Source organism: Amycolatopsis orientalis DSM 43388, assembly GCF_000411975.1.
Lineage (GTDB): Bacteria > Actinomycetota > Actinomycetes > Mycobacteriales > Pseudonocardiaceae > Amycolatopsis > Amycolatopsis orientalis_D.
Genome location: NZ_ASXG01000045.1, coordinates 1 through 113,423 on the forward strand (window position 1 = coordinate 1; position 113,423 = coordinate 113,423).

The following is a 113,423-nucleotide window of genomic DNA, read 5'->3' on the forward strand; positions in this document are numbered from 1 at the left end:
GAGGGAGGGGGAGGCGGGGGGTGAAAAGGGGGCCAGCGGGGCGGGGGTCGGGTTTTCGTGCGCGGCAATGCCGGTTCTAACCGGCGTAAACACTCACGACCCCTCTTCGGCCCGCTCCACGCGCGGCAGCAAATGCAGTTGCACCATCGCGGCGAACCGGTCCCCCGGATCGTCGAGATCGATGCCGCCCACCTCGGCGAGCCTGCGCAACCGGTACCGGAACGTGCTCGGATGCACGTATGCCGCGGCCGAGGCGGCGCTGATGTCGCCGAACGAATCGAGCCAGCACCGCAACGTGTGCACGAGCTGGGACTGATGCTTGGTGTCGTACTCCAGCAAGCGCGCGATCGGCCCGGTCGCGACGTCGCCGCGGGCCGCGGAGAGGTCGGCCAGTTCCAGCATCAACGCCTCGATGTGCGCGTCCTCGGAGGTGATCACCCGCTTCGAGCCGCCGTTGGTGAGCAAGACGCGCAACGCTCGGTCGGCGCCGTCTCGGGACGCGCGCAATCCGGAGCCGTCGAGAGCCAGCGGGCCGATGCCGATCGCCGCCGCGACCCGGCGGCCGGTGCGTTCCAGGAAGGTCGACGCGACGCGTACCGAGCGTTCCCGGCAATCGCCGTGGTTCCCAGGCATCGGGACGATTCCGTACGCGACATCGCCGACCAGCGCTACCGCCGATCGGGGCTGAACCGCGCTGAGGTGCATGGCGAACGCGTCGGCGACCCGCTGGCGTTCAGTGACGAGCCGCAGGTCATCGTCGGGTGCCTCCAGCAAGCCCATGGCGAGCACGATCGTCGGCTGGCCCAGCAGCCCGAGCCGCGCGATGGCTTCCTGCGCGCCGGAGCCGCCTTCGAGCGCGGTGCTGACCAGGTCGGCCCGCAGCCGGCGTTCGACGTCCGCGCCCGCCCGGAGCCGAAGCATGTGCAGCGCAACGATTTTCGACGCGTCGATCAGCGCCGCGGTCCGTTCTTCGCTGAGCTCTTTGTCGACAGCGGCCCAAATCGACCCGAGGATCTCGTCTCCGGCCCGGACCGCGAGGGCGGCGCGGGGCATCACGATCTTCTTGTCGTAGCCTTCGCCCGGATAGACGTAAACCGGGCCTTGGTCGCGGTAGAGCCGCTCGAAGACGCCGTCTTTTTCCAGCTCGCGCGTGAACCGTTCGGGCACCTGGCGGCCGAGGATCGTTTCGACGCGCGAGGGGTCGGCCTCGTCCTGCCGGCCGGAGAACGCGAGCACGCGCGAGTTGCGGTCCTCGATGGTGACCGGTGCGTCCAGCAGCGCGGCGATGGCGTTGGCGAGCGCGAAAAGATCGCCGGACGGCATCCCGCCGAGTGTCTGCGGGGAAACATCGCCGACGTCGCCCTCCGCGAGCAACGTGCGGAGCATGGCCGCCAGCTGCGCCCACGACGCACCGCTGGCGAGCCCGAGCAGCGCGACCCCGGAGGAATTGGCCGCGCGCACGAGTTCCGTCGAGGCGGCGACTGGCGACCGCACGACCAGTGCGGTCGCCCCGCGCGCGGCGACCGCGTGCAGCAGCTGCCCGATCTCGTCGGATTCCCGCACGCCGACGCCGAGGACCACCGCCTGCGCCGGGAACTCCGCGTCGTCGTGCGGATCGTGGATCACCACCCCGCCGAGCTGCCGCCGGGTGTCGCGGCCGACCGCGATCGGTTCGAGGAGCACGTCCCCGAGCGCTTCGAGGACGCGACCCAGGCTCGTGTGCGGCTTGCTCGGCACCGGTGTCAGCACCCCCCGAAGGTAGAGCCGGCCCCGCGCGGACCGGCTGGTCCGATTCGACCAAATCTACCTCCGGAATTCGTAGCGGGCTACGAACCGATCCAGACCTTTGCCGTGGTCACCTCGTCCAGCAGCTCCGGAATCGGTGCCACGCCGAGGCCGGGGCCGGTCGGCACCGGTAGATGGCCGCCGGACAGCACGAAGGGCTCGGTGATGTCGGTCCGGTAGAACCGGTTCGACCCGGAGGTGTCGCCGGGCAGGGTGAAGTTCGGCAGCGAGGCGAGCGCGACGTTCGCCGCCCGGCCGAGGCCGGTCTCGATCATCCCGCCGCACCACACCGGGATCCCGTGCGCCGCGCAGACGTCGTGCACCCGGCGCGCTTCCAGATAGCCGCCGACCCGGCCCGGCTTGATGTTCACGATCTGGACCGCGCCCAGTTTGATCGCGTCGGCCGCCGCGCGCGCCGACACGATCGACTCGTCGAGGCAGATCGGCGTCCGGATCCGGCGGGCCAGCTCGGCGTGGCCGAGCACGTCCTCCTCTTCCAGCGGCTGCTCGATCAGCAGCAGGCCGAACGGGTCGAGCTTGGCCAGCTGCGGTGCGTCGCCGAGGGTATAGGCGGTGTTCGCGTCGACCTGCAGCAGCACGTCGTCGCCGAAGCGTTCGCGGACCGCGCGCACCGGCTCGACGTCCCAGCCGGGCTCGATCTTCAGCTTGATCCGCACGTAGCCCTCGTCGAGATATCCGCCGACGACGTCGACCAGCTGCGGGATGGTGTCCATGATGCCGACGGAAACGCCGCACGGCACGGAATCGCGGACCGAGCCGAGTTCGGCGGCGAACGAGCGCTCGTGCGCGCGGAGTTCGGCGTCCAGCACCGCCATCTCCAGGGCGCCCTTGGCCATCCGGTGGCCCTTGAACTTCGCCAGCAGCGGCGTCACCTTCGCCGCGGTGACGTCTTCCGCGGCCAGCAGCGCCGGGATGAGGTAGTGCCGCAGCACGTGTTCCGCGCCGTCGTTGTACTCCGACGAGTACAGCGGCCCGGCCATGGTCACGCATTCGCCCCAGCCCTCGCCGGCCGGCGTGACCGCGCGCAGCAGCACCAGCTCGCGGACGGACTGGGTGCCGAACGAAGTCCGGAACGGGGCGACGAGCGGCATCCGCACCCGGCGCAGTTCCACACCGCTGAGTTTCACTGCTCCTCCTTGGAGATCACGTAGAAGCCGGCTCGGTCGAAGCCGGTCACCCGGCCGCCCGCGGCCAGCAGCCCGCCGAGCGATTCGCGCAGCGCGGTCCGCCACGCGTCCGCCCGGCCGGGATCGGTGCTGCGCAAACCCTCGATGTCCGGCGGGACGGCGACCAGCACCACCGGGGCATCCGCCTTGCCGACGGCCGGTCCGCCGTCCGCGGCGACCTCGAGGGCCACGGCCGCTCCTTGGTCGAGCAGGGCCTTCGCGTCGGTGCGGATCGGTTCGCCGAACGCGGCGGCCCGCACGGTCGGACTGGCCAGCTCCCAGGACACCATCAGCCGATCGGTGTCGCCGGAACCGTTGATGCCGTCGGTCATCGGCCCGTAGAAATCCCGCAGATAACGCACCGGGAGCGCGCCGAGCTTGCCGAGGTTGAAATAGGCGTTGCGGCGCACCAGCGGATCGAAGGTCCATTTGATCGACGAAACGTCCTGCGCCAGCGCCCATCCGCGCTGGTGCAATTTCAGTGCGTATCCGATCCCACGCCCCGCACCGGCCTTCGCCACCCCGGCGATGTGACTGTGCAGGCTGCCTTTTCCGGGATTTCCGAAAAAGCCGACGCACGCACCGAGCAGTTCTCCGCCGGCGAACGCGCCCGCCACGTAATTGCCCGCCGACGACAGCGCGCGCAGCAGTTCCGTGGTCACCGGCCGGGTTCCCGGCGCGGACCGCCAGATCGTCTCGAACAGCACTCCGACCGCGGTCATCTCCGCGATCTCGGTGATTTCCCGGATCTCGACCCCGGAGGCGGCCGCGGCCGCGCGCGCGGTCGCGGCGGCCTCGTCGCACGTTTCCGTCGCGACGGGTCTTTCCGTGTTCATCGCAAGATTCGTCACGCGACGATCCTTTCCCGGCTTCCCCACCGACGTCACCGTCGCGCTCGACCAGAATCGCCAGCCGGATTCGTCGGAACCGACGGACTCCCCTTCGTCAGCACGTTCTCCACCAACGCGGCCAGCAACGCCGTCCGCCGCGGCAATTCCTCGACCACGACGTGTTCGTGATCGGCGTGCGCCCCGCCGCCGACGGCACCGAGACCGTCGAGCGTCGGCACGCCCAAGCCCGCGGTGTAATTGCCGTCCGAAGCCCCGCCGACGGCCGCCTCCGACAATTCCGGCAACCCCAATTCCGCGGCCAATTCCTGGGCCAGCCCGTACAACGCGGCCGAGGAAACGGCGTCCAGCGGCGGCCGGTTGATCCCGCCGCTGACCCGCACCCGCGCGTCTTCCAGCACCGGTCGCAGCGCACGGACCGCACGGTCGACGCGAAGCTGTTCCTCTTCGTCCCACACGCGCACATCGACCTCGACCGCGGCTGCGGCGGGCACGGTATTCACCGTGGTTCCAGCCGAAAGCACCGTCGGCACCACGCTGGTCCCGCGCTCCGAATCGGCGAGCGCGGCGACCGCGAGGACCTGATGCGCGATCTCGATCCCGGCGTTGATCCCCTTCTCCGGTTCGAGCCCGGCATGCGAGGCGCGTCCAGTCACCTCGATCCGGTAATGGGAAACGCCTTTGCGCCGGGTCTTGAGCGCTCCGCCGTCCGCCGAAGCCTCCAGCACGAACGCGGCCGCACAGCTCTGCGCTTCTTCCTCGATCAGCCCTCGGGAAGACGGCGAGCCGAGCTCCTCGTCGCCGGTGACCAAAATGGACAGTCCACTGGGGTCGGCAAGAGAAGCCGCGACATGCAACGCCATGACGACGCCGGTCTTCATGTCGAAGCAGCCCGGGCCGCGCAAGACGCCGTCCCGCACGGAAAACGGGTGGGTCTCCAGCGAACCGATCGGCCAGACCGTGTCGTGGTGCCCGAGCAATAGCACCCGCGGCGGACCGTCCCCGAACCGCCAGCGCAGATGCGTCCGTCCATCCAGGACGATGCGTTCCGGCGCCACGCCGAGCAAGGCCTCGCCGACCCCAGCCAGCACCTCAGCGCTGCGCGCGACCGCGTCCAGGTCGGCAGACGGGGATTCGCAGCACACCAGCGTTTCGATGTCGGCGAGCAACGCGTCCACGGCGAATTCGGTCATCGCGGCTCACCCCGCAGCGGCTGGCCGGGGAGCGCGTCGGCGAGCAGCTGCCCGTCGCGCACCACCGGAGTGCCCCCGACGAACAGGTGCCGGACGCCGACCGCGGGCCGGGTCGAGTCGAAATACGTTGCGGTGTCGGTGATCGTGGCCGGATCGAGGACGACGATGTCCGCGTCCGCGCCGACGTTCAACCGGCCTTTGGCCCGCGCCCCGGGCGCGACCTCGTCGAGCACCCGCGCCGGGAGGTAGGAACAGCGCCGGAAAGCCTCCAGCCAGGTCCAGACCCCGGCCTCGCGCACCATCAGCCGCAGCGACTTGGAGAAGGTCCCCGCCGTACGAGGATGTGTCACGCCGCCGGGCGGCAGCGGCCACTCGGTGGACTCGTTGGCCCCGTCCGGCCAGTACACCGGCATGGCGTCGCTCGCGACGATCGAGTCCGGGAAAGCGAGCGCCTGGTGCAGCAGAGTGCGGTCGACCGGGTCTTGTTCGTCGAGGAACTCCAGGATGCACGGGGCCCCCGGCGTCTCGGCGCGGACCTGCAGCAACCGGCCCTCGTCCGCGATCCGCTCGCCGGTCTCCAGCAGGACCACCCGCGACGGGTTGAGGCCCTTCATCTTCAGCCGCTCCGGCGAAATGAACGCCGCGCCGACCGCGGTGCTGCCCGCGCCGTACGGATAGGCCTCGACCGTCACCCGCGACCCTGCCGAACGACCCGACTCCAGCGCGGCGAGCACCCGGTCGATGTGCCGTCCGGAGGTGCTGTTGACGTGGCAGTGGTGCATCGCCGCGCCGGTCTCGGCCGCGACGATCGCGATCTCCTCGGACCCGTCGGCCGGGGTGCCCGGATCGACCTCGACCAGCTCGCGGACGTGCGTGTACGTCGGCGCCTCGGCTTGTTTGGCCAGCCTCGCCAGCGCCAGGAACTCGGCCGGATCGCTGGTCGGCGCGTATCCGAGCAGCACGCCGACGCCGAGCGCGCCCGCCGCCAGTTCCCCCTCGACCAGCGACAGCCAGGCGGCCAGCTCCTTCTTCGACGAGGACCGTTGCCAGTCCGGAATGCCGAGCACGGAAAGCCCGGTATTGATGCTCGCGTCCGGCTCGATGCCAGCGAGCACCTTCGCCCGCGCGGAGCCCCACGAGGCCGAGAAACCGTAGTGCAACGGACGGCCCGCCGCGGCGGCCTCGGCGTAGGCCCGTTCGACCGGCATCAGGCCGGCCTCGAGGTCGAGCGCCGTCGTGACGCCGTCCATCGCCTGCAGCCGCTGTCCGGCGATCGAGTGCACGTGGCTGTGCAGGTCGATGAACCCCGGCCCGACGAGGTACCCGGCGACGTCGATCTCGACCTGGTCGTCCGCGCTGGGCAGTCCCGCTCCGACCGCGATCACTTCCCCGCCGGATATCAGCACGTCAGCTGTGCCGTCGAAGCCCGTAGCCGGGTCGATGACGCGACCGCCACGCAGCAGTGTCCGCATGCTTGCCTCCTCGCCTCGCTGCTGGCGACCCTAGGAGGTTTGCCGAGCAGTACGTTCGTGCGCGCGGACGAATCCGGGGCGGCAGATCTCTCCGCGCGCACAAACCGGAATTCGCTGGGCGCGGGTGCGCCGCGGCCCTAAGCTCGCGCCCATGGCCTGCCGGATCACCGAACTCGTCCTCGACTGCGCCGACCCGCGACGGATGGGCGAGTTCTGGTGCGAGGTCCTCGGCTACGTCGAACTCGGCTGGGACGGCGACGACCTCGAGATCGGCCCGCCCGGAGCCGGTTTCGGCGGCCCGCAGCCGACGTTGATCCTGAGCCGCAGCACCGACCCGAAGCCGGTGAAACTGCCGCTGCACCTGGACGTGAACCCGACCGACCGGGACCAGGACGCGGAGCTGGAACGCCTGCTCGCGGCCGGGGCGCGGCCCGCCGACGTCGGGCAGACCGGCGAGGAGTCGTGGCACGTCCTCGCCGACCCGGAGGGGAATGTCTTCTGCCTGCTCCGCCGCCGGGTCGACCCGGTGCGCCCCTAGGCCAGCCACTCCCGATAACGGAACTGCCCGGCCCGGATCAGGTCGGCGGCGAACTCGAAGACATAACCGTCCGAGCCGCGCCGCGCCCGGCCGGCCGAGGGCGCGGGGAAATGCGTCGGCAGCAGGACGGAGTCGCCCGCCTCCTCGAGAATGCGGGATCGCACCTCTGCCGCTTTCCCCGGGTCAACGCAGTACCGGGTGCTCAGCTCCGGATGCCGCACCTGCACCCCGTGGTGCATCGTGTCCCCGGCGAGCAGGACGGTTCCGGCGCTGCCGCGAACCCGCACGCACACGTTTCCTGGCGTGTGCCCAGCCGCGGGAACGAGTTCCGCGTGCTTGCCCACCACCGCGTCCGGAGCGACGAAGCTGAGCTGTCCGGCCCGCTCGATCGGCCGGACGCTGTCGGCCAGGTAGTCCCCGGTCCGGCGCATCGCCGCCGCACCGGCTTCGCTCGACCAGTAGCGGAACTCCTCCTCGACCACGAGGTGCGGGGCATGCGGGAAGACCGGATCCGCCCCGACGGTGACGGCACCGACGTGATCGGCGTGCAGGTGGGTGAACACGACAGCGTCGACGTCCCGCACCCCGGTCGCGCGGAACTGCCGCAGCCACCGGTCCGGCAGCTGGTCGAACTCCGCCCGGCGCCGGTCTTTCCCCGCCCCGACGCACGCGTCGACCACCAGCACCTCGTCCGCTGAGCAGACCAGGAAAGACTGGATGACGAACACCAGCTTCCCCGTCTCCCGGTCGAACCACGGCTCGCGCGCGTACCAGTCGGCCAGGTCCGGTTCGAGTCCCGGGAAGAACTCGCCGGGCTCGATCAAGAGCCGGTCGTCCTCGATCAGCGGAACGACCGCGACGTCACCGAGATCGAACCAGTGCGCCATCGTGCTCCCTCTTCGCCTTCGCCCGCACACGGCTCAAGCCCACCGCGCAAGCGATTGCCACCAGCACCGGAACAGCGGTCGCCAGCACGATCGTCTGGGCCGACAACGCCAGCGCGAGCAGCAACCCCGCGACACCCGGCCCGACGATCGACCCGATGCGCCCCAGCGCCGCGGCCCAGCCCACGCCGGTGGTGCGGGTGCTCTCCGGGTAGATCGAGACCGCGAGGGTCAGCTGGCCGATCTGCCCGGCCGTGACCCCGAACCCGGCACCGGAGAGCAGGACGAACAGCAGGGTCTCGCCGACCGGCGCCGTCGCGACGAGGACCATGCACACGGCCCCGATGGCGGGCATCAGGATCAGCGCCCGCGCGATCCCGATCCGCGCGGCGAGCGGGATGAGCACCAAGCCGCCCGCGATCCCGCCGAGGGTGAGGAACGCGAGTCCCAGCGGGGCCTTCCCGGCGGCGAAGCCGTACCCGGTCAGCAGCGTCGGCACCCAGGAAATCAGCACGTACGCGGTGATGAAGATGAGGAACGAGAACGCCCAGATGAGCGAGGTCGGCAGGCGCAGTCCCGGGCCGAACAGCCGGCTCACCTTGGCCTCCTGCTTCGCGCTGCTCTCGACCGCCGGCTCTCGCGTTGGCAGCACGACGGCCATCACCGCGGCCAGCACCAGCGGAGCCAGCCCGGCGACGTAGAAGACCCCGGCGGACCCGACGCTGTGCAGCAGCTTCCCGCCGAAGAACCCGCCGAGGCTGCTCCCGGAAGCGAGGCCGAGGGTCACCGCCACCGAAACCAGCTCCCGGCGGCCCTCCGCGCTGTGTTTCGTCGCGAGCGACACCCCGGCGGGCAGCACCAGCCCGAGGCCGAGCCCGGTCACCAGACGGGCGGCGGCGAAAACCGGCATGGACTTCAGCTGCAGGATCGCGGCGGTCAGCACCGTCGCGCCCGCGAAGATCAGCACACCGGTGAGCACTACGGAGCGCGCCTTCATCCGGGCGCCGACGTAACCCGCGGCCAGATATCCCGCGACGACCCCGATGTTGGTCAGCACCAACGGCACCGTGAAGGCCGCCGGGGCGGAACCCCATTCGTGCGACAGCGTCGGGATCGTGAACGACAGGGCGGCGGTGTCGAAGCCGTCCAGGAGGACCGCGAAGAAACAGAGCAGGACTACGGGCCAATGAATGCTTCTGCTCATCGCATGTTCTCCAGTGCCGGAAGGGAATTCCCGATCCGGATGCTCGCGCCGCCCCAGCCCGGCGAGCCCGAGCGCGCGAATTCGGTCCACCACAAGCGCATCTGGGCACCGATCCGTTCTACCTCAGCCCAGCTCGTGTCGCCCAGCATCGGGCTCCCGCGCCAGGATTCCGGGGTGCCCAGCAGGAACGGCAGTTCGAGACAGTGGATCGCGCCGTAGCCGCCGCGTTCCGGAGCCCAGTCGAATTCGTAGGAGTACGCACCGTACTGCTGTGCCAAGTCCCGCGCCGGACGACCGAAAAGCGGGTCAGTCTGGTCCGCGATCGCTTGCCGGATCCCGGCGTCCGGAACTCCGATCGCGAACGCTTCGCACTCCTGCGTCGTGTATCCGATCATCAAGTCCGGCAGCGGATCGGACAGCCGCACCTCGAGATCAACGAGCCCGAACGGCGGCCGGGTCGACGTCGGGTCTTTCGCGGCATTCCACCGGAGAGTCCGCTGCTGCGCGGCGAGCAACTGGTCGACGGACGCGGTCATCGGGTCGCCGCCCACCGCGTCGACGAAATACCGGCCGATCTCCAGCGCCGTAGCGCGTTCCTGGATGATCGCGGGGTCCGGGGAACTCTGCACGATCGCCCGCCGGATCAGCGAACGACTGTCCGGATTGGACAGCAAGGCAAGCGTCGAAAGCGCACCCGCGGACTGCCCGAAGACAGTGACATTGGCCGGGTCGCCGCCGAACGCCGCGATATTGTCGCGGACCCATTGCAGCGCGAGCATCTGGTCCGCCAGACCGAGATTGCCCTCGCTGACGCCCTCGTGGACCAGGTAGCCGAAGGCACCCAGCCGGTAGTTGACCGAAACCACGACCACGTCGCCGTCCGCGGCGAGCCGTCCGCCGTCGTACCAGGGAAGTGTTCCGCCGCCGCTTAGAAAACCGCCGCCGTGCAGCCACACGAGCACCGGGCGCGCCCCGGTCAGCGCGGACGTCGCGACGGCGAGGTGGAGGCAGTCCTCGGACTGGGGCGCTTCGTCCCGCGGCGGCCCCATCGCAGCCTCCAGGCGCGAGCTGAGCTGCGGGCAGATCGGACCGGGCAAAGCAGCGTCGGAACGGGGTTCGGCCGGTCGCGGCGGCTGGAACCGCTCGGCAGTCCCGTACCGCACGCCGCGGAAAAGCAGCAGGCCGTCGTCGCCCCGCACGCCGCGGACCGGACCGGACGGGAGCTGGGCAGTGACAGGCTGGCATTCGGTCATCGCGGCTCTCCTTCGAGCGGGGTCCGGCACCTTCGACACCTTCGACCCGCAGCCAGGCTAAGAAAGTCCGGAATGCCTGACCAATGCTCTTTGCCGCCCGAGACATGTTCGGCCGGCTATACCTCGCCGCGCGCCTCCGCCGGTTCAGCGCGCACCTTTCGGGGCGCACGCGCCGGTTCGGGCCGGCTGCCGCCGGAAAACAGCTGCGAAACCGTCCCGATCAGCATCCCCAGCAGCGGAAGCCAGATCGGGCAGAGCATCAGCACCAGCAGGGGTCCCATGATCTTGAAAATTTCGAGGAATCCGTGCACTTCAGCGTCCCGCCTTCGCGGTCTCGGCCAGCAGCGTCGCGAGCGTGCGCACCGCACGGTGCTGGAGCGCTCGGACGCTGTTGGGGTTCTTGTTCATGGTTTCGGCCACTTCGGCGACGGAGAGCCCGGCGAAAAACCGAAGCCGCACGCACTCGCGCTGTGGTTCGCTGAGGTCGGCCAGGCAGCGGCGCAGCGCGGCGGCTTCGATGCGGGCCAGCGCGAGCCGGTCGGCTCCGCCGCGCACGTCCGGTCCGTCGTGGTCTTTCCCGTCGAGGAGCTCGCGCCGGTAGCGAGCCGATTTGCGGTGGTCGCGCACCAGGTTGTCGGCGATCGTGTACAGCCAGCCGGTGAACGACCCGACGTCCGGGCGGAAGTCCGGCAGTTTCCGCCACGCGCGCAGGAACGCCTCGCTCGTCAGGTCCTCGGCGACCGTCGCGGTCGGCACCCGCATCCGCAGGTAGCGAAAGACCGGCGGCGCGTGCTCCTGATAGAGGACGGCGAACGCGGCCTGGTCGCCCGACCGCGCCCGCCCCAGCAGCTCCGTCTCCACGCCGGCCTCAATCCCGCAGCCGCAACGCCGCGACCGGGCACGCGCGCACCGCCGCGTCGACGAACTGCCGGTCCTCCTCGGGCGGCTCCTCGTCGAGCACCCGCACCACTCCGTCGTCGCCGACCTCGAAGAACTGGTCGGCCATCGCCTCGCACATGCCGAGGCCCTCGCATTTGCCGTGGTCCGCGACGATCTTCATCAGGCCGCCTCCCGCGCCACGGGCACGAAGTCGACCTTGTCGCGCACGCCGCAATCCGGGCACGTCCAGTCGTCCGGGATCTCCGACCACGGTGTCCCGGCGGCGAAGCCCTCCAGCTCGTTGCCCTCCGCGACGCGGTAGAGGTAGCCGCAGCCCGGGCACCGCGCGGCGTCCACGTCGTCAGCCAGTTTCGGCCGGGTGTCGGCGACCGGTTCGTCCGCGGCGGCAGCGACGACCGGGTACTTCTTCAGCAGCGACGGCAGTTTCCCCGGCTGCACGTTCGCCTGCCGGAGGTCGCCGTCGAAATGCCGGTAGACCCGCGGGTCCATCACCTTGCGGAACCACGCCGGGACCAGCGCGACGACCATCATCCCGGTGTAGCCGGTCGGCAGCACCGGGCTTTCCTTGAAGTCCCGCAAAGTCTGGAACCGGCGCGTCGGGTTGGCGTGGTGGTCGCTGTGCCGCTGCAGGTGGTACAGCAGCACGTTCGTCGCGACGTTGTTGGAATTCCAGGAATGCGCGGGGGTAACCCGTTCGTACCGGGTCTTGCCGCCGTTCGTGACCTGCTTGCGCAGCATCCCGTAGTGCTCCATGTAGTTCACGATTTCCAGCAGCGAAAACCCGAACACCGCCTGGATCACCAGATACGGCAGGATTCCGACGCCCAGCCACGCAAGCAGCGCTCCCCACAGGACCACGCTCATCAGCCACGCGTTGAGCACGTCGTTGCCGAGGCGGAACGGGTGAGTTCCCTTGCGGGCGAAGCGTTTCCGCTCGACGCCCCAGGCACTGCGCAGCGAACCGAAGACCGTCCGCGGCCAGAACCGGTAGAAGCTCTCGCCCACCCGGCTCGACGCGGGGTCCTCCGGAGTGGCGACGCGGACGTGGTGCCCGCGGTTGTGCTCGATGTAGAAATGCCCGTAGAAACACTGGGCCAACGCGATTTTCGCCGCCCAGCGCTCGGTGCTTTCCCGTTTGTGGCCGAGTTCGTGCGCGGTGTTGATCGCGATGCCGGCGACCGTGCCCAGCGTGATCGCGAGGCCGATTTTGCCGCCGACGGAAAGGTCGCCGCGCGCGAGCAGCCACGCACCGGCCACGAAACCGGCGTATTGCAACGGCAGGAAGAGATAGGTGATCCAGCGGTAGTAGCGGTCCTCCTCCAGCGCCTCCATCACCTCGTCGGGCGGATTGGTGTGGTCGTATCCGGCGACGAGGTCGATCAGCGGCACGAGGACCAGCACGACGAGCGGGCCGAGCCACAGCGCGGCGGCGGATCCGGTCGCGGCGTGCAACCCGATCGCGCCGAACGGCAGCAGCGGCACCACGAGCCCGAGCAGCCACAGGTGCCGCTTCCGGTCGTGCCAGGCGGTTTCGCCGTTCGCTCCGGCGAGGCGATAGGTCTTCATGTCGGCCTCCACGCGGTCTGTCGTTTTCCCGAAGGTAGGAATCCGCGGGCGGCGAGACACTGTGCGCGAAACCGAAACGTCCGGCTGAGTTGGGTCCCGGGCACGAACCGGGCGTACGGTGCTGCCTGTGACGTCGACGGCTGCCGCCACGCTGGCCAAGATCGCGGACTCGGTCCTGGCCGAGCTCGCGCTGCTCCGCGCGCGGATCGTGGAGGAGGTCACCACCGAGTTGCCCGCGCTCGCGCCCGACGCGCAGGCCGCCGAACTGCTGGACAGCACAGTCCGGGAGAACCTGGTCGCCGCGCTCGGCGTGCTGGGCGGTTCCATGGAGCCGATGGACGTCGGTGCGCCGCCGGTCGCGCTGGAATTCGCGCGGCGGCTGGCCCAGCGCCGGGTGCCGATCACCGCGATGCTGCGCGCGTACCGCCTCGGCCAGGCGGCTTTCCAGCAGGAGATGATCGCCCGGATCGCCGCCGAGCCGGTGGAGGCCGCGGACGTCGCGGTCGCCGCCACCGAGCTGTCGCAGGTCGCCTTCACCTACATCGACAAGATCTCCGAAGAGGTCGTCGAGGCCTACCAGCTGGAACGCGACACCTGGCTGCGACACCGCAACGCGGCACGGCTCGCGAAGGTGCAAGCCGTGCTGTCCGGCAAACCCGTCGACACCGCCGACGTCGAGAAAACTCTCGGCTACGCGTTGTCGGAGCGGCACGTCGGCGCGGTCCTCTGGTGCGGCCCTGAGCTGGACGAAAGCGGCAGGCTGACCATTCTCGAACGACACGCGGCGCTGCTCGCGAACGCCCTCGGCACCGCCCCGCTGGTCGTCGCCCCGGACGCCTCGACCGTGTGGGCCTGGTTCCCGATCCCGACGCTCGACCTCGACGCGGTGTCCGCCGCGCTCGCCGGCTCGCCCGAGCCAGTGCGCGTCGCGCTCGGTGACCCGGCGAGCGGGCCGGCCGGGTTCCGCACCACGCACCAGCAGGCCCGGCAAGCCGAGGCCGTGGCGCAGATGGCCGAGCGAACTCAGCCGCGACCGGTGACCGCGGCGGCGCAACTCGGGCCGTTGGCGCTGGTCGCGGCGGATCCGTCGGCGGTCGCGGGCTGGGTCCAGTCGGTGCTCGGCGCGCTGGCCGACGACGACGAAGGCCACCGCCGGATGCGCGAGACAGTGTGGGCGTATCTGTCCAGCGGAAGCAGCCTGATGGTTGCTGCGCAGGAGCTGCACCTGCACAAGAACACCATCCAGTACCGGCTCCGCAAGGCCGAGCAGGAACGCGGCCGTCCGCTGTCGGAGGGGCGGATCGACGTCGAGGTGGCGTTGCTGGCGTGCCGGCTGCTGGGTCCGGCGGTGCTCCGGCCGGTCGACTGATTTCGTGCCGGGGGTTTTGTGCCGGGGGTTTTGTGCCGCGGGTTTTGTGCCGCGGGACCAGTCGCGCCCCGCCGTCCCGGTCCGAAGACCGATGCCCGCGCCCGGCCCGGCGGGAAGACTTCAGCTTCGCCCCCCCGCGCGCTGACGCCTGTGAGGACCACGATGAGCGACCCCTGCGAAGAGACCGACGTCCTCGTGATCGGTTCCGGTTTCGGCGGTTCCGTGAGCGCACTCCGCCTGTCCGAAAAGGGCTACCGCGTCACCGTGCTGGAAGCCGGTCCCCGCCGGACGGAAGAGACGCTCCCCAAAACCTCCTGGGACGTACGGAATTTCCTGTGGGCACCCCGGCTCGGCTGCTACGGAATCCAGCGCATCCACCTGCTCCGAGACGTCGTGATCCTCGGCGGCGCGGGCGTCGGCGGCGGCTCCCTCAACTACGCCAACACTCTCTACGAACCGCCCGCCCCGTTTTTCGAAGATCCGCAATGGGCGCACGTCACCGACTGGCAAGCCGAACTCAAACCGCACTACGCCCAGGCGCGCCGGATGCTCGGCGTCACCCAGAACCCGACCGTCACCGCCGCCGACCAGGTGCTCCGGGAAGTCGCCGACGACCTGGGCGTCGGCTCGTCGTTCCGGCTCACGCCCGTCGGCGTTTTCTTCGGCGACAAGGACACTCCCGCCGGAACCGCGGTGCCAGACCCGTACTTCGGCGGTGCCGGACCAGCCCGCCGCACGTGCACCGAATGCGGGTCCTGTATGACTGGCTGCCGCGTCGGCGCCAAGAACACCCTGGACCGCAATTACCTCTACCTGGCCGAAAAACTCGGCGCGAAGATCCTTCCGATGACCACGGTGCTCGAGGTGCGCCCATCCGACGGCGGCTACACCGTCACCGCCGTCCGTACCGGAAAGTCGCCCCGCCGCGGTAAAAACGTGCGCACGTTCTTCGCCCGCGACGTCATCTTCAGCGCCGGCACCTACAACACGCAGAAATTACTCCACCACGCCCGCGAAACCGGTGCGCTGCCCCATCTTTCCGCCAGCCTCGGCCGCCTGACCCGGACGAACTCGGAATCCATCCTAGGCGCGAAATCGAAACGCAAGGACGTCGATTTCACCCGCGGCGTCGCGATCACGTCGTCCATCCACCCGGACGAGCACACACATATCGAACCGTGCCGCTACGGCAAAGGCAGCAATGCGATGTCGCTGCTGCAAACCGCCCTCACCGACGGCGGCAAGCCCGTCCCGCGCTGGCTCACCTGGCTGGGCGCGTTCGCCCGAAACCCGCGCAACCTCACCTGGTTCTCGCCGCGCCGCTGGTCCGAGCGCACCATCATCCTGCTGGTCATGCAAACCCTCGACAATTCCATCACCGTCTCGAGCAAACGCACCCGCACCGGGCGGCGCAAACTGACCTCGACCCCCGGACACGGCGAACCGAACCCCACCTGGATCCCCGCCGGAAACGACGCCGCCCGCCGCGTAGCGGAGAAAATCGACGGCATCGCCGGCGGCACCACCGGCGAGATCCTGAACATCCCGATGACGGCCCATTTCATCGGCGGCTGCGCCATTTCCGACGATCCGGAACGCGGTGTCCTAGACCCATACCACCGCGTACACGGCCACCCCGGCCTGCACGTCGTCGACGGCTCGGCGATTTCGGCGAACCTGGGCGTCAACCCGTCGCTGACGATCACCGCACAAGCCGAACGCGCGATGTCCCTGTGGCCCAACCACGGCGACACCGACCCTCGACCGCCACTCGGAGCACCGTACGAACGCCTCGCCCCGGTAGTCCCCCGACATCCAGCGGTCCCGGCTGATGCTCCCGGTGCGCTCGCCGGTACCGGCATTCCCGGGTCGCGCCGCTGAGGCTGCGGTCAGGCCCTTTCCGGAATTAAGTACCCGCACAGGAATTGTTCCTCCTGTTACGGTTGTGCGTGATCGCTGGCAACCAGCCGGGCTTGGACGAGATCGAAGCGCATTTCGTCGCACTCCTCGACGGGCGGACAAGCCGCGATGCCGTCGACCAATGGGCCGCTCGCTGGCTGACCGACGACCAGCTCTCCTGGGACGAGCTGAGCCTGTGGGCCTTGGGTCTTCTCTGCGGAATCGACCTGCGCCAGGGCCCCGACGGCGCTTACCTGCATGACGACGGCCAGGTGCGGGATTGGCTGGATGAACTGAGAAGCCGCCGCGCGCGGTAACCACCGCCCCGTCTCAACCGGTCGAGCTTCGAATACCCACCGCCAGCCGGACGATTGAAACCCTCTTATGCCCCTGCACCGACCGCAGGCCGTCGCCCGCCTTTCGGCGCTGCCTCTCGCGCTAGCCCTGGCCGCGCCTGCAGCCAGATACCCCCGACCGCCCCGAGGCCTACGCCCAGTTGATGAAGCTCCCCGACCTCGACCAGGCCAAGGCCACCTACCCCACCATCGCCACCGCCATCCGTGACCGGCTCACCGCCGAATTCGGCCACACCTGGAAACAAGGCGGCGAAATCCTGGACCTCGCCCAGCTATCTGCCTGACACCGACTGGGCCCGCGCCCAAGCCCCTGGTCGGGCAGATCGCCGCGGGCTACCGCTTCAAGCCCGCCCCAGAGGTCTCGACCACCCAACCCGGGAACCACGGCGTGCGTAACACCAGCCCTGACAGCGCCTTCCTGGCCTTCGGCACCAGCAAATACACCGTCATCGGGGTCAAGACAGGCTGTCACTTAACGGCCGAAGCACACCGCCGCGGCACTCCCAAGCCCGATTAGACCTCAGCGAACCCCGGCCCGCGCCAAGATCGCAGCTGCCTCTGCCGACCAGGCAAGAACATGAGGCGCACACCTGCGAAAACGGTGCCCCCGACGGGGTTCGAACCCGCACTGGGTCGATTTTAAGTCGACTGCCTCTGCCAATTGGGCTACGGGGGCCCACCCACCCTAGCGAACCCGGACACGGCGAAGCCGAGCCACCCGAAAGCGGCCCGGCTTCGTCGGAAGAACCACTCAGCCCTTGCTGGCCCGGTTGAACTCTTCCTTCGGGTTGTTGATCTGCCCCAGCGAGATGACCTCCCGGCGGAACAGCCCGCCCAGCATCCAGTCGAACAGGATGCGGATCTTGCGGTTCCAGGTCGGCATCGCCTTGAGGTGGTAGGCGCGGTGGAAGAGCCACGCCGGGAAGCCCTTGATCTTCAGGTTCAGCGCGTCCGCCACGCCCTTGTGCAAGCCGAGGCTCGCGACCGCGCCCAGGTTCTTGTGGTAGTAGTCCTTCGGCTGTCCGCCGCGGATCACCTTGATGATGTTCTTCGCCAGCAGGCGGGCCTGGCGGACCGCGTGCTGGGCGTTCGGCGGGCAGGTCGCCGTCGGGTCCTGCTCGGTGCGCGAGAGGTCCGGGATGGCCGCGTTGTCGCCCGCGGTCCAGACGTCCGGGTGGCCGACCACCTGCATCGCCGCGGTGGCCTCGACGCGGCCGCGCTTGTCGAGCGGCAGGTCCGAGCTGGCGAGGACCGGGTTGGCCTTCACGCCGGCGGTCCAGATGATCGTGTCGGTGTCGAACTCGGTGCCGTCCGAGAGCACGACGTGGCCGTTTTCGAACGACTTCGCCGCGGTCGACAGGTAGACCTCGATGCCGCGCTTCTCCAGCTGCTGCACCGTGTACACGCCCAGCGTCTCGCGGACCTCGGGCAGGATCCGCCCGGCCGCCTCGACCATCACCCAGCGGATGTCCGCCGGCTTGATGTTCGGGTAGTAGTTCTCGACCGCGAAGCGGGTCATGTCCTCGAGCTCGGCCAGCGCCTCGATGCCCGCGAACCCGCCGCCGACCACGGTGAACGTGAGCAGGCGCTTGCGCAGCTCGGGGTCGAGCGTGCTGGCCGCCTCGTCCAGCTTGGTCATGATGTGGTTGCGCAGGTAGATCGCTTCGCCGATGGTCTTGAAGGCGATGCCCTCCTCGGCCAGGCCGGGGATCGGCAGGATCCGCGCGACGGCGCCGAGCGCGACCACGAGCACGTCGTAGTTCAGCGTCTCGACGTGGCCGTCGGCCGCCTCGACCGTGACGGCCTTGCGCTCGTTTTCGATCTTCGTGACCCGCGCGGTCAGCACGTGGCAGCGCTTCAGCACGCGGCGCAGCGGCACGACCACGTGCCGCGGTTCGATCGCACCGGCCGCCGCCTCGGGCAGGAACGGGGCATAGGTCATGTGCGGCTGCGGGTCAACGACGGTCACGGAGGCCTCGTTGGCGCGCAGCATCTTCTGAAGCCCGTACGCGGTGTACAGGCCGACGTATCCACCACCGAGGACGAGGATCCGAGTCGGTTCCGACTTCGCAGCAGCCATGTACCTATAGTCGCACTTCCGAAGCGGCTTCGCTCGGGTACCCCACCCCGCTGTGACCAGCATCGCCACGCTGGTTGTCACGATTCAGATGAGCCCGGCCGCTGAGGCCGCGGCGGTGAACGCGCTCACCACCATGGGCTGTGTCACACGGCCGGTCTGGACATTGCGCGGTGACACGTGGTAGCAGCCGAACACCGCGAGGTCGCCGACCTGCATCCGGGCGCCGTGCGCGAAGGCCGGACGCGGTTTCGGCACCGGCCAGCCGGCGGCGGAAAGCACGGGCAGCAGCGCCTGCCAGCCGAACGCGCCGAGCACGACGATCGAGCGCAGGGTCGGGCGCAGCAGGTCCAGCTCGTCGGCCAGCCAGTGCCGGCAGGTGTCCCGTTCAGCGGGGGTCGGCCGGTTCTCCGGCGGCGCGCAGCGGACCGGCGACACGAGCCGGGTGCCGCGCAGCGTGAGGCCGTCGCCGATGGCGGCGGACACCGGCCGGGACGCCAGACCGACCTCGTACAGCACGCGGAAGAGGAAGTCGCCGGACGGATCGCCGGTGAACATCCGGCCGGTGCGGTTGGCCCCGTGTGCGGACGGCGCGAGCCCGACCACGGCCAGTGCGGCGTCCTCCGCGCCGAAACCGGGCACCGGCCGCGCCCAGTACTCCTGTCCGGCGAACGCGGCCTTCGTCCCCGCCACGCCCTCGCGCCATTCGACGAGCCGCGGGCACGCGCGGCACCGCACCAGCTCCGCGTCGAGGTCGGCGAACGTGCGCATCGATCTCCTCCGCTTGGTGTGCTGCCACGGTAACGCGGGATAGGTTGGGGCCATGGCCGACACCACCGCGGACGAGACCGCCGAGAAGACCAAGGGCGAGGAGACGAAGGCGGCGGAGCCCGTCGACGACCTCGTCACGACGCAGCACACGCTCACCGTCAAGCGGCGCAAGCTCGCCTACACCGCCCAGACCGGCCGGATCGTGCTCCGCCAAGAGGTCAAGAAGGACGGCAAGTCCGAAGGCCACCAGGCCAAGGCCGAGGTTTTCCTCACCGCCTACACCCTCGACGACGCCGACCCCGGCACGCGACCGGTCACCTTCGCCTTCAACGGCGGCCCCGGTTCCTCCAGCATCTGGCTCCACATGGGCCTGCTCGGACCGCGCCGGGTGCTGTCCGGCGACGTCAACGACCCGGTGCCGCCGCCGTACGGGCTCGAGGACAACCCGGAAAGCCTGCTCGCGCACAGCGACCTGGTGTTCATCGACCCGGTCCAGACCGGCTATTCGCGGGTGACCGAGGGCGGCGAATCCCAGCCGTACACCGGTTTCCAGGGCGACGTCGAATCGGTCGCGGAGATCATCCGGCTGTGGGTTTCGCGCAACCAGCGCTGGTTGTCGCCGAAGTTCCTGGCCGGCGAGTCGTACGGCACGCTGCGCGCGGCCGCGCTGGCCGGGCACCTGCAGGAGCGCTACGGCCTGTACCTCAACGGCCTGATGCTCATCTCGTCCGTTCTGGACCTCGGCACGCTGCGGTTCCACGAGGGCAACGACCTGCCGTACTCGCTGTTCCTGCCCACGTACGCGGCGATCGCGCACTACCACGGCAGGCACGGCGAACGACCGCTCGACGACGTGCTCGCCGACGCCGAGGACTTCGCCTCGAAGGAACTGCCGTGGGCGCTTTCCCGCGGCGCGCGGCTGTCCACTCAGGACCGTACCGAGGCGGTGCAGACGCTGGCGTCGCTCACCGGGCTCAGCGAGTCCTATGTGGACCGCGTCAACCTGCGGATCGAGCACGTCCGGTTCTTCACCGAACTGCTGCGCGACCAGGGCAAGACCGTCGGCCGGATGGACGGCCGGTTCACCACCTGGGAGCCGGACGGCGGCGTCGAGCACATGAGCGACGACCCCTCGGTGTCGCGGATCATCGGCGCCTACTCGGCCGGGTTCAACCACTACGTGCGCGCCGAGCTCGGTTACGAGAACGACCTGCCGTACGAGATCCTGTCGACCGAGGTGTTCAAGGCCTGGTCCTACAAGGAGTTCGAGGGCCGTTCGGTGTCCGTTGTGGACACGTTGAGCGCGGCGATGCGGGCGAACCCGCACCTGCAGGTCCACGTCGCGTTCGGACACTACGACGGCGCGACGGCGTACTACGCGTCCGAGTACGTGCTCTCGCAGCTGAAGATTCCGGAGGAGCTGCGGGACAACATCGAAACGGCCTACTACCCGGCCGGGCACATGATGTACGTGCACGAACCGTCGCGGGTGCAGCAGTCGAAGGACCTGGGCAAGTTCGTGAAGAAGGCGTCCAACCGCTGATCTGGCGAGTGCCTGTCGCGGTTCTTGCCGCGACAGGCACTCACCACCATTCGTGCTCCCGCTCGTTCAGCGCAGGAACGCCGAACCCCGCGTCACCGCGGAATAGGCGTCCACCGCCCCATGTCCGTAGAACCCGTTGAACGACGTGTCTCCCACACAGGTAGCCGTGAACGAAGCGTCCCGGCCCTCCTTCAAGTAGTCGACCGTCCGCGGCACCGGGCACGCGATCGGCGCGGCCGTGCCTTCCAGCACCCGCTGCACCGCGTCCGGATCCATCGAGATCGAATTCCCGGTCTTCTTGCCGTACTGGGAAATGATCAGCGCCGCGACCCCGGTCGCATGCGGAGTGGCCATCGAAGTCCCTTGCAGCCACTGGTAGTAGCCGACCCGGCCGTCCGCCGCCGTAGCCTTCTGGATGCCGAGCGCGACACCCGCCGGGGTGACATTCCCTGCCGCGTCGATGTTTCCGGCCGCCACGCCGACGTTTCGCGGGTACGTGGAGAGGATCTCATTCTCGACCGTCCGGTACCACGGCGTGCCGTAGCCGTCCCGGAAATACCCGCCAGGCGCGGAAACAGAGATCTGCTCGGTGCCGTAGTTCGAGTAGTCCGCCTTCGCCTGCGACGGGCCGAACGAGCCGACCCCGATGGTGTGCGGGCCTTCGACTGGCAGCGAGAAGCACGAGGAATTGTCGATCTTGCGCGGGTGCGTTCCGTTCGCCGGATAGTCCGGGCTCGTGACGTCGTCGTGCGGTGCGGCCAGTTCGTCGTGCTGATTGCCGAGCGCGACCACCATCGTCACGCCCTTGCGGTGCGCGTAGTTCAACGCGCGCGTGGTCGCTTCGATGATCGTGCGCTGCTCTGCTTGCTCCGCAGCGGAGTCCGCCGGATTGGACCGGCAGTTGTACAGCCACGGGTCCACATAGAAGCTCATGTTGACGACGTCGAGACCCGCGTCGCCGGAATAGGTCAGGGCGTCGACCGTCGGCTGCAGGAAGAAGTACCCGGAATCCTGTCCGGCCCGGACGTTCACCAGCGTCACGTTCGGCGCCACCCCGGAGACGCCGAATCCGTTGGCCGCCGCGGCGATCGTGCCGGCGACGTGCGTGCCGTGCCCGTTGTCGTCGTGGTCCACCGGGTCGACGCAGCCGCGGAACTCGCAGGGGCCGTCGACCACGGTGCCGTTGACGTCCGCGACGATGTCCTTGGTGAAGTTGCGCGAATCGGCCTTGTCGAAGTTCGGTGCGATGTCCGGGTGACTGCCGTCGACGCCGGTGTCGATGATGCCGACCTTGACCCGCTTGTCGCCCGCCTGCTTGGTGCGCGCGAGGTCGGAGCGGGTCGATTTGAGGCCCCAGAGCTGGTCGTCCAGCGGGTCGGTGCCGACCGGTTTGTTCGCCGCGGCCTTGTGCGACACACTGCCGCGGCCTTCCTTCTCGACCGCGTCCGGCTTTTCCCTCTTGCCCTCCTTCGGCGCGCTGCCGATCGCTTTCGCCTTGGCCGCGCCGAATACCGCGCGGTTGGCGGAAACCCGCTCAGCGAAGCCGGAAGCGGGAGCGGTGGCGGTGATCAGCCCGACGGCGGTGTTGGTCTCGACGACCGTGCCGCCGGCGTCACGCACCGCCTTCTGCGCGGCAGCCACGCTCTCGCCGTCGCGCGCCAGGACGTTGAATTCCGTTACCGGCCCGGCCGGTTGGGCCGACGCCGCCGGAACGGCGACGCCGGACACCGCGCCGAACAATGGCAGCGCGAGGGCCACTGCGAGCAATCTTGGTCTTTTCACGAGTCCTCCTCAGGAAAACCGACAATGCAACGTACATAGCGGACACTGCGTGCGGCAATCGGCAAACCGGAGGAATCGCTCGTTACGGAACCACGGACTTCACCTCGGCGAAGTGACAAGCCGACAGATGCCCGTCCGTGCGCGGTTCCAGTTTCGGCGCCTCCGTCGCGCAGATGTCCGCGGCCTTCCAGCACCGCGTCCGGAACCGGCAGCCCGACGGCGGATCGATCGGGCTCGGCACGTCGCCTTCCAGCCGGATCACCTGCCGCTGCCCGCGCACCGCCGGGTCCGCCACCGGAACGGCCGACAGCAACGCCTGCGTGTAGGGATGCGACGGTCGCTCGTAAATCTCGTCCTCGGTGCCCACTTCGACGATCTTGCCCAAATACATCACCGCGACCCGGGTGGACAGATGCCGCACCACCGAAAGGTCGTGCGCGATGAACACATAGGACAGTCCGAACTCGCCTTGGAGTTCCCCGAGCAGGTTCATCACCTGCGCCTGGATCGAAACGTCCAAAGCGGACACCGGTTCGTCGCAGATGATCACCTTGGGCCGCAACGCGAGCGCCCGCGCGATGCCGATGCGCTGGCGCTGGCCGCCGGAGAACTGGTGCGGATACCGGTTCACGTGCTCGGGATTGAGCCCGACCACCTCCAGCAGTTCCTGCACCTTCTTCGCCCGCGAACCCTTCGGCGCGACGTCGGTGTGTATCTCGAACGGCTCGCCGACGATGTCGCCGACCGTCATCCGCGGATTCAGCGACGTGTACGGGTCCTGCAGCACGATCTGGATTTCCCGGCGCATCCGCCGCAGTTCCGCACCGCGCAGCTGGAACAGGTCGCGGCCCTCGAAGGTCGCGCTGCCGCTGGTCGGCTCCTCCAGGCGCATCAGCACCTGGGCGAGCGTCGACTTGCCGCAGCCGGATTCCCCGACCACGCCGAGCGTTTCGCCCTGCCGCAGGTCGAAGGACACGCCGTCGACGGCCTTCACCTGCCCGATCGTGCGCTTGAACAGCACCCCGGTGCGCACCGGGAAGTGCTTGACCAGGTCGCGCACGCGGAGAATCGGCTCACCCACGGCTCACCACCACCTCCTCGGCGAAATGACACGCACTGACCCGGCCGAACCCGAGCGCGTGCGAGGACGGCCGCTCGTCGCGGCATCGTTGCTCCGCCCGTTTGCAGCGCGGGTGGAACGGGCAGCCGGGCGGAATGTCGAGCAGGCTCGGCGGCAGCCCCTTGATCGTTTCCAGGGTCTGTCCCTTGAGGTCCAGTCGCGGCAGCGAATCCATCAGCGCCGCGGTGTAGGGATGCCCGGGAGAGCTGAACAATTCCCGCACGTCGGCCTGCTCCACGATCCGCCCGGCGTACATCACCGCGATCCGGTCCGCGACCTCCGCCACCACGCCGAGGTCGTGCGTGATCAGCACGAGCCCCATCCGCCGTTCCCGCTGGATGTCCGCGAGCAGGTCCATGATCTGCGCCTGCACGGTCACGTCCAGCGCGGTCGTCGGCTCGTCCGCGATGAGCAGGTCCGGGTCGAGCGCGAGCGACATCGCGATCATCGCGCGCTGCCGCATCCCGCCGGAGAACTGGTGCGGGTAATCCTTCACCCGCCGCGCCGCCGCCGGGATCCGCACGAGGTCGAGCAGCTCGATCGCCCGCTTGCGTGCGTCCTTTCTGGACATTCCCAACCGGACGCGCAGTTGTTCCTCGATCTGGAACCCGACGGTGAACACGGGGTTCAGCGCCGAAAGCGCGTCCTGGAAGATCATCGCGATCTCCGCGCCGCGCACCTCCCGCCGCCGGTCCGCCGACGCGGTGAGCAGATCCTCGCCGCGGTAACGGATCGACCCGCCGGTGATCACGCCCGGCGGAGTGTCGAGAATCCCCATCACGGTCTGCGCGGTGACGCTCTTGCCGGAGCCCGATTCGCCGAGCACGGCAAGGGTTTCCCCGGCGTGCACCGAATAGCCGACGCCGTTGAGCACATTGGCCACGCCGTCGGAAGTGCGGAACTCCACGTGCAGGTCCTCGACCTCGAGCAGCAGCTCGTTCTCCGCCGCCGGACCAGGCGGACTGGACACTGTGGACATTGCGGCTACCTCGACTTCGGGTCGAGCGCGTCGCGGATACCGTCGCCGAGCATCACGAACGCGAGCACGGTGACGGTGACGAACGCACCGGGGAACAGGAGCATGTGCGGGACCGCGCGGAAGTAGTCGCGGGCGTCGCTGATCATGACGCCCCACGACACCACCGGCGGCCGCACGCCGATGCCGAGGTACGCCAGTGTCGCCTCGGCTCCGATGGCCGCGCCGAGCGCGATCGTGGCGTACACGAGCACCGGCGCGAGCGTGTTCGGCAACAGGTGCCGGAACACGATCCGCGGCGTGCTGGCGCCGAGCGCGCGGGCCGCCTTCACGTAGTCCAGTTGCTTGGCCACCAGCGTCGCGGACCGCATGATGCGCATCGCCACCGGCCAGGTCAGCACCGCGATCGAGCACACCACCTGCACGATGATGGTGACCTGCCCGGGATTCGTGCCGGGCGCGTTGAACGTGGTGAGGATGACGATCGCGCCGAGCACGAACGGAAGGCCGGCGAAGATGTCGCCGAGCCGGGACAGCAGGCTGTCGACGATCCGGCCGTAGTAGCCCGCGACGATGCCGATCAACGATCCGAAAAGGACCGTCAGAAGCGTCGCGAAAACGCCCACCAGCAACGAGGCCCGGGCCCCGTAAATGGTCCGCGCGTACACGTCGTAGCCCTGGTTGTCGTAACCGAACCAGGCGTCCGCGGACGGGCCTTCGTTGGCGTGCGTCAGATCGCTGTACCCGGCGGGACGGTGCGAGAACAGTCCCGGCGCGATCGCGATCAGCACGATCAGCAGGATGATCAACGCGGAAATGACGAACGTCGGCTTGCGGCGCAGCTGCCGCCACGCGTCGCCCCACAGACTGCGCGGTTTCTTCGGGCCGGCGTCGGCCGAGCTGTCCACATGCGACAGCTGTGCCGCGTCGACCCCGCCGCCGCCGACGAGATTCGGGTCAGTCATAACGGATCCTCGGGTCGAGAACGGCGTAGAGCAGGTCCACGATCAGGCTCATCAGCAGATACACCACCACCAGCAGCACGACGACGCCGACGACGGTCGCGCTTTCCCGGTTCTGGAGCCCGCGGAAGATCAGCCCGCCGAGACCGTTGATGTTGAACACGCCCTCGGTCACGATCGCCCCGCCCATCAGCGCGCCGAGGTCGGTGCCGAGGAAGGTCAGCACCGGGATCACCGAGTTGCGCAGCAGGTGAATGCCGATGACGCGGCTGTTGGGCTGGCCCTTCGCGATCGCGGTGCGGATGTAGTCGGCGTGCCGGTTTTCCGCGATCGACGTTCTCGTCAGCCTGGCGACATAAGCCATCGACAGGCTGCCGAGCGCGATGCCGGGCACGATCAGCTCGCCGATGCTCGGGTCGTCCGAGACGCTGGCGTCGATGATGCCCAGGTTCACGCCGAGCACGATCTGCAGCACGATCGCGGTGACGAACACCGGCAGCGAGATCAGGAACGTGGTCGAGACCAGCACCAGGTTGTCGAGGAAACCCTTGCCGCGCAAGCCGGTCAGCACGCCGGCGGTCAGGCCGATGACCGCCTCGATGAGCACCGCGACGAGCGCCAGACGCAACGTGATCGGGTAGGAGGTGGCGATCATCTCGCCTACCGAGGACCCGTTGAACGTCTCGCCCCAGTCGCCGCTGAACAGGCTGCCGAGATACTTGAAGTACTGGACGAACAGGTTGTCGTTGAGGTGGAACTTCTCGGTCATCAGGTCGATATAGGCCTGCGGGCAGGCTTGCTGACCGCATTTGCCGGAGAACGGGTCCCCGGGAACGGCCCACACCAGTGCGTAGATCAGGAAGGTGGTGCCGAAGAACACCGGGATCAGCTGGAGCAGGCGACGCAGGACGTAGCGAATCATGCGTGGTTCCTAAGAGTGCGCGCCGGGCCCGGAGTGCCCGCGCCTGGCTGGTGGCCGGCGCGGACACTCTCGAGCCGCGTGGTGGGAACGGACGAGTCAGCGCATCACTTCTTGAGGACCTCGACCGACGAGTAGTCCGCGCGGCGGCGGAAGTCGAGGACCACGGTCTTGGTGTGCTTCGACTTGGCCGCGACGCCCTTCTCGTCCCACACCGGGATCGAGGGCAGGTCCTTCGCGATCAAGTCCTCGGCCTGCTGGTACAGCTTGACCGCGGCGTCCTTGTCCGCCGTCGAGTCGGCCTGCTTCAGCATCGCGTCGACCTGCGGGTTGGAGTACATCGAGTCGTTCGACGAGGCCCCGGTGCGGTACAGCGGGTTGAGGAAGTCCTCAATGGACGGATAGTCCGCGGACCAGTCGGAACGGCCCATGCCGGTCAGTTTGTGGCCGGTCACGATGCTGCGCCACTGGCCGAAGTCGGTCGCCGGAACGAAATCGCATTCGACGCCGAGCGTGTTCTTGATGCTGTTGCACGCGGCCACCAGCGGTTCCTTGCGCCCGCCGTCGGCGTTCGACGCGATGGTGAGCTTGCCCTTGAACCCGGACTTCGCGAAGAGTTCCTTGGCCTTCGCCGGATTGAACTTGCAGTACTCGCCGCACACGCCCGGCCGGAAGCCCGCGATGCCCTGCGACACGTAGCTGTCCGCCGGCACATAGGTGTCGTGCATGACCGTCTTGGTGATCTGCGCGCGGTCGATCGCCATCGAGATCGCCCGGCGCAGGTCCAGGTTGTTGTAGCCCGGCACGTAGTACGGCACCGCGATCGTGCTGATGCCCAGCAGGTGCCCGGTGACCAGGTTGTCCTTGAGGTCGGTCTTGTACTTCTCCGCGGTGAGCGCGGACGGCGGCAGCGTCTCGATGAAGTCGAGCTTGTTGCTCAGCAGGTCCTGGTAGGCGGTTTCCTGGCTGGCGTAGATCTTGACGTCCAGGTCCTTGAACTTGACCTTGTCCGGGCCCTGGTAGTCGTCGAACCGGGTCAGCTTGATGTCCACGTTCGGCGTGCGGCTGACGAACTTCATCGGGCCGTTGCCGATCGGGTGCTTCGCGAAGGCGTCCGGGTCCTTGAAGAAGGAATCCGGCAGCGGCGCGAACGCGGTGTAGCCGATCTTGGTCGTGAACACGGAGAACGGCGCGTCCAGCGTCACCTGGAACTCGTAGTCGCCCTTGACGACCAGGCCGGACATCTTGTCCTTGGCCGGCTTCGCCGCCTTGTCGTCCGGGTGGACGTCGGAGTAGCCCTGGATGTTCTCGAAGAACGTGCTGTTGATCTGGCCGTTCGCCGAGTTGGCCCCGTAGTTCCAGGCGTCGACGAAGTTCTTCGCCTTGACCTCGGTGCCGTCGTGGAACTTCCAGCCGTGCTTGATCTTGATGTCGTAGACCTTGGAGTCGGTCGTGGTGATCGAATCCGCCATCAAGTTGTACGGCTCGCCGCTGTCGCCCTTGTACGCGACGAGACCGGAGAACATCGGGTCGACGGCTTTGGAACCGCCGAGTTCGTTGGTGTTCGTGGGGATCAGCGTGTTCTGCGGTTCCGTGCCGTAGACCGTGAAGGTCCCGTTCGGATCCGCTTCCCCCGACGACCCGCTGCTGGATCCGCCGCCCCCACAGGCGGTCAGGAGCAGTGACAAGGTTGTCACGACCGCGGCCGCGCTCCAGAGCCTGGATGAACCCCGCATGTCCCCTCCGATTCTCGCGTCCAAATAGCGAGAGGGAGGCTAGCTAAATTGGCCCTTCGTAACCGGATCGCCGGGTTGCACCTGAATAACGACACCGTTCATCACCCGGTCAGCTCACAACTAACTGCGCTTGATGACTTTTGGTGCTTTTGGTACGGGTCCGGGCGCGGGATGCGCACCCGGTTACCTCGGCATTGCGGAGCGTTCAGGCGAGCGACAAGGCGATGCCGTCCAGGATGTCGTGCTCGCTGACCACCAGCTGGTCCGGACCACCGCGCGCGGCGAGTTCCTCGGCGAGCACCTGGACGACGACCGCGCCGCCGCCGATCACGTCGACCCGGCCGGGGTGGATCACCGGGTTCCCGGCGCGGGTCGCGCGGTCTTCCGAGAGGAGCTGCCGGGCGAGGTCGTCGATCTGGCCGTGCGTCAGCTTTGACAGGTGCACGCGCTCGGAGTCGTACTCGGGCAGGCCGAGCGAAACCGCGGACAACGTGGTCACGGTGCCGGCGACGCCGATCCAGGTGCGGGCCTTCGCGACGTCCACGACGTCGAACGCCTTGGCGAGGATGCCGCGCGCCAGTTCGCGGGCGGCGGCGATTTCGTCCGCGGTCGGCGGGTCGCCCTTCAGCGCGCGCTCGGTGATCCGGACGCAGCCGATGTCGACGGATTTCGCGGCGAGCACCTCGGCCTCGCGGCCGTTCCAGGTGCCGAGGACGAGTTCGGTCGAGCCGCCGCCGACGTCGACGACCACGAACGGCCCGTCGTCCGGGTCCTGCTCGCCGACCGCGCCGGTGAAGGACAGCCGGGCCTCCTCGTCGCCGCTGATCACCTCGGCCTCGACGCCGAGCGTTTCGCGGGTCATCGCGAAGAACTCGTCGCGGTTGCTCGCGTCGCGGGTCGCGGAGGTGGCGACCATGCGCACCTTCTCGACGCCCTTGCGCCGCGCGGCGACGGTGTAGTCCGCGAGCGCGGCACGGGTGCGCTCGAGCGCTTCCGGCGCGAGCCGGCCGGTGGCGTCGACGCCCTGGCCGAGCCGCACGATGCGCATCTCGCGGTGCAGATCGCGCAGGTCGACCGTGCCGTCGTGGCGCGGGGTCAACTCGGCGACGAGCAGACGGATGGAGTTGGTCCCACAGTCGATCGCAGCTACCCGAGGCATGGCTCCGACTTTACTTGGTCTCCGGCGCTTCGCAGGCGAGGCGGGCATAGGCAGGTCCTATGCCCCCTCGGCGACATTTGGTCTTTGCCTTTCTCGCTTTTCCGGCTCTACGGTTGACGTGTTCGCCGCATTTCGCTTCGCGGCGGTTTTCTTCTCCTTTTACCGAGAGGTTTTATTGACATGCCCGATTACGGGATAGCGGGAAAGCGCGCGGTGGTCACCGGCGGTTCCCGCGGAATCGGCGCGGCGATCGTGGCGCGATTGCTGGCCGCGGGCGCGACCGTGCTCACCACTGCCCGGACGGCCAGCCCGGTGCCGGCGGGAGCGTCCTTCGTCGAGGCCGACGTCCGTACGCCAGCTGGCGCCCAGATCGTCGCCTCGGCCGCGCAGGAGATCCTCGGCGGTGTCGACCTGCTGGTCCACAACGCGGGAGGCGCGCGTCCGCACCCCAGCGGCCTGGCCATCCCCGACGACGAATGGCAGGACGCGCTGTCGGTGAACCTGCTGGCCGCGGTCCGCCTGGACGCGCTGCTGGCCCCGGGTATGGCCGACCGCCGGTCAGGCGCGATCGTGCACATCTCCACCGCCGCGGTCCGGCCGCCGTTCCCGCCATTCCTGCACTATGTGGCGGCGAAAACGGCGCTGGAGGCGTACAGCCGGGGCCTGGCCGCCGAACTCGCCCCGTCCGGCGTCCGCGTCAACACCGTGTCCCCCGGCCGGACCGCCACCCCCGGCGGCTTGGCGACGCGCGAGCAGTGGGCGAGCCTGTCGCCCAGCGCTGCCGACTTCCCCGAGGTCCCGCTGGGCCGCGAAGGCGAACCCGACGACATCGCCGACGCCGTGCTGTTCCTGCTGTCCGACCAGGCGAGCTGGCTGACCGGAAGCGGCCTGGCCGTCGACGGAGGCGAATACCCGCGATGAACAGTTATCAAGGCAAAACCGCGGTCATTACCGGCGGCAGCGCTGGAATTGGTTTCGCCACCGCGAAATTGTTCGCCGACGGCGGAGCGCGCGTAATCATCACTGGCCGTTCCCCATCGCGCCTCGACGCTGCGTTAGCTCAGCTCGGCAACGACGCAACCGCTGTCCGCGGCGATGTGGCGTCCCTCTCCGACCTGGACGCGCTGGCCGGCCAGGTACCCGGCCCGGTCGACGCCCTGTTCGTCAACGCCGGAGCCGCCCGGACAGCGCCGTTCGAGTCGGTCACCGAGGAGCAGTTCGACGAGGACTTCGCGGTCAACGTCAAGGGCGCGTACTTCACCGTGCAGAAGCTCGCGCCGCTGCTGCGCTCCGGAGCGGGTGTCGTGCTGACCACCTCGACCGCGAACGTCATGGGCCTGCCGGAAACGAGCGTCTACTCGGCAGGTAAAGCGGCCGTGCGGTCGATGGCCCGCACGCTCGCTGCCGAACTGCTCCCGCGCGGCGTCCGGGTCAACGCGATCAGCCCCGGCCCGATCGACACGGAAATCCTCGAAGCCGGGATGTCCGCCGCGGAGGCCGCGCAGTTCAAGGCCGCACGAGCCGCCGCGAACCCGATGAAACGGCTGGGCACCCCGGAGGAGATCGCCCGCGCCGTCGCGTTCCTGGCCTTCGACGCCACCTTCACCACCGGCGTCGAACTGGTCGTGGACGGCGGCGACACGCAGCTCTGAGCTTCAGGCGGCCGGAGACACCGGCTGCTCCCACGTCTCCTGCCGCAGAAACTCGAGCAACGCCATCTCCGCTGGCCCCGCCCCGGGCCGGACCGCCGCGACGACGGGCTGGGACACGACCGGGAACACCGGCCGGACGAGGTGCTCGTGCCCTTCCGGCACCGCCGACGCCGGAACGAGCGTCACTCCCAGCCCGTGCGCGGCCCAGCGCACCGCAGTCGAGGTCTGCGACACCCGCGCGACCGCGGTCGGCTTCAACCCGTTGTCGCGCAACACTTCGGTCAGGAAACCGTCGAGCGCGCTGTCCGGGTCGAACCTGATCCACTGCTCCTCTTCCAGCTCCCGCAGCCCGATCCGGTCCTTCTTGAACAACCGATGCTTGGGCCCGAGGACGACCACGAACTCCTCGTCGCCGAGGTGGTGTCCCTCGTACAGCCCCTCGTCGCAGGCCGAGCCGAGCAACGCGAGATCCAGCACCCCGCGCCGCGCGAGCTGCTCCAGCTCAAGCGGGTTCGGTTCCTCGAAAACGGTCACCGCCAGCCGCGGGTATTCCCGCCGCATCGCAGCCAACGCCCCCGGCAGCTGCCGGGTCCCCAGCCCCATCTGGGCCGCTACGAACAACTCGCCGGCCAACTCGTCCGCACCCGCCCGCGCGGTCGCCTGCGCCCGCCGGGCCGCCCGTACCGCCACCTCGGCGTCCCGGAGAAACGCCCGGCCCACGACGGTGGGCACCAGCCCGGTGGGCGTGCGGGAGAAGAGCTGCACGCCGAGTTCCCGCTCGAGCCCCCGGATCTGCTGCGAAACGGACGGCTGAGCGACGTGCAGCGCCTCCGCCGCCGCGGTCACCGACCCCGCCTCGGCGACCGCCAAGGCGTACTCGAACTGACGAAGACTCATCGGCTCCCCTGCGGTAGCGAGGGTTTGTAATGGTGTAATCGAGGCTACCGGAGGAGCTGCCTGGTCAGCCCGCGGTCGTCGAGCTGCTCGACGGGGTGCAGGTCGGAGTCGTCGAGGTAGTCGTGGTCGTGGTGGTTGTGGTGGTTGTGGTGGCGGATCCGCACGTCGGGCTGCTGGACCCGGTGGTCGGCGTCTCAGTCGGACTCCCGGACGAACTGGTTCGCGGCGGCAACGCGGTAGGCGTCACCGACGGGCCGCCGGCAGAGACCGGCGGCAACGCCGACTCGGTCGTCCTCGGCCGATCGCCCGGATTCGCCGGCGGCGCGGAACTGGACCTCGTCGGCCCTGGGGCCCCGACTGGCACCGGACTGTCCGGCACCTGCGCGAAACCCTTGCGATAAGCCTCGGCCCACAGGATGACCGTGGTGACGTAAGCGTCGGAGTTGTTGTAGCGGTAAATCGCCGTGCGCAGCTGGTCCGGATTGGCCAGATCGAGCCCGCCGGAGCACAGATAACGCGCCGCGGCGAGCGAGGAGTCGAAGAGATTGTTGGGGTCCGCCTTGCCGTCGCCGTTGCCGTCCGCCGCGTAGCTCCGCCAGGTCGCCGGGACGAACTGGAACGGCCCCACCGCCCGGTCCCACACCGGATCCTGGTCGAGCACGCCATGGTCGGTGTCCGGAATCGCCGCGTACGGGCTGGTCCCGTTGAGCTGAGGCCCGAGGATCGGCTGGATCGTCGTCCCCGCGGCGTCGACATACCCGCCCCGCGCGTGATCCGACTCGATCCGCCCGATGCTCGCGACGAGCGCCCAGTCCAGATGACACTCCGGCTGCTCTTTCCCCACCACGCCCGCCGCATGCCGATACGCGGCGAGCGCAGTCGCCGGAATCCCCAGCGGCCCGTCCGGAAGGTCGTACGCAGGCAACGGAACCGGAGCGGGCGCGTCCGGCAACCGCCCGTCGACCGCGACGCCGCGGATACCCGGGTCGTAGCCCTGATCAGGCATGACGTACGCCGTGCGCACCGCCGGCATCCGCCCGACCCACCCGGCGACCGTCCCCGCACCGACGGCCGCTGGAAGCACCCCAAGGACACCGGCGAGCACCGCAACCAACGTCCGATGCCGCGAAGCCACCCACCGAGCGCGATAACGTCCGCGGCGAGCCCGAATCCGGACCCGGCCAACCCAGCGCGCCTTGTCCGACGGGGGACCGATGAGTGCTGGGGTTCTCTGGGGTGGGGCAATTTCGGAATCCCCGCCTGGCGCTGGTTGGGTGGTTTCTTTGGTGGTTTTTTCGGTGGTCTCTTTGCGCGCTATTTCGCTGCTGTCGTCTTCGCCGCTGCTGTCGTCGCTCGCGCCGTCGACAGCGACTTCGCCCGCAACTTCACTGCCGACGGCTCCACCACCAGCGCTTACCTCGGCCTCCCCGCCACCGTCTCCAACTGTGTCCCCGCCAACGTCCGCGCTGCCCGCCCCGCCATCGACGGCATCCGCACTCCCGCCACCGTCAGTCGGGAGCTCACCGCCAGCAACCTCCGCCCCAGCACCCGCCGAACGACCAGGGAGTCGCTCGCCCGCACCATCCACGACCGCATCAGCACTTCCACCCGCGCCGCTAGCCGAACTACCAGCAAGATCCTCGCCAGCGCGCGCCGAACCACCGGCAACCCGCCCGTCTGGCTCGCCACCGACTACGTCAGCACTCCCGCCCGCACCAGCCGGACCACCGGCAATCCGCTCGTCCGGCCCACCACCGACTACGTCAGCACCCCAACCCGCGCCACCCGCAACATCCGCACCAGCACCCGCCGAACCGCCGGCAGTCCGCTCACCCGCACCATCCACGACCGCATCAGCACTTCCGCCCGCGCCGCCAGCCGAACCACCAGCAACATCCGCACCAGCACCCGCCGGACCGCCAGCAGCCCGCTCACCCGCACCGTCCACTCCCGACGCGCCCAGACCGTCCGCCGCAGGAGACGCCTCAGCGCGCACCGACCGCCGAACTCTGCGTGGCACCCGCACTTTCCGCCCCTCCCCGGCGGGCCCGGCGGTGCACCCGGGCTCGCCTGCTCGGCGTGAAGCTCTGGTGCGCGCCGCGAAGCATGCCCACTCTGGCGGGCACCGGCCTCTGTGGTGCCTATCCGAGTCCGAGAACGGAGCGTTACCCGGCGCAGTCGCCCGTCGGCCAGCCCTGTTCGCGGACCCACGCGAGCGTTTCGTCGCCGAACGGGTTCACCCCGGGACCGGCCGCGAGCGTGTGCGCGAGGTGGACGTGCAGGCACTTCACCCGCCCAGGCATCCCGCCCGCGGTCACCTCCGTGCCGAGAGACTCGATGGCGTCCCGCTCGGCCAGGTACGTCTCGTGCGTGCGCTGGTAAGCCGCCGCGAGGTCCGGGTCGGTGGTGAGCCGTTCGGTCATCTCCTTCATCACGCCGGACGCCTCCAGCGTGCCGACCATCGACGTCAACCGCGGGCAGGTCAAGTAATACAACGTCGGGAACGGCGTACCGTTCTCCAGTCGCGGATTGGTCTGGACCACCGAGGGATGCCCGCTGGGGCACCGCGCGGCCACGGCCCGCAAGGCCCGCGGCGGCCGTCCGAGCTGCTGCGCGATGACCTCCCGGTCGGCATCGGTGACGGGCTCGAATCGGGGTGTCTCCGTGCTGCTGTTCACGCTCCCCAGGCTAATGCCGCCGTCCGGCCGCCCCCTCGCGACCTCCGCCGAAACGGCCGAGTTGTCCACAACCGGCGCACCGTGTGGATAACTGCCCGCACCCGCCTCCGCCGCGCTGCCGATGTGGTTAGCGTGGAAGGCAGCCAAGACCACGGAATCCCGCCGCCGAACAGAAAGGACGCCTAAGCCACCTGAAACCGAACCCGCAGAACGCTTCCCGATGATCCGGATTTCCGGTTCCGCGCGCAGATCCAGAAATCCATCGTCCGCCCCTGAAACCCCCGAGGACCGCAGAGCCTCATCCGGACAGACCCCGAGCGCTACCCCGCAGAAAGGAGAACGACTAAGGTCCAACGCCAAAGATCACCGGCACCAGGTCGCGCCCGCCACCGACCTTATCCGGACGTCGATCTGGCCCTGACAGCTTCGCCCGAGTCCTGGCCACGCCTCACCGATGAAGTCACCCGGCGATAGACCGCGCGCGAGCCTAAGCCAACCCACGTTCGACCCGGCCCTGCCCGCAGCCAACCTCGCCCGGCAACAAACATTCACCGGAGCCGAAGCCGGAGCCAGCCCGCACTCCAGCTCACCCAACCCCGCGAGCCAGCCAGCGACCGAAGCCTGGTCAGGAACCTCAACCCCCGGAAACCTGCGCCCAGAGGTTCTCGTACCAAGGTGCCTGCGGGGCGGGCTGCTGCCCAGCCTGAGCGGCCGTCGGCGAACCAGGCTGGTCCTCGGGCAGCTGGACCATCCACGGGGTCTCGCCCGGCTTCACGTACCGGAGCCGGCGGCGGGCTTCCGCCTCGATCTGGGCCGGGTCGCTCAGCTGGGCTTTGCGGTCGCGCAGCTGGGCGACCTCCTGCTGGAGCTGGGCGAGCTGCGCTTCCTGGTCGCGGACCTCGGAGCGCTGGGAGAGGTAGGTGCGCAACGGGACCGCGACGGTGAACGCCAGGGCGCACACCACGATCGCCACCACGGCGGCGCGCCGGGTGGTCGACATGCCGAGCACCTTGGCCGCACCGGAGGCGCGTTTCGCCGCCAGGCCGCGGCGCAGGCGGGCCCTGGTCGTCTCCGTCGTGCCCGCGCCGGTGCGGCGCCGGGCGGAAGCGGGACGGCGGGCCCGGCTGGACCCGCTTCCCGCTGCCCGGCCGCCGCGGCGGCTGCGCGCCCTCCCCCGGTCGGCCATGTGCCCCTCAGGCCTCCGCGCTGAACCGCGGGAAGGCGAGGTCGCCGGCGTAGCGCGCGGCGTCCGCGAGGGTTTCCTCGATGCGCAGGAGCTGGTTGTACTTCGCGATCCGCTCGCCGCGCGCCGGGGCGCCGGTCTTGATCTGGCCGACGCCGGTGGCGACCGCGAGGTCGGCGATGAAGGTGTCCTCGGTCTCGCCGGACCGGTGGCTCATCATCGACTTGTAGCCGTACGAGGTGGCGAGCGACACCGCGTCCAGCGTCTCCGACAGCGTGCCGATCTGGTTGACCTTCACCAGCAGCGCGTTCGCCGCGCGGCGGGTGATGCCCTCCTCGAGACGGTCCGGGTTGGTGACGAACAGGTCGTCGCCGACGAGCTGGACCTTGTCGCCGATCTCGGCGGTCAGCTGGACCCAGCCGTCCCAGTCGTCCTCGCTCAGCGGGTCCTCGATGGAGACCAGAGGGTAGTCGCGCAGCAGTTCGCCGTAGTACGCGGACATCTGCTCGGCGCTGCGCTTCGAGCCCTCGAAGGTGTAGGCGCCGTCGGAGTAGAACTCGGTCGCGGCGACGTCCAGCGCGAGCGCGACGTCCCGGCCCGGCGCGTAGCCGGCCTTCTCGATCGCGGCCAGGATCAGGTCGAGCGCCTCGCGGTTGTTGGCGAGGCTGGGCGCGAAACCGCCCTCGTCGCCGAGACCGGTGGCCAGGCCGCGGCCCTTCAGCACCGACTTCAGCGCGTGGTACACCTCGGTGCCCCAGCGCAGCGCCTCCCGGAACGACTCCGCGCCGATCGGCGCGATCATGAATTCCTGGATGTCGACGTCGGTGTCGGCGTGCGCGCCGCCGTTGAGGATGTTCAGCATCGGCACCGGCAGCACGTGCGCGTTCGGGCCGCCCAGGTACCGGAACAGCTCCAGCTCGGACGATTCCGCGGCGGCCTTCGCGACGGCCAGCGAAACCCCGAGGATCGCGTTCGCGCCCAGCCGCGACTTCGCCGGCGTGCCGTCGAGGTCCACCAGCTTCTGGTCGACGATCCGCTGGTCGACCGCGTCGACGCCGACCAGGTCCGGCCCGATCTCGTCGAGCACCGCGGCGACCGCGCGCTCCACGCCCTTGCCGTTGTAGCGGCCGGTGTCCCCGTCGCGCAGCTCGACCGCCTCGTGTTCGCCGGTCGACGCACCGGACGGCACGGCGGCCCGAGCCAGAGTGCCGTCGTCGAGCGCCACCTCCACCTCGACGGTCGGGTTCCCGCGCGAATCGAGAATCTCGCGCGCGCCTACCTGCTCGATGAGAGCCACGCTCTGCTCCTTGGTGGGTCGTGCCTGCGGTGACGCCGCCCAGAGTAACCGCCCAGCTGGTTCACCCGTTGGAGGCCAGGCCGGTGCCGGGCCGTTCCCCTGCGTGTTCTCCGGCTCAGCCGGACACTTCGCCGGCGGCCTGCTCCTCCGGACGGACCTCGCGCCACCCCGACGGCAGCTCGACCTGATCGGTCACCTGCTGCCAGAACGTCCAGCTGTTGCCGCCGGGATCGGCCACGGTGAAGATCCGCGCGCCGTAGGGCTGGTCCTGCGGCGGTTCCGGCGCGGCGTCCTCGCCGAGCGCCGCGGACACGCGCTCGTACTGCGCGTCGACGTCGGTCACGTACACGACGTTCAACTGCCCGACCGGCCCTTCGACGCCCTTGGCCTCCCAGTATTCGGGACCGACCCCGGCGATCTGCAGGCGCGCGTCGCCGGCGCGGAGCGTCGCCTGGAAGACCTCGCCGGCCCCGTCCTCGAAACGGACTTCCTCGGTGAAGCCGAACACCCTGGTCAGCCACGCGAGCGCGGCGGTCGCATCGCTGTAGTAGAGGTACGGCGCCAGTCCCACGTAATCGGGTTCCTGATCGCTGCTCATGGCGGAACAGTCCATCACGACTCGTCTGACGGTCGTGCAACGCCCTCCGCGCCGGTATCGTGAAGCGACCATGACGGACGCCGCAGCAGCCCCCGAACCCGACGGCGAATCGCGCTTCCGCAGGTTTCGCAACGCCGAGCATCTGGTCGCCAGGCGACGCCCGCTCGACGCGCTCAAAGAGCTCGAACCCCTGCTCGCCGACGAGCCGGACAAGCCGAGCGTGCAACTGCTCGCCGGGCGCGCGTACTTCCACTCCGCCCAGCTGCGCCGCGCCGAACACGCCTTCACCCGCGTGCTGGAGCTGGACCCCACCGATCACTACGCCCGGTTCGTGCTCGGCCGCACCCTCCAGCGCCTCGGCCGTTTGGCCGAGGCGCTCGCGCAACTGCGGATGGCCTCGGCGATGAACCCGGTGCCGGAGTATCTCGAGGCGATCAGCGAGGTCAGGGCGAGGATCACGCTCAGCGACCACTGAGGCCGCCGGTCCCGAACGGGCATCCGCGGAGGCACTCGCGGGCAACCGCCGGATCCAGCGCGGTCCCGGCGCGTCTTCTGAAGTGAACGGGGCAGCGGGGAAGCCTGGCCATCCGGCGCCCCGGCTCGGCCGGTCGGCCGATCCGGGCAGCCCGGGCGAAGCGCGATCCTTGGTGTCATCACAGAGAGCGATTAGAGGAGGCCGCCATGACCGCGCTGACCGTGCTCGGAGCGACCGCCGGGCTGCTCGTGCTGGTGCTGATGGCACTGGTGCCGGTGCTCGTCGAACTGAACGAACGACACCCGGTGCAGCCGCGCAAGCAGCCGGTGCGCGCCGAAGCAGTGCCGCAGAAGCCGGTGCGAGTGAGCACCGCGCTGCCGACCCACTGACTGCGGGCATCCGAGCGCTTCAGCTCAGCCGCCCGCTGAACGAACCAAGCCAGAACGGCTGGTCAGGCCGAGTCCCCACGCCAGCCGAAAGCAGACCCGAGCCGCCGGACCCGAAGCGGGACAGCACCGGTCGCGCCATCGCCAAAGGCCGGGCGCGAAACCATCCGATGAACGGGCCCAGCCGCCGCCGCCATCAGCCCACCACTCAGGGCGCGACGCTCTCCGCCGCGTAAGAATCCGCGGCGGTGAAGACGTCCTGCACGTAGTTGACCGCGGGGTGGTAGAGCAGCATCGCCTTCCACCAGCCCGCCGGAACGCCGAGGTCGTCGCCGCCGGAGCAGAGGTAGCGGGCGGCAGTGAACGCCGCGTCGTCGAGGTTGCGGGGATCCGCGGCTTTACCGTCGCCGTTCGCTCGTTGGGCGTGCTTGTGCCAGACGGCGGGCATGATCCGCAGCGGGCCGACGCGGTGGTCGGCCGTGCGGTCGCCGTCGAGTTTCCCGGCGTCGGTGTCCGGGCCTTCCGCCGGGCCGGGGTTCACCGTCATGGTGCCGTCCGGACCGGGTTTTTCCGTTCCGAACGCCAGGTTCCCGATCGCGGCGAGCGTCGCCCACGACAGGTGGCACGACGGTTTCTGCCGCTGCATCCACATTTCCGCGCGTCCGTACGCGGCGAGCACTCGCGCGTCCAGCCGCGTCTTCCCGGCGACGCGGGTCGCCCAGGCGTCCAGTTCCGCTTGGTCGGACACGAGCGGCCGGTCCGGCGGCGCGGCCAAGCCGACCCGCGGCGCTTCGGAGCCGGGTTGCGGGCGCGGTTCCGTTTTGGCCGAAACCGGCGGCGGAGCGGCCGCGGCGGGAGGAGCGGGCGGGTTCGGGTTCCGGATCCCGATGGTCACCACCAGCACGACTCCGGTCAGCACCAAACCCAGCGCGAAGGCGATGCGGCTCGGGTACCGGCGCGGCGGACTCGCCGGAGACGGCGTGATGGTCGGCTGAGTGGTATCGGCCACTCGGACAGGTTACTGATGAACCCACTAGGGGGACGCTGGACCGGGCGAATGGCAAGCGGATGGTTAACTCCACGCCGAAGCAGCCCAGGTCACACAATTCGTTACGTAACCCGATGGCGACGCTCTGACCTGCGGTTACCCTAACCTAACTCCCAACGGAACGTCGTTTTGCCCGTTTCGCCGGGCTTGTTTCGCGAACTCCCCTCTGGACTTACAGGCAAGCCTTACCTAAAAACATCAGGTCAGGTAGTCGAAGGAGGGCCGAACAGTGGTGTTTTCCAGCGCGCTCATCGGGCTGCGCGAAGGACTCGAAGCCGCGCTCGTGGTCAGCATCCTGGTCGCCTTCCTGGTCAAGACCGAACGACGGCACGCGCTGCGGTTCGTGTGGCCCGGGGTCGGCGCGGCCGTGCTGCTGTCGGTCGGCGTCGGCGCGATCCTCACCTACAGCACCGCGCAGCTGAGTTTCGAGCACCAGGAACTGCTCGGCGGCAGCCTTTCCATCGTCGCGGTCGGGTTCGTCACCGCGATGATCTTCTGGATGCGCAAGGCTTCCCGGCACATCGCGGCCGAACTGCGCGGCAAGATGGAGGACGCGCTCAAGGTCGGCCCGGCGGCGGTGCTGCTGCTGTCGTTCCTCGCGGTGGGTCGCGAAGGGCTCGAAACCGCCGTGTTCTTCTACTCGGCCGTGCAGACCGCGCAGTCCGACACCCTGCAGCCGCTGGTCGGGTTCGTGATCGGGATCGCCGCCGCGATCGTGCTCGCCTACCTGCTCTACCGCGGCGCGGTGCGGTTCAACCTGGCCAAGTTCTTCACGATCACCGGCGTGCTGCTGGTGTTCGTCGCCGCCGGCGTCCTCGGCTACGGCCTGCACGACCTGCAGGAGGCCGGGTTCATTCCCGGACTGACCGCGCTCGCCTTCGACGCGTCGAGCGCGCTGCCGGAGACCTCCTGGTACGGCGCGCTGCTCAAGGGGATCTTCAACTATTCGCAGCAAACCACGGTGCTGCAAGCGATCGCGTGGGTCGCCTACGTGGCGATCGTGCTGCCGCTGTTCCTCAAGCCCGCCCGCAAGACCAAGACCGAGTCGGCTCCGGCCGCCCCGGCCGCCGCCAAGGAGTGACTGTGCCCCAGTTCCGCAAAACCTCGACGGCCATGCTGACCGGCCTCGGCGCGCTCGTCGCGCTGACCGCCTGCGACAGCACGAATTCCGCGTCCGGTCCCTCGGGGGCGGCCGCGGGCGGGCCGATCAAGGTCGAGGCTTCCGACACCGCCTGCTCGGTGTCGGCGACGACCGCGTCCGCGGGCACTCTGACCTTCGAGATCGCCAACAAGGGCACCAAGGTCACCGAGTTCTACCTCTACGCCGAGGGCGACCGGATCATGGGCGAGGTCGAGAACATCGCGCCGGGGCTGAACCGGCGGCTCATCGTCGAGGTTCCCGACGCCGGCAAGTACCAGACCGCGTGCAAGCCGGGCATGTCCGGCAACGGCATCCGCGGCGACTTCACCGTCACCGGCGGCGCGCAGGGCCAGAGCAACGCCAGCGCGCAAAAGACCGCGGCCACCAAGAGCTACGCCACCTACGTCGAGAACAACAGCTCGGCGCTGGAGACCGAAACCGCGAAGTTCGTCGCCGCGGTCAAGGCGGGCAAGGTCGACGAGGCGAAGGCCGAGTACGCGCGCACTCGCGTGTTCTACGAGCGGATCGAGCCGGTCGCGGAGAAGTTCGGCGACCTCGACCCGTCGATCGACGCTCGCGAGGCCGATGTCGAGCCGGGCCAGCAGTTCACCGGTTTCCACCGGCTGGAGAAGGACCTGTGGACGACCGGGCTGAAGCCGGACAGCCCGCAGATCGCGGACAAGCTGCTCACCGACGTGAAGGCGCTGGTCGCCAAGACCAAGACGCTGCAGCTGAGCGTGCTCGACCTGGCCAACGGCGCGAAGGGCCTGCTCGACGAGGTCGCGACGAAGAAGATCACCGGCGAGGAGGAGACCTTCTCGCACACCGACCTGTGGGACTTCCAGGCGAACCTCGACGGTTCCAAGGGCGCGATCGCCGCGCTGCGGCCGATCATCCAGGAGCGAGACGCCGCTCTCGTGTCCACTTTGGACAAGGAGTTCGCGAACGTGCAGGGGCTGCTGGACAAGACCCGCTCGGGCGACGGTTTCAAGTACTACAACGAACTCTCCCAGGATCAGATCAAGGCGTTCGCCTCGGCGGTCGACGCGCTGAGCGAGCCGCTCAGCAAGGTCGCGGAGGTCGTGGCCAAGTGACCGAAGAGGGGACGCAGGTTTCCCGCCGGAAGCTGTTCGGGCTCGCCGGCGCGGGCGTCGCACTGGCCGGCGCGGGAGCCGCGGCCGGGTACGGCTTCGACCGGCTCGGCGGCGACCCCCCGGCCTCCGCCGCGGTGTCCACCGTGGACTTCCACGGCGAGCACCAGGCCGGGATCGTCACGCCGACGCAGCAGCACCTGCACTTCGCCGCGCTCGACGTGACCACGAAGGACGTCAGCAAGCTGCGCGATCTGCTGCGCACCTGGACGGCCGCGGCCCGGCGGATGACCGCGGGCCAGGACGTCGGCCCGAACGGCGCGCTCGGCGGCTCCGCGCAGGCCCCGCCGGACGACACCGGCGAGGCGCTCGACCTGCCCGCCTCGGATCTGACGCTGACGATCGGTTTCGGCCCCTCGCTCTTCGACGACCGGTTCGGCCTCGCCGCGAAACGTCCGCCGCAGCTGATCGACCTGCCGGCGTTCCCGAAGGACAAACTCGACCCGGCCCGCAGCGGCGGCGACCTCTGCATCCAGGCCTGCGCGAACGATCCGCAGGTCGCGGTGCACGCGGTGCGCAACCTGGTGCGGCTGGGCTTCGGCGTCACCGAGGTGCGCTGGTCGCAGCTCGGGTTCGGGCGCAGCTCGTCGACGTCGCGCTCGCAGCAGACGCCGCGCAACCTGTTCGGGTTCAAGGACGGCACCAACAACATCAAGGCCGAGGACACCGACGTGCTCCGCGACCAGGTGTGGGCGCAGGCCGGCGACGGACAGGCGTGGATGGCCGGCGGCACGTACCTGGTGGCACGCCGGATCCGGATGCACATCGAAACCTGGGACCGCGAAACCCTCGCCGGGCAGGAGCAGATCGTCGGGCGCACCAAGGGCACCGGGGCGCCGCTCGGGCAGACCGGCGAGTTCGACCCGGTCGACCTGCAGGTCGGCGGGGAGGGCGGGACCCCGCTGATCCCCGAGGACGCGCACATCCGGCTGGCCTCGCGCCAGACGCGCAACGGCGTGCAGATCCTGCGCCGCGGCTACAACTTCGTCGACGGCTCCGACGGCGTCGGACACCTCGAAGCGGGGTTGTTCTTCCTGGCGTTCAATCGCGACACCCGCAAGCAGTACGTCCCGATGCAGCAGGTGCTGTCGTCGAAGGACGCGATGATGGAGTACCTGCAGCACACCGGTTCCGCGCACTTCGCGATCCCGCCGGGCGTCTCGCCGACCGGCAACTGGGGGGACGGGCTCTTCACCTGACCAGTACAAACCTCCCCGCGCCGCCACTGCGTGGGACCGGTTGCCGGCGCCTTCCGGGCCAGCGACGGTGACCGCGTTCGTCCGCGCGAGGTGAGGAGTTCGGTCGTGGTCGCTGTGGCACAGCCGCGGTTCGGGGTATGGGCGGTCGTCTACGGGTCGTGGGGCCCCTTCGATCATCCGGACGATCCGGTGGACGCCAGCTGGGAGCGCAACCGCCGGTTGATCGTCGAGGCAGACCGGCTCGGCTTCGACTCGACGCTCATCGCGCAGCACGTGGTGAACCCGTTCGGCGACGAACTGGACCAGCTGGAGACCTGGACATCCGCGGCGGCGCTGGCCGCGCTCACCGAGCGGATCGAGATCATCGCGGCGATCAAGCCGTATCTCGTGCATCCGGTGGTGCTCGCGAAGCAGGCGCTGCAGATCCAGGAGATCAGCGGCGGGCGGTTCGGGCTGAACCTGGTCAACGCCTGGTATAAGCCGGAACTGGCGCGTGCGGGCATTCCGTTCGCCGAGCACGACGCACGGTACGAGTACGGCCGCGAATGGATCAGCGTGGTGCGCGGACTGCTCGCCGGCGAGCGCGTTTCGTTCGAGGGCAAGCATTTCCAGGTCGACGGGTATCAGCTGCGGCCCGCCGGTTCGGCCCCGACCGTGTACGTCGGCGGCGAATCGGACCCGGCGCGAGCGCTGGTCGCGGACAAGGCCGACGTGTGGTTCATCAACGGGCAGCCGAAAGAGAACGTCGCCAAGCTGATCGAGGACGTCGCCGCCCGCCCGCGCGTTGGCGCACCGGTCCGTTTTGGACTGTCCGCGTTCGTGGTAGCGCGCGAAACCGACGCCGAGGCGCAAGCCGAACTGGCGGCGCTGTGGGAACTGGCCGAGGCGGGCAAGGCGCGGTGGGAGGCGCTGGTCGCCGACGCCGATCCGAAGGCGGTGATGTTCCAGACGTTCGCGAAGTACCCGCACATCGGCACGAACGGCGGCACCGCGGCCGGCCTGGTCGGCAGCTACGACACCGTCGCCCAGCGCATCCGCGAGTGGGCTGACCTGGGTATCGAGACGTTTATGCTGCAATTCCAGCCCTTCGAAGCGGAGATGCGGCGGTTCGCCGAGCACGTGCTTCCCCGCGTGCGCTTGACTTCAAGCAAACTTGAACTTGCACGGTAGGTGCATGTTCACCGAAGCAGAGCTCAGCTACCTGGCCGACCAGCCCCTCGCCCGGATCGCCACGCAGCAGCCGAACGGAACCCTGCAGGTCAGCCCGGTCGCGTTCGCCTGGAACCCGGAGACGCGGACGATCGACGTGAGCGGGTACCACCTGACGGAAAGCCGGAAGTACCGCAACGTCGAGGCGAACGGCCGGGTCGCCATCGTGATCGACGACCAGCCCTCGACGAAACCGATGCGCATCCGCTGCTTGGAGATCCGCGGCCGGGCGGAAGCCGTGCCGGACGCCTTCGAACCGGACGGTCACCTCGACGGAGCCGTCATCCGCATTCACCCGCAACGCATCATCAGCATGGGCATCGAGGACCCCGACCGCGCACCGCTGGAGGTGAAGCCGAACAACCGCAACGTCTGAAGCCGCGCCGGTCCGCGGTCCCGCCCCTGCCCGGGGGAGGGACGGGGCCGTGGCCGGCTTGCCCTCCCGCCCGATCATCGACGACCGCCCGCGGCGGTGTATGCCGCCGTTCCCGCCACGAACAACAGCCCGGCCGTCCACCACGCCGCTGTCGAGTCCGCCGTCGCCACCGGCCAAGCCACGACGTCGTAGACCTGGTCGGTGGCTGTCGGGATGACCACCGCCGTCATCGCCCAGCCCAAGGGGAGCGTCCAGCCGAACTGGCCGCCGAAGAACGTGGCCGCCAGCCCGGTCAGACCGAGGAGTCCGGCCGCGTCGCGCAGGATCCAGACGGGAGCCATCGGGAGGTCGACAAAGGGTTGTGCGGCAAGCAGGACTCCAGCGGACACCGCACCGATCGCCAGCAGGTGTGCTAGTCGCCGAGGCGGCCAGCGGAAGGAGGCGGTGCGGTCCAGGTCGAGGTCCTGCCCGCTGAGACCCACGCCCGCCACCGCGACCGCGGCTCCGAGACTGATCGCCGCGAAGAACGTGGACCAGTTGTCGCCGAGCACGAGCGGGAGAACGGCGGCGCAGAGCACCACTGCCACCAGCGACACCGCTAGGTGGCGCGAACGCACATACAGCGCTGTCCACCGCATTAGCGCGCACCTTCCAGGAGAATCCTCAACGGGGCACCAGTGCAGGTCAGCTCCGCCTGCCGAGCCGCGGCGATCCGGGCGGTCTGCTCCGCCTCCGGCACTGCCTTCAGAGCGGCCCACGCTGAGTCCGTCTTGGGGCGCAGCGGAGGCTGCCGCTCCGAGGACGGCGGGGTGTAGGAGCCAAGCAACCACTGCGCCATCACCCAGCGCGCGGCGTCCTCACGGTCGTTCTTCTCCCCGCCGTAGGACGCGGCGTGGCAGGGCACTGTTCCGGCCCCGTTCAGCAGCGTCATGGTGAGGCTGGGGCCGCTCTTTTCCCACAGTGCGTAGTCGTCCTGCTGGACCAACAGGCGAGAAGGATCCCTCGGGCCGACTTTGGTGGCGCGGAACGACTCGGCCGATTCCTCGACCCGGACTGGATGCTGTGGCAGTTTCGCCAACCGCCGCAACGCTTCCTTTCCAGGTCCGGCCACAGTGGACAGCCAATCTTCGTGCAAGCGCGTGACGCACACCGGACCGTCGCAGACGAGCGCGGCCGCGGTCTGGTCCGGGACGTAGTTGTCCTTGGGCGAGGCGGGGAAGAGCGGCAAGGCCACCGCCAGCCCGGCCGCCACCGGGAGCAGGGCGAGCAGCTTGGTGCGCGCAGAACTGGCCAGCAGCAACAGGATTCCCGCGACGGTGAGCCCGAGCAGCCAGCTCAGCTGCCCGAGTTCCACCGCCGGACTCGGCAGGTCGAACGGACCGCGCGGCTGCACTTGCCCGATCCCGAGCAGCACCACCGCGTTCGGGGCCGCTCCGGTCGTGCCCGACACCTGCGCGAAGAGCCCGCCCGCCAGAGCGAGCACGGCGAGCACCGGAGCAGTGATCGGATACGGCAGGAGCCGCCCGAGCCCGAGTCCCAGTGCCACGCCGGCGAGCACGGACAGCACGCCGAGCACCAGTTGCATCACCCAGGCCGTGGTGAACAGCCCGCCCTTCGCCACGACCTGCCCGACTCCGGCGGCCACGAGCACCAGATAGCCCACCGCCGCGCTGAGCCCCAGTGCGAGCCCGAGCGTGGCGGCTCGGTGCCCGGCGGGCCGGGGCGTGGAGCCGAACAGTTCGCCGACGCCGGCGCGGGCGTCTCGCATGCCCTGGATCGCCGCGGCCCCGACGATGATCGGCCACATCAGCACCAGCAGGTAGCGCGACCACCGCACCGACGTCAGCCACGTCGCGTTCCAAGCCGCGGAAGTGTGGTTCCACGGCCCGCGCGAAAACACGAGCAAGCCAAGACTCACCACCAGCATCGCGACCGGTACCCAGGGAGCGATGGTGCGCCGGAGTTCGATCCGGAACGCGCTCATCACCAGGCCCCCTTCCCCTGGGCATGGCCGAGCAGCGCCGAATAACCGCGCTCGATCGGGCTGTCGCCGACGTCGGCCTCGCTGCCCGCCGCGGCCAGATCGGCCGGCGTGCCCTGGAAAACCAGCTTCCCGGCGGCGAAGAGGACGACGTCCGAGCACGCCGCGGCTACGTCTTCGACCAGGTGCGTGGACACGACGACGCACGCGTCGCGGCCGATTTCCTGCAGCAGTTCCCGGAACCGCACGCGCTGCGCCGGATCGAGCCCTGCGGTGGGTTCGTCGAGCAGCAGGAGCACCGGATCGTTCACGATCGCCTGCGCGATGCCGACCCGGCGAATCATGCCGCCGGACAGCGTCTTCAGTTTGTCCTCCGCGCGTTCGGCGAGGCCGACCCGCTCGATCGCGCGCTGCACTGCACCGGGCACCTCCCGCTTGGGCATTTCCTTGAGCCACGCCAGGTATTCGACGAACTCGCGGACGGTGAACCGCTTGTAGTAGCCGAAGGTCTGCGGCAGATATCCGATCCGGCGGCGCAGCACGCGCTGGTCGAAGCGCCCCCCGATCGGCTCTCCGAGCAGCGTCAGCTTGCCTTCCGTCGGCCGCAGCACCGTGGCCAGGGTGCGGATCAAGGTGGTCTTGCCCGCGCCGTTCGGCCCGAGCAGCCCGTGCACGCCCGTGCCGAGCGCGAGGTCGAGTCCGTCGACTGCCATCTTCTTGCGGCCGACCCGCACTTTCAGTGCCTCGGCTTGGATTTCCCAGGCGTAGGTCGCCGGAGCGACCTCGGCGGCTTCGACAGCCCGCATCGGTGTCCCCTCTCGTTTCCGTCAGTGCTGTGCAGCAAGCTGCGTGAAGGTGTTCCGGCGAAGCACGACGAACCCGGTCGCGACGACGACGGCCGCCAGCCAGCCCGGCCACGCGACGTCCTCCAGCAGGACCGAGCCCCCGAACGCGACGCTCGGCACCACCAGCGCGCCGATCCACAAGCCGACCAGGATCGAGGCCGCCCAGGCGACCCCGATGAACGTGCCGAGCGCGAGGGTCCCCGTGGTGAACGCGAGACTCGGCAGCAGCCCGAAGCCCATCCGCGCGCCCACCAGCCAGCCCGCGGCGAGCAGCACCGCCAGCACCGGCACCACGACCGCCGTGGTCCGCCGCAGGATCAGCTCCAGCCCGGCGCGCGGCGTGGCCGCGGTGAGTTCATACGACGGATCCAGCCCGCGCGACCACGCCGCCGCCACCCCGAAGACCGGCAGCACCGGGGAAAGCAATTGCACGAACGACAGCGGTTCGCGGAGCGACCGGTCGAGGTAGACCGACAGCGCGCCGACCACCAGGACCATCAACAGCCAGGGCACCATCACCGGAGTCGCCCAGCAATGCAGCCACCCCGCGACCCGGCGCGGCTTCGGTTGCGGCGCCTCGGCGAGGCTCGGCTCCAGCCCGGCCCACACCGTGTCGAGCAGCCCGGCTACTTCGGCGGTGGACGCACCGGCGAGCCGCGCCCGGCATTGCGCGCACTTCTCCAGGTGCCCTTCGATCGCCCATGCCTCGTCCCCCGGCAGTTCGCGCCCGGCGACGTAACCGGCGAGCATCCGGTCGGATACGTGGTTCATGGCCTGACCTCCTTCCGACAGTCCTGGTTTCACGACAACGCCTCCCGCATCGCGATCCGGGCACGGCGGGCCCGGGTTTTGACCGTGCCCTCCGGCAGACCCAGCAGGATCGCGGTCTCCCGCACCGACAACCCGTCGAGCACCATCGCCTGCAGGACCTCGCGCAGCTCCGGCGCGAGGCTGCGCAGGGCATCGCCCACCGAATCGCCGACCGTGCCCGCGAGCGCCTCCTCCTCGGCGGCGGGCGCGGACAGCGACTCGTGCACTCCGGGCGGCGGATGCGCGTGGTGTGCCCGCCGGCGGAACGCGTCGATGAGCCGCCGCACCGCGATCGTCCACACCCAGCCCACGGCGGAGCCGCCGGCGACGACGCCCGCGAACGAACCCGCGGCGCGCCACACGGCGAGGTAGGTCTCCTGCATCACCTCCGCGATGATCTGGTCGTCGGAGCAGCGGTGCCGCAGGCGGATCGCGAGCCACGGCGACGTGCGGCGGTAGAGCTCTTCGAACGCCGCACGGTCGCCGCGGGCAATGCGCCGGAGGAGGCGTTCCTCGTCCGGCTCCCTGGGTGGCTTGTGCTTCACACCCGGCAAGACGCCACCTCCGCGCTTCCGGTTCTCCAAAATGAGTGATCTGGATCACAGATCAAGCCGAGGCGGTTCTACCGCCGGGGCAATCGTGCCCGGGCGGGAGCGGAGGCGCGGGCGGATAGAACGGGGTCTCCGTCGTTCGGGTGAGGGCCGTCGAGGAAGCGCGGGACTGGCCGCACAGCCGAGGCAGCACACCAGCCCCGGACTACGCCGACGCACTGCCGGACAACGTCGTCGAACAGCTGCGGAGCACCACGGGCACGTCGCCGCATCGACCGGACGGGGTCAAAGATCCAACAGCCTCAGCGAAACCCCATGCAGCGCACCAAAACGGCTCAAGCCGAAGGCCAGAACTTCCGCCAGCCCTCCGCCTCCAGCGTCGACGGTTCCACCCCGGCTTTGCGAGCGGCCGCCTCCGCCGCGCGGATGTCGCGGGCGAACTGCTTCGCCACAGCCCGCAGCTCTCCCTCGGGATCCAATCCGCCGCGGCGGGCGATTGCCGCCGTGCGGAAAAGCTGGGCGGGAGCCGAGGAGTCCTGCGGGAACAGGTCCAGCGGGATCCCGGCCCGGCCGCTGCGCTGGCCCAGTTTTCCGGCGAGGGCGACCGCGGGCTGACCCAGCGCCACTCCGTCTACAATGGACTTACGTTGCTTCTCGGCCTGCTTCAGTTCTTCCCACTTCAGTTCCTGGTGCTCGGCCGAGGCGATCCGGGCCGCGTCGGCGAAGACGTTCGGGTGGCGGCCGACCAGTTTGTCCACCAGGTCTCGGGCGACGTCGTCGATGGTGAAGGGGGCCCGGCCGTGTTCGGCGGCCACGCGGGCGTGGAAGAGGACCTGCAGGAGGACGTCGCCCAGTTCCTCGCGCAGCGCCGCGCGGTCGTTGTCCTCGATGGCTTCCAGCAGTTCGTACGTCTCCTCGACCAGGTACTGCCGGAGGGATTCGTGCGTCTGCCGGGCGTCCCACGGGCAGCCGCCCGGGGAGCGCAGGCGGTCCATGACCTCGACCGCTTCGACGAGCGGCGGCACGGGCGGTTCGATCAGCTGCGCCCCGGCGGCGAGCATCGCGGCCGCGGCCGGCTCGGCTCGGGAAGCGGCGAGCAGCACGATGTCCCCGGCGGATTCGCCTACTGGCGGCACGCCGAACCGAGCAGGGTCGACATCGGTTGCGGCGTACACCGCACTGGTGCGCAGGAGAGGCAAAGCGGCCGCGGGCAGGGTCTCTGCCCGGACCAGGACTACGGTGCCGGTCACTGCTGCGCCGGAGCACCGCCGTGCACTGGCACGGCCACGCCCGTGACCTCGGCCGCGCTCGGGGCGAGGTTCATGCCGACTGCGTCCCACACGCCGTAGCGCGGGTTGATTTTGAAGTCCACCATGCCAACATACGGCTGGAGCATCCGCACGCCGATCGCGCCCAGCTGCGCGGCGGTCGGCTGCTGGACCTGGTCGGTGGCGACCTTCGAGTCCGTCGTCCGCTTCCGCACCACGGCGGTGACCCACCAGGTCGGCGCGCTCGCCGGGTTCGGCTGGAACGCGATGGCGGTGTTCGCGGGGACGCCGAACAGCACCGTCGCGGCGTCCTGCGGCGACGACAGCGCGGGGGCCTGCTGGCCCACGTTGCCCTGCGCGCCGCTCTGGATGTCGGCCAGGATCTTGTTCGGGTTGCTCGCGTACTCCTCGGCCTTGGCGATGGCCTGTGCGCGCGCGGCCTTCGGGTCGATCGACGGGGCCTGGCTCTCCGAGGTCGGTGCGCCGATGCTGGTGTAGTCGAAGTTCACCGACAGCGTCGGCAGGTATTTGAGCGCGATCCGCTGCTGCAGGTACTGGTCGGTGATGGCCTCGCGGTGATCGCGCAGCCGCCAGACGAGCTGGGTGACGGCCGCGGACTGGTCCTGCGTGACGGACTCGGGCACTTGCGACGCGAGCGGATCTTGTTGCATGGCCTCGCTGACGGTGGCCTCGTCGACCGAAATGCCTTCCTTCTGCGCGGCCTTCTGGACGACTTCGTGCAGCAGCGTCTGCCGGACGATCTCGCGCCCGACGAGGTCGAGCTGATGCCGCGCGGCGAGCTGCCGGGCGTACGGCTGCTCCTGCACGGCGCGGTCGAGCAGCGCCTGAACCTGGTCGATGGTGGTGACCTGACCGTCGACGAGCGCGGCCATGCCCACCTGACTGGGGCCGGCACCGCATCCGGCGAGGAGGAAAGCTCCGGCGAGAACGGCGCCCAGCGCACGGCGGCGCCCCATGATCCGCATCACAGGCCCTACCCTCTCACATGGTCTCGAAACGCAACACCATCGAGGCATTCAGCGGGCTATTGTCGACATATGGACTCTTGGTTGTCGATCGAAGTCCTCGACGGGGCCTTCGCGGCGAGCGCGTGGCAACGTGCTCACGGCGACCGGCTGACCGAGGCCGCGCTGACCAACGGCGCCGAACAGTGGACGTGGCACGTCCACCGCTGGGGCGTGACGCTGGAGATCGAGTTCTCCTCGGAGGAAAAGCGAGACCGCTTCCGGAGCCTGCCCGCGGTGACCGCTGCCCTCGACGCGGTGCCGGACCCGGAACGCGGCCTGCTCGTGTACCCGGGGCGCGGCGGCGGTTCGGGAGCCCGCGTGCCGCGACGTCCCCGGCCGTTGCCGATGTCCGGCTGCGGGGCGCTGCCGACACCGCAGGAAGAAGTGTCGTTGCGGCTGGCCACCGCGGAACCGCCCGGGTTTGAGGTCTGCTCGGCCAGCTGAGCCGCCGCTCGGCAACGAAAAGCGCCCCGTGACCGAGCGGACGCGGCAGTGCCTCGCCCTCAATACCCGCCGCTAGCGCCGACCCCGTTCTGCCGCGCCATTCACACGGCCGCCGGGGTTTTCGTCAACTGCGCCAACAGCTTCGTGCACCAGTCGAGCAGTTCCTGGTCCCGCAGCACCGGCGCGCCCATCCGACCGCCCGCCGGGCCTTCGGTCGGCTTCGGCACCGACACCGTGTTGGTGATCGCCTTGTACACCGCCTTGGGGTACAAGCGTTTCAGCCGCACCAGCTGCGAGTCCATCAGCGGCAGCGGCGCGAACCGGATCGTGTTGCCCTGCGCCGCGACCTCGGTGACGCCGGCGGCGCGGCAGGCGTGCCGGAAGGCCGCGACCGCGAGCAGCCGGGTGACCGGGGCGGGCGGCTGGCCGTAGCGGTCGATCAGTTCCTCGCGCACCGCGTCGAGCGCCGCGGTGTCCGGGGCCGACGCGATCTTGCGGTACGCCTCGAGCCGCAGCCGTTCGCCGGGGACGTAGTCGTGCGGGATGTGCGCGTCCACCGGCAGGTCGACGCGGACTTCGGCCAGTTCCTCGTCCTCCGCCGGCTCCGCGCCCGCGTGCCGCCGGAACGCCTCCACCGCTTCGCCGACGAGCCGGACGTACAGGTCGAACCCGACGCCCGCGATGTGCCCGGATTGTTCCGCACCGAGGATGTTGCCCGCGCCGCGGATTTCGAGGTCCTTCATCGCGACCGCCATGCCCGCGCCGAGTTCGGTGTTCTGCGCGATGGTGGCGAGCCGGTCGTGCGCGGTCTCGGTGAGCGGCGCTTCCGGCGGGTACAGGAAGTACGCGTACCCGCGCTCGCGGCCGCGCCCGACCCGGCCGCGCAGCTGGTGCAGCTGGGCGAGGCCGAGCATGTCGCCGCGTTCGACGATCAGCGTGTTGGCGTTGGAGATGTCCAGGCCGGTCTCGACGATCGTGGTGCAGACGAGGACGTCGTATTCGTTCTCCCAGAAACCTTGGATGATCTTCTCGAGCTTGTCCTCGTTCATCTGCCCGTGCGCGGTGACGACGCGCGCCTCCGGCACCAGCTCGCGGATCCGCTTCGCCGCCTTCTCGATCGACGACACCCGGTTGTGCACGTAGAACACCTGTCCGTCGCGCAGCAGCTCGCGCCGGACCGCGGCGGCGACCTGCTTGTCGTCGTACGCGCCGACATAAGTCAAGATCGGGTGCCGGTCCTCCGGCGGCGTGAGGATGGTCGACATCTCGCGGATGCCGGCCAGCGACATCTCCAGCGTGCGCGGGATCGGTGTCGCCGACATGGTGAGCACGTCGACGTGCGTGCGCAGCGCCTTGATGTGTTCCTTGTGCTCCACGCCGAAGCGCTGTTCCTCGTCGACGATCACGAGGCCGAGGTCCTTGTAGCGGATGCCGGTCTGCAGCAGCCGGTGCGTGCCGATGACGATGTCGACCTCGCCGTCGGCGAGCTGTTCGAGGATCCGGTCCGATTCCGCCTTGTGCGTGAACCGCGAGAGGCCCTTGATGGTGACCGGGAACGACCGCATGCGCTCGGTGAAGGTGTTCAGGTGCTGCTGCGCGAGCAGCGTGGTGGGCACGAGCACGGCCACCTGTTTGCCGTCCTGCACCGCCTTGAACGCCGCGCGCACCGCGATCTCGGTCTTGCCGTAGCCGACGTCGCCGCAGATCACGCGGTCCATCGGGACGCCGCGCTCCATGTCCGCCTTGACCTCGTCGATGGCCGCGAGCTGGTCGTTGGTCTCGGTGAACGGGAAGGCATCCTCCAGCTCGGACTGCCACGGCGTGTCCGGGCCGAACGCGTGGCCGGGCGCGGCTTGCCGGGCGGCGTAGAGCTGCACCAGCTCGGCGGCGATCTCCTTGACCGCCTTTTTGGCGCGTGCCTTGGTGTTCTTCCAGTCCGACCCGCCGAGCTTGTTGAGCGTGGGCAGTTCGCCGCCGACGTAGCGGGACACCTCGTCGAGCTGGTCGGTGGGCACGAACAGCCGGTCGCCGGGCTGGCCGCGCTTGGACGACGCGTACTCCAGCAGCAGGTACTCGCGGGTCGCGCCGGCGACCGTGCGCTGCACCATCTCCACGAACCGGCCGATGCCGTGCTGGTCGTGCACCACGTAGTCGCCGGCCTTGAGCGCCAGCGGGTCGACCGCGCCGCGGCGGCGCGACGGCATCTTCGTGTTCAAGTCCTTTGTGGACGATCCGGCGGTGGCGCCGCGGCCGGTCAGGTCGGCTTCGGACAGCACCACGAGCGCGCGCTCCGGCGAGACGAAGCCCTCCGCGAGCCCGCCGCAGGTGACCGTGACGACCCCGGCCGGCGGCACGTCGGAGAGCACCTCGACGTGTTTCGCCGGGACCTCGGCCGCCACCAGCTGCTCGACCGCGCGGCTGGCAGTGCCCTGCCCGGCGACCACGAGCACGCCGGTGCCGCCGGACGCGAGGTGCGCGCGCAGGTCGGTCATCGCGCGCTCGAGCTCGCCCCGGTAGCCGGGCGCGGGCTCGATGCCGACGCGGTACACGTCCGGGTCTTCGCTGGTCAGCTGGGTGAGCGTCCACCACGGGCGCTTCGTCTCCTGCGCGTGCGACGCGATCTCGGACAGGTCGCGGTACGCCGACGCGCCGAGGTCGATCGGCGCCTGCCCGCCCGCCGCGGCGGTGGTCCAGGACGCTTCGAGGAACTCCTGCCCGGTGCGAACGAGGTCGGCCGCGCGGGCGCGGATCTTCTCCGGGTCGGCCAGCAGCACGTGGCTGCCCGCCGGCATCGCGTCGGTGAGCAGGGCCAGCTCGCCCTCGCAGAGCACCGGGATGAGCGCCTCCATGCCCTCGACCGGGACGCCGCCGGACAGCTTGGTGAGCATTTCGGCCAGGTGCGCGTCGGCCTCGTAGGTGGTGGCCAGCTCGGCCGCGCGCGCCTTGACGTCCGGCGTGAGCAGCAGCTCGCGGCACGGCGGCGCGGTGACCCGCTGGATCTCGCCGGGCAGCGAGCGCTGGTCGGACACCGCGAACGCGCGGATCTCGCTGACCTCGTCGCCCCAGAACTCGACGCGGACCGGATGCTGCGCGGTCGGCCCGAACAGGTCGAGGATGCCGCCGCGGACCGCGAACTCGCCGCGCTTCTCGACCATGTCCACGCGCGTGTACGCCAGCTCGACCAGCCGTTCGAGCAGGGCCTCGAAGCTCTGCTCCTCGCCGACGACCAGGTCGATCGGCGCGAGCGAGCCGAGCCCGGGGGCCATCGGCTGGATCAGGCTGCGCACGGTCGCGACCACGACCCGCAGCTCCTCGTCGCCGGTGTGCAGCCGGTGCAGCACTTCCAGCCGCCGCCCGACCGTGTCGGCACGCGGCGAAAGGCGCTCGTGCGGCAGCGTCTCCCACGACGGGAAGTCGGCCACCCGCTCCTGGCCGAGCAGCGCGCCGAGCGAAGCGGTCAGCTCGTCGGCCTCGCGCCCGGTAGCGGTGACGGCCAGCACCGGACGGCCCGCGCCGCCGCGCTCGGGGTCTTCGGCCAGCGCGGCGGCCACGAGCTGCCGGATGGCGACAGCGCCTTGCAGTTCGAGCAGCGGGGCCCCGGCGCGCTCGACAACGCCGCGCAGCGCCGGGTCGGGAAGGATGGCTTGGAGGAGTCCGGACAGTACAGCGTCGGTCACCGTTCCAGCCTACGTCGCGGCACCGACAGGTTTCCGCTCCCCGGCGATCACCTCCGCCAACAGGGGCAGCTGCCGCTCGACCGCGCCGGGCTGAACCGAGCCGACGCGCAGCATCACGTGTTCCGCCCCGGCCTCGGCGTACCGGCGCACGGCTGCCGCGACCTCGGAGACCGAACCGGTCACGGTCGCCTGGATCGTGCTCATGTGCGCCAGCGGCCGCTCGTAGTTCACCTGGGCGAATTCCTCCAGGACGCGCTGGCCGCGCCGCGGATCGGGGTCGAGGTAGACGGTCAGGAACAGCGACGGGGTGACGGTGCGAGCACTGGCCGCGCGGATGGCCTGAAGACCGGACGCGTAGTCCGCGGGGTCCGGCGGATACGGGAGCCAGCCGTCGTAATGCTGAGCGGTGCGGCGGAGCGCGGCCGGCGTCGCGCCTCCGAGCCAGATCGGCGGACCTTCCGGGCGCGCGGGCCGGATCGCCGACGGCAGCCAGTCGTAGTGCAGCACCTTGCCGTGGAACGAGCTCGGCTGCCCGGTCCACAGCTCGCGCCAGAGCGTGACCACGTCGTCCAGGTGCGAGAACCGCGTCCGGAAATCGACGCCGGCCAGCTCGAACTCCCGCTCGCTGAAGCCGGGGAAGCCCGCGCCGACTCCGACCGTGAGCCGTCCTTCCGAGATCAGGTCGAGCGACGCCAGCGTCATCGCCGTCTGCACCGGATTGCGGTGCGCGGGCAGCAGCACGGCGGTCCCGACGGTGACGCGTTCAGTCGCCTGCGCGATCGCGGTGAGCAGGGTGAGCGGTTCGATCCGTGGCCGCACCAGCGAGTCGCCCGCCCAGATCGACCCGAACCCGAGCCGTTCGGCCTCGCGGGCAATGGCGACCAGGGCACGCGGGGTGCCGCCGGCTTCGAGCTGGGCCTGTCCGGCGGGGAGAAGAAGTCCGAATTCCATGCCGTCGACGATCCAGCGCGGCCCGGTGTCCCGGCAATTCCTCGCAGGGAATGGCAGACCGGCCCGGGCACCGGCCAGAATCTCCGGGTGCCCACTACGTTCGCCGACGCCTTGCGCGACGCCCGCGCCCGACACCGGCTCAGCCAGCTCGACCTCGCGCTGAAAGCCGGGACGACGCAACGTCACGTCAGCTTCATGGAGCGCGGCCGGTCGCTGCCCGGCCGCGGCATGGTGGTGCGCGTCGCCGAGGCGCTCGGGCTGCCGCTGCGCGAGCGCAACGCGTTGCTGCTGACCGCCGGATACGCGCCGGTCTACCCGGAGACCCGGCTGGACGACCCCGCGCTGACGCCGGTGCTGGATTCGCTGCGCGCGCTGCTCGCCGGGCACGAGCCGTACCCGGCGCTGGTCGTGAACCGCTACGGAGAGCTGGTCGCCGCGAACGACAGCTTCGAGCTGCTCACCGAGGGCGTCGCCGAAGACCTGCTCGAACCGCCGGTCAACGTGCTCCGGCTGGCGTTGCACCCGCGCGGGCTGGCGCCGCGGATCCAGAACTTCGCCGACTGGGCGCAGCACGTGCTCGAACGCCCTCGCCAGGGTCTGGCGAACGGACCCGACCCGCGCCATCAGGCGTTGCTGGACGAACTCACCGGCTATCTGCCCTCGCCGGGCGAGCCGTCCGGCGACCACCTCGGGTTCGCCGTGCCGCTGCAGCTGTCCAGCTCGGCGGGCGAATTGCGGTTGCTCACCGCGATCACGCACTTCGCCACCGCAATCGACGTGACGGTCGCCGAGCTGAGTCTCGAAACCTTCCTGCCTGCCGACGCTTCAACTGCGGAGCTGCTCAAGGCGCGACCCAGCCGGTGAACTGTCCCATCGTCAGCTCTATGGCCGCCCACAGCACGGCTGCGCACAGGCTTCCAATGAAGAAGCGTCGGTATGACAGTCCGGCGGAACCCGCGACGCGAGGCACGAGAGTGCGTACGCCCGCGAGGCACCGTCCTAGGACGACTGCTGGCACGCCATAGCGCGCGACGGCCGCTTCGGCCTTGTCCCACTTCGCTTCGCCGATCCGTTGCCCTACGCGAGACCGACGCAGCTTCGGGCCCCACAGCCGTCCCTCCCAGTACGCGAGCTGGTCTCCCGCTAACGCGGCCGCGACGCAGACAGTGAGAGCTGGCCACAGTTGCAAGGTCCCGCGCTGCACCAGGAAACCCATGAGCAGCAAGGTGGACAGCGTCGGCAGCACGATGCCGGGCAACAACGCCGTCTCGGCCAGGATGACCAGCGCGCAGATCAAGTAGACGAGCGGCGCGGGAGCGTCAAGAAGTGGCTGAAGCAGGCTGTCCATAGCGGTCCAGTCCAGACCGCACCGGCAAGGCCGCGCGGTACACGTACGCCGGTGGCAGGTTCCGCCAAACCACGCTGGTGCGCTCGACCACCGCGAAGCGGCTTCGCAGCAACCGTGCGAATCGTCGCGCTGGCGGGGTCCAAGCAGTGTGCGCGTACGCGAAGGTGGTGAAGCGGCCTTGCGGCGAAAGCACCTCGCAGACAGCGTTCAGTACCGCCTGCTGTGGCGCGGCATGCATAGCCGTCCAGGGCAGGCCGGAGACCACTACGTCGACCGGCATGGTCACGTACGCAGCGACGTGCTCCGCGGAGCCTTCCGCAACGTGCAGCGACGGGAAGCGTTCGCGTAGCTCCTGTACGAGATGCGGATTGATTTCCACCGCGGTGAAATGCGCGTCGCGCTGAAGCATGCGAAGCAGCACTTCGGTGAACACGCCCGTTCCTGGCCCTAGTTCGACGACGCTGTGCGCGCTTTCGACGCCCAACCCGGCAGTCATCACTTCGGCCAGCCGTGCCGAACTCGCCGCGATCGCGCCGGTACGCATCGGGTGCCGGAAGAACTCCCTGGTAATCGACATGTTTTCGACGGTAGGAAGCACCGTGGTCATCGCGGATCGGCTCGATCGGCGGGAAAAGTCGTCCGCTCGGAGGACAACAGCCATCCTCCGGAACGACGCGCGCGACGACGACCGCGCGTTACGTTCGTTTCGTGCGCGGACTGGTGATGTGGGGACGCAAGCAGCGCTGGTTGCTGGACTTGCCGCTGTACGCCGTCTTCGTCGCCATCGGCCCGAACATCGCGGATCAGGAGACATGGCTGATCCGCTTGGCTTCGATGCTGTTCCTGCTGCCGCTGTTGCTGCGTCGCCGCTACCCGCGCACAGTCGCGCTCTTGATCCTCATCGGAGCAGCTGTCGTCTATACGAACGAGATATGGGCCTATGACCACGGCCGCAGCGATCTCGCGATGGCAGTGATGCTGTACACGCTCGTCAAAGCGGGCGACAGATGGTTTATCGGCTTCGCCGTCGCTGTCGTCGGGCTGGACGCTTTCTGGGCATTCACCTGGGGCGTCAACACTCTGAACCCGACGCTCACCATCTTCGGCCCGCTGCCGCTGTTCCTGGCGGCCTGGGCGCTCGGCGCGTTCTTCCGCGCGAAGGAACAACTCGCCGAAGAAGAACGGCTGCGAGCCGAGCTGGCCGCATCCGAGGAACAAGCCCGTAGTCGCGCTTCAGTGGCCGAGGAACGCACCCGGATCGCGCGCGAGCTTCACGACGTACTCGCGCACAGCATGAGCGTGATCGTCCTGAACGCTGAAGGAGCGAAGCTCGCCCGCCACCACGACCCGGACGCTGTCGACCGTACGCTCGACACGATCAGCAAAACCGGTCGTTCCGCGCTCGCCGAACTACGACGGCTGTTAGAAGTGATGCATGCCGGTGAACCCGCGCGCGCCCCGCAGCCGACGCTCGATCAGCTGCGCACGCTCGTCGCGCAGTCCGGCCGCGACATCATCCTCGAAGTCAACGGCGACATCGCCGACCTGCCCGCCGGCGTCGCGCTTCAGGCGTACCGCATCGTCCAGGAGGCCTTGACCAACATGCTCAAACACGCGCCGCCGGACGCGACCGGCCGGGTCCGGGTCACCTTCGCCAGTCCGGAAGTCCACGTCGAGGTCACCAACACCGGCGGACGGCAACCGGCCGCGGCGGGCCTGCCCGGGTCCGGCCGCGGCCTCACCGGCATGGCCCAGCGCGTCGCGATGTACCACGGAAAGCTCGAAACCGGCGCGCTGCCGGACGGCGGCTACCGCGTGTCGGCCACGCTGCGGACGGACGCCGCATGACGTCCGTGCTGATCTGCGACGACCAGGAACTGGTGCGCGTCGGTTTGCGGATGATCGTCGACAGCCAGCCCGATCTGGAGGTGGTCGCCGAGGCGGGCGACGGCGCGGAAGCCGTCGAACTCGCCCGCGCGCAGCGGCCGGATCTCGTGCTGATGGACGTCCGGATGCCGGTGCTCGACGGCGTCGCGGCCACCGCACAGATCTGCGCCGAACTGCCGGACACCTCGGTGCTGGTGATCACGACCTTCGACCTCGACGAGTACGCCTACTCCGCGCTGCGCGCCGGGGCCAGCGGATTCCTGGTCAAAGACGCGCCGTCGGACGAGATGCTGGTGGCGATCCGCGGGGTGCTGCGCGGCGACGCGATGGTGTCGCCGTCGGTCACGAAACGCCTGCTCGACCGCTATCTCAGCGCGCACCGGACGCCGCTGGACGAGCAGAGACTCCAGACGCTGACCGAGCGCGAGAAGGACGTGCTCGGCCTGATCGCGCGCGGATTGTCGAACACCGAAATCGCCGCGACGCTGTTCATCGGCGAGACGACGGTGAAGACGCACGTCGGACGGTTGCTGAACAAGCTCGGACTGCGCGACCGCGTGCACGCGGTCGTGTTCGCGTATGAGTCCGGATTGGTACGTCCCGGCGGCTGAATCGGGGCATGCTGGACACATGCGTCTCGTCGCGTTGCTCGCCGCGCTCCTGCTGCTCGCCGCCTGCTCGGCTGCGCCGGCGAGTGCTCCGGAAAAGCCGGAGCCGGGCGGATTCGCCGTGCAGGAGGTCGCGAACGGCCTCGAACACGCATGGGACGTCGCCTTCCTGCCCGACGGCTCGCTGCTCGTGCCGCAGCGGCCCGGCAAGCTCGCGCTGGTCCGAGACGGCCGGACGACCGAAGTGCGCGCCGATTTCTCCGACGTCCTCGTGCAGGGAGAAGGCGGCCTGATGGGCCTGGTCCTCGCCGCGGACTTCGCGACGTCGCGCGAGTTCACCACCTGCCAGACCCACCAGGAAAACGGCCGCGCGGTGGACATCCGGCTCGTCACCTGGCGGCTCGCCGACGACGGCGCGAGCGCGGCGAAGGCCCGCGACCTGCTGACCGGTCTGCCGGTGAACCCGAGCGGACGGCACTCCGGCTGCCGCCCCACCCTCGCTCCGGACGGCGCGCTGCTCGTCGGCACCGGCGACACCGCGCGGTCCACCGTGGCGCAAGACCGGCACAGTCTCGGCGGCAAGGTGCTGCGGATCGACGCGAAGACCGGAGAACCGTTGCCGGGCAACCCTTTCCTGTCCTCCAGCGACCCGAACGAACGCCGGATCTACACCTATGGCCACCGCAACGTGCAGGGCGTCGCGATCCGGCCCGGCACCGGCCAGGTAGTCACCTCCGAACACGGTCCGGCGTTCGATGACGAGGTGAATCTCCTTCGGCCAGGCGGGAATTACGGCTGGGATCCGTCGAAGGGCGGCACCGACGCCAGTTACGACGAGAGCGTGCCGATGACCGACACCAAACGGTTCCCGGACGCTGTTCGTCCACTGTGGACCACCGGGCAGATCACCGAGGCGACCAGCGGCGACGCCTTCCTCACCGGCAAGCAATGGGGCGCGAACGAAGGCGCGCTGGTCGTGGTCGCGTTGAAGGGGCAGAAGCTCCTGCTGCTGCACCTGGACGCGGCCGCGAAGGTCACCGGAGTGACGCTCCCGGCGGAATTCAACGACAAATTCGGCCGGTTGCGCGCGGCCCGAAGCGCACCGGACGGATCGCTGTACGTGACGACTTCCAACGGCAGCAACGACAAAGTACTGCGCGTGACTCCCCGCTGAGGTCAGCCGGGGTACGCGCCACCGTTCACGTGCACGACCTGACCGGTGATGTGCCCTGCTTCCGGCGACGCCAGGAACCGCACGACCTCGGCGACATCCTCCGGCTTGCCCGCGCGTTTCGTCATCGTGTTCTCGATCAGCCGCTCCTGCCGTTCGGCCGACAGTTTCCCGCGGAAGAATTCGGTGTCCACGATCAGCCCCGGCGCGACGATGTTCGCGGTGATCCCCCGCGGTCCGAATTGCCGCGCGGTTTCGGTATTCCACACTTCCACCGCGGCTTTCGCCCAGCCATACGATTCCGCACCGGTGTGCCCGGCGATCGAGCCGATGGTGACGATGCGGCCGTTGTCGGCCAGCCGCTCCTTGAGCGCCGTCGTCACGAACGCGGCACTGAACAGATTCGCCCGGATGTTGGCCGTCCAGGCAGCGTCGAGCGCTTTCAGGCCTCCGTTGTCCGCACGCAGGAAATCGGTGTTGCCCCCAGCGTTGTTCACCAGCACGTCGACCCGCTCGGGCAGCTGGTCCCGCGCGGCCTCGACGGCTTCCGGATCACTCGCGTCGAAGCACACCGCCCGCGCGCCCAGCAGCGTCGCCGCCTCGGTGAGCACGTCCTCGCGGCGGCCGGTGATCGTCACCCGGTCACCGGCCCGGACCAGCGCCGCGGCGATCGCGTACCCGATTCCGGTACCGCCCCCGGTCACCACTGCTTCCCGATTCATCCGCACATCCTTTATTGCTAAAGTAACTCCCGTGGACGACGGTACCGACAGCGGGGAAAACCCGTCAAGCGACGAGGTGGACGAGATTCAGCGGGCGTGGCTGCGGGAGCGGCCGGGCACGCCGGTGTCGTCCATCGGCGTGATCACGCGGATCTGGCACATCGCGAAACTGCTGGAGGACGACCGGCGCGCGACCATGCTCGAACTCGGCATGGACGCCTCGACCCGCACCCTGCTCAGCACGCTGCGCCGGGCCGGGCCGCCGTACCGGCTCAGCGCGGGCGAACTCGCGAAACGCTGCCGGGTGAGCCCCGGCGCGATCTCCCAGCAGACCGCCCGCGCCGAACGCGACGGGCACGTCCGCCGGGTCAAGTCCACTTCGGACCGTCGCGCGGTGTACGTCGAGCTGACCGAGGCCGGGCACGCACTGATCGAGCGGACCGTCGGAGACCTGCTGGAGCACGAGGAAACCCTGGTGTCCGCGCTGACCCCGGCGCAGCGCGAGCAACTCGCCGACCTCCTGCGCATCCTGCTCGCGGACCTGGACCGCCGAGCGCGCAGGTAGGGTGGCCGGCATGTCCCCCATCGACAAAGTCGCCTGGCTGCACCTGGTCGACGGCAAGCTGCTCGCCGCGCGCTCGGCAGGCAAGGACACCTGGTACCTGCCCGGCGGGAAACGCGAAGAAGGCGAGTCGGACGTCGAGACGCTGGTCCGCGAGATCGCCGAGGAACTGAGCGTGACGCTGGACCCGGCTTCCGCGCAGCTGGCCGGCACCTGGGAAGCGCAGGCGCACGGCAAAGCAGAAGGCGTGGTGGTGCGGATGACCTGCTACACCGCGGACTACACCGGCGAATTGAAGCCGAGCAGCGAGATCGAATCGTTCGGCTGGCTCGCCCACGCCGATCGCGACCGGGTGTCCGCGACGGTCCAGCTGATCCTCGACGACCTGCACGCACAAGGAAAACTGGCCTGATGCTGCGACTGGGGATCACGGTGCTCGGCGTCGCTGACATCGACCGCGCGATGCGGTTCTGGTCCGAGGCGCTCGGACTCGTCGAAGACCCGGAATGGGCGAGCCCGACCTGGCGGACGCTGGCCCAGCCCGACGGCGCGCACGCACTCGGCCTGATGCGCAGCGAATCGCCCGCCGAGCCGAGGCCGCGGCTGCACCTGGACCTCTACACCGACACCGCTGACGAGCAGCGTGCCGAGGTGGAACGGCTCGTCGGCCTCGGTGCCCGAAGGGTCGACTGGGAGCTTTACCCGCCCGAACCGGACTTCGTCGTCCTCGCCGATCCGGACGACAACCTGTTCTGCGTCGTGGATCTGAGCAACGCGCCGTCCGGCAGCTGAAGCCTCAGCCGAGCAGCCGGGGCTTGTTTTCCAAGTGGGACAACCCGTTCCACGCGAGATTCACCAGATGCGCGGCGACCTCGTCCCGCTTCGGCTTGCGCGCGTCCAGCCACCACTGGCCGGTCAAGGCCACCATGCCGACCAGCGCCTGTGCGTAGAGCGCGGACAGCTTCTCCTCGTACCCGCGCGCGGCGAACTGCTGCGCGAGGATGTGCTCGACCTGGCTGGCGATGTCGTTGAGGACGGTCGAGAAGGTGCCGGTCGAACTGGCGACCGGCGAATCGCGGACGAGAATGCGGAAGCCGTCGTGGGAATCCTCGACGTAGCTCAGCAACGCGACGGCCGCCTGTTCCAGCATGACCCGCGGGTGTCCGCCGTGGAGCGTCGAGACCATCCGGTCGAGCAGCAGCTGCGTCTCGCGGTCGACGACGACGGCGTAAATGCCTTCCTTGCCGCCGAAGTGCTCGTAAACCACCGGTTTGGACACGTTCGCCCGCGCGGCGATCTCCTCCACCGAGGTGCCGTCGAAACCCTTCTCGGCGAACAGAGCACGCGCCACGTTCAGCAACTGCTGCCTGCGCTCGGTGCCCGTCATGCGCACCCGGGCGACCGGTTCGGCCGGCCGCGCGCCGGTGACCGCTGCTTCTCGCTTCGCCCGTCGTCTCCCCGCCATTCGCAGCAGGGTAGCGGGCTTGGGTCCGGCGGGCTTCAGGAGCCGCCGGTCCGCCTGGCCCGGAAACGAACGAACCCCGCCGGGAGACGGGGTTCGCCGGGAAGAAGCGGGCCGGGAAAACCAAGCCCGGCCAAGGGAAACTACTTGGCCTGGGCCGCGATCCGGGCCAGCCGCTGCGGGGTCGGCCACCGCACGTCGTGCACCCAGCCGAACTTCTCGAAGATCCAGATCAGCCGCGCCGACATGTCGATCTGGCCGCGCTTCACGCCGTGCCGGGCCGAGGTCGGGTCGGCGTGGTGCAGGTTGTGCCAGGACTCGCCGAAGGAGAAGATCGCCAGCGGCCAGAAGTTCGCCGAACGGTCGCGGGCGGCGAACGGGCGCTCGCCGATCATGTGGCAGATCGAGTTGACCGACCAGGTCACATGGTGCAGCACGCAGATCCGGACCAGGCCGGCCCAGAAGAACGCGGTCACCGCGCCCCAGAGCGACCACGAGATCAGGCCGCCCAGCAGCGCCGGGCCGAACAGGCTCACCAGCGACCACAGCCAGAAGAGGTCGTCGACCTTGCTGATCGCCTTGTCCTTCACCAGATCCGGCGCGAACCGGCCCTGGTTGCTCTTGTCGCGCTCGAAGAGCCAGCCCATGTGCGCGTGCCAGAAACCCTTGGCGATGGCCAGCGGAGAGGTGCCGTACGCCCACGGCGAGTGCGGGTCGCCGTCGCGGTCGGAGAACGCGTGGTGGCGCCGGTGGTCGGCCACCCAGGTGATCACCGGCCCCTGCAACGCGATGCTGCCCGAGATCGCCATCACGACCCGCAGCCACGGCTTCGCCTTGAACGAACCGTGGGTGAAGTGCCGGTGGTAGGCGACTGTGATGCCGAGGCCGCTGATCCCGTAGAACACGACGAACAGCGCGACGTCCAGCCAGGTCAGCCCCCAGCCCCAGGCGAACGGAACCGCGACCAGCAACGCCACGATCGGCAGCAGCACCCCGAAATACACCGACAGCTGGACCCCGATCGACCGCTGCCCTTCGATGATCGGCTTGGGGCCCTTCGGCGGGTCTCCCGCTGACTGAGAACGGTCGAGGGTGGCCGTCATGCGCTCACTTCTTTCCTCTCACAACCCCTTGCGAAGGGTGCCCTTACCTACGGTGTCGTAAGTTACGGTACAGGAGGTTTCCGGCGCTGTGGAGGCCCGAAAAGTCCGATTGCCCGGTGCCCGGGGCGGCGCTGTGGCGCACGCCTCCCCCTCCTGGCGCCCCCGTCCTCGATCATCGCTATCCTGACCTGGACCGATCCGCCGTAGTGTAATCGGCAGCACTTCAGATTTTGGTTCTGACAGTTCAGGTTCGAATCCTGGCGGCGGAGCTGCACATCCGGCGAGGGCGATGGGAGTGGGGGCGGCTGAGCGAGGAACCGAGCGACCCCGCGGGCGCCCGTCGCCCGACCCTGGTCGAAATGTCGGACGCGTGGCTGGTGGGGCGCGCGCGGGAGCTCATCGCGGCCGTTCAGCGCCAGGAACACGAGAACCAGCTCGAGATCGTCAAGATCATGGACGAGCTGCTCGAAGAAACCCTCCGCCGGGGTGAACCCACGCTCGTCGCCCAGCTGCTGCGCGCCTCCGCCTTCGCCCGGCTCGTCACCCGCGGTCTCGCCGCCGAGGCCGAACCCCGGCTCGACGAGATGCTCGCGCACACCCGGCGGCACGGCCTGTCGCTGCTGCGCGCGGACGCGCACGCGCTGCGCGGACGCCGGCTCGTGCTCGCCGCGCAGGAGGACGCCGCGCTCACCGAGATCGCCCGCGCGCTCGCGATCCTCGACGATTCCACGATCCCGGACCGCCAGGTCGGCGTCCGCAACTGGAACCGCATGCAGTCGATGGCGCTCATCGACTGCTGGATAGTGCTCAACCAGCTCGGCGTCTACGAGGCCGCCGAAGAGGTGATCGGCCGCGCGCACCAGGCGATCCGGGAAAGCGCGAGCCCGCACGAAATCACCCTGCAGCTGATGAACCGGGTCAAGATGCTGCTCGGCTGGGGCCTGCGGCTCGAGCGGATCGAGCAGTACGACGAATCCGCGGAGAAGTTCCGCACCGCCGCGTCGATGGCGGTGGCCGCGGAGGGCCCGTTCGCCGAATCGCTGTTCCCGCGCAAGATCGGGGTGGCCGCGGTCGACCAGGTCGGCGTGCTGGCCGCGGCGCTCGCGCTGCACAACCCGTCCGCCGAGCACGTCGAGCGGCTGCAGAGCATGCATCTCGGCCACCACTATCCGCACGAGCAGGAACTGGTCGCGATCGCGCTGGCCCGCTGCCTCGACCAGGCCGGCCGCCGCGACGACGCGCTGCGGGTGCTGCGCGAGTCCCGCGAGGTGCTGGCCAAGGACGTCTCGCAGCCGTCGATGCGGCTCACCCTTTCCCGCGAGCTCGCCCGGCTCGATCCGGAGGCCGCGAGCCAGTCGCTGATCGACTACGCGACCGCGCTGGAAACCGAAATGTGGGCGCTGCGCGAATCGCAGATCGCCACGCTGAACGCGCGTCGCGAGCATGAACGGCTTTCCGCCGAGCACGGCGCGATCACCCAGCAGGCGCTGCAGGATCCGCTCACCGGCCTGCCGAACCGCCGCGCGCTCGACGAACGGCTGCGCTCGCTGGCTTCGTCCGCGGACGCGCAGCCGCTCGCGGTCGCGCTGGTCGACCTCGACGGGTTCAAGGGCGTCAACGACAAGCAGTCGCACGCCGAGGGCGACAACGTTTTGCGTGTTGTCGCAAGCACTCTGCGCGACGCTCTGCGCGGCGACGACGTCGTGGCCCGCTACGGCGGCGACGAGTTCGTCGTACTGCTGCCCGGCGCGCCGGCGTCGGCGGCGAAGATGGCGCTCGGCCGCGCGGCCAAGTCCGTCGCGACGCTGCCGCACCACCTTTCGCACGGGGTGACGCTGTCCATCGGTCTCGTGTCGCTGCGTCCGCAGGAGCGGGCCGAACAGGTGCTCGCGCGCGCGGATGCGGCGATGTACGAAGCGAAACGCGGCGGCGGCAACCAGGTCGCGTCGGCCAACTCGATGGCCGGCGACGGCGCGGGCGGCTGGCCTGGGGAAACCGCTCCGACCGACCCCGCGTGGAGCGCTGAGGACCCCACGTAGGATCGTTGGTGCTCGTCAACGCACCGGTGAATCGTTGGGAGACTCGTGAGCGGCCCGCTGAGCACGCTGATCCTCGCTGCGGGTGAGGGCACCCGCATGCGTTCCTCCACCCCTAAGGTGTTGCACCCGATCGCCGGAAGGCCGCTGGTGGAACACGCTGTGCGCGCCGCCGCCGGCCTCGCGCCGCAGCATCTGGTGGTCGTGATCGGACACGGCCGCGACGCCGTGCGCGCGGAGCTCGACCGGGTCGGGCAGGCGCTCGGCCGCGAGGTCGCCACCGCCGTGCAGGAAGAGCAGAAGGGCACTGGGCACGCCGTTTCGTGCGCGCTGGCGCAGCTGCCGCAAGACCTCACCGGCACCGTGGTCGTCACCTACGGCGACGTTCCGCTGCTGGACACCGAAACCCTCGAAGCGCTGCGGGCCGAGCACGCCAAGGCAGGCAACGCGGTCACCGTGCTCACCGCCGAGGTCGCCGACCCGACCGGGTACGGCCGCATCGTGCGCGGCGCCGACGGTTCGGTCAGCGCGATCGTCGAGCACAAGGACGCGACGCCGGAGCAGCGGGCGATTACCGAAATCAACTCCGGCGTCTACGCCTTCGACGCGTCCGTGCTGATCGACGGCCTGTCCCGGCTGTCCACGGACAACGCGCAGGGTGAGCTTTACCTCACCGACGTCCTCGGCATCGCGCGCGAGGACGGCAAGGGCGTCGGCGCGCTGGTGGCCGACGATCCGTGGGTCACCGAGGGCGTGAACGACCGGGTGCAGCTTTCGGCGCTCGGCGCCGAGTACAACCGCCGCATCGTGCGCCGCTGGCAGCGCGAAGGCGTCACGGTCACCGACCCGGACACCACGTGGATCGAGGCGGACGTCACGCTCTCCCGTGACGTGCTGATCGAGCCGAACACCCAGCTCAAGGGCAAGACTTCGGTCGGCGAGGGCTCCGTGGTGGGCCCGGACACCACGCTGACCGACGTGCGGATCGGGGCCGGCGCCTCGGTCGTCCGCGTGCACGGCTCGGGCTCTGAGCTGGGCGACGGCGTCAACGTCGGTCCGTACACGTACCTGCGGCCGGGCACGAAGCTCGGCGCGAAGGGCAAGCTGGGCGCGTTCGTGGAGACGAAGAACGCGCAAATCGGCACCGGGACGAAGGTGCCGCATCTCACGTATGTGGGCGACGCGATCGTCGGCGAGCACAGCAACATCGGCTGTTCCAGTGTCTTCGTGAACTACGACGGGGTGAGCAAGCACCAGACCGTCGTCGGGTCGCATGTCCGGCTTGGGGCGGACAACACGCTGGTCGCGCCGGTGCGAATCGGGGACGGCGCTTACAGTGGAGCCGGTGCGGTGATCCGCGACGACGTTCCGCCTGGCTCCTTGGCGCTGTCGGCCGGCCCGCAGCGCACCATCGAAGGCTGGGCGGTCCGGCGCAGGCCGGGTACGCCCGCGGCGGAGGCAGCGGAAGCTGCTCTCGCCGCCCAGCAGCAGGACACCGTTGTGTCCGAGTCAGCAGCAGGAACCGACGGGGAGTCGCCAGCATGAGTCCGAAGTCAGGTACGCCGAAGAAGAATCTGATGCTCTTCTCCGGCCGTGCGCACCACGAGCTCGCGGAAGAGGTCGCCAAGCACCTCAACGTGACGATCACCCCGCAGACCGCGCACACGTTCGCCAACGGCGAGCTGTTCGTGCGGTTCGAGGAGTCGGTGCGCGGTACCGACGCGTTTGTGATCCAGGCGCACACCACGCCCATCAACGAGTACGTGATGGAGCAGCTGATCATGGTGGACGCGCTCAAGCGCGCGAGCGCCAAGCGGATCACCGTGGTCATGCCGTTCTACCCGTACGCGCGCCAGGACAAGAAGCACAAGGGCCGCGAGCCGATCTCGGCGCGGCTCATCGCGGACCTGTTCAAGACCGCGGGCGCGGACCGGATCATGACGGTCGACCTGCACACCGCGCAGATCCAGGGCTTCTTCGACGGCCCGGTCGACCACCTGATGGCGCAGACGGTGCTCGCCGACCACATCAAGGAGACCTACGGCGACGCGGACATCACGGTCGTCTCCCCGGACTCGGGCCGCGTGCGGCTGGCCGAGAAGTGGGCGCAGCAGCTCGGCGACCGGCCGATCGCGTTCATCCACAAGACCCGCGACCCGGACAAGCCGAACCAGGCCGTGGCCAACCGCGTGGTCGGCAAGGTCGAGGGCAAGCTCTGCGTGCTGATCGACGACATGATCGACACCGGCGGCACGATCGTGAAGGCCACCGAGGCCCTGCTCGAGGAGGGTGCCGCGGACGTGGTCATCGCGACCACGCACGGCATCCTCTCCGACCCGGCCACCGAGCGGCTCTCGCAGTGCAAGGCCCGCGAGGTCATCGTGACGAACTCGCTGCCGATCCCGGAGGAGAAGCGCTTCCCCGGCCTGACGGTGCTGTCCATCGCGCCGATGCTCGCGGAGGCCATCCAGCAGGTGTTCGAGGACGGCTCGGTCACCTCGCTGTTCGACGGCAACGCGTGACGCGGACTGCTTCCGCCTGATTGGAGCGTGTCACCCGGGCCCTTGGCGGAAACGCCAGGGGCCCGGTGTCATGTCGAGGCCCAGCGCGGTATCGACGCACGGTGCGGTGTCGGGGCCCGGTGCGGTGTCAGGGCCCAGTGCTGTGCCGAGGCCCAGTGCCATGACGACGCCCAGCGCGGTGCCAACACCTGGTGCGGTCTCGACGCCCAGTGCTGTGACGAGGACCGGCGCCGCGTCGACGCCCAGTGCGATGACGAGGCCCAGCGCGGTGCCGACACCCAGCGCGGCGCTGACGCCCGGTGCCATGACGGGGCCGAGCGCGGTACCGACGCCAGGTGCGGTGTCGAGGCCCGGGGCCATGACGAGACCCAGCGCGCTGTCGACGCCCGGCGCCGTGCCGACACCCGAGGCCGTCCCGAGCCCGGCACCATTCCAGTCAACCGAGAGCAACGCGCGAACGCCGCGGTACGTTCGGGCCCGGCGGGTCGGCCAAGCCCAGGAAGTCGCGCCGATTCCGGCCGCGACACCTCATTTCAGCGGCACCCCCGAGGACCTGACCAAGCCTTCCTCGACGACACCACAAATGCTCCAAACACCACCTCCTGCCTAATCGCCACATCGCTCAACACCGTCGCTGCGGGCGCCGACCACCGCGCCAGGCCCAGCCACCTCCGGCACACCACCGCGCCAACGGCTCACCCGTGCCAGTCACCCAGCACGCTTCCTCACACCGCGCCCATATCCGAGGACAACCACCTCTCCGGCCGCATGTGGATCGCCATGTGCGGCCCGAGCTGCGTCCGCTCGAACTCCACATACCCCGCCACCTCGTCGGCAGGCAGGTATCGCGAAGCCATCTCCCACGTCAGCTCGTCACTGCCCGGCCGGGTCCGCACCACCGGCCCCTCCACGGACACATACCGCACCGTCGGCTCGACCCGTTGCACCATCAGGCTGAACCGCCCAGCCGCCTCGATCGCCTTCGCCTTGCGCGATTCCGGCGGGGTGCTCACCCACAGCTCGCCGCCCGGCGTGTACTGGTACCAGATCGGCACCGTGAGCGGCGCGCGGTCCGGGCGCTCGACCACCGAGAGCGCGCCGATGTGCGGTTCGGCCAGAAACTGTTCCCGTTCTTCCTTCGACAACACCATGCCCCCGAAGCTAACGACGGGGTACGACAAAACCGGGTTCCGCCGGGGGCGAAAACTGGTGCGTCACCCGTCCGGGACTGGCTAGCGTCCAAGCCATGGGGAACTTCGAATTCGGCGTCAGCCTGCGGCTCGCCGCCAATGGCACTGAGTGGACCGAAAAATGCCGTCGGGCCGAGGAGCTCGGATACGATCACCTGACTGTGCCGGACCACCTCGGGCCGGAGCGGCTGTCGCCGTTTCCCGCGCTCACGGCCGCCGCGGCGGTGACCGAGCGAGTGCGGGTCGGCACGTTGGTGTCCAATGTGCCCTTCTACAACCTGGCGCTCTTCGCCCGCGATGTCGCGACTACCAACAAACTCACTGGAGGCCGCTTCGAACTCGGCCTCGGCTCGGGCCACATGAAGCACGAGTTCGACGACGCCGGCCTGCCGTGGCGCAAAGCCGCCGACCGGATCGCCTACCTCGCTGAAGGCCTCGACGAATTACGTACGCGGCTCAAGGACGAAGGCGGCCTGCCGAAGCTGCTGATCGCGGGCAACAGCGACGGCGTGCTGAAGCTCGCCGCGGAACAGGCGGACATCGTCGGCTTCGCCGGTCTTCGCCAGGACCGCGACCGTCCGCCAGGCACGTTCGTGCTCGACAACGACGCGGCGATGGACGAGCGCGTCGCGTATTTCCGTTCCCTGGCTGGGGATCGCGAGATCGCGTACAACATGCTGATCCAGCGCGTCGTGGTCGCCGACAACCGTCGTCAGGCGGCCGAGGAATGGCACGCCGAGACCGAGGAACGCAGCGCGGCGAACGTCGATGAGCTGCTGCGCGCACCGCAACTGCTGTTCGGCACAGTGGACGAAATGGTGCAGCAGCTGATCGCGCAGCGCGAGCGGTACGGCTTCTCCTACTTCACCGTTTTCGAGGGGATGATGGAGACTTTCGCTCCGGTGGTGGCTGAACTGCGGGGTCGCTAGCCGCCGCCTGCACCTTCGCGACGGCGTCCCCGGCGATGAGCGTGAGCACTCGGCCGAGAAGGCCGTCTGGCACCGCTTCGTCGTCGATGTCGGCTTCCACGGCCAGACCGTTGCTCAACGCGAGCAGCACGACGGCGAATTCCTCGGCGGGCAAAGGAAGTTCGAGGTCCAATCCCTCGGCGAGCCGGTTCAAGGCCCGCGCGATCGTGTCGCGAACTTCCCGGCGGCGTCGGCGCAGTGCGTCGCGCCGCCGGTCGTCGTGGTGTGCCATCGCGAAAAATTCGGCCAGCAGCCGGTGCCACACCGCGTCGGCGCGCATTTCGTACCTCAGCACCGCGGCGACGTTCGCCAGCCCAGCCCCGCCGTCGTCCGCTTCGGCGAAACTCGCCAAGCTCGCCTCGAGCCGGTGCGCGGCGTGCTCTTCCATCAACGCCAGCACCAGCTCGTCTTTCGACGCGAAGCTCGAGTAGACCGCGCCTTTCGTCAACCCGGCCGCCGCGGCCACCTCGGTCAGTTTCGTCGCGGCGATGCCCTGTTCCCCGAACACCGCGAAGGCCGCGTCGAGGATGCGCCGCCGGGTCTCCGCCCGCGTCGGCCGCGTCCGGCCGGTCATCGGCTGCTCCCTCGTCCGGGGGTTGACACGGCGTCAGCCCGCTCAATACCTTCAGGTATCCAATACCCACGGGTATCCACTGTCAAGGACGACAGGGAAGGACCGCTCCGATGAGGTTGCGCATCGTCCTGGCCGCCGCGGCATTGCTGACCGCCGCGTTCGCCGCCCCCGCAGCAGCCGCCCCGACCGGCGGCGTCAACGAACCGGCGTGCCGGCCGAGTTCCGCGCATCCGCGTCCGGTGGTGTTCCTGCACGGGCTCGGCGCGACGTCCGACGAGGACTTGAACTACCTGCAGGACCACGTCGCCGCCAAGGGCTACTGCACGTTCAGCCGGACCTACGGCGCTTATCCGCAATTCCCGTTCGTCGGCGGACTGCGCCCGATCGCCGACTCCGCAACGGAAATCAAGCAGTTCATCGGCGAAGTACTGGCGGAAACCGGTGCGGCGCAAGTGGATCTGGTCGGCCACTCCGAGGGCGGCTTCCAGACCCTGTACGTCACGAAAACGCAAGGCATCGCCGACCGGATCGGCTCCGTCGTCGCCATCGCGCCGCCCACGCACGGCACCACCTTCGCCGGCCTGACGAAACTGGCGTATCTCCTGGGAGCGCGCGACGAAGTCGGCAAGGCGCTCACCGCGTTCGGCTGCCCGGCTTGCGACAACCTGATCACCGACGGCAGCGCGGTCCAGACACTCACGAACGGTCCCATCGCGCAGCCGGGTGTGCACTACACCGTGCTCACGTCCCGATTCGACGAACTGGTCACGCCGACCGAAACGTCTTTCGTGCGCGAGCCGGGAGTCACGAACGAATACGTCCAGGACACCTGCCCGTTCGACCCCGTCGGGCACATCGGCGAGGCCTACGACCTCAACGTCTGGAACCTGGTCACCAACGCCCTCGACCCGGCCCACGCCACGAAATTCGCGTGCACCGCCGGATCTCCCGGCTGACCCGCCTGTCACCCGGTGGTGCCGCGAGAGGGCGCCACCGGGTCAAGCGCTCAGTACGCCAGCGTGAACCGGGCGCGCGAGTTCTTCGGCTCCTCGATCTCGTCCAGGAACGCGATCGCCAGGTCCGCGCCGCTGATGTGCGATCGGCCGTCGGCGTCGCTGACCAGCACCTCGCCGCCGAGGCGGAACTTTCCGGTGCGCTCGCCGGGGATCCAGGAACCGAACTCGGCCGCCGGGCTGACGTAGAACCAGTCGACGTCGTCCGGCAGCTCGCGCAGCGCCTCCAGGACCAGGACGTGGCTGCCCGCCTCCGGCTTGTACTCCTCCGGGAACTCCGGAGTGTCGATCAGGCGCGGCCCGTCCTCGCTGACCCGCAGCGAGCCCGCGCCGCCGACGATCGCCAGCCGCGCACCGTTCGCGCGGGCCGCTTCCACCAGCGTCGGCAGCGCGTCCACCAGGCGGCGGCCCTGGTCGTCCGCGCGGCCCGGCGTCGCGACCACGAGCACGTCCGCGCCCTTGGCGACCGACGCGACGAATTCCGCGTCGTGCATCGACCCCGACCGCGCTTCGACCTCCGACGGCAGCCCCTCGGCCTTGCGCGCGACCCCGACCACGGAGTGCCCGCGCCGCAGCGCCTCTTCGGTGATCCGGCCGCCGGCGAATCCCGTCGCGCCGAACACCACCAGCTTGCTCATGTGCCGCTCCTCGAAAAGAAGTCCGTATCGATGCCGCCGATGGTAGGGACGGATCTTCGGCTACTTCAACGGAAGCAACGCACCCCGAGGTGAGCGTGCAGGTCAGCCGCCGAGCGCGGCGAAAGCGGCGGCCAGCTTGGCCTTCACCGCGTTCGCGTCGACCGGCGAACGCACCTCAGCGACCGCCGTCGGCTTGGCCAGCACCTGGTAGCTCGCGGTGCGATTCGGCAGGGTGAATTTGACCGAGCAGGACATCGTGATGGTCGCGTCCGCGGCGGCGTCGCCCTCCGTCGCACAGCTTTGCGAGCCGAGCGTGTCCGCGCTGATCTCCACCGAAAGCTTGATGTGCACGTTCGGTTTCGAACCCGGCTGATTCCCGACCACGCTGTTGGAAACGTCCACTGTGGTCTTGCAGGACCCGACGTAGTCCTGGCAGTCGAGTTTGTCGTTGAGCACCGTCACACTCGCCTGCGCGAGACCGTCGAACGGCTGGCCGAGCGCGTCGACCGCGGCGTCGAAATCGGTGTGGAACTGCTTGATCTCGGCAGCGCCCAGCGGCCGGACCCGGAACGCCGCGCCCAGCTTCGGGCCGCCGCGCGGATCGAGCAGCGCGGGCGCGAATCCGGTGACCCGATGCGGTTCGGCAGTGGTCACCTGCAGCGCGCCGCCGAGGTCGTACACCTCCGTGCCGTCCGGGAGCTTCTGCGTCCGCGGCGCCCCGGAACCGAGTCCGCCGAGCGCCTTGCGCAGTTCGGCGGCGAGCTTCGGCGGAGCCATCCGCGCCGCCGGGTCGACCGGCAGTTCGCTTCCGACGGTGTGCACCCATCCGCTGCCGAACTGGGTGCTGTTCTCCTCCAGCCCGTGCGACTTCCAGTAGTCCGCGTCGGCCGCGAGGTACAACTGCCCGTCCGGTTCGGTGATCCGCACCGGTTTGCCTTCCAGCGGCAGCGTGCCGAAGCCGTTCCCGTCGCGCGCGACGCGGTACGTCAGCGTCGCCGGGTTGCCGGCACCGTCCTTCTGCGTCGCGTCGTATTGCAGCGCCGGTGCTTGCTCCAGCGCCTGCAGCGCGGCGTCGACCGCCGTCTGCTGCTGTGCACGCTGCGTAGCCAGCTGGCGGTCGGCATCGGACAGTCCCGCCGTGCCGGTCACCGCGACCTGGCAGCCCGCGAGAAGCCCACCAAGCAGCACCAGTGCTGTCGCAGTCCATCGAGCCCGCATGTCGGCCGCCCCTCTTTCCGCGGAAATCATGCCACCCTCGTCAGATCGGCGGGCGGGACGGGAATTGTGTCGTCACCCACCCGCCCGGGGGAGGCTGGCCCTACCCGGTGCGCGTCCGCGCGGACCGGCTGGTTTACACTTCTCGGGTTGTCTCGGCGAGGCGGGTGCGCCTGTAGGTGCCCGGCGTGATCGACGCGGCGGCTCGAGAAGCCCCGTGGTCTGCTCACGCCCGCAACCTCGCCGCCGTGCACAACCGCCCCCGAGCAGAGATCGACGATCCCGCCGCCCCCTGCCGCACGTCGTGTGATTGAAGGAGTGCTACACCGTGTCCGAGGTACGTCTTTCCGTCGAACCGCGCACCGAGTTCGGAAAGGGTGCCGCCCGCCGCACCCGTCGCGCCGGCAAAATCCCCGCGGTGCTCTACGGGCACGGCTCGGACCCGCGGCACTTCGCGCTGCCGGCCATCGAGTTCGCCCGCGTCGTCCGCGAGAACGGCTCCAACGCCGTCATCACGCTCGATCTGGAAGGCTCCAGCGAGCTGGCGCTGACCAAGACCATCGTGGTCCACCCGCTCAAGAACTACATCGAGCACGTCGACCTGCTGGTCGTCAAGCGCGGCGAGAAGGTCACCGTCGACGTCCCGATCGTCGTCTCCGGCACCCCCGGCCCGGGCACCCTGGTCGCCCAGGACCTCGACACGATCCAGGTCGAGGTCGAGGCGCTGCACATCCCCGAGCAGTTCGAGGTCTCCGTCGAGGGCATCGAGGCCGGCACCCAGATCACCGCGGGCCAGGTCGCCCTGCCCGCGGGCGCCGAGCTGGTCACCGACGCCGAGGCGCTGGTCGTCGCCGTCAACGAGGCCCCGCGCGGCGCCGCTGACGAAGACGCCGAAGCCGAAGAAGCCGAAGCCGAGGAAGCCGAATAAACTCGCTTCCGTGAGTGAAGACCTGCCCGGGGCCGGCGAGCTGATTCTGCTCGCCGGCCTTGGCAATCCCGGGCCCCAGTACGCCGGGAACCGGCACAACGTCGGGTTCATGGTGCTGGACGAGCTGGCCGGCCGGATCGGCGGGAAGTTCAAGGCCCACCGCAGCGGGGCCGAGGTGCTCGAGGGCAGGCTGGCCGGTGCCCGCGTGGTGCTGGTGAAGCCGCGGTCGTACATGAACCTCTCCGGCGGGCCGGTCGTCGGCGCCGCCCGGTTCTTCAAGGTCCCGCCGTCCGGCGTCGTGGTGGTGCACGACGAGCTGGACGTCGATTTCGGCGCGCTGAAGCTCAAGCTCGGCGGCGGCGACAACGGCCACAACGGACTGCGGTCCATCACCAAATCGCTCGGCACGCGCGACTACTACCGCGTGCGGTTCGGCATCGGGCGGCCGCCGGGACGGCAGGACCCGGCGGATTTCGTGCTGAAGGACTTCTCGACGGTCGAGCGCAAGGAGCTCCCGTTCGAGATCGACCGGTGCGCGGACGCCACCGAGGCGCTGATTTCGCGCGGGCTGGCCGCGGCGCAGAACGCGTTTCACGCCGCTTGACCCGCTTTGCCTGATTTCCCCCGGATGAGGCCTTAACGGCCCATTTCCGCACGTGGTGCCTGTGGGTGAGGCGCAGTGGCGGTGCGTGATGGATTTCTCACTCGATGGGCGGCTTCTGGGGCCCTGATCGAGTCTTCCGGACGGGCGCGGGCTTCCCGGGGTGGCTGGGACCAGTTAGGACGGAGCTCAGGAGTTCGCACCACCCCGACCCTGAATCGGAGAATGATCCATGCCGTTTACCGCCGAGGATCTCGCTGAGGTCGCTTTCGGTAACGCCCCGATCGGCCGCCGCGGCTACGCCAAGCACGAGGTCGACGACTTCGTGCGGCGGATCGCGAAAACGCTCGCCGACGAGGACGATCTCACCGCGGCCGAGGTCCACCACGTGCTGTTCTCCAAGCCGTTGATCGGCAAGCGCGGATACGACGAGCGCGAGGTCGACGAGTTTCTCGACGAGGTGGAGACGCAGCTGGCCGAGAGGTCCGGGAGGAGGGCTCCGATGATTCCGGGGAGCCGGGATCCCGGCGAGGCTGCCGCGGGAGGGACTTCTTGGCCGGTGGTCGCCGAGGCACCGGTGGAGGGGGTGTCGGGGAGGTAATGCCTGTGCCCGACGGCTCGTGCCGGTCGAGGCGTGGGGCACCCCGAAGCTGATTGTGACGACGGTCGGAGGGTGCTTGTCGAGGCGGGAAAGATGCCTTGGCAAGCACCCTCCGACCGCGTTTTCGGCTTCGTATCGGGGGCAGGGCCGGATCTGGCTGCTTGGTCGGCCCGGATGCAGTGGTGCGGTCTTGCCGAGGGTTAGGCTTCCGCGTTTTTCGCGATCTTGTCCGCGTACTGCACTGCGGTCGCTGCGCGCTTGACCTTGCCGGAAGGGGTTTTCGGCAGGCTTCCGGCGGGGAGGACCACGACGGCGAAGGGGCGCATGTCCACTGCGTCTCGGACGCGGGCGGCGATTTCCTTGGCCAGGCGGTTTTCCTCGGCAGCGGCACCGGCCAGTTTGGATTCCACGACCACGGCGAAGCGCTCGCGGCGGCTGCCCGCGTCCAGGCGGACGGCGACCGCGTTGCCTGCCCGGACCCCCTCGACCGAGCCGGCGGCGCGTTCGATGTCGGTCGGGTACAGGTTGCGGCCGCCCATGATGATGACGTCCTTGCGCCGGCCGCAGATCACGATCTGGCCGTCGACCAGGTAGCCCAGGTCTCCGGTCTTCATCCAGCCGTCCGCGTCCTGGGTGTCCAGCGGGCCGTCGACGGTCAGGTAGCCGGGGGTCACGGCCTCGCCGCGCAGCCGGATCTCGCCGACCTGGCGTTCGCCCAGCACGGCGCCGGATTCGTCGACGATGTCTGCTTCCAGACCGTCCAGCGGGCGGCCGAGCAGGGCGAACGAACGCACCTCGTCCGTGCCGCGCCGGGGGTCGCCTTCGGGCACCGGCACCGCGCGGTTCTCGGCCTCCAGGGCGTCCGCTTCGACTACGTCCAGCGTGAGCCCGGTGAACAGCGGCGCGAACGAGACCGCCAGCGTCGCCTCTGCCATGCCGTACGCGGGGAACACGCACTCGGGCGGCATCTTGAACCGCTTCCCGGCGTTCACGAAGGTCTCGACGGCCGTCTCGTCGATCGGCTCCGCGCCGTTGAGCGCGATGCGGAGCTTCGACAGGTCGTAGGCGTTGTCGTCCTCGACCCGCGCCATGCGTTTGCCGACGATGGCGTACGCGAAGTTCGGCGCGGCCGTCGTGGTGCCGCCGTATTTGCTGATCAGCTCCGGCCAGATCAACGGCCCGGTGAGGAATTCGACCGGGGTGATCTTGATCAGTTCGACGCCGAAGGTCATCGGCACGGTCAGGAAGCCGACCATGCCCATGTCGTGGAAGGTCGGCAGCCAGGACACCATCACGTCGCTGTCGAACTCGAACTCCGCGCGGTCGACCATCGCCTTGACGTTGGTGTACAGGTTGCCGTAGGTGATCCGGACGGCCTTCGGCTCCGCGGTGGATCCGCTGGTCAGCTGCAACAGCGCGGTGTCGCTTTCGGCGGTCGGCACGATCTCGGCCAGCGGTTCCGCTCCGGCCAGTTCGGAGATCAGCCGGTAGCTGATGCCCTTGCCTTCGAGCACCGGCGCGAGCTGGTCGAACGGCTCGCCGAGCACGACCAGCTGGGCCCCGATCATCTCGAGCACCTTCACCGTGTCCTCGGCCCATTCGGCGAGGTCGGTGCGCGGCGTCGGCTGGTGCAGCATCGTCACGCTGCCGCCGGTGAGCCACACCGCCTGCACGGTCGGCGCGATGAGCACCGGAGCGGCGGCCAGCACCGCCACCGCGCTTCCCGGCTTCAACCCGCCGCTGACCAGCCCGCCCGCGATCCGGCGCGCTTCGTCGTGCACCTGGGCCCAAGTCCGGCGCACCGGCTCCTTGGGCTCGCCGGTCACCATGCCGCGCCGCTGTCCCCGGTCCGCCGCGTTCCCGACGAGTGTGTCCACAAACCGACTCATGTGCGTCAGATTACTGTCCGGTTTTCCAGGCTCGCCCCGCGGCGGCGTGAACAGCGGATGTCCGGAGCCGGACAGCTTGCGGACGCGCCGGTCAACTCGTGAGTGGCTACGCCGGTTCTAACCGGCGTAGCCGCTCACAAGTCACTCGGCGAGTTCGGACGTCTCCAGCCACTGCGCCTCGACGTCGTCCTTCTCCGCCAGTACGGCCTTCAGCTCGGTGTTCAACTCGATCAGCTTCTCCGGGTCGGTAGCCGCCTCCGCCAGGGCGGCGTGCAGCTTCTCCTCCCGCTTCGCGAGCTGGTCCAGCTTTCGCTCCAAGCGGCCCAATTCCTTTTGCGCCGCACGGGTTTCCGCCGCGCTGCGCTTGGCCTCGGTCTTCTCCGCCGGGGGTGCCTCGCGACGCGGCGCGGTCTCCTTCGCGCGGGCGCGGCGCTGCAGGTACTCCTCGATTCCGCCGGGCAGGTGGGTGACCTTGCCGTCGCCGAGGAGCGCGTACGTGGCGTCGCAGACCCGCTCGACCAGGTACCGGTCGTGCGAGACCACCACCATCGTGCCCGGCCAGCCGTCGAGGAGGTCTTCGAGCTGCTGCAGGGTGTCGATGTCCAGGTCGTTCGTCGGCTCGTCCAGCAGCAGCACGTTCGGCTCGGCCATCAGCAACCGGCACAGCTGCAGCCGGCGGCGTTCGCCGCCGGACAGGTCGCCGACCGGCGTCCACTGCCGAGCCGCGGGGAACCCGAGTTTCTCGCCGAGCTGCGACGCGGTCATCTCCTGCTTGCCGAACACGACGCGGCCCGAGACCTGCTCGATCGCTTGCAGCACGCGAAGATCAGCCGGCAAATCGTCGAGTTCCTGGCGCAGGTGCGCGAGCGCGACCGTCTTGCCTTGCACGCGCCGTCCGGTCGACGATTCGACGTCGCCGCCCAGCAGTTTCAGCAGCGTGGTCTTGCCGGAGCCGTTCACGCCGACGAGACCGATCCGGTCGCCCGGGCCGATCCGCCACGTCACGTGGTCGAGCAGGGTGCGATCGCCGACCGACAGCGACACGTCTTCCAGCTCCAGCACCGTTTTCCCGAGCCGGCGTTTCGCGAACGCCATCAGCTCCACGGAATCGCGCGGCGGCGGCACGTCGGCGATCAGCGCTTCGGCGGCTTCCACGCGGTAGCGCGGCTTCGAGGAACGCGCCTGCGGACCGCGCCGCAGCCACGCCAGTTCCTTGCGCGCCAGGTTCTGCCGCTTCTCCTCCGCGGTCGCGGCGAGGCGGGCCCGCTCGGCACGGGCGAAAATCCAGTCCGCGTAACCGCCTTCGTACTGCTCGACGCGGCCGTTCGCCACCTCCCAGGTGAGGCTCGCGACGGTGTCGAGGAACCACCGGTCGTGCGTCACGACCACGACCGCGACCCGGCGGCCCAGCAGGTGGTCGGCGAGCCAGCGGACGCCTTCGACGTCAAGGTGGTTAGTGGGCTCGTCGAGCACCACCAAGTCCAGTTCGCCGGTCAGCGCGGCGGCCAGCGCGACGCGACGGCGTTCGCCGCCGGACAGATTCGCGGTCGGGGTGTCGAGGCCGATCGCGGTGATACCCAGACCGTCCACAATAGACCGGACGCGCGCGTCGGCGGCCCATTCGTGCTCGGCTCCGTAGCGCTGCAGCACGACATCGCCGACCGTGCTGCCCGCGGGCAGTTCGGTGCGCTGGGTGACGACGGCCATCCGCAGGTCGCGCATCTGGCTCACCCGGCCGGAATCCGGCTCGCTCAGTCCGGAAAGGACTTCGAGCAGCGTGGTCTTGCCGCCGCCGTTGAGCCCGACGACGCCGATGCGCTGCCCCTCGGCGACGCCGAGGGAAACATTGTCCAGCAACGGCTTCACGCCGTAGGACTTGCTCACCGATTCCAGGTTGACCAGGTTGGCCATCCGGATCCTTTCCACTGTGGACTGTTGATTCAGGCGTGCACGCGCGGCGGCGCGTTGCGCGGGGCGTCGTCGCCGCCGACCACGCGCGCGCCGGGCACCGGGCCGTGCGCGACCCGCACCGTCCGGCACACTCCCGCGCCGGACAATTCAGCGGCCACCTCGACCGCGGTTTCCGCGTCGGAGCAGAGGAACGCACAGGTGGGCCCGGAGCCGGACACGCAGCCGGCCAGCGCGCCCGCGTTCACCCCGGCACGCAGCGTGCGGCGCAGGCCGGGCCGCAGCGACACCGCGGCCGCCTGCAAGTCATTGCCGAGCAGCAGGGCGAGTTGGCGAGGATCTCCCGACGCGAGCGCCTCCACGACCGGCGTGTGCGAGCCGATCCGCGGCGGTTTGCCGTCCGCGCGCAGCCGGTCGAGTTCGCCGAAGACCTTGGGCGTGGGCAGGCCTTCCTCGTCGAAGGCCAGTACCCAGTGGAACGTGTGCCGCGCGAGCACCGGCACGAGCTGCTCGCCGCGGCCGGTGCCGAGCGCGGTGCCGCCGTAGAGCGCGAAGGGGACGTCGCTGCCCAGGCGACCGGCGATGGTGGCCAGCTCGTCGCGCGTGACGTCGAGCTTCCACAGCGACGACAGCCCGACCAGCGCCGCCGCCGCGTCCGCGCTCCCGCCCGCCATGCCGCCGGCGACCGGAATGCCCTTGCGCAGCACGATCCGCACTTTCGGCTGGTCCGCGTCCGGCCGTCCGGCGTAGGCGGCCAGCTCGCGGGCCGCGCGCCAGGCGAGGTTCGCGCCGTCGGTGGGCACCGTGCGCTCCCCCTCGCCGTACACCTCGAGCCCGGGCTCGTCGGTGGCCGCGACGGTCACCTCGTCGGTGAGCGAAAGCGCCTGGAAGACGGTGACCAGCTCGTGGAACCCGTCCGGCCGCAGGTCTCCGACGGCCAGGTGCAGGTTGACCTTGGCCGGGACCCGGACGGTGACTGGTGGAGGAACGACGGCGAGCACCCGTCCAGCCTACGTGGCTGTCGCGCGCCAGGGCTCACCAGGAGAAAACGCGGCCGCGGAAGTTCCCCCGGTCGTCGTCCGGGATTGGCCAATCGGGCGAATTTGGAACTACTTTGGAACTATGCGCGCACCGGAGGTCAACCTGTCCGAGCTGTCCCTGCACCCGCGGCGGGTCGTGGAGCAGCTCGAAGGTTCGCCGACCCGTTCGGTCCGGATTCGCCGACGGGAGAAGGACAAAACAGATCTGGTCCTGCTCACCGCCGAGCGCGCCGAGCAGGCGGCGGCCGGGTTTTCGACGACCGTCACGCTTCTCGTGGAACTGTTCCGGCGCAGTGCCGAGACGGCCGCGCTCGCCGCCGAGGCACTTCCCGCTGCGTTCCCATGGGCGCGCTACCTGTCGACGGAAGAGGTGCGCACGTTCGTCGGCGAGCTGGCCGAAACCCTGGAGCGAGCCGAGTCCCTCGGCAGCCCGGCGCCGTTCGCCGCTCTCGTCGCGCGGTGGAAGCAGACCGCCGAGGCACACGCGGATCCGGAGCTGGCGGCGATCTTGCGCCGGAACGACCACAATGGACAAACTTCCGGACGGCCGTCCTAATACTTGGACCGCGTGCCCTGGTTTATCGGGCGGTGCGTCCCGGGAGATGCGGCGAGGGCCGCCCCAACCGAATGGAGCGGCCCTCGAAACCGTTAGGACGAAAAGGAACTCAGGCGGCGACGACGCTCTGCGGTCCGCGAGCCGGCTGGCTCACGTGCGCGCCCCGGTCGGAGATCCAGGACAACGCGGCGTCGGCCCGCTCGCCGCGGACGCCGAGGCGGAACCGGGCGATCGGGGTGTCCCCGATGCGGGTGAGGCCGCCGCCGATGGTGGCCAGCTCCACGTCGAAGCGGCTGGCCGCCTCGGGCAGCAGGGCGCCCACCGACGCGAAACCGATCAGGACGACGTCGACCGCGCGGTCGTACTTCGCGGACTGGGCGCGCGAGGTCTCGATCGAGGGCAGCACCGCCTGCGCGGTCCAGCTGTCCGGCGTCGAGATCAGGTCGAGCACCGTGCCGCGTTCGACGACCGCGCCGTTGTCGAGCACCGCGACGTCGTCGCAGACCCGGCGGACGACGTCCGCGTCCGGCGTAGTGACGACGACCGTCACGCCCAGCTCGGCGCGTGCCCGGTCGAGCACGGCGAGCACCGCGCCGGACTCCTCGGCGGCGATCCCGGCGGTCGGGTCGTCGGCGAGCAGCACGGCCGGCCCGGCGGCGAGCGCCTTGGCGACCGCGACCCGGCGGAGCTGGCCGTCGGTGAGTTCTTCCGGCTTCTGCGCGGCGCGCGCGGTGAGTCCGACGAGGTCGAGCAGCGAGCCGACCCGGCTGCGCCGCTGCGGGCCGTCGACGCCGAGCTGCTCCAGCGGGCTGGCGATGTTGCCGGCGATGGTGCGCTCGGCGATCAGCTCCGGCTTGGTCCCGACGACCCCGAGCTGGCGGCGGATCTCCCGCAGCCGCTTGCCGTCGAGGGTCGCGGTGTTGAGGCCGTCGAGCCGCACGACGCCGCGGTCGGGCCGCTCCTGCAGCGCGATGCAGCGGGCGAGGGTCGACTTGCCGGAACCGGACGGACCCACGATCCCGAACAGCGAACCGGCTTGGACGTCCACGCTCACGTCGCGCAGCGCGGCGACCCGATTTCCGTGGAAGGGAAAGGACTTGGACACGTTTTCGACAGTGATCACGAAAGGGCTCCAGGCAAACGAGGCGCGGCGCCGTTTCCGGGCGCGCCAGGCGTCATCGAATTACCGTCCACTGTGGACGGCGCAAGAAACTGCGGAAAAAACGATCAGGCGATGACCATGGAGCGTCGACACGCACATACCGAGCGGCGACCTTCGTCGACTACGCGCCGGCGGGTCAGCAGGAGCGGGCGGGTGACCCTCTTCATCGAAAACAGCCTCCATCGGTCCTGGCGGTAGCACCTGCCCTGCGGAGGGTGGTTGCTGCGACTTCGGCGAGCCAGGTCTCTCAGTCGCTCGGGATGGACGCTTTTGAGTAAAGCCGATCCCATTGGCTGAACGCAAGCGCGTTGGTGCAGATCACACGTCTGGTGGTGCCCGCATGCCGGGACACCTCGTCCAGAGCCTGAAAGCCCGGAACCTCGGTCGCCGAACAGTGCCTCGACCTGGGAAACGTCTCGGACAAGCGAGCGCGGCGAACTAGTTCGTTCCACTGTGGACGATCAAGGATCTTTGTGGAACAAGAGTTTTCCCGTTGTCAAGGGGAGCGGTTTCGCGGGCCGCGCCGCCCGGCCCGCGGAGCCGCGATCGGGCCGAGATAGGTCATCGAAGCGAAGCACCTCCGGACGGTGTCGCGGAACAATCCGGGACTTGGCGCACCCGGACTCCCCCGAATGCCGAGCCGCTGGTCACAGGTAACCGGCCAGGTCCGCCGCACCCGCGCGATGACCGAGAGTAGCTGCCGGGCGGCGAACGCCCACAATCAGCGACGACTCGGCCTACGCAGCGAAACGAGCGGCGCGCATCCGGAATACCTGCCGCGACGCCGCTGTTGGACGTCGCAAAGCAAGTGCCTTGGGGGTCAGGTGCCAGCAGCAGCGATCCGCGCGAACGCGTGTACGTCCAGTTGTTCCCCGCGGGTCTTCGGGTCGATTCCCGCCTCAGCGAGCAGTTCGCCGGCCCGCTCGGCAGAGCCGGCCCATCCGGCCAGCGCGGCCCGCAAAGTCTTGCGCCGCTGCGAGAACGCCGCGTCGACCACCGCGAACAGCCGTGCGCGATCCACTCCGGAAACCGGGTCGGTCCGGGTCAGCGAGACCAGCGCGGAATCGACGTTCGGCACCGGCCAGAACACCGCGCGCGGCACCGCGGCGACCTTGCGCGCGGGTCCGTACCACGCGAGTTTGACGCTCGGCACGCCGTAGGTGCGGCTGCCTGGCCCGGCGGCCATCCGGTCGGCGACCTCGGTCTGGACCATGACGAGTCCGCTTCGCAGCGACGGCAGCTCGGCCAGCAGGTGCAGCACCACCGGCACCGCGACGTTGTACGGCAGGTTCGCCACGATCGACACCGGCTCAGCCGGGAGATCGGCCGCCCGCACCCGCAGCGCGTCGGCGCCGACGACGGTCAGCCGGTCCGCTGCCTCCGGCGCGCGCTCGGCGACCGTGCGCGGCAGGCGGGCGGCCAGCACCGGGTCGATCTCCACCGCGACGACCTGAGCGCCCGCGGCGAGCAGGCCCAGCGTCAGCGACCCGAGACCGGGCCCGACCTCCAGCACGACATCCCCTGGCTGTACGCCGCCGAGTTCGACGATGCGGCGGACCGTGTTGGGGTCGTGCACGAAGTTCTGGCCGAGCTTCTTCGTGGGCCGGACGTCGAGTTCGTCGGCCAGCCCGCGGATTTCGGCGGGCCCCAGCAGTTCCACCACCGGACGAGCCTACCGAGCGCCGTGCGCGACGCGACAACGCGGCGGACAAAAACAGGCGGCCGGGAGCGTGTTGCTCCCGGCCGCCTGCTGGAAAATTCGGGTCAGGCCTTCTTGCCGCACACCGGCCAAGCGCTGTAGCTGCCGCCGCGCGCGTCGCGGACCTTCTCGGCCACCGCGATCTGCTGTTCCCGGCTCGCCTGGTTCGGCAAGGACGCGTACTGGTCGCCGCCGTAGGCGTCCCAGGTCTGCTTGTCGAACTGGAGGCCGCCGTAGTAGCCGTTGCCGGAGTTGATCGACCAATTGCCGCCCGACTCGCACTGCGCGATGCGGTCCCACGCGGAACCGTCGCCGATCGCCGGCTGCGGCGGCTGCTTGGTGCCGACCTTGATGATCTTGGCCTTCGCCTCGACGAGGACCTTCTCCGAGACCTGCTCGCGAGAGACCTCTTCGCCGTTGCGCTTCGTGACCTTGTAGGTCACCAGCTTCTTGCCCGGCGTGCCCGGGTCCTGGACGGTCTGCTGGCCCTGCAGCTGCGTCGGGTCGTCGACCTTCTGCACGTCGGGGTCGATGGTCTCCTCCTGGTTGACCATCGACACGCCCATGCGGCTGACGTGGACCTCGGCGCCGTTCTTGAGGCTGACGTCGAGCCCGCCCTCGATCGCGTCGTCCGGGCCCAGGTTCAGCTTCAGGTCCGAGACGAGCTCCTTGGTGGTCACCGCGTTGGTGCTCACCTGGCGGGGCGCGTTGGTGCCGTCGAAAAGCGTGATGTGCTTGAGGGTCTTGACCTGGACGGTCGACCCTTCCAGCGGCAGTTCGCCGGTCGAGGGCATCGACGTCCACGCGCCCTGCGAAAGCATGCTGCCCATGCCGAGCTGGTTCATCGCGTCGCCGAGCGTGGTCGCGCGGACCCAGGAGGGCCGGGACACGCCGTCCACGACGAGGTTCAGCTGGCGGCCGCGCTCGAGCTTGATGACGCCGCCGTCGCCGACCGCCGCCTGCGGCGAGGGCGACAGCGCGTCGTGCTCGCCGACCGTCAGGCCCGCGTCCTCGAGCACCTCGCCGACGGTGCCGCCGTAGCTGTGCACGGTCTGCTGGTGGCCGTCGACGTCGACGGTGATGCTCTTGTTCATCGCGAGCGCCGCCGCGCCGCCACCGCCGACGGTGACCAGCAGCGAGAGCACAGCGCCCTTGAGGAAGCGGCGCTTCCAGGTCTTGGTCGCCTCGCGCAGCCCTTCCTCGACCGCGGCCTTCTTGGCCTGCGGGGAGGCGGTGCGGTCCTGTTCGACCTCCTCCGGGAGGACGAGCGGCGGAAGCATCGTGGTTTCCGCGTTGATGAGGCGGATCAGCTCGTCCACGTCGACGTCGATTTCCGACATCAGCGTGTCGGCGTCCGGCCCGAGCGCGGCGAGCACGTCCTGCTCGGTCACGCGGAGCTCGTCGGAGAAGTCAAGCTGCCCGTAGGCGGTGTCCTCGAGCTCGCGGTCGAGCACGGCCACCGAAGATTCGGAGGAGGAGAAATACGCCGTACCCGCGTCAAGACGCGAGTCATCCTGCCGACTACCAGTCACCGGGTCGTTCCCTTTCCCAAGACACCGCGCGTCGTGCGCGTCGCCCTTCGTTCGCGACGCACCCTCGGGTGCGCCTCTCAAGTCCGACACCCCCAGCCAGCGCCATCGTCACGGTTCCGAGTCGTACCAACCTCGGTTCCGCTTCCCCGACGTGCACTGACGTGACTGGTGGGCGTATCAGCCGGTATCCGCTGCGCGGTACCGACCGGCACGATCACGGGACAGTAACGGGTGTCGGCAGGTTGCGCAAACACCCCCCGGAGTGTCGTGACTTGTGTCACTCATCAGGTGGACGAATGCGAGATCTCGAATGTCGCAATCCGTGCAACTCGTTGTGACACTACGGAATCAGGCAGGCAGCCGGTATGCGCGTTCGGCAGTGGTCCGGACCGCGTCGGCCACCTCGTGGACCGCTTCGCCGCGCAGCTGAGCGAGGAACCGGACGGTGTAGGCAGTGCAGAACGGCTCGTTCGGCCGCCCACGGTAGGGATGCGGCGTCAGAAACGGCGCGTCAGTCTCGGCGAGGAGCTGCCCACGCGGCACGATGCGCGCGGCCTCGTGCAGCCCGCGCGCGTTCTTGAAGGTGACCGTGCCGGCGAAGGACAGGATGTAACCCTTGTCGATACAGCGGCGCGCGATGTGCTCGTCGCCGGAGAAGCAGTGGAAGACGACCGTCTCGGGCGCGCCTTCCTCGTCGAGAATGCGAAGCACGTCCTCGTGCGCGTCGCGGTCGTGGATCATCAGCGCCTTGCCGAGCCGCTTCGCGAGGTCGATATGCCAGCGAAACGCCGCCTGCTGCGCATCGTGCGGCGAGTAGTCCCAGTAGTAATCGAGACCAGTCTCGCCGACCGCGACGACCCGCTCGCCCCGCGCCAGACGCTCCACTTCGGACTGTTCTTCGGCCCCGAACTCCTTGGTACGCGTGGGATGGATCGCCACCGCGGCGAAAACCCGCGAGTCCCAGGTGGACGCTTCGGCGGCCCAACGAGCAGCAGCGAGATCATCCGCGACGGTCACCACCCGAGCCACGCCAGCCCGCTCCGCCCGGTCGACCATCTCCGCGACCTCGGCCGCGGTCTTCGCACCGCAAGCATCGAGATGAGTGTGCGCGTCCACCACCGTCACCGGCAGCCGGTCGGGAATCGGGGGAAGTTCGCGCTTCTCGTCACCCATGCTCCCCAAGCTACTGCGCACCTGCCCGCGAATGCCGTGAGGGGAACCCTCACCGCCCCAGATGCCCTCAGGGTTCCCGTCACGACCCGCCAGCATCGCCCCCTACGAACCGCAGCCAGCGCACCCAACCATCGAGGCACCCAGCCCCTCCCCCCGCACCCCGATACGAAGCCTCTCTGCGGTTCGGGGGTGCTTGTCAAGGCACGCTTTCCCGCCTTGACAAGCACCCCCGAACCGTCAGCACAATCGGGCTTCGGGGTGCCCCACGCCGAACCAGGCGCAATGTCGCCCGCCAGGGCGACGAGCAGCCCCCGACACGGACCTCAGTCAGTCACGATCGGAGCCCACTCCGGCCCAGTCTCCCCCAACTTCGGATCCAGCTTCGTGAACAACGGCGAAGGCTTCTTCAGCGGCTGCCCGACCTCGATCGGCCGCGACTCCCACCGAGCCTGCTCGCTCGCGTAGTCCCCGGTGAGAATCGGATTGACCCGATCCGGCAAGTCCAGATCCTCGACTTCCCGAAGCTCAGGCTGCGCGGCCCAAACCCCGGTCCCGCCGAGCGCCTCGTGCACCTTCTGCGCCGAGTGCGGCAGGAACGGCGTCAGCAACGTATTGGCGTCACTGACCACCTGCAACGCCGTGTGCAGCACCGCGTCCCGCCGGTCCGGGTTGTCCTTGAGCTTCCACGGCTCCTGATCCGACAGGTACCGGTTGGCCGCCGTAACCACCCGCATCGCCTCGGCCGCCGCCAGCTTGAACCGCGACCGGGCCAGATGCCCGCCAGCGGTCTCGAACGCCTGCCGGGACAGCGCCTTCAGCTCCTCGTCCGCCGGCGCGGGCGCGGTCGGAGCCGGAATCGCCCCGTTGTTCTTGTGCGCCATCGAGATCGACCGGTTGACGAGGTTGCCCCATTCGTTGGCCAGCTCGAAGTTGGTCCGCCGGACGAACTCGTCCCAGGTGAAGTCGGTGTCCTGGGTCTCCGGTCCGGCCACCGAAATGAAGTACCGCAGCGCGTCCGGCCCGAACTCGCGCAGGAAGTCGTGCACGTAGATGACCGTGCCCCGGGAAGTCGAGAACTTCGACCCGCTCATGGTGAGGAACTCGCTGGACACGATCTCGTCCGGCAGGTGCAGCTTGCCGTACTTGCCCGGCTCGCCGCCGCGGTCGCCGGCGCCGTTCTGGCCGAGCAGCAGCGCGGGCCAGATCTGGGCGTGGAAGGTGATGTTGTCCTTGCCCATGAAGTAGTAGGCGCGCGCGTCGGGGTTGGTCCACCACTCCTGCCAGGCGTCCGGGGTCCCGTTGCGCCGGGCCCACTCGACGCTCGCCGAGAAGTACCCGATGACCGCGTCGAACCAGACGTAGAACCGCTTGAGCGGCTGGTCGCGCCAGCCGTCCAGCGGGATCTTGACGCCCCAGTCCAGGTCGCGGGTGATCGGCCGCGGCCGCATGTCGTCGATCAGGTTCTTGGTGAAGTTGAGGACGTTCGGGCGCCAGTCGGTCTTGGTGCCCAGCCAGTCGCCGAGGGTCCGGGTGAACGCCGGCAGGTCGAGGAAGTAGTGCTCGGTCTCGACGAACTTGGGCGTCTCGCCGTTGATCCGCGACTTCGGGTTAATCAGCTCGGCCGCGTCGAGCTGGTTGCCGCAGTTGTCGCACTGGTCGCCGCGCGCGCCGTCGTAGCCGCAGATCGGGCAGGTGCCCTCGATGTAGCGGTCGGGCAGCGTGCGGCCGGTGGACGGGCTGATCGCGCCGCGGGTGGTCTTCGGGACCACGTAGCCGTTGCGGTTGAGCGCGAGGAAGATCTCCTGCGTGACCGCGGCGTGGTTGCCGGTGGTGGTGCGGGTGAACAGGTCGTAGGAAAGGCCGAGGCCCCGCAGGTCCTCGTCGATCTGGCGGGTGTACTTGTCGGCGGTCTGCTGCGGGGTCATCCCCTCTTTGTCCGCCTGGACGGTGATCGGCGTGCCGTGTTCGTCGGTCCCGGACACCATGAGCACCCGGTTGCCGGCCATTCGCTGGTAGCGGGAGAAGACGTCGGACGGGACGCCGAATCCGGACACGTGGCCGATGTGGCGGGGGCCGTTGGCGTAGGGCCAGGCCACCGCGGTCAACACAGGGGTGCTCATACCTGTTTAGCCTACGGATGCGCTCCAGGGCGTTTCCTGGCGGTCGGGGAAGGGAGAGCCGGTGTCGGCGACGCGTCTGCTGGTGCTCGGTGTCGTGCGGATGTTCGGCCGCGCGCACGGCTACCAGGTGCGCCGCGAACTGCTGTCCTGGTCGGCGGACAAGTGGGCGAACGTCCAGCCCGGTTCGATTTACCACGCGCTCAAGAAGATGGCCGCCGAGGACCTGCTGGAGAAGATCGACGTCGAACCGGGCGACGGCGGTCCGGACCGGGTCGCCTACCGGCTCTCGCCCGCGGGCGAGCAGGAGTTCCAGGTCCTCATCGCGAAGGGCTTGTCCGATCCCAGCGCGAGCAACGCCGAGCTGTGCGCGGCGGTGAGCCTGATGCCGGCGCTCCCCCGCAAGTACACGATCAGCCTGCTCAGGCAGAACCTGATCCACTTCGAGGCGGAAGAGCGCCGGTCGCGGCTGAGCCTCGAGGACGACACGTGGGGCAAGCCGCCGCACGTGTACGAGCTGTTCCGCCTGTGGGGCGGGATCGCCAGCGCGAGCCGGGAATGGCTCGCCGGGCTGATCGAGCGGCTGGAAGCGGGCGAGTACGTCATGGCCGACGATCCCGGTTCGGCGTTCGATCCCCCCGCTCCCGAGTAATCAAATTTGACTAACTCTCCCGCTGTCGGGCACAGTGTGCGCGTCAGGTAGTCAAGCTTGACTAGCTGATCTTCTGGGAGGAGAGGGGATTTCATGATCACCGCACGCGGGCTCGAGCGGCGGTTCCGCCGCAAGGGCAGAGCCGGTGGCGAGGTGCACGCGGTCAAGGGGGTCGATCTCGACGTCGAGGCGGGCGAGCTGGTCGGGTTCCTCGGCCCGAACGGCGCGGGCAAGACCACCACGCTGCGCATGCTCACCACCTTGCTGAAACCGACCGCGGGCACCGCGACCGTCGGCGGGCGCGACCTGCTCACCGACGCGGCCGGGGTGCGCCGCAACATCGGATACGTCGCGCAAGGCGGCGGGACCGCACCCGAATCGCGCGTCGGCGAGGAGCTGGAACTGCAGGGCAGGCTGTACCGGATGAGCAAGGCCGACGCGATCGCGCGCGGGAAGGTGCTCGCCGAGCAGCTCGACCTGACCGGGCTCGAGCAACGAGCCACCAAGACGCTGTCCGGGGGGCAGCGGCGCAGGCTCGACATCGCGCTGGGGCTGATCCATTCGCCCGGCCTGGTGTTCCTGGACGAGCCGTCCACCGGGCTCGACCCGCAGAGCCGGGCGAACCTGTGGGAGCACATCCGGCGGCTGCGCGCCGACCAGGGCGTCACGATCTTCCTGACCACGCATTACCTCGACGAGGCGGACGCGCTGGCCGACCGGCTGATCGTGATCGACGACGGCCGGATCGTCGCCGAGGGGCATCCGGACGCGCTGAAGGAGCGGGTCTCCGGCGACGGCGTGGCGATCGAGGTGGCTCCGGAATCCGCCGCGGCCGCCGCGGACGTGGCCCGGCAGCTGCCCGGCGCGCACGACTTCTCGGTGCGCGAGGGGTCGATCCGGTTCCGGGTGCCGCGCGGCGACACCGCGATGCCGGAACTGCTGCGCGCGCTCGACGCCAAGGACATCGCGACGGCCGCCATGCAGGTCACGCGGCCGACCTTGGACGACGTATTCCTTGCTCTCACCGGCCGGTCGCTCCGCGATGCCGAGCAGCCCGCGCCGGCCGAACCGGAGGTGTCCGGTGTTGCATGACACCTGGCTGATCTTCCGCCGCGACATGGCGGGAGCACTGCGAAACCCGGCGTGGCTGCTGATCGGCCTCGCCCAGCCCTTGCTGTACCTGTTCTTCTTCGGCCCGCTGCTGGTGAAGTCGCTGGGTGCGCAGGGGATGTCCGAAGTCGACGGCTGGATGGTGCTCACGCCCGCGCTGATCGCGCAGCTGGCGCTGTTCGGCAGTTCGTTCGTGGGCTTCGGACTGCTGGCCGAATTCCGGTCCGGCGTGGTCGAACGGCTGCGGGTCACGCCGGTGCACCGGGCCGCGCTGCTGCTCGGGAAGGTGCTGGCGAACGCGTTGCAGGCGGTCGTGCAGGCGATGCTGATCATCCTGCTCGCCTACGTGGTGTTCGACCTGAACGCGCCGTTCGCCGGTGTGCTGCTGAGCCTGGCGATCGTCTTCCTGCTCGCGCTCACGCTGGCGTCGTGCTCCTATGCGCTGGCGCTCACGCTCAAGAGCGAGGAGGCGTTCCCGGCGCTGCTCAACGCGGTGCTCATGCCGTTGCTGCTGCTGTCCGGGAACCTCATCCCGATCACGTCCGGGCTCGCCCCGAAGTGGCTGTACGCGATCTCGCAGATCAACCCGTTCCGGCACGTGGTCGACGTGGAGCGCAACAGCTTCCGCGGCGACTTCTCGATGGACGCGCTGTTCACCGGCGGCGTGGTCGTGCTGGTCATGGCCGTTTTGGCGGTCTGGTGGGGAACACGCACCTTCCAGCGGGAAAACGCCTGATCAAAGCCTATCGACACGCCGGGAAGCCTCACCCGGCTGAGGGGCTCCGGACGTAGGGTGGCCTTTCACCCGTCGTGGGGCTGATCAGGGGTGCGAGGTGGCGGAACCGGAGAGCGGGCGCGGGCTCACGCTCACTCATCGCGAGCAAGTGCTCGATTGGGCGGCGGTGCGCGCCGCCGAGGTGCGGTTCGCCTCGGTCACGATCAGCGAGAACGTCAACTGGAGCGATCCGGGCGCGGAGCGGATGCTGGCCGCCGCCCAGCACGCGGGCATCCACACCGGGGCGCGGCACTACGCCCGCCCCGGCGCGGTGCACGACCAGGCCGACCATTTCGTCCGGACGGCGAGCAGGCTCGGCGCGTTCGCACCGGGATCGCTCGCCCCGGCGCTGGAGGTGGACGCGCAGAGCGTCGACGACCGGTTCGTGAAGGCGTGGATCAAGCACGTGCGGCACGCCGCGAAGATCCGCCGGGTGCTCGTGTACGCCGGATACGACTGCTGGGCACACCGGCTGCACCCGGACCGCTGGGCCGATTCCGACGTGGTGCTGTGGCTCGTGCGGCACAACGGCATTCCCGGGCGGCCCGGCTGGTTCCACTCGCGGCTGGGACTGCACCAGCACGCCTTCGCGCCGGACGTGCCCGGGGTGGACGGGCCGGTGGCACAGGACGCGGTGGTGTATCCGTTCGCGTTGTCCGATGTGCTGCTCTGATCACCTTTTCCGCTGGTCACCGCAGCTTTCCGGCACAATGGCGCGATGCGTTTCCAGCGGCTGCGGACCGGCCTGACCCCTTCCCGGGTGCTCGTTGCGCTGTCCGCGTACGCCCGGGCGCACGGCCTGCCCGAGCCGGCCGCGGTGTGCGGGAACTGGTTCGGGTCTCCGGCGGTGGTGGCGCCGTTCGTGACGGTGGCTCCGCGGCCGTTCCCGTCGGCCGTTCCGGTCTCGGGTCCTTCCGGGCGGATCGGCGGCGGATGGTTCGGGTTCCTGGCTTACGACCAGGCGGATCCGTCCGGCCGTTCGACCGGGGTTCCGGCGTCGGCGTGGGGCTGGGCGGATCACGTGCTGCGCTGGGACGAGGCCGGGGTGTGCTGGTTCGAGTCGATCGAGGGGGACGCCGACGCGCAGCTCGCCGTGGTTGAGCGGGCGTTGACTGGGTCAGCGGAGTTGTCGTGGTCCGCCGGCGCGCTGGACCGGCCGTCCGGCCACGAGCAGGCGGTGAAGGCGTGCGTGCACGAGATCGAGGCGGGCGAGTTGTTCCAGGCGAACATCTGCTCGCGGTTCACCGGGACTTTCGAGGGCTCGCCCGCCGCGCTCTTCGCCGAAGGGGTGCGACGGCTGGCTCCGCGGCGGGCGGCTTACGTCACCGGTGAATGGGGTTCGGTGGTTTCGCTGTCGCCGGAGCTGTTCTTGGCCCGCCACGGCCGGCGCGTGCGGTCTTCGCCGATCAAGGGCACGCTGCCGCGCCGCGGTCCGGCGGACGACGGCAACGCGCTCCGGCTGCGACAGTCGGCGAAGGACGTCGCGGAGAACGTGATGATCACCGACCTGGTGCGCAACGATCTCGGCCGGGTGTGCGAGGTCGGCAGCGTCGTGGTGCCGGAACTGCTCGCGGTGCACCCGGCGCCGGGGGTGTGGCATCTGGCGTCCACTGTGGAGGGTGTGCTGGCGGACGGGCTGACCGACGCCGAGCTGCTGGCGGCGACGTTCCCGCCGGGATCGGTGACCGGCGCGCCGAAGATCCGGGCGCTGGACCTCATCGCCGAACTGGAACCGGCCGCGCGCGGGGTGTACACCGGCGCGGTCGGCCTCCTGTCGCCGCTGGCCGGGCTGGAGCTGAACGTGGCGATCCGGACGTTCGAAATCGCCGGGAACCGGATCGCGCTCGGAGTCGGCGGCGGGATCACGGCGGACTCGGACAGTGCGGCGGAATGGCAGGAATGCCTGCACAAGGCGGCCCCGCTGGAGGAACTGCTGGCCAGCCCTCGTGAGTGCGGAAGCCGGTTCTAACCGGCTTCCGCACTCACGCGACCTATCGGCGCGGGTCGAGCAGCAGCTTGCCCGTCGTGCCGCGGGACCGCAGCGCCTCGTGGGCCTTCCGCGCGTCTGCCAGCGCGTACTCGCCGCCCGCGATCGCACGGAGCTTCCCGTCCTGCACCATGCCGAACAACTCGCTGAGCGCGGTGCCGAAAACGTTGCCCGGCAAGCGAAACACGTGCGGCAGCCACATTCCGGCCACGGTCGTGCTGTGGCCGAGCAGGTTGCGCAACTCGATCGGCTTCGGCGACCGGCGGCCCGCCATCCCGTAAAACACCAGCCGGCCGAACGGGGCTAGCGCGGCGATGCTCTGGTCGGTCGTCGTGCCGCCGACCATGTCGAGGACGACGTCGACGCGCTTGCCGCCGTTGGCTTCCCGCAGGACCTCGGTCATGTTCTCCGCCCGGGAATCGACCGCGACGTCCGCGCCGAGTTCGAGCGCCAGCGCGCGCTTTTCCTCGCTGCTCGCGGTCGCGATCACGCGGCCCGCGCCCCAGGCGTTCGCCAGCTGCACCGCGATCGACCCGACCCCGCCGGCCGCGGCGTGCACGACCACGGACTCGCCCGGCTCGAGGTGCGCGTTCTTGCGCAGCATGATCCACGCGGTCGCACCCTGGACCAGCATCGACAGCGCGTTCAGGTCGTCGACGCCGTCCGGCACCGGGAATGTCATGGCCTCGTCGGCTGCGACGCGCTCGGCGTAACCGCCGCCGTCGTTGAGCAGCGCGACCACGCGCTTGCCGTCCGCCGTCCGGCCGACGACCTCGCCGCCCGGCACGAGCGGCAGTTTGCTCGGGGCGAGATACGAATTTTCCGCCTGATGCGTGTCCGCGTAATTCAGCCCGATGCGGTCGACCTCGATCAGCACCTGTCCCGGCCCGGCCACCGGATCGGGCAGCTCGACCGGCTTCAGCACCTCGGGACCGCCGAACTCGGTCACCTGCACAGCACGCATCTCCGCGGCTCCTCTCGCTCTTCGATGAGACATCCTGCCATATGTCTCATCCATGGGACACTCTCTGCTAACGTCTCACGCATCGACACGCCACTCTCCGCCCGCGCCTCGCGACCCGACGCCGTCGCGGCGTTCCGCCTCGCCCGCGCCCGGTTCCTCGCCGGAGACCGCGTCGACATGCGGGAACTGGCCAGCGACCTCGGCGTCAGCCGCGCGACCCTGCACCGCTGGGTCGGCAGCCGGGACCACCTGCTGAGCGAAATCCTGTGGGCGGAAACCTCGGCGGTGCTGGATAACGTCAGTTATGCGGGCCGCGGCGGCGACGGCATCGCGGAGGCGATCGGGGCGTTCGTGCGGACAGTCAACGCTTCCCCGCCGTTCCGCGCGTTCTTGCGCCGGGAGCCGGAACGCGCGCTGCGGTTGCTGACGACCAAGGCGAGCTTGGTGCAGTCGCGGACTATCGAGAAGGTGCAGACGCTGCTGGCCGACGAGGTCGCCGCCGGGCGGCTGGAGTCGCCGCTGCCGGTCGCGGATCTGGCGTATCTGCTGGTGCGGGTCGGCGAGTCGTTCATTTACACCGACGCGATCACCGGGGAGGAACCGGACGCGGAAAAGGCTTTGGTGGCAGCGAGAATGCTGTTGCGCGGTCGCTGACGCGTCACTTCCGAGCCGAGAGCACCGCCGCGTAAAGCTCCTTAGTAGACACCCCCGCCGCCCCGGCTACCTCGGCCGCGACGGTCTTCAGGCGTTCTCCCGAAGCGACTCGTTCCGCCACCTCCGGCACCAAGTCCGACACCGATACCTGTCGAGGCGTCGCACCCTCCAGCACCACCGTGATCTCGCCGCGCACCCCGTCCGCCGCCCACTCTGCCAGCTCCGCGAGCGTGCCCCGTTTGACCTCTTCGTACGTCTTCGTCAACTCCCGGCACACCGCGGCTCGACGCGAACCGCCCAATGCGGCAGCGGCGTCCGACAGCAGCGAAGCCACCCGATGCGGCGATTCGAAAAACACTGCCGTCCGGCGTTCCCCAGCCAGCTCTGCCAGCCACTTCGTCCGCTCACCAGGCTTGCGCGGCGCGAAGCCCTCGAAGCAGAACCGGTCGCACGGCAAGCCGGACAACGCGAGCGCGGTCGTCACCGCCGAAGGTCCGGGAAGGCAGGTGATCGGCAGGTCCTCTTCGACGCAAGCGGCCACGAGACGGAAGCCCGGATCAGACACGCTCGGCATGCCGGCGTCGGTCACCACCAGCACTGTCTCGCCGCCGTGCAGGGCTTCCAGCAGCTTCGGCAACCGGGCGGTCTCGACGTCCTCGTAGAAGCTGACCACGCGGCCAGCCGGCGACACGCCGAGCGCGGACGCCAGGCCGCGCAGACGCCGGGTGTCCTCGGCCGCGATCACGTCCGCCGAGCCCAGCGCCTCGATCAGCCGGGCGGACGCGTCGCCGGGATCGCCCAGCGGGGTGGCGGCGAGGACGAGCCGTCCGGGCGCAGAAGTCATGGCAGTCAGCCTAACCAGACGCCGCCGGTGGATCAGGCCGTACTATCGGGCCCCGTGACCGCGCTGCTGACCCGTGCCGACGACGAGAGCGTGCGGCCGGACCCGGTCGACGCGCGCCGTCCCCCGACCGACCGCGAAGCCACCCTGCTCGGCCGGGCCATGCCCGCCGACCGGCTGCGCGGCTGGATCGTCACGATCGTGCTGACCGTGATCGGCGGCGTCGTCCGGCTGCAGAATCTGGGCTTTCCCACTGACCACGGCAGTCCCGTCTTCGACGAGAAGCACTACGTGCCGCAGGCCGCGCAGATGCTGCGCAACGGCGGGTATGAGGACAACGCCGGGTACGAGCTGATCGTGCACCCGCCGCTGGCGAAGGACTTCATCGCGGTCGGCGAGTGGCTCTTCGGCTACAACGGCTGGGGCTGGCGGTTCATGTCGGCGATCGCCGGAACGCTGATCGTGTTGCTCACCGTGCGCGTCGCGCGCCGGCTGACCCGCTCGACGCTGCTCGGCGGCATCGCGGGCGTGCTGGTGATCTGCGACGGAGTCCTGCACCTGCAGTCGCGGATGGGGATGCTGGACATCTTCATCGCGTTGTTCGTGGTCGCCGCGTTCGCCTGCGTGCTCTGCGACCGCGACCAGGTGCGGCAGCGGCTGGCCGTCGCGGTGCGCGAGGGCTGGGTCAACGAATCGCAGTGGGGGCCGAAACTCGGCTTCCGCTGGTGGCGGTTCGCGGCCGGGCTGATGATCGGCCTGACCTTCGGCGTCAAATGGTCCGCGCTGTATTACATCGCGGCGTTCGGCCTGCTCACCGTGTTCTTCGACGTGGCGGCCCGGCGCGCGGCGGGCGTGCGCCGGCCGTGGGTCGGCACGATCCGCCGCGACGTCGCGCCCGCGTTGTGGGCGATCCTCGTCGTGCCGGTGCTGATGTACCTGGCGGCGTACTGGGCGTGGTTCGCCAGCGAAACCGCGACCGACCGGCACTACACCGAGATCAAGAACCTCGACCCGGGCATGTTCGGCTGGGTCCCGCCCGCGCTGCGTTCGCTCGGCAGCTACACCGCCAACGTGCTGCACTTCCACGAAACCCTGGTGACGCCCAAGGACAATCCGCATCCGTGGGAGTCGAAGCCGTGGACGTGGCCGATGGGCCTGCGGCCGATGCTCTACTACTACGACGGCACCGTCACCGGCTGCGGCGAATCGCGCTGCCTCGGCGCGACGATGCTGATCGGCACGCCGGCGATGTGGTGGCTGGCCGCCCCGGTGCTCGGCTGGGGCCTGTGGCGCTGGTTCTTCCGCGCGGACTGGCGCTACGCCGCCGTGCTGACCGGCTACTTCGCCGGCTACCTGCCCTGGTTCACCAACATCGACCGGCAGATGTACTTCTTCTACGCCACGCCGATGGCCCCGTTCCTGGTGCTCGGCCTGGTGCTCGCGCTCGGGCAGATCCTCGGCAGCGCCAAACGCGGCTTCGAACGCCGGGGCACCGGTCTGCTCGTCGTCTCGCTTTACGTCGGGCTGGTGGTGGCGAACTTCGCCTGGCTGTGGCCGATCCTCAACGGCGTCCCGATCACGAACGACCATTGGCAGGCGGAAATGTGGCTGCCTTCGTGGCGCTGAAGTAAGCCCCCGGCGGCATCCCGACCGCCCGGCGGAAGGCGGCGACGAACGCGCTGGCCGTCGCGTACCCGACCCGGTGCGCGACGGTCGTCATCGGCATTCCTTGGGCCAGCAAGGGCAACGCCGCACGCAGTCGCGCTTGCGTGCGCCAGGTGCCGAACGTCATCCGGCAGTCGCGGACGAACGCGCGGGCCAGCGTCCGCTCGCTCGCGCCGACTTCCCGGCCCAGCTCGGCCAGGCTGCGCGAGTCGGCGGGATCGGCGAGCACCGCGTCGGCGACGTCCTTCGCTCGCGGGTCGGCGGGTGCGGGCACCACGATCGGTGCCACGTCCATCGGCTCCAGGAGATCGAACGCGACCGCTTCGGCGCGGCGTCGGGCGTCGTCGCTGATGCCGTCCTCGGACAAGTGCTCCAGCAGTTCGCGCAGCAGCGGGCGGACGACGACGATGCGCGGGGACGGCCAGTCGACCGGGCACTGCTCGGGATCGGCGTAGATGCCGCGCAGTTCGACGTTCCCGGCCGCGCCGGTGCGATGCCGGACGCCGGCCGGGATCCAAAGCGCCCGCGTGGACGGCAGCACCCATTGCGCGTCGCCGACCATCACCGCGGCGACTCCGCGCGCGGCCCAGACGAGCTGGTGCGCCGGATGTTCGTGCCAGGGAAACCAGGCACCGGCCGCGATCGGGAGGGCGCCGAGCAGCATCGCGCCGGTTTGACCGTACTGCGACATGAGGTGACAGCCTATCGTCTTCCGGCCAACGCGGCTCGTCCCTAGCGTCGGAGCCATGCCGATGAACCTGATGCACCGGAAGCTCTGCAGCTCGGAAAAGTGGGCCGCCGCGGTGGCCGAGGTGCTGCCGGACTGGCTCGCCCGCTTCGACCTGGGCGACGATGTGCTCGAAATCGGGCCGGGGTTCGGCGCGACCACGCGGGTGCTCCTCGACGCTCTCCCCCGGGTGACCGCTCTGGAAATCGACCCGGCGTCGACCCGGCTGCTGCGGGAGAAATACGGGGACCGGGCGGAGATCGTCGAAGGCAGCGGCGCGGAAATGCCGTTCGAGGACGGCCGGTTTTCCGGGGTCGTGTGCTTCACGATGCTGCACCACGTGCCGACCGACGCACTGCAGGACCGGATCTTCGCCGAGGCGTTCCGGGTGCTGCGGCCCGGCGGCACCTACTGCGGCGTGGACAGCCAGCTCAGCTTCGGCTTCCGGCTGTTGCACCTCGGGGACACGATGAACGTCCTCGACGCGAACGCCCTGCCCGGCCGGTTGGCGACGGCCGGGTTCGAGCAGGTACGGGTGGGGATCGAGCGGAAGCGGCTGGAGTTTTCCGCGGTCAAGCCGTCGTGAGTGGCGATGCCGGTTAGAACCGGCATCGCCACTCACGAGCGAGACTCAGCGGGGTGACCGGCGCGGCACGATCTGCGTGACGGGCCCGTCCAGCGACTTGCCCTGCCGGCTCAGCCAGCCGTCGACCTCGCGGCGCACCGAGTTGAGCGTCGGACGCCGACGCGGCTCCGGGTCCAGCGACGCGGCCAGGATCCGTGCGTGCACCGAACGCTGCGGCAGCTGCGTGACCGGATCGGCCCGGGCCGCGGCCATCAGCGCGGCCATCGGCGTCTCGCGAGTGCCGCGCGGCGGCTGGCCGGAGAGCGCGTAGCTGATCGTGGCGGCGAGCTGCCAGGCGTCCGACGCCGGGCTCGCCGGGGAGCCCATCGCCTGCTCCGGCGCGACGAAGTCGGGCGTGCCGATCATCATCCCGGTGGCGGTCATCTTGGAATCGCCCTGGCTGCGGGCGATGCCGAAGTCGATCAGGTGCGCGATGCCCGCCGGGTCGAGGATGACATTGGACGGCTTCACGTCGCGGTGCAGCACGCCCCGCTCGTGCGCGGCGACCAGCGCGCCGGCCATCGTCGACCACAGCCGGCCGGCGGCGACGTCGTCGATCGGGCCCTGCGTGTCGACCACCTCGGCGAGCGGGCGGCCCTGCAGGTACTCCATGACGAGCGCCAGCCCGTCCGGTTCCTCGACCAGGTCGTACACGCGGACGCAGTTGGGGTGGTTCACCACGGCCAGCGCCCGCGCCTCGCGCTGCATGCGCTCCTCGGTGTCGCGGTCGGGCGCGTGCGCGATCTTGAGCGCGACAGTGCGGTTGAGCTGCGTGTCGACGGCTTCCCAGACCGTGCCGAAGCCGCCGTGCCCGAGCTGGCGGACGCGCCGGTACCGGCTGCCGCCCGCGTTGCGCGAACCGGGCGGCGGCGGGATCGCGCCGGGCGCGGCGGCCAGCATCCCGGCGGGCGGCGGCTCCGGAGCGGAGGCCAGCGCGGTGGCCGGGTACTGCTTGTTCTGCGGCGGCGGAGGCGGAGGCAGCGGCTCCCGGCGAGACGGCGGCGGCACCGCGGGCGGTTCGTCGCGGCGCGGCTCCGGCCGGTTGATCACCGACCAGGGCGGCGGCCCGACCAGCGCGACCGGGATCAGCCCCAGGACGCTGAACGGCAGGAACCCGAGCCAGAAGTGCACGGCGGTGTTGGCCGACATGCCCGCGGTCGCGACCGCCATGACCACGAACGGAATCCAGAAGAACCGCGACGGCCACTTCGGCCCGCGCCGGAAGGCGGTGCGTGCCTGCAGCATCACGAACAGCAGCGAACCGACCGGCAGCACGGTGAAGGCGAGCAGGTACAGCACGTAGGCGAGCTTGAGGCCGCGCGGGTAGAAGAGCGTCTCGAAGACGTTCGACCCGCCGCCGAGGTAGGTCTTCTGCGTGCCGACGAACGAGCAGTAGTTCGTGCTCAGCGAGGCCGCTCCGGACAGCCCGCTCGCGTGGCCCGCGTTGGCCGCGCGAAAGGTCTCCGAGATGCCCGAAGCCATCAGCCACGGCAGCACCAGCACGCTGACCACGCCGATGAGCCCGAACACGGTGAGCGTCGTCGCGTCGTACCGGTTGCCGGTCCCCTTGCGGACGATCGCCACGATCAGCGCCCCGGCCGCCGGGAAGAGCGCGACGAGCGCACCCGCTGTGGTCGTCGCCCACACCCAGTCGCCGGGGCAGAACCCCGGGCCGAACAAGGTGTGCGCGAACGAGAGCAGCGCGCTCGCGATTCCGCTCACCGGCTGGTTCCCCTCACTGTCAGTGTTGCCTGCGTGCCGCTGCGCGGCCGATCCCCACGGTCCAGCTTAGGACGCACACGGCCTCCGCGGGGTTGCCGGGTCGCGGCGGGAACGTGATCCACTGCATCGATCTTGCCGGACCGGGCTGACCTGCGTTCCGCCGAAGGAAAGGCCATCATGAGGGCACATCCGGCCGTCTGACGTCAAAGGAGACCTCGTGGGCGCGTACACCGAGACGTATCGGCGCAGTCTGGACGATCCGGAGCACTTCTGGCTCGAAGCGGCCCGGGCGATCGACTGGACGAAGCGGCCCACTCGCGCGCTCGATTCGTCCGGTGCGCCGTTCTACCGCTGGTACCCCGACGGGGAGCTGAACACCTCCTACAACGCGCTCGACCGGCACGCCGACGGCGGTCGCGGTGCGCAGGACGCGCTGATCTGGGATTCGCCGGTCACCGGTCGCAAACGCCGCTACACCTACTCCGAGCTGCGGGACGAGGTCGCGACTTTCGCCGGTGCGCTCACGTCGCTCGGCGTGACCCGGGGCGATCGCGTGATCCTTTACCTGCCGATGATTCCGCAGGCGGTCATCGCGATGCTCGCCTGCGCGCGGATCGGTGCGGTGCATTCGGTCGTGTTCGGCGGGTTCGCGCCGAAGGAACTCGCCGCGCGGATCGAGGACGCCAAGCCGAAGCTGATCCTCGCCGCGTCGTGCGGGATCGAGCCGACGCGGATCGTCGAGTACAAGCCGATCATCGACGCGGCGCTCGAGACCACTGAGCATCAGCCGGAGCACGTCGTGGTGTTCCAGCGCGAGCAGGCGCGCGCGGAGCTGTCCGGCAGCGACCTCGATTGGACCGAACTCGTCGCCGACGCCGACCCGGTGGATCCGGTTCCGGTGAAGGCCACCGACCCGCTGTACATCCTTTACACGTCCGGCACCACCGGGCGGCCGAAGGGCGTGGTCCGCGACGCGGGCGGGCACGCGGTCGCGCTGGCGTGGTCGATGGGCGCGCTGTACGACGTCCATGCCGGGGATGTGTGGTGGACGGCTTCCGACGTCGGCTGGGTCGTCGGGCATTCGTACATCGTGTACGCGCCGCTGCTGGTCGGAGCCACGACGGTGCTGTACGAAGGAAAGCCCGTCGGAACCCCGGACGCCGGCGCGTTCTGGCGGGTCATCTCCGAACACGGTGTGCAGGCGCTGTTCACCGCGCCGACGGCGTTGCGCGCGGTGAAGAAGGTGGACCCGGACGCGGACGAACTCAAGAAGTACGACCTGTCCCGGTTCCGCACCCTGTTCATGGCGGGCGAGCGACTCGACCCGGAGACCTACCACTGGGCGCACGACATCCTCGGCACGCCGGTCATCGACCACTGGTGGCAGACCGAAACCGGCTGGCCGATCGCGGCCAACCCGCGCGGGCTCGAACCGATGCCGGTCAAACCGGGGTCGGCGACGAAACCGGTGCCCGGCTGGGACGTGCGCATCCTCGACCAGGCCGGCGAGGAACTGCCCGCCGGACGCGAGGGCGCGATCACGCTGAAACTGCCGCTGCCGCCGGGTTCGCTGCCGACCCTGTGGGGGCGACGACGAGCGTTACCGCGAGGCGTACCTGTCGCGCTACCCCGGCTACTACCTGACCGGCGACTCGGGCTACCTCGACGAGGACGGCTACCTGTTCGTCATGGGCCGCACCGACGACGTGATCAACGTGGCCGGGCATCGGCTGTCGACCGGGTCGATGGAGGCGGTGCTGGCGTCGCATCCGGCGGTCGCGGAGTGCGCGGTGATCGGGGTCGCGGACCAGCTGAAGGGGCAGGTGCCGCGCGGGTTCGTGGTGCTGAAGTCCGGGGTGGACGTGTCCGAGGACGAGCTGCGGGACGAGTTGGTGGCGCTGGTTCGCCGGGACATCGGGCCGGTGGCGGCGTTCCGGGACGTGTCCGTGGTCGCCGCGCTGCCGAAGACGCGCTCCGGGAAGATCCTGCGCAAGACGATGCGCGGAATCGCCGACGGGCGCGACGAGGCGGTTCCGTCGACGATCGAGGATCCGGCGGTGCTCGACGCGCTGCGGGCGGTCCTGCGGCCCTGAGCAACGAACGCAGAAGTCCGCGGGATTCGGTGTCGCGGCATCCCGGCGAACGGGACATCCGGGTCCGCCGCCCCTTTCGGGCGTTGTCAGCGCCCCGGTAGTGGTCTATACCTCTTGGAGTCCGCCTTCTCCGCGACGCGACCGGAGGTATGCCGTGAGGAAGACCCTGTCCAGGGCCGTGCTTGGGGTGGCCGTGCTCGGGCTCGCCGCGGTGGGAGTGCCCGGGCCGGCCGCGGCGAGTCCCGCACCCAGCGAACGGCAGGTCACCGATCTCGTCCCGGTGCCGGTGCGGGCCGTGGCGAAGGCGGACGCCACCTTCCGGCTCACTCCGCTGACCGTGATCCGTGCCGGGCACGGCACCGGCGACGTCGCGGCGTACCTGCGCGGCCTCTTGCGACCCGCGACCGGATTCCCGCTGCCGGTCGTCCCGGCGAGTCCGGGCCTGTCGGCGATCTCGCTCGACCTCGGCCACGCCGACCCGCGCGTCGGCGACGAGGGATACCAGCTCGACGTCACGAAGACCGGCGTCCGGCTGCGCGCCAATACTTCCGCCGGGCTGTTCACCGGTGTCCAGTCGCTGCGGCAGCTGCTGCCCTCGGCGATCGAGGCGAAGACCGTGCAGCACCGCACGTGGACGATCGCCGGCGGCAGCGTCCTCGACTACCCGCGGTTCGCCCACCGCGGCGCGATGCTCGACGTCGCGCGGCATTTCTTCCCGCCCGCGCAGGTGAAGAAGTACATCGACCAGATCGTCCAGTACAAGATCAACACGCTGCACCTGCACCTCAGCGACGACCAGGGCTGGCGCATCGAAATCAAGAGCTGGCCGCGATTGGCGACCGAAGGCGGCAAGACCGCGGCCTACGGCGATCCGGGCGGCTACTACACGCAGGAGCAGTACCGCGACATCGTCGCCTACGCCGCGAGCCGCCACGTGACGGTCGTGCCGGAGATCGACATGCCCGGGCACACGAACGCGGCGCAATCGGTGTACGCGGAGCTGAACTGCGACGGCAGGGCAGTCCCGCCGCGCACGGACATCGAGGTCGGCTACAGCTCGCTGTGCATCAATTCGCCCACCACGTACCGATTCGTGGAAGACGTGATCCGCGAACTCGCCGCGATCACGCCCGGCAAGTACCTCGCGATCGGCGGCGACGAAGCACATTCGACGTCCGCTGCGGACTACAAGACCTTCTACGAGAAGGTCACCCCGATGGTCGCCAAGTACGGCAAACTGGTCACCGGCTGGCACGAGATCGCCAAGACGCCGTTGCCGGCTTCCGCGGTGCCGCAGTACTGGGATCAGGGCGGCCCGAACGCGGACGTGGCCGCCGCCGCGGCGCGCGGGAACAAGTTCATCATGTCGCCCGCCAACCACGCGTACCTCGACATGAAGTACACGGAATCGACGAAACTGGGCCAGGACTGGGCCGGTCTGGTCGAGGTCCGCGACGCCTACGAATGGGACCCGGCGACGCTCGTCCCCGGCGTCGGGGAGAAGTCCGTGGCGGGCGTCGAGGCTCCACTGTGGACGGAGACCATCCGGACCAACGACGACATCGAGTACATGGCGTTCCCGCGCTTGCCCGGCATCGCGGAGATCGGCTGGTCGCCTGAGCCGGCCCGAACCTGGGACGGCTACCGGGAGCGCATCGCGAAACAAGCACCCCGTTGGGAAGCGCAAGGAATCGACTTCTACCGCTCACCGCAGGTCGACTGGAAATAGCTACCTCGCGCGGTCCACTTTGGACTGGATCATCGCCAGGTAGGTCTTCGGCAGCTCAGCGCTCGCCAGCACTCGCTCGGCCAGCTCGCGGACGTCCTGCTGCGCGTAGTTCGCCGACGACGCGAGGAACGCCTCGCCGACTGTCGGCTCCCCCTCGACCCGGTCGACCAGGTCGAGGGGCCCGGCAGTCGGGACCGTGCCCGGGCGCAGCACCCGCAGGTACCAGCCGCACCGGCCGGTGTCGATCATCGCGGGCACGACGTCCTTGCGGCCGGTGCGCATGGCCAGCTTGAAGCACGGATTGCGCGGTTGGGAGACCTGCACGAGCGCGTCGCCCCACGACCAGACGTCGCCGATCCGGGTCTCGTCCTCCAGCATGCCCCGCACGGAAAGGTTCTCGCCGAAATCGCCGCGCGCGACGTCGAATCCCTCGCTGGTCCAGGCCGGGTAGTGCTCAGCGGGGTAGACGTAGACGGCCTTGTCCGGACCTCCGTGCACGGTGAGGTCGGCTTGCCGGTCGCCGGTCAGGTTGAGCTCGGACAGCGCCAGTTCCGGTGCGCCGACCCGGGTTTTGCGGATCGCGCTCAGCACCGGCGTGTCCCGCCGGAGGCCGAGCACGGCGGGTTCCCCGACGTAGACTTCGTTCAGCGACAGCATGGCTTCGAACCTAGCAAGAGCGGGCCGGCGGTTCGCCCGGTTTTCCCGGCGGAGGAGCCTGGACCAGCGTCGTCAGCACCGCGGTGAACCGGGTCAGCGCCGGCGGCAGGGACCGTCCGGCCATCGTCTGCACCTGCGCCTCCCGCTTGCGGAAAACCGGGTTGTCCACGAGCACGTACTCGACGCCCTCCGCGGCCGCGTCCTCCTGCGGATCGCCGAGCCCGCCGACCAGCGCGATACCGCCGCCGCGGCGGACGAACTCGAACTGCGGGGCCAGTTCGCCGCACTCCAGGACCCCGTTCACCGTCCGGTCTTCGATGCGCAGGGCGATGTCCAGCAGCTCCCGCAGGCTTTGCCCGGGGACGGGCAGCGCGATCGGGTGCTCGCACAGGTCGGCCAGGCTCAGCCGAGCGCGGCCGGCGAGCGGATGGCCGATCGGCACGATCGCGTACACCGGCACCACCACCGCGCTTTCCACCCGCACGCCGCGCTGCAAACCGGTCGCGTAGGTCACCGCGACGTCCGCCGAACCCTCCAGCACCCGCCGGGTCGCCTCTTCGCGGCCGACGACTTCGAGGCGGAACGCGACTTCGGGATGGTCCTCCCGGAACCGCGCCATCGCCTGGGGCACCACGCGCCGGGCGAACCCTTCGGAACACGCCACGGTGAGCGTCCGGGCCTGCCGGGCCCGTCCCGAACGCAGTTCGCCGAGCAGTGCCGCGGACTCGGCTTCGGTGCGGCGCAGGTGGTCGAGCAGCAAGCTCCCGGCTTCGGTCGGCAGCATGCCGCGCGGATGCCGGACGAACAGCGGGACGCCGATCGACGCTTCGAGTTTCGAGATCTGCCTGCTGATCGCCGACGGCGCGACAGTGAGCGCGGCCGCCGCCTCGGTCACCGACCCGGTGCGGGCGACTTCGAGGAAGTAGGTCAGCCCGGCTGGCAGAAGGTGCATCGCGTCGCCCTTCGGTCTGGTTTGCCGAAATGAGAACGGCAACCCACCCAATCGGCAATGGTCAGGACGTATCGGCGCAGCTTACGCTGCCCGGACTGCTGGCGCCGAATTCGGGAGAAACGCCCGTGACACCGACTGAACTGCTCACGAAAGCCCGGGATGAAGTGGACTCAGGCGCGTTCTTCGCCGAACTCGCCCGGCTGGTCAGCTATCCGACCGTGAGCACCAGCCCGAACGGGCGGGTTGCCATATCGGCATACCTCGACGAGGTGCTGGCACCAGCGTTGACCGCGCTGGGCAGCACGGTCGAGACCTTCCCCAACCCCGACCCGAGGGGTGGGCCGTTCCTCGTCGGCACCCGCGCGGAATCGCCCGAGCTGCCGACGCTGCTGTGTTACGGGCACGCCGACGTGGTCGACGGGCACGCCGGCCAGTGGAGCGAGGACCGCGACCCGTGGACGCTGACCGCGGACGGCGAGCGCTGGTACGGCCGCGGCTCCGCCGACAACAAGGGCCAGCACCTGGTCAACCTCACCGCGTTGCGGCTGGTGCTGGAACACCGCGGCGCGCTCGGGTTCAATCTGAAGTTCCTCTTCGAGACCGGCGAGGAAATCGGCTCGCCCGGACTCGCCGAGTTCGCCGCTCAGCATCGGGACCTGCTGGCGGCCGATGTGCTGATCGCCTCCGACGGCCCGCGGCTCGACGCGGCGACGCCGACGCTGTTCCTCGGCGCGCGCGGCGGGGTGCGAATCAACCTCGATGTCGATCTCCGGCCGGACGCCTACCACTCCGGCAACTGGGGCGGCCTGCTGCGCAACCCCGCGACCACCCTCGCCGGAGCGATCTCGTCGCTGGTCGACGGGCACGGCAGGATCCAAGTGCCGGAATTGCTGCCGGGCGAACTGCCGGACACCGTGCGCGAAGCGCTCGCGGACGTGGTCGTCGCGAACACCCCGGGCGATCCGGTCCCGGATCCGGGCTGGGGAGCGCCGGGACTGAGCGCGGCCGAACGGCTCTACGGCTGGAACACCCTCGAGGTGCTCGCGTTCGGCGCGGCCGACGTGGCCCGTCCGGTGAACGCCATCCCCGGCCGGGCGCGCGCGGTGCTGCAACTGCGTTACGTCACCGGGACAAAGCTGGCCGGAATGACCGAGGCGATCCGGAAACATCTTGCCGCGCAAGGCTTCTCGATGGTCGAGGTGAGTCTTTCGGAGAGCTATCCGGCCAGCCGGACGCCGGTCGACCACCCGTGGGTGCGGTGGGCGCGGTCCGCGCTCGCCGGCACCGGTCTCGCCACCCTGCCCAGTTTCGGCGGCGGGCTGCCGAACCACGTCTTCACCGACCTTCTCGGCCTGCCCACGCTGTGGCTGCCGCATTCCTACCCGGGCTGCCTGCAACACGCCCCGGACGAACACCTGCTCGCACCGATCGCCCGCGAAGGCCTCGTCCTCGCCACTTCGCTGTTCGACGCCCTCGGCCAGTCCGGAAAGGAGGTGCGATGAACACCGCCGCGACCAAACCGCGCAGCGGTACCGGCACGCGCCGCGCCGTCGCCGCGGCCGTTATCGGAAACGCGCTGGAATGGTTCGACATCGCCGTCTACGCGTTGATGGCGAGCTATATCGGCAAAACCTTCTTCCCCAGCCACAATCCCGCCATCGAACTGGTGGAAGCGTACGCCGTCTTCGGCATCACCTTCCTGATCCGGCCGCTGGGCGCGCTGGTCCTCGGCTCGTACGCCGACCGCCGCGGCCGCAGGCGCGCGCTGGTGGTGACCATCCGGCTGATGGTCGCCGGCACCTTCCTGCTTGCGGTCCTGCCGGGGTACGACACGATCGGCGGGTTCGCGCCGATCGGCGTCATCGTCGCCCGGCTCCTGCAAGGATTCGCGGCCGGCGGCGAGTTCGGCGCGGCGACGTCGTTCCTGATCGAGCACGACGGACGGCGCAAGGGATTCCTCGGCAGTTTCCAGTTCGCCAGCCAGGGACTGGCGACGCTGCTTTCCTCGGGGTTCGCCGCCGGGCTGACCGCGCTGCTGCCCGCCGCCGAGATGACCTCGTGGGGCTGGCGGGTCCCGTTCGTGTTCGGCCTGCTGGTCGGCCCGGTCGGTTACTACCTGCGCCGGCACGTCGACGAGACCCCGCGTCCGAAGGAGGAGCGGCCGCGGTCGGCGGTGCGCGAGATGTTCCGGCGAAATTGGGGCGGACTGCTGATCGCCGGCGGCGCGCTGGTGGTTTCGACGTCGCTGAACTTCATCCTGCAGTCGCTGCCCGCGTTCGCCGTCAAGAACCTCGGGCTGGACGCGTCGGCCTCGTTCGCCGCGCTGCTGATCACTTCGGTGCTGCTCACCCTGGTGCCGCCGGTGGCCGGCCTGCTGTCGGACCGTTACGGACGGGTCCGGATGATGGCCGGCGCGGCCGTGTTGATCGGGATTTCGGTGGTGCCGCTGTACCTGTGGGTCACGTCGGCACGATCGTTCGCCGTGCTGGCCGTCGCGATGGCGGTGCTCGGCTTGCTGAAGGCGGTCTACTTTGGACCGTTGCCCGCGGTGATGGCGGACGCGTTCCCCGCGCGGACGCGAGCGACCGGCCTGGCCTTCAGCTACAACACCGCGGTCGGCGCCTTCGGCGGGTTCACGCCGGCGATCGCCACCGCACTGGTCGCCGCCACCGGCTCGCCGGTTTCGCCGGGCTTCTACCTGGTGGCGACCGCCGCGGTCAGCCTCGCCGCGTTGTTCGCCGCTCACCGGACCCGCGGGATCCGGTGAGCGGCGAGCCTTATCCGTTCAGCTCGGCCGACTCCTCGTCGCTGAGCAACCGAGACCGGATGAGGAACCGCACCCCCTCCGGCGCCTCCAGCGAAAACCCGCTGCCCCGCCCCGGCACCACATCGATCGTCAGATGCGTGTGCCGCCAGTATTCGAACTGCGGTCCGGACATCCAGACCGGCACCGCGTCGATGCCTTCCACCGTCAGGTCGCCCAGATGCACGTCGCGGGACCCGACCTGGAATTCGCCGGCCGGGTAGCACATCGGGGCGCTGCCGTCGCAGCATCCGCCGGACTGGTGGAACATCACCGGTCCGTGGACTGGCACCAGCCGCCGCAGCAGGTCGGCGGCGGCCGGGGTCAGGTCCACCCGCCGCGGCATCAGAAGAAGCCCAGCGCCTGGTCGGAGTAGGAAACCAGCATGTTCTTCGTCTGCTGGTAGTGGTCCAGCATCATCTTGTGGGTCTCCCGGCCGATGCCGGACGCCTTGTAGCCGCCGAAGGCCGCGTGCGCCGGGTAGGCGTGGTAGTTGTTCACCCACACGCGGCCGGCCTGGATGTCGCGGCCCGCGCGGTAGGCGGTGTTGCCGTCGCGGGACCAGACGCCGGCACCGAGGCCGTACAGGGTGTCGTTGGCGATCTTGAGCGCGTCGTCGTAGTCGTCGAACTTCGCCACGGACACCACCGGGCCGAAGATCTCCTCCTGGAAGATGCGCATCTTGTTGTCGCCCTCGAACACCGTCGGCTGCACGTAGTAGCCGCCGGACAGGTCGCCGCCGAGGTCGGACTGTTCCCCGCCGGTGAGCACCTTCGCGCCTTCCTGCTTGCCGATGTCGATGTAGGACAGGATTTTCTCGAGCTGGTCGTTCGAGGCCTGCGCGCCGATCATCGTCTCGGTGTCGAGCGGGTTGCCCTGCTTGATCTTCTTCACGCGCTCGACCGCGTCGCCGAGGAACCGGTCGTAGATGCCGGCCTGGATCAGCGCGCGCGACGGGCAGGTGCAGACCTCGCCCTGGTTCAGCGCGAAGAGCGCGAACCCTTCCTGCGCCTTGTCGTAGAACGCGTCGTTGGCCGCGGCGACGTCGTCGAAGAAGATGTTCGGGCTCTTGCCGCCCAGTTCGACGGTCACCGGGATGATGTTTTCGCTGGCGTACTGCAGGATCAGCCGCCCGGTCGTGGTCTCGCCGGTGAACGCGACCTTGCGCACGCGGTTGCTCGAGGCCAGCGGTTTGCCCGCCTCGACGCCGAATCCGTTCACGACGTTCAGCACGCCCGGCGGGATCAGGTCGCCGATGATCGACAGCAGCAGGTGGATCGACGCCGGGGTCTGCTCGGCGGGCTTGAGCACGATCGCGTTGCCCGCGGCCAGCGCCGGGGCGAGCTTCCAGACCGCCATCAGCAGCGGGAAGTTCCACGGGATGATCTGGCCGACGACGCCGAGCGGCTCGTGGAAGTGGTAGGCGACGGTGTTGTCGTCGATCTGCGAGATACCGCCTTCCTGGGCGCGCAGCGCGCCGGCGAAGTAGCGGAAGTGGTCGATCGCGAGCGGAATGTCCGCGGCGAGCGTCTCGCGGACCGGCTTGCCGTTCTCCCAGGACTCGGCGACCGCGATCTTCTCGAGGTTCTGCTCCATCCGGTCGGCGATCTTGAGCAGGATGTTCGCGCGTTCCTCGGGCGAGGTGCGGCCCCACGCGGGCGCGGCGCCCTCGGCCGCGTCGAGCGCCCGGTCGATGTCGGCCGCCGTCCCGCGGGCGATCTCGGTGAAGGTCTTCCCGGTCACCGGCGTCGGGTTCTCGAAGTACTGCCCGCCGGCCGGCGCGACGTACTCGCCGCCGATGTAGTGGTCGTAGCGGGTCTCGTAGTCGACGACGGAGCCGTCGGTGTTCGGTGCGGCGTATACGGCCATCTTGCCCTGCCTCGTTGCTGGTCGGTGACGGTCGGCGGCGACCGTAGGCCGGGCAACGTTGCGCCGACGTTGCAGCCTTGTGACCAGGGTCTCTACTCTCGTCCACGTGGCAGAGCCGCCCGAACCCGATCTGCTGCGCGACCCCGAGTCGTACGCGCAGCTGCTCCGGCACGTCCGCGAGGCGGTGCTGTCCGGGGCCACCGCGCCGCGCTCGCCGCGCTCGGTGGTGTCGGCGTCGTGGGAACGCTCGCTGGCCGCGCACGTCGATCCGGACGCCGGCGAAGCCCCGCTGATCTGCGAGGCGGACGAACTCACCGAGCTGCGCGCGGAACATCCGCTGGCCCCCGTGCTGCCATTGCTGCGCGAGATGCTGGTGAGCATCGCCGACGACGCCGAGCACATGATGATCGTGACCGACGCGAACGGGCTCATCCTGTGGCGCGAGGGCGCGAGCGGCGTGCTGCTGCGCGCGGACCAGGTCGCGCTCACCGAGGGCACGCGGTGGAGCGAAGAGGCGATCGGCACGAACGCGATGGGCACCACCCTCGCCACCGGGAAGCCGGTGCAGATCTACTCCGCTGAACACCTCGTGCGCCGCTACCACACCTGGACCTGTGCGGCGGCGCCCGTACGCGACCCGGACACCGGCGCGCTGCTCGGCTCGATCGACGTCAGCGGTCCGCTTCGGACGGTGCATCCGGCGATGTTGTCGCTGGTCACCGCCACCGCACAGCTTGCCGAGGGACGGCTGCGGGCCCAGCTGGCGGTCCGCGACGAGAAGCTGCGGCGGGCGAACATGCCGCATCTGGCGTCGTTGCGCGGCCAGCCCGGCGCGCTCCTTTCCGCCGGCGGACGGGTGCTGGCCGCCGAAGCGTGCACCCTTCCGTCCACTGTGGAGGTACGGAAGGGCGGCGGCACCGTAACGCTGCCGGACGGCCGGATCGCCACCGTCGACCCGCTGGACGAGGGCTACCTGCTGCGGATCGCCACGTCCGGCTCCGCGACCCGGCGGCGGTTGTCCCTCGAATA

At 69.6% G+C, this 113,423-nt stretch carries 108 protein-coding genes, 2 tRNA genes, 1 pseudogene and 1 riboswitch (1 of these 112 running past the window's edge); of the genes and pseudogenes, 47 read left to right on the forward strand and 64 right to left on the reverse strand.

Annotated elements, in window-relative coordinates:
• Window positions 1–93 precede the first annotated feature (93 nt).
• The 5 genes from L942_RS07705 to L942_RS07725 form a co-directional block, all read right to left on the reverse strand.
• Window positions 94–1,749, reverse strand: a complete 1,656-nt coding sequence (locus tag L942_RS07705; protein ID WP_037356934.1) for a PucR family transcriptional regulator — start codon at window positions 1,747–1,749, stop codon at window positions 94–96.
• Window positions 1,750–1,826: 77 nt separating this feature from the next.
• Complete coding sequence (gene menC / locus L942_RS07710) at window positions 1,827–2,933, reverse strand: o-succinylbenzoate synthase (protein ID WP_037356937.1); 1,107 nt, start codon at window positions 2,931–2,933, stop codon at window positions 1,827–1,829.
• Entirely contained in the window at window positions 2,930–3,808 is an 879-nt protein-coding gene (locus tag L942_RS07715) for a GNAT family N-acetyltransferase (RefSeq protein WP_200862739.1), read from the reverse strand. The genes menC and L942_RS07715 overlap by 4 nt, the downstream gene beginning before the upstream one ends.
• Window positions 3,809–3,855: 47 nt before the next feature.
• On the reverse strand, window positions 3,856–5,013 hold the full coding sequence (locus L942_RS07720) for a M20 family metallopeptidase (RefSeq protein ID WP_081654975.1): 1,158 nt from the start codon (window positions 5,011–5,013) through the stop codon (window positions 3,856–3,858).
• Window positions 5,010–6,485: an amidohydrolase family protein gene (locus L942_RS07725; protein WP_037356944.1), complete on the reverse strand. Its 1,476-nt coding sequence runs from the start codon at window positions 6,483–6,485 to the stop codon at window positions 5,010–5,012. The genes L942_RS07720 and L942_RS07725 overlap by 4 nt, the downstream gene beginning before the upstream one ends.
• 151 nt (window positions 6,486–6,636) lie before the next feature.
• Here L942_RS07725 and L942_RS07730 point away from each other — a divergent pair, with 151 nt between their 5' ends.
• Entirely contained in the window at window positions 6,637–7,023 is a 387-nt protein-coding gene (locus L942_RS07730; protein WP_037356947.1) for a VOC family protein, read from the forward strand.
• Here the strand turns inward: L942_RS07730 and L942_RS07735 are convergent.
• From L942_RS07735 to L942_RS07765, 7 genes are all read right to left on the reverse strand, one after another.
• Window positions 7,020–7,910 (reverse strand): MBL fold metallo-hydrolase, encoded by an 891-nt coding sequence (locus L942_RS07735; protein WP_051165784.1) that lies wholly within the window; start codon window positions 7,908–7,910, stop codon window positions 7,020–7,022. The two genes, L942_RS07730 and L942_RS07735, sit on opposite strands and share 4 nt — an antisense overlap.
• Complete coding sequence (locus tag L942_RS07740; protein ID WP_051165785.1) at window positions 7,885–9,111, reverse strand: MFS transporter; 1,227 nt, start codon at window positions 9,109–9,111, stop codon at window positions 7,885–7,887. Before L942_RS07740 ends, L942_RS07735 begins: the two co-directional genes overlap by 26 nt.
• Entirely contained in the window at window positions 9,108–10,364 is a 1,257-nt protein-coding gene (locus tag L942_RS07745) for a carboxylesterase family protein (RefSeq protein ID WP_081654976.1), read from the reverse strand. Before L942_RS07745 ends, L942_RS07740 begins: the two co-directional genes overlap by 4 nt.
• Window positions 10,365–10,480: 116 nt before the next feature.
• On the reverse strand, window positions 10,481–10,645 hold the full coding sequence (locus L942_RS07750; RefSeq protein WP_158684437.1) for a hypothetical protein: 165 nt from the start codon (window positions 10,643–10,645) through the stop codon (window positions 10,481–10,483).
• Between the two features lie 31 nt (window positions 10,646–10,676).
• The gene (locus tag L942_RS07755; RefSeq protein WP_037356953.1) at window positions 10,677–11,225 is read right to left on the reverse strand and encodes an RNA polymerase sigma factor; all 549 of its coding nucleotides are present in this window, start codon (window positions 11,223–11,225) and stop codon (window positions 10,677–10,679) included.
• Between the two features lie 7 nt (window positions 11,226–11,232).
• Entirely contained in the window at window positions 11,233–11,424 is a 192-nt protein-coding gene (locus L942_RS07760) for a ferredoxin (protein ID WP_037356956.1), read from the reverse strand.
• On the reverse strand, window positions 11,424–12,830 hold the full coding sequence (locus tag L942_RS07765) for a fatty acid desaturase (protein WP_037357184.1): 1,407 nt from the start codon (window positions 12,828–12,830) through the stop codon (window positions 11,424–11,426). The genes L942_RS07760 and L942_RS07765 overlap by 1 nt, the downstream gene beginning before the upstream one ends.
• A gap of 127 nt (window positions 12,831–12,957) precedes the next feature.
• Here L942_RS07765 and L942_RS07770 point away from each other — a divergent pair, with 127 nt between their 5' ends.
• From L942_RS07770 to L942_RS44170, 4 genes are all read left to right on the forward strand, one after another.
• Window positions 12,958–14,199 (forward strand): PucR family transcriptional regulator, encoded by a 1,242-nt coding sequence (locus tag L942_RS07770; protein ID WP_235078948.1) that lies wholly within the window; start codon window positions 12,958–12,960, stop codon window positions 14,197–14,199.
• Window positions 14,200–14,361: 162 nt separating this feature from the next.
• On the forward strand, window positions 14,362–16,080 hold the full coding sequence (locus tag L942_RS07775) for a GMC oxidoreductase (protein WP_051165786.1): 1,719 nt from the start codon (window positions 14,362–14,364) through the stop codon (window positions 16,078–16,080).
• Between the two features lie 92 nt (window positions 16,081–16,172).
• Window positions 16,173–16,415, forward strand: coding sequence for a hypothetical protein (locus L942_RS07780; protein ID WP_235078950.1), 243 nt, complete (start codon window positions 16,173–16,175; stop codon window positions 16,413–16,415).
• 182 nt (window positions 16,416–16,597) lie between these two features.
• The gene (locus L942_RS44170) at window positions 16,598–16,738 is read left to right on the forward strand and encodes a hypothetical protein (RefSeq protein WP_158684438.1); all 141 of its coding nucleotides are present in this window, start codon (window positions 16,598–16,600) and stop codon (window positions 16,736–16,738) included.
• A 318-nt stretch (window positions 16,739–17,056) separates the two neighbouring features.
• Here L942_RS44170 and L942_RS07785 read toward each other — a convergent pair.
• The 3 genes from L942_RS07785 to L942_RS07795 all read right to left on the reverse strand — a co-directional run bounded on the left by L942_RS07785 (window position 17,057) and on the right by L942_RS07795 (window position 19,302).
• Window positions 17,057–17,130 (reverse strand) — tRNA-Leu (locus L942_RS07785).
• 75 nt (window positions 17,131–17,205) lie between these two features.
• Window positions 17,206–18,534, reverse strand: a complete 1,329-nt coding sequence (locus tag L942_RS07790; protein ID WP_037356961.1) for an NAD(P)/FAD-dependent oxidoreductase — start codon at window positions 18,532–18,534, stop codon at window positions 17,206–17,208.
• Between the two features lie 84 nt (window positions 18,535–18,618).
• A complete protein-coding gene (locus L942_RS07795) occupies window positions 18,619–19,302 on the reverse strand; it encodes a uracil-DNA glycosylase (RefSeq protein WP_037356964.1) in 684 nt (227 codons plus the stop codon).
• 52 nt (window positions 19,303–19,354) lie between these two features.
• Between L942_RS07795 and L942_RS07800 the strand changes: the two genes are divergently transcribed.
• Window positions 19,355–20,845, forward strand: coding sequence for a S10 family peptidase (locus L942_RS07800; protein ID WP_037356967.1), 1,491 nt, complete (start codon window positions 19,355–19,357; stop codon window positions 20,843–20,845).
• Window positions 20,846–20,911: 66 nt separating this feature from the next.
• Here L942_RS07800 and L942_RS07805 read toward each other — a convergent pair whose 3' ends face one another.
• The 7 genes from L942_RS07805 to L942_RS07835 form a co-directional block, all read right to left on the reverse strand.
• On the reverse strand, window positions 20,912–22,627 hold the full coding sequence (locus L942_RS07805) for a S8 family serine peptidase (RefSeq protein ID WP_037356970.1): 1,716 nt from the start codon (window positions 22,625–22,627) through the stop codon (window positions 20,912–20,914).
• Window positions 22,628–22,709: 82 nt separating this feature from the next.
• Window positions 22,710–23,708, reverse strand: coding sequence for an ABC transporter ATP-binding protein (locus L942_RS07810; protein WP_037356973.1), 999 nt, complete (start codon window positions 23,706–23,708; stop codon window positions 22,710–22,712).
• Window positions 23,701–24,726 carry an ABC transporter ATP-binding protein gene (locus L942_RS07815; RefSeq protein ID WP_037356976.1) on the reverse strand — a complete coding sequence of 342 codons (1,026 nt, stop codon included), beginning with the start codon at window positions 24,724–24,726 and terminating at the stop codon, window positions 23,701–23,703. The genes L942_RS07810 and L942_RS07815 overlap by 8 nt, the downstream gene beginning before the upstream one ends.
• Window positions 24,727–24,731: 5 nt before the next feature.
• Window positions 24,732–25,688 carry an ABC transporter permease gene (locus tag L942_RS07820; protein WP_037356979.1) on the reverse strand — a complete coding sequence of 319 codons (957 nt, stop codon included), beginning with the start codon at window positions 25,686–25,688 and terminating at the stop codon, window positions 24,732–24,734.
• Window positions 25,681–26,607 (reverse strand): ABC transporter permease, encoded by a 927-nt coding sequence (locus L942_RS07825; protein ID WP_037356982.1) that lies wholly within the window; start codon window positions 26,605–26,607, stop codon window positions 25,681–25,683. Before L942_RS07825 ends, L942_RS07820 begins: the two co-directional genes overlap by 8 nt.
• A gap of 104 nt (window positions 26,608–26,711) precedes the next feature.
• Window positions 26,712–28,340, reverse strand: coding sequence for a peptide ABC transporter substrate-binding protein (locus tag L942_RS07830; RefSeq protein ID WP_200862737.1), 1,629 nt, complete (start codon window positions 28,338–28,340; stop codon window positions 26,712–26,714).
• A gap of 205 nt (window positions 28,341–28,545) precedes the next feature.
• A complete protein-coding gene (locus L942_RS07835; RefSeq protein ID WP_037356985.1) occupies window positions 28,546–29,499 on the reverse strand; it encodes a Ppx/GppA phosphatase family protein in 954 nt (317 codons plus the stop codon).
• A 180-nt stretch (window positions 29,500–29,679) separates the two neighbouring features.
• Here L942_RS07835 and L942_RS07840 point away from each other — a divergent pair, with 180 nt between their 5' ends.
• Both L942_RS07840 and L942_RS07845 read left to right on the forward strand, forming a co-directional pair.
• Window positions 29,680–30,420 (forward strand): oxidoreductase, encoded by a 741-nt coding sequence (locus tag L942_RS07840; RefSeq protein WP_037356988.1) that lies wholly within the window; start codon window positions 29,680–29,682, stop codon window positions 30,418–30,420.
• Window positions 30,417–31,151: an SDR family oxidoreductase gene (locus tag L942_RS07845; RefSeq protein ID WP_037356991.1), complete on the forward strand. Its 735-nt coding sequence runs from the start codon at window positions 30,417–30,419 to the stop codon at window positions 31,149–31,151. Before L942_RS07840 ends, L942_RS07845 begins: the two co-directional genes overlap by 4 nt.
• Before the next feature lie 3 nt (window positions 31,152–31,154).
• On the opposite strand, the gene L942_RS07850 is transcribed toward L942_RS07845, so the two are convergent.
• Window positions 31,155–32,048: a LysR family transcriptional regulator gene (locus L942_RS07850; protein ID WP_037356994.1), complete on the reverse strand. Its 894-nt coding sequence runs from the start codon at window positions 32,046–32,048 to the stop codon at window positions 31,155–31,157.
• Window positions 32,049–32,112: 64 nt separating this feature from the next.
• Window positions 32,113–33,054, reverse strand: a complete 942-nt coding sequence (locus L942_RS07855) for a lytic transglycosylase domain-containing protein (RefSeq protein WP_235078959.1) — start codon at window positions 33,052–33,054, stop codon at window positions 32,113–32,115.
• A gap of 264 nt (window positions 33,055–33,318) precedes the next feature.
• Here L942_RS07855 and L942_RS44175 point away from each other — a divergent pair, with 264 nt between their 5' ends.
• A complete protein-coding gene (locus L942_RS44175; protein ID WP_158684439.1) occupies window positions 33,319–34,131 on the forward strand; it encodes a hypothetical protein in 813 nt (270 codons plus the stop codon).
• 82 nt (window positions 34,132–34,213) lie between these two features.
• Here L942_RS44175 and L942_RS07865 read toward each other — a convergent pair whose 3' ends face one another.
• From L942_RS07865 to L942_RS07880, 4 genes are all read right to left on the reverse strand, one after another.
• Window positions 34,214–34,735, reverse strand: a complete 522-nt coding sequence (locus L942_RS07865) for a DUF501 domain-containing protein (RefSeq protein WP_200862742.1) — start codon at window positions 34,733–34,735, stop codon at window positions 34,214–34,216.
• 625 nt (window positions 34,736–35,360) lie between these two features.
• A complete protein-coding gene (locus L942_RS07870) occupies window positions 35,361–35,726 on the reverse strand; it encodes an FtsB family cell division protein (RefSeq protein WP_081654986.1) in 366 nt (121 codons plus the stop codon).
• Window positions 35,727–35,919: 193 nt separating this feature from the next.
• Entirely contained in the window at window positions 35,920–37,206 is a 1,287-nt protein-coding gene (gene eno / locus L942_RS07875; protein ID WP_037357006.1) for a phosphopyruvate hydratase, read from the reverse strand.
• 115 nt (window positions 37,207–37,321) lie between these two features.
• On the reverse strand, window positions 37,322–37,804 hold the full coding sequence (locus L942_RS07880) for a VOC family protein (RefSeq protein ID WP_037357189.1): 483 nt from the start codon (window positions 37,802–37,804) through the stop codon (window positions 37,322–37,324).
• Between the two features lie 70 nt (window positions 37,805–37,874).
• On the opposite strand from L942_RS07880, the gene L942_RS07885 reads away from it, so the two are divergent.
• Window positions 37,875–38,279, forward strand: a complete 405-nt coding sequence (locus tag L942_RS07885; protein ID WP_037357009.1) for a tetratricopeptide repeat protein — start codon at window positions 37,875–37,877, stop codon at window positions 38,277–38,279.
• Window positions 38,280–38,485: 206 nt separating this feature from the next.
• Window positions 38,486–38,668, forward strand: a complete 183-nt coding sequence (locus L942_RS07890; protein ID WP_037357011.1) for a hypothetical protein — start codon at window positions 38,486–38,488, stop codon at window positions 38,666–38,668.
• A 205-nt stretch (window positions 38,669–38,873) separates the two neighbouring features.
• On the opposite strand, the gene L942_RS07895 is transcribed toward L942_RS07890, so the two are convergent.
• Window positions 38,874–39,674 carry a murein transglycosylase gene (locus tag L942_RS07895; RefSeq protein ID WP_106964826.1) on the reverse strand — a complete coding sequence of 267 codons (801 nt, stop codon included), beginning with the start codon at window positions 39,672–39,674 and terminating at the stop codon, window positions 38,874–38,876.
• 268 nt (window positions 39,675–39,942) lie between these two features.
• Here L942_RS07895 and efeU point away from each other — a divergent pair, with 268 nt between their 5' ends.
• From efeU to L942_RS07920, 5 genes are all read left to right on the forward strand, one after another.
• The gene (efeU, locus tag L942_RS07900; RefSeq protein WP_037357019.1) at window positions 39,943–40,794 is read left to right on the forward strand and encodes an iron uptake transporter permease EfeU; all 852 of its coding nucleotides are present in this window, start codon (window positions 39,943–39,945) and stop codon (window positions 40,792–40,794) included.
• 32 nt (window positions 40,795–40,826) lie between these two features.
• Window positions 40,827–41,948 (forward strand): iron uptake system protein EfeO, encoded by a 1,122-nt coding sequence (gene efeO / locus L942_RS07905; protein ID WP_200862743.1) that lies wholly within the window; start codon window positions 40,827–40,829, stop codon window positions 41,946–41,948.
• Window positions 41,945–43,204 (forward strand): iron uptake transporter deferrochelatase/peroxidase subunit, encoded by a 1,260-nt coding sequence (gene efeB / locus L942_RS07910; RefSeq protein ID WP_037357024.1) that lies wholly within the window; start codon window positions 41,945–41,947, stop codon window positions 43,202–43,204. Before efeO ends, efeB begins: the two co-directional genes overlap by 4 nt.
• A 105-nt stretch (window positions 43,205–43,309) precedes the next feature.
• Complete coding sequence (locus L942_RS07915) at window positions 43,310–44,374, forward strand: LLM class flavin-dependent oxidoreductase (protein ID WP_235078953.1); 1,065 nt, start codon at window positions 43,310–43,312, stop codon at window positions 44,372–44,374.
• 4 nt (window positions 44,375–44,378) lie between these two features.
• Window positions 44,379–44,789: a PPOX class F420-dependent oxidoreductase gene (locus L942_RS07920; protein WP_037357027.1), complete on the forward strand. Its 411-nt coding sequence runs from the start codon at window positions 44,379–44,381 to the stop codon at window positions 44,787–44,789.
• A 74-nt stretch (window positions 44,790–44,863) separates the two neighbouring features.
• Here the strand turns inward: L942_RS07920 and L942_RS07925 are convergent, their stop codons facing one another.
• From L942_RS07925 to L942_RS07955, 7 genes are all read right to left on the reverse strand, one after another.
• Window positions 44,864–45,427, reverse strand: coding sequence for a hypothetical protein (locus L942_RS07925; protein WP_037357030.1), 564 nt, complete (start codon window positions 45,425–45,427; stop codon window positions 44,864–44,866).
• Window positions 45,427–46,773 carry a hypothetical protein gene (locus L942_RS07930; RefSeq protein ID WP_037357033.1) on the reverse strand — a complete coding sequence of 449 codons (1,347 nt, stop codon included), beginning with the start codon at window positions 46,771–46,773 and terminating at the stop codon, window positions 45,427–45,429. The genes L942_RS07925 and L942_RS07930 overlap by 1 nt, the downstream gene beginning before the upstream one ends.
• Window positions 46,773–47,576, reverse strand: a complete 804-nt coding sequence (locus L942_RS07935) for an ABC transporter ATP-binding protein (protein ID WP_037357036.1) — start codon at window positions 47,574–47,576, stop codon at window positions 46,773–46,775. The genes L942_RS07930 and L942_RS07935 overlap by 1 nt, the downstream gene beginning before the upstream one ends.
• A gap of 21 nt (window positions 47,577–47,597) precedes the next feature.
• On the reverse strand, window positions 47,598–48,386 hold the full coding sequence (locus L942_RS07940; protein ID WP_037357039.1) for a zf-HC2 domain-containing protein: 789 nt from the start codon (window positions 48,384–48,386) through the stop codon (window positions 47,598–47,600).
• Between the two features lie 29 nt (window positions 48,387–48,415).
• Window positions 48,416–48,970, reverse strand: a complete 555-nt coding sequence (locus L942_RS07945) for an RNA polymerase sigma factor (RefSeq protein WP_037357042.1) — start codon at window positions 48,968–48,970, stop codon at window positions 48,416–48,418.
• Window positions 48,971–49,311: 341 nt separating this feature from the next.
• Window positions 49,312–50,226: a MazG family protein gene (locus tag L942_RS07950; protein ID WP_037357045.1), complete on the reverse strand. Its 915-nt coding sequence runs from the start codon at window positions 50,224–50,226 to the stop codon at window positions 49,312–49,314.
• Window positions 50,223–51,221, reverse strand: a complete 999-nt coding sequence (locus L942_RS07955) for a hypothetical protein (RefSeq protein WP_326929322.1) — start codon at window positions 51,219–51,221, stop codon at window positions 50,223–50,225. Before L942_RS07955 ends, L942_RS07950 begins: the two co-directional genes overlap by 4 nt.
• Window positions 51,222–51,302: 81 nt before the next feature.
• Between L942_RS07955 and L942_RS07960 the strand changes: the two genes are divergently transcribed.
• Window positions 51,303–51,716: a hypothetical protein gene (locus L942_RS07960; RefSeq protein WP_037357051.1), complete on the forward strand. Its 414-nt coding sequence runs from the start codon at window positions 51,303–51,305 to the stop codon at window positions 51,714–51,716.
• Between the two features lie 101 nt (window positions 51,717–51,817).
• Here the strand turns inward: L942_RS07960 and mfd are convergent, their stop codons facing one another.
• On the reverse strand, window positions 51,818–55,378 hold the full coding sequence (gene mfd / locus L942_RS07965) for a transcription-repair coupling factor (RefSeq protein WP_037357191.1): 3,561 nt from the start codon (window positions 55,376–55,378) through the stop codon (window positions 51,818–51,820).
• A gap of 24 nt (window positions 55,379–55,402) precedes the next feature.
• Window positions 55,403–56,344, reverse strand: a complete 942-nt coding sequence (locus L942_RS07970; RefSeq protein WP_037357054.1) for an LLM class flavin-dependent oxidoreductase — start codon at window positions 56,342–56,344, stop codon at window positions 55,403–55,405.
• 87 nt (window positions 56,345–56,431) lie between these two features.
• Here L942_RS07970 and L942_RS07975 point away from each other — a divergent pair, with 87 nt between their 5' ends.
• Window positions 56,432–57,208 (forward strand): helix-turn-helix transcriptional regulator, encoded by a 777-nt coding sequence (locus tag L942_RS07975; protein WP_037357057.1) that lies wholly within the window; start codon window positions 56,432–56,434, stop codon window positions 57,206–57,208.
• Here L942_RS07975 and L942_RS07980 read toward each other — a convergent pair.
• Entirely contained in the window at window positions 57,186–57,692 is a 507-nt protein-coding gene (locus tag L942_RS07980; RefSeq protein WP_037357060.1) for a DedA family protein, read from the reverse strand. The genes L942_RS07975 and L942_RS07980 overlap by 23 nt on opposite strands.
• Complete coding sequence (locus tag L942_RS07985; protein WP_106964828.1) at window positions 57,664–58,299, reverse strand: methyltransferase domain-containing protein; 636 nt, start codon at window positions 58,297–58,299, stop codon at window positions 57,664–57,666. Before L942_RS07985 ends, L942_RS07980 begins: the two co-directional genes overlap by 29 nt.
• Window positions 58,300–58,415: 116 nt before the next feature.
• Here L942_RS07985 and L942_RS07990 point away from each other — a divergent pair, with 116 nt between their 5' ends.
• Genes L942_RS07990 through L942_RS08000 form a run of 3 tightly spaced genes read left to right on the forward strand, consistent with a single transcriptional unit; the run spans window position 58,416 to window position 61,361 of the window.
• Window positions 58,416–59,540: a sensor histidine kinase gene (locus L942_RS07990; RefSeq protein WP_106964829.1), complete on the forward strand. Its 1,125-nt coding sequence runs from the start codon at window positions 58,416–58,418 to the stop codon at window positions 59,538–59,540.
• The gene (locus tag L942_RS07995) at window positions 59,537–60,190 is read left to right on the forward strand and encodes a response regulator (RefSeq protein WP_037357063.1); all 654 of its coding nucleotides are present in this window, start codon (window positions 59,537–59,539) and stop codon (window positions 60,188–60,190) included. The genes L942_RS07990 and L942_RS07995 overlap by 4 nt, the downstream gene beginning before the upstream one ends.
• Before the next feature lie 19 nt (window positions 60,191–60,209).
• Window positions 60,210–61,361 (forward strand): PQQ-dependent sugar dehydrogenase, encoded by a 1,152-nt coding sequence (locus L942_RS08000; protein ID WP_037357066.1) that lies wholly within the window; start codon window positions 60,210–60,212, stop codon window positions 61,359–61,361.
• A gap of 2 nt (window positions 61,362–61,363) precedes the next feature.
• Here L942_RS08000 and L942_RS08005 read toward each other — a convergent pair whose 3' ends face one another.
• Window positions 61,364–62,086 carry an SDR family oxidoreductase gene (locus L942_RS08005; RefSeq protein ID WP_162472737.1) on the reverse strand — a complete coding sequence of 241 codons (723 nt, stop codon included), beginning with the start codon at window positions 62,084–62,086 and terminating at the stop codon, window positions 61,364–61,366.
• 25 nt (window positions 62,087–62,111) lie between these two features.
• Between L942_RS08005 and L942_RS08010 the strand changes: the two genes are divergently transcribed.
• The 3 genes from L942_RS08010 to L942_RS08020 are packed head-to-tail and all read left to right on the forward strand — an operon-like array spanning window position 62,112 to window position 63,434.
• Complete coding sequence (locus tag L942_RS08010; protein ID WP_037357072.1) at window positions 62,112–62,645, forward strand: MarR family winged helix-turn-helix transcriptional regulator; 534 nt, start codon at window positions 62,112–62,114, stop codon at window positions 62,643–62,645.
• A 10-nt stretch (window positions 62,646–62,655) separates the two neighbouring features.
• Window positions 62,656–63,054, forward strand: coding sequence for an NUDIX hydrolase (locus L942_RS08015; RefSeq protein ID WP_037357194.1), 399 nt, complete (start codon window positions 62,656–62,658; stop codon window positions 63,052–63,054).
• Window positions 63,054–63,434 (forward strand): VOC family protein, encoded by a 381-nt coding sequence (locus L942_RS08020; RefSeq protein ID WP_037357074.1) that lies wholly within the window; start codon window positions 63,054–63,056, stop codon window positions 63,432–63,434. The genes L942_RS08015 and L942_RS08020 overlap by 1 nt, the downstream gene beginning before the upstream one ends.
• A 4-nt stretch (window positions 63,435–63,438) precedes the next feature.
• On the opposite strand, the gene L942_RS08025 is transcribed toward L942_RS08020, so the two are convergent.
• Both L942_RS08025 and L942_RS08030 read right to left on the reverse strand, forming a co-directional pair.
• Window positions 63,439–64,029 (reverse strand): TetR/AcrR family transcriptional regulator, encoded by a 591-nt coding sequence (locus L942_RS08025; RefSeq protein WP_037357077.1) that lies wholly within the window; start codon window positions 64,027–64,029, stop codon window positions 63,439–63,441.
• A gap of 218 nt (window positions 64,030–64,247) precedes the next feature.
• Complete coding sequence (locus L942_RS08030; RefSeq protein WP_037357080.1) at window positions 64,248–65,207, reverse strand: acyl-CoA desaturase; 960 nt, start codon at window positions 65,205–65,207, stop codon at window positions 64,248–64,250.
• 197 nt (window positions 65,208–65,404) lie between these two features.
• Between L942_RS08030 and L942_RS08035 the strand changes: the two genes are divergently transcribed.
• The 4 genes from L942_RS08035 to L942_RS08050 all read left to right on the forward strand — a co-directional run bounded on the left by L942_RS08035 (window position 65,405) and on the right by L942_RS08050 (window position 69,765).
• Window positions 65,405–65,476 (forward strand) — tRNA-Gln (locus L942_RS08035).
• A gap of 90 nt (window positions 65,477–65,566) precedes the next feature.
• Window positions 65,567–67,246 carry a GGDEF domain-containing protein gene (locus tag L942_RS08040; protein ID WP_051165793.1) on the forward strand — a complete coding sequence of 560 codons (1,680 nt, stop codon included), beginning with the start codon at window positions 65,567–65,569 and terminating at the stop codon, window positions 67,244–67,246.
• Window positions 67,247–67,291: 45 nt separating this feature from the next.
• Window positions 67,292–68,788, forward strand: a complete 1,497-nt coding sequence (gene glmU, locus L942_RS08045; protein ID WP_037357081.1) for a bifunctional UDP-N-acetylglucosamine diphosphorylase/glucosamine-1-phosphate N-acetyltransferase GlmU — start codon at window positions 67,292–67,294, stop codon at window positions 68,786–68,788.
• Complete coding sequence (locus L942_RS08050; RefSeq protein WP_037357082.1) at window positions 68,785–69,765, forward strand: ribose-phosphate diphosphokinase; 981 nt, start codon at window positions 68,785–68,787, stop codon at window positions 69,763–69,765. Before glmU ends, L942_RS08050 begins: the two co-directional genes overlap by 4 nt.
• A gap of 30 nt (window positions 69,766–69,795) precedes the next feature.
• Here the strand turns inward: L942_RS08050 and L942_RS08055 are convergent, their stop codons facing one another.
• Window positions 69,796–70,215, reverse strand: a complete 420-nt coding sequence (locus L942_RS08055) for a hypothetical protein (RefSeq protein ID WP_037357083.1) — start codon at window positions 70,213–70,215, stop codon at window positions 69,796–69,798.
• 275 nt (window positions 70,216–70,490) lie between these two features.
• Window positions 70,491–70,916 carry a pyridoxamine 5'-phosphate oxidase family protein gene (locus tag L942_RS08060; RefSeq protein WP_037357084.1) on the reverse strand — a complete coding sequence of 142 codons (426 nt, stop codon included), beginning with the start codon at window positions 70,914–70,916 and terminating at the stop codon, window positions 70,491–70,493.
• A 95-nt stretch (window positions 70,917–71,011) separates the two neighbouring features.
• On the opposite strand from L942_RS08060, the gene L942_RS08065 reads away from it, so the two are divergent.
• Window positions 71,012–71,884, forward strand: coding sequence for a TIGR03621 family F420-dependent LLM class oxidoreductase (locus L942_RS08065; protein ID WP_037357086.1), 873 nt, complete (start codon window positions 71,012–71,014; stop codon window positions 71,882–71,884).
• On the opposite strand, the gene L942_RS08070 is transcribed toward L942_RS08065, so the two are convergent.
• Window positions 71,820–72,497 (reverse strand): TetR/AcrR family transcriptional regulator, encoded by a 678-nt coding sequence (locus tag L942_RS08070; protein ID WP_037357088.1) that lies wholly within the window; start codon window positions 72,495–72,497, stop codon window positions 71,820–71,822. The genes L942_RS08065 and L942_RS08070 overlap by 65 nt on opposite strands.
• A 110-nt stretch (window positions 72,498–72,607) precedes the next feature.
• On the opposite strand from L942_RS08070, the gene L942_RS08075 reads away from it, so the two are divergent.
• Window positions 72,608–73,453 carry an esterase/lipase family protein gene (locus tag L942_RS08075; protein ID WP_037357090.1) on the forward strand — a complete coding sequence of 282 codons (846 nt, stop codon included), beginning with the start codon at window positions 72,608–72,610 and terminating at the stop codon, window positions 73,451–73,453.
• Window positions 73,454–73,503: 50 nt separating this feature from the next.
• Here the strand turns inward: L942_RS08075 and L942_RS08080 are convergent, their stop codons facing one another.
• Both L942_RS08080 and L942_RS08085 read right to left on the reverse strand, forming a co-directional pair.
• A complete protein-coding gene (locus tag L942_RS08080; protein ID WP_037357092.1) occupies window positions 73,504–74,148 on the reverse strand; it encodes an NAD(P)-dependent oxidoreductase in 645 nt (214 codons plus the stop codon).
• A 102-nt stretch (window positions 74,149–74,250) separates the two neighbouring features.
• Window positions 74,251–75,396, reverse strand: coding sequence for a hypothetical protein (locus L942_RS08085; protein ID WP_081654980.1), 1,146 nt, complete (start codon window positions 75,394–75,396; stop codon window positions 74,251–74,253).
• A gap of 295 nt (window positions 75,397–75,691) precedes the next feature.
• Between L942_RS08085 and L942_RS08090 the strand changes: the two genes are divergently transcribed.
• The 3 genes from L942_RS08090 to L942_RS08100 all read left to right on the forward strand — a co-directional run bounded on the left by L942_RS08090 (window position 75,692) and on the right by L942_RS08100 (window position 77,493).
• Window positions 75,692–76,291, forward strand: coding sequence for a 50S ribosomal protein L25/general stress protein Ctc (locus L942_RS08090; RefSeq protein ID WP_037357094.1), 600 nt, complete (start codon window positions 75,692–75,694; stop codon window positions 76,289–76,291).
• 10 nt (window positions 76,292–76,301) lie between these two features.
• Window positions 76,302–76,895 (forward strand): aminoacyl-tRNA hydrolase, encoded by a 594-nt coding sequence (gene pth / locus L942_RS08095; protein WP_037357096.1) that lies wholly within the window; start codon window positions 76,302–76,304, stop codon window positions 76,893–76,895.
• A 229-nt stretch (window positions 76,896–77,124) separates the two neighbouring features.
• Window positions 77,125–77,493, forward strand: a complete 369-nt coding sequence (locus L942_RS08100; RefSeq protein WP_037357098.1) for a DivIVA domain-containing protein — start codon at window positions 77,125–77,127, stop codon at window positions 77,491–77,493.
• Between the two features lie 200 nt (window positions 77,494–77,693).
• Here the strand turns inward: L942_RS08100 and L942_RS08105 are convergent, their stop codons facing one another.
• From L942_RS08105 to L942_RS08115, 3 genes are all read right to left on the reverse strand, one after another.
• Complete coding sequence (locus tag L942_RS08105) at window positions 77,694–79,382, reverse strand: fatty acyl-AMP ligase (protein ID WP_037357099.1); 1,689 nt, start codon at window positions 79,380–79,382, stop codon at window positions 77,694–77,696.
• Window positions 79,383–79,523: 141 nt separating this feature from the next.
• Window positions 79,524–81,293: an ABC-F family ATP-binding cassette domain-containing protein gene (locus L942_RS08110; RefSeq protein WP_037357101.1), complete on the reverse strand. Its 1,770-nt coding sequence runs from the start codon at window positions 81,291–81,293 to the stop codon at window positions 79,524–79,526.
• A gap of 29 nt (window positions 81,294–81,322) precedes the next feature.
• Window positions 81,323–82,291: a 4-(cytidine 5'-diphospho)-2-C-methyl-D-erythritol kinase gene (locus tag L942_RS08115; protein WP_037357102.1), complete on the reverse strand. Its 969-nt coding sequence runs from the start codon at window positions 82,289–82,291 to the stop codon at window positions 81,323–81,325.
• A 121-nt stretch (window positions 82,292–82,412) separates the two neighbouring features.
• Here L942_RS08115 and L942_RS08120 point away from each other — a divergent pair, with 121 nt between their 5' ends.
• Window positions 82,413–82,886: a hypothetical protein gene (locus L942_RS08120; RefSeq protein WP_037357103.1), complete on the forward strand. Its 474-nt coding sequence runs from the start codon at window positions 82,413–82,415 to the stop codon at window positions 82,884–82,886.
• Between the two features lie 109 nt (window positions 82,887–82,995).
• Here the strand turns inward: L942_RS08120 and L942_RS08125 are convergent, their stop codons facing one another.
• From L942_RS08125 to metG, 5 genes are all read right to left on the reverse strand, one after another.
• Entirely contained in the window at window positions 82,996–84,009 is a 1,014-nt protein-coding gene (locus L942_RS08125; RefSeq protein WP_037357104.1) for a methionine ABC transporter ATP-binding protein, read from the reverse strand.
• A gap of 215 nt (window positions 84,010–84,224) precedes the next feature.
• Window positions 84,225–84,315, reverse strand: a riboswitch (SAM riboswitch).
• A 553-nt stretch (window positions 84,316–84,868) separates the two neighbouring features.
• Window positions 84,869–85,711 (reverse strand): 16S rRNA (adenine(1518)-N(6)/adenine(1519)-N(6))-dimethyltransferase RsmA, encoded by an 843-nt coding sequence (gene rsmA / locus L942_RS08130; protein WP_037357105.1) that lies wholly within the window; start codon window positions 85,709–85,711, stop codon window positions 84,869–84,871.
• 101 nt (window positions 85,712–85,812) lie between these two features.
• Window positions 85,813–87,201: a resuscitation-promoting factor gene (locus tag L942_RS08135; protein WP_037357197.1), complete on the reverse strand. Its 1,389-nt coding sequence runs from the start codon at window positions 87,199–87,201 to the stop codon at window positions 85,813–85,815.
• A 426-nt stretch (window positions 87,202–87,627) separates the two neighbouring features.
• Window positions 87,628–88,452 carry a TatD family hydrolase gene (locus L942_RS08140; RefSeq protein WP_037357106.1) on the reverse strand — a complete coding sequence of 275 codons (825 nt, stop codon included), beginning with the start codon at window positions 88,450–88,452 and terminating at the stop codon, window positions 87,628–87,630.
• Between the two features lie 323 nt (window positions 88,453–88,775).
• Window positions 88,776–90,572: a methionine--tRNA ligase gene (gene metG / locus L942_RS08145; protein WP_037357107.1), complete on the reverse strand. Its 1,797-nt coding sequence runs from the start codon at window positions 90,570–90,572 to the stop codon at window positions 88,776–88,778.
• 61 nt (window positions 90,573–90,633) lie between these two features.
• Between metG and L942_RS08150 the strand changes: the two genes are divergently transcribed.
• From L942_RS08150 to L942_RS08170, 5 genes are all read left to right on the forward strand, one after another.
• On the forward strand, window positions 90,634–91,221 hold the full coding sequence (locus L942_RS08150; protein WP_037357109.1) for a PadR family transcriptional regulator: 588 nt from the start codon (window positions 90,634–90,636) through the stop codon (window positions 91,219–91,221).
• 93 nt (window positions 91,222–91,314) lie between these two features.
• Window positions 91,315–92,313, forward strand: coding sequence for an ATP-binding cassette domain-containing protein (locus tag L942_RS08155; RefSeq protein ID WP_037357110.1), 999 nt, complete (start codon window positions 91,315–91,317; stop codon window positions 92,311–92,313).
• Window positions 92,303–93,067 carry an ABC transporter permease gene (locus L942_RS08160; protein WP_037357111.1) on the forward strand — a complete coding sequence of 255 codons (765 nt, stop codon included), beginning with the start codon at window positions 92,303–92,305 and terminating at the stop codon, window positions 93,065–93,067. Before L942_RS08155 ends, L942_RS08160 begins: the two co-directional genes overlap by 11 nt.
• A gap of 97 nt (window positions 93,068–93,164) precedes the next feature.
• On the forward strand, window positions 93,165–93,779 hold the full coding sequence (locus L942_RS08165; RefSeq protein ID WP_037357112.1) for a glycoside hydrolase family 25 protein: 615 nt from the start codon (window positions 93,165–93,167) through the stop codon (window positions 93,777–93,779).
• 45 nt (window positions 93,780–93,824) lie between these two features.
• Entirely contained in the window at window positions 93,825–95,075 is a 1,251-nt protein-coding gene (locus L942_RS08170; RefSeq protein WP_037357113.1) for an aminodeoxychorismate synthase component I, read from the forward strand.
• A gap of 22 nt (window positions 95,076–95,097) precedes the next feature.
• Here the strand turns inward: L942_RS08170 and L942_RS08175 are convergent, their stop codons facing one another.
• Window positions 95,098–96,057: a quinone oxidoreductase family protein gene (locus tag L942_RS08175; RefSeq protein ID WP_037357114.1), complete on the reverse strand. Its 960-nt coding sequence runs from the start codon at window positions 96,055–96,057 to the stop codon at window positions 95,098–95,100.
• A gap of 177 nt (window positions 96,058–96,234) precedes the next feature.
• On the opposite strand from L942_RS08175, the gene L942_RS08180 reads away from it, so the two are divergent.
• On the forward strand, window positions 96,235–96,711 hold the full coding sequence (locus tag L942_RS08180; RefSeq protein ID WP_106964831.1) for a QsdR family transcriptional regulator: 477 nt from the start codon (window positions 96,235–96,237) through the stop codon (window positions 96,709–96,711).
• Between the two features lie 4 nt (window positions 96,712–96,715).
• Here L942_RS08180 and rsmI read toward each other — a convergent pair whose 3' ends face one another.
• Window positions 96,716–97,555 (reverse strand): 16S rRNA (cytidine(1402)-2'-O)-methyltransferase, encoded by an 840-nt coding sequence (rsmI, locus tag L942_RS08185; protein WP_037357115.1) that lies wholly within the window; start codon window positions 97,553–97,555, stop codon window positions 96,716–96,718.
• 54 nt (window positions 97,556–97,609) lie between these two features.
• Here rsmI and L942_RS08190 point away from each other — a divergent pair, with 54 nt between their 5' ends.
• Window positions 97,610–99,178, forward strand: a complete 1,569-nt coding sequence (locus tag L942_RS08190; protein WP_037357117.1) for a dolichyl-phosphate-mannose--protein mannosyltransferase — start codon at window positions 97,610–97,612, stop codon at window positions 99,176–99,178.
• Here the strand turns inward: L942_RS08190 and L942_RS08195 are convergent.
• Entirely contained in the window at window positions 99,129–99,908 is a 780-nt protein-coding gene (locus L942_RS08195) for an AraC family transcriptional regulator (protein ID WP_235078956.1), read from the reverse strand. The genes L942_RS08190 and L942_RS08195 overlap by 50 nt on opposite strands.
• Window positions 99,909–99,963: 55 nt before the next feature.
• Here L942_RS08195 and L942_RS08200 point away from each other — a divergent pair, with 55 nt between their 5' ends.
• A complete protein-coding gene (locus tag L942_RS08200) occupies window positions 99,964–100,530 on the forward strand; it encodes a class I SAM-dependent methyltransferase (protein WP_037357118.1) in 567 nt (188 codons plus the stop codon).
• 45 nt (window positions 100,531–100,575) lie between these two features.
• Here L942_RS08200 and L942_RS08205 read toward each other — a convergent pair whose 3' ends face one another.
• A complete protein-coding gene (locus L942_RS08205; RefSeq protein ID WP_037357120.1) occupies window positions 100,576–102,291 on the reverse strand; it encodes a protein kinase domain-containing protein in 1,716 nt (571 codons plus the stop codon).
• A 217-nt stretch (window positions 102,292–102,508) separates the two neighbouring features.
• On the opposite strand from L942_RS08205, the pseudogene L942_RS08210 reads away from it, so the two are divergent.
• Both L942_RS08210 and L942_RS08215 read left to right on the forward strand, forming a co-directional pair.
• A pseudogene (locus L942_RS08210) lies at window positions 102,509–104,384 on the forward strand (propionyl-CoA synthetase).
• 154 nt (window positions 104,385–104,538) lie between these two features.
• Window positions 104,539–106,113: a beta-N-acetylhexosaminidase gene (locus L942_RS08215; protein WP_037357122.1), complete on the forward strand. Its 1,575-nt coding sequence runs from the start codon at window positions 104,539–104,541 to the stop codon at window positions 106,111–106,113.
• Here L942_RS08215 and L942_RS08220 read toward each other — a convergent pair whose 3' ends face one another.
• Together L942_RS08220 and L942_RS08225 are read right to left on the reverse strand one after the other, a co-directional pair.
• Window positions 106,114–106,767, reverse strand: a complete 654-nt coding sequence (locus L942_RS08220) for an MOSC domain-containing protein (protein ID WP_037357200.1) — start codon at window positions 106,765–106,767, stop codon at window positions 106,114–106,116. It lies immediately after the preceding gene.
• Window positions 106,768–106,780: 13 nt separating this feature from the next.
• Entirely contained in the window at window positions 106,781–107,722 is a 942-nt protein-coding gene (locus tag L942_RS08225) for a LysR family transcriptional regulator (RefSeq protein ID WP_051165787.1), read from the reverse strand.
• Window positions 107,723–107,847: 125 nt separating this feature from the next.
• On the opposite strand from L942_RS08225, the gene L942_RS08230 reads away from it, so the two are divergent.
• Together L942_RS08230 and L942_RS08235 are read left to right on the forward strand one after the other, a co-directional pair.
• Window positions 107,848–109,224, forward strand: a complete 1,377-nt coding sequence (locus L942_RS08230) for a M20 family metallopeptidase (RefSeq protein WP_037357123.1) — start codon at window positions 107,848–107,850, stop codon at window positions 109,222–109,224.
• The gene (locus L942_RS08235) at window positions 109,221–110,489 is read left to right on the forward strand and encodes an MFS transporter (RefSeq protein ID WP_037357124.1); all 1,269 of its coding nucleotides are present in this window, start codon (window positions 109,221–109,223) and stop codon (window positions 110,487–110,489) included. Before L942_RS08230 ends, L942_RS08235 begins: the two co-directional genes overlap by 4 nt.
• A gap of 10 nt (window positions 110,490–110,499) precedes the next feature.
• Here L942_RS08235 and L942_RS08240 read toward each other — a convergent pair whose 3' ends face one another.
• On the reverse strand, window positions 110,500–110,871 hold the full coding sequence (locus L942_RS08240; protein ID WP_037357125.1) for a DUF779 domain-containing protein: 372 nt from the start codon (window positions 110,869–110,871) through the stop codon (window positions 110,500–110,502).
• A complete protein-coding gene (gene adh / locus L942_RS08245) occupies window positions 110,871–112,394 on the reverse strand; it encodes an aldehyde dehydrogenase (RefSeq protein WP_037357126.1) in 1,524 nt (507 codons plus the stop codon). The genes L942_RS08240 and adh overlap by 1 nt, the downstream gene beginning before the upstream one ends.
• Window positions 112,395–112,500: 106 nt before the next feature.
• On the opposite strand from adh, the gene L942_RS08250 reads away from it, so the two are divergent.
• On the forward strand, window positions 112,501–113,423 hold the 5' portion of the coding sequence (locus L942_RS08250; RefSeq protein WP_037357127.1) for a helix-turn-helix domain-containing protein. 550 nt of this gene lie beyond the right edge of the window; 923 of the gene's 1,473 nt are visible here — the first part of the coding sequence; the start codon lies at window positions 112,501–112,503; the stop codon falls past the right edge of the window.

Bases quoted from the DNA above. Each gene is read 5' to 3' on its own strand.
- L942_RS07715 (WP_200862739.1), bottom strand. From the start codon at position 3,808: ATGAACACGGAAAGACCCGTCGCGACGGAAACGTGCGACGAGGCCGCC.
- L942_RS07720 (WP_081654975.1), bottom strand. From the start codon at position 5,013: ATGACCGAATTCGCCGTGGACGCGTTGCTCGCCGACATCGAAACGCTG.
- L942_RS07725 (WP_037356944.1), bottom strand. From the start codon at position 6,485: ATGCGGACACTGCTGCGTGGCGGTCGCGTCATCGACCCGGCTACGGGC.
- L942_RS07730 (WP_037356947.1), top strand. From the start codon at position 6,637: ATGGCCTGCCGGATCACCGAACTCGTCCTCGACTGCGCCGACCCGCGA.
- L942_RS07735 (WP_051165784.1), bottom strand. From the start codon at position 7,910: ATGGCGCACTGGTTCGATCTCGGTGACGTCGCGGTCGTTCCGCTGATC.
- L942_RS07740 (WP_051165785.1), bottom strand. From the start codon at position 9,111: ATGAGCAGAAGCATTCATTGGCCCGTAGTCCTGCTCTGTTTCTTCGCG.
- L942_RS07745 (WP_081654976.1), bottom strand. From the start codon at position 10,364: ATGACCGAATGCCAGCCTGTCACTGCCCAGCTCCCGTCCGGTCCGGTC.
- L942_RS07750 (WP_158684437.1), bottom strand. From the start codon at position 10,645: ATGGGACCCCTGCTGGTGCTGATGCTCTGCCCGATCTGGCTTCCGCTG.
- L942_RS07760 (WP_037356956.1), bottom strand. From the start codon at position 11,424: ATGAAGATCGTCGCGGACCACGGCAAATGCGAGGGCCTCGGCATGTGC.
- L942_RS07765 (WP_037357184.1), bottom strand. From the start codon at position 12,830: ATGAAGACCTATCGCCTCGCCGGAGCGAACGGCGAAACCGCCTGGCAC.
- L942_RS07775 (WP_051165786.1), top strand. From the start codon at position 14,362: ATGAGCGACCCCTGCGAAGAGACCGACGTCCTCGTGATCGGTTCCGGT.
- L942_RS44170 (WP_158684438.1), top strand. From the start codon at position 16,598: ATGAAGCTCCCCGACCTCGACCAGGCCAAGGCCACCTACCCCACCATC.
- L942_RS07790 (WP_037356961.1), bottom strand. From the start codon at position 18,534: ATGGCTGCTGCGAAGTCGGAACCGACTCGGATCCTCGTCCTCGGTGGT.
- L942_RS07795 (WP_037356964.1), bottom strand. From the start codon at position 19,302: ATGCGCACGTTCGCCGACCTCGACGCGGAGCTGGTGCGGTGCCGCGCG.
- L942_RS07800 (WP_037356967.1), top strand. From the start codon at position 19,355: ATGGCCGACACCACCGCGGACGAGACCGCCGAGAAGACCAAGGGCGAG.
- L942_RS07815 (WP_037356976.1), bottom strand. From the start codon at position 24,726: ATGTCCACAGTGTCCAGTCCGCCTGGTCCGGCGGCGGAGAACGAGCTG.
- L942_RS07820 (WP_037356979.1), bottom strand. From the start codon at position 25,688: ATGACTGACCCGAATCTCGTCGGCGGCGGCGGGGTCGACGCGGCACAG.
- L942_RS07825 (WP_037356982.1), bottom strand. From the start codon at position 26,607: ATGATTCGCTACGTCCTGCGTCGCCTGCTCCAGCTGATCCCGGTGTTC.
- L942_RS07830 (WP_200862737.1), bottom strand. From the start codon at position 28,340: ATGCGGGGTTCATCCAGGCTCTGGAGCGCGGCCGCGGTCGTGACAACC.
- L942_RS07835 (WP_037356985.1), bottom strand. From the start codon at position 29,499: ATGCCTCGGGTAGCTGCGATCGACTGTGGGACCAACTCCATCCGTCTG.
- L942_RS07840 (WP_037356988.1), top strand. From the start codon at position 29,680: ATGCCCGATTACGGGATAGCGGGAAAGCGCGCGGTGGTCACCGGCGGT.
- L942_RS07845 (WP_037356991.1), top strand. From the start codon at position 30,417: ATGAACAGTTATCAAGGCAAAACCGCGGTCATTACCGGCGGCAGCGCT.
- L942_RS07850 (WP_037356994.1), bottom strand. From the start codon at position 32,048: ATGAGTCTTCGTCAGTTCGAGTACGCCTTGGCGGTCGCCGAGGCGGGG.
- L942_RS07855 (WP_235078959.1), bottom strand. From the start codon at position 33,054: ATGCCTGATCAGGGCTACGACCCGGGTATCCGCGGCGTCGCGGTCGAC.
- L942_RS07870 (WP_081654986.1), bottom strand. From the start codon at position 35,726: ATGTCGACCACCCGGCGCGCCGCCGTGGTGGCGATCGTGGTGTGCGCC.
- L942_RS07880 (WP_037357189.1), bottom strand. From the start codon at position 37,804: ATGAGCAGCGATCAGGAACCCGATTACGTGGGACTGGCGCCGTACCTC.
- L942_RS07885 (WP_037357009.1), top strand. From the start codon at position 37,875: ATGACGGACGCCGCAGCAGCCCCCGAACCCGACGGCGAATCGCGCTTC.
- L942_RS07890 (WP_037357011.1), top strand. From the start codon at position 38,486: ATGACCGCGCTGACCGTGCTCGGAGCGACCGCCGGGCTGCTCGTGCTG.
- efeO (WP_200862743.1), top strand. From the start codon at position 40,827: ATGCTGACCGGCCTCGGCGCGCTCGTCGCGCTGACCGCCTGCGACAGC.
- L942_RS07920 (WP_037357027.1), top strand. From the start codon at position 44,379: ATGTTCACCGAAGCAGAGCTCAGCTACCTGGCCGACCAGCCCCTCGCC.
- L942_RS07925 (WP_037357030.1), bottom strand. From the start codon at position 45,427: ATGCGGTGGACAGCGCTGTATGTGCGTTCGCGCCACCTAGCGGTGTCG.
- L942_RS07930 (WP_037357033.1), bottom strand. From the start codon at position 46,773: ATGAGCGCGTTCCGGATCGAACTCCGGCGCACCATCGCTCCCTGGGTA.
- L942_RS07935 (WP_037357036.1), bottom strand. From the start codon at position 47,576: ATGCGGGCTGTCGAAGCCGCCGAGGTCGCTCCGGCGACCTACGCCTGG.
- L942_RS07940 (WP_037357039.1), bottom strand. From the start codon at position 48,386: ATGAACCACGTATCCGACCGGATGCTCGCCGGTTACGTCGCCGGGCGC.
- L942_RS07955 (WP_326929322.1), bottom strand. From the start codon at position 51,221: ATGGGGCGCCGCCGTGCGCTGGGCGCCGTTCTCGCCGGAGCTTTCCTC.
- L942_RS07960 (WP_037357051.1), top strand. From the start codon at position 51,303: ATGGACTCTTGGTTGTCGATCGAAGTCCTCGACGGGGCCTTCGCGGCG.
- L942_RS07970 (WP_037357054.1), bottom strand. From the start codon at position 56,344: ATGGAATTCGGACTTCTTCTCCCCGCCGGACAGGCCCAGCTCGAAGCC.
- L942_RS07980 (WP_037357060.1), bottom strand. From the start codon at position 57,692: ATGGACAGCCTGCTTCAGCCACTTCTTGACGCTCCCGCGCCGCTCGTC.
- L942_RS07985 (WP_106964828.1), bottom strand. From the start codon at position 58,299: ATGACCACGGTGCTTCCTACCGTCGAAAACATGTCGATTACCAGGGAG.
- L942_RS07990 (WP_106964829.1), top strand. From the start codon at position 58,416: ATGTGGGGACGCAAGCAGCGCTGGTTGCTGGACTTGCCGCTGTACGCC.
- L942_RS07995 (WP_037357063.1), top strand. From the start codon at position 59,537: ATGACGTCCGTGCTGATCTGCGACGACCAGGAACTGGTGCGCGTCGGT.
- L942_RS08000 (WP_037357066.1), top strand. From the start codon at position 60,210: ATGCGTCTCGTCGCGTTGCTCGCCGCGCTCCTGCTGCTCGCCGCCTGC.
- L942_RS08015 (WP_037357194.1), top strand. From the start codon at position 62,656: ATGTCCCCCATCGACAAAGTCGCCTGGCTGCACCTGGTCGACGGCAAG.
- L942_RS08020 (WP_037357074.1), top strand. From the start codon at position 63,054: ATGCTGCGACTGGGGATCACGGTGCTCGGCGTCGCTGACATCGACCGC.
- L942_RS08025 (WP_037357077.1), bottom strand. From the start codon at position 64,029: ATGACGGGCACCGAGCGCAGGCAGCAGTTGCTGAACGTGGCGCGTGCT.
- L942_RS08030 (WP_037357080.1), bottom strand. From the start codon at position 65,207: ATGACGGCCACCCTCGACCGTTCTCAGTCAGCGGGAGACCCGCCGAAG.
- L942_RS08040 (WP_051165793.1), top strand. From the start codon at position 65,567: ATGTCGGACGCGTGGCTGGTGGGGCGCGCGCGGGAGCTCATCGCGGCC.
- L942_RS08050 (WP_037357082.1), top strand. From the start codon at position 68,785: ATGAGTCCGAAGTCAGGTACGCCGAAGAAGAATCTGATGCTCTTCTCC.
- L942_RS08060 (WP_037357084.1), bottom strand. From the start codon at position 70,916: ATGGTGTTGTCGAAGGAAGAACGGGAACAGTTTCTGGCCGAACCGCAC.
- L942_RS08065 (WP_037357086.1), top strand. From the start codon at position 71,012: ATGGGGAACTTCGAATTCGGCGTCAGCCTGCGGCTCGCCGCCAATGGC.
- L942_RS08070 (WP_037357088.1), bottom strand. From the start codon at position 72,497: ATGACCGGCCGGACGCGGCCGACGCGGGCGGAGACCCGGCGGCGCATC.
- L942_RS08075 (WP_037357090.1), top strand. From the start codon at position 72,608: ATGAGGTTGCGCATCGTCCTGGCCGCCGCGGCATTGCTGACCGCCGCG.
- L942_RS08080 (WP_037357092.1), bottom strand. From the start codon at position 74,148: ATGAGCAAGCTGGTGGTGTTCGGCGCGACGGGATTCGCCGGCGGCCGG.
- L942_RS08085 (WP_081654980.1), bottom strand. From the start codon at position 75,396: ATGATTTCCGCGGAAAGAGGGGCGGCCGACATGCGGGCTCGATGGACT.
- L942_RS08100 (WP_037357098.1), top strand. From the start codon at position 77,125: ATGCCGTTTACCGCCGAGGATCTCGCTGAGGTCGCTTTCGGTAACGCC.
- L942_RS08105 (WP_037357099.1), bottom strand. From the start codon at position 79,382: ATGAGTCGGTTTGTGGACACACTCGTCGGGAACGCGGCGGACCGGGGA.
- L942_RS08110 (WP_037357101.1), bottom strand. From the start codon at position 81,293: ATGGCCAACCTGGTCAACCTGGAATCGGTGAGCAAGTCCTACGGCGTG.
- L942_RS08120 (WP_037357103.1), top strand. From the start codon at position 82,413: ATGCGCGCACCGGAGGTCAACCTGTCCGAGCTGTCCCTGCACCCGCGG.
- L942_RS08140 (WP_037357106.1), bottom strand. From the start codon at position 88,452: ATGGGTGACGAGAAGCGCGAACTTCCCCCGATTCCCGACCGGCTGCCG.
- metG (WP_037357107.1), bottom strand. From the start codon at position 90,572: ATGAGCACCCCTGTGTTGACCGCGGTGGCCTGGCCCTACGCCAACGGC.
- L942_RS08155 (WP_037357110.1), top strand. From the start codon at position 91,315: ATGATCACCGCACGCGGGCTCGAGCGGCGGTTCCGCCGCAAGGGCAGA.
- L942_RS08170 (WP_037357113.1), top strand. From the start codon at position 93,825: ATGCGTTTCCAGCGGCTGCGGACCGGCCTGACCCCTTCCCGGGTGCTC.
- L942_RS08175 (WP_037357114.1), bottom strand. From the start codon at position 96,057: ATGCGTGCTGTGCAGGTGACCGAGTTCGGCGGTCCCGAGGTGCTGAAG.
- L942_RS08180 (WP_106964831.1), top strand. From the start codon at position 96,235: ATGCGGGAACTGGCCAGCGACCTCGGCGTCAGCCGCGCGACCCTGCAC.
- rsmI (WP_037357115.1), bottom strand. From the start codon at position 97,555: ATGACTTCTGCGCCCGGACGGCTCGTCCTCGCCGCCACCCCGCTGGGC.
- L942_RS08195 (WP_235078956.1), bottom strand. From the start codon at position 99,908: ATGTCGCAGTACGGTCAAACCGGCGCGATGCTGCTCGGCGCCCTCCCG.
- L942_RS08200 (WP_037357118.1), top strand. From the start codon at position 99,964: ATGCCGATGAACCTGATGCACCGGAAGCTCTGCAGCTCGGAAAAGTGG.
- L942_RS08225 (WP_051165787.1), bottom strand. From the start codon at position 107,722: ATGCACCTTCTGCCAGCCGGGCTGACCTACTTCCTCGAAGTCGCCCGC.
- L942_RS08235 (WP_037357124.1), top strand. From the start codon at position 109,221: ATGAACACCGCCGCGACCAAACCGCGCAGCGGTACCGGCACGCGCCGC.
- L942_RS08240 (WP_037357125.1), bottom strand. From the start codon at position 110,871: ATGCCGCGGCGGGTGGACCTGACCCCGGCCGCCGCCGACCTGCTGCGG.
- adh (WP_037357126.1), bottom strand. From the start codon at position 112,394: ATGGCCGTATACGCCGCACCGAACACCGACGGCTCCGTCGTCGACTAC.